Origin of the sequence: Embleya sp. NPDC005971 (assembly GCF_040629175.1) — a bacterium.
In the GTDB taxonomy this organism is placed as follows: Bacteria; Actinomycetota; Actinomycetes; order Streptomycetales; family Streptomycetaceae; genus Embleya.
Genome location: NZ_JBEXUX010000046.1, coordinates 1 through 83210 on the forward strand (window position 1 = coordinate 1; position 83210 = coordinate 83210).

The following is an 83210-nucleotide window of genomic DNA, read 5'->3' on the forward strand; positions in this document are numbered from 1 at the left end:
GGGTCGCCCTCCCGACTACCCGCCACTCGACGGTCGTTGAGCGCCTCGGGGCGACGGCCGATCAGGGTGCCCGGGTCGATGAACCGGGTGGCGCGCTCGTAGGGCCGGCGGCGTCGACGACGAGCGGGTCGGCCGGTGCGCGGGACGCGGGGGTGCGCTCCAAGCCGCCGCGGTGCGGCTGATGGACGGCCTGGTAGAGGGTCTCGTGTGCGAGGTGCCGCTCGGGCTCGTCCGGGAAGGCGGTGCGCGGGGCCTGGGGGATCTGCTCCGGGCTCCACCGCCGGCCCGGACGCTGCCGGATGAACTCCTTCAGTTCCGTCACGCCGTATCTTGCCCTTCTTCGAGCGGGCGCGGCGCACGGCGGCCCGGCGCTGGGCCTGGTGGGGTGGTATTCGCCGGTGCGTGGGTCGCTGTTGCGCCGCACCTCCCGGCTGATCGTGGCCGGGCTCCGGTCGAGGTCCCGGGCGATCGCGCGCAGCGGGTTCCCGGACAGGAGCAGATCGGCGATGACGAGACGCTCGTCCTCGGCCGGGAACCGGTCCGAGGTCCCGACGCGACGGCGCTCCTCCGTGATCGGCGCATGGACACGCTCGTGCCCGGCACGGTCGACCGTCTTGCGTCCGTACCGCCGGCGGGTCCCGGTCCTGCGGTTGATCCCCACCTCGCGGCACGCCGCCGAGTTGCTCATCCCTTACGCCATGAGGCAAAGGTATTGATCACGCTTGTCCGCCAACGGAGCAGGTCCGCGCTTCTTCGATGTTCGCCGCGGCTTGGCCATCGCAATACCCCGCAGGGTCAGGTGTTGCAACCACCTTTAGAACCCAAGGCGCCCGCCGGGGCCAACTCAAGACGTCATAGCCACCCGGCACAGCGCGGCGGCGGCCCGCTCGATCGCGGCCAGTTGTTCCGGCGGCCACGGAACCACGGGAGGTTCGGCAATTCGTGGTCAAGGTCGTCAATCAGGCCAGCATGATCGAAAGCAGCCATCTTTCCGATAGTTGGTGTTTCCGTTCGATCAATCGACCTAGGCTCCTCAACGCGGTCCGGGACTTCTACTGCATCCCCGGTCGCGCTTTCACTGTTCGCGGGCGCGTCCCGTCGGGCCTCACACGGCGACGTGGCTGAAGCCCGCGAGGGGGGAAACGGCCCGCAGGGACTGGGAGGGGAATCCTCATGCCTGACATCGATCTCGGACTCGCGTCGGACTGGCCGGACGGCGAGACGCACGGCCGTATCAAGCTCGTACAGAACCGGGTCTACCCCACGTCGCCCAAGAAGGACGTGGCCGTCGTCTCGCCGAACAGCATCGAGATCGTGGTGAACTCGGGATTCGCCAGCTCGCAGGAGCAATGCAAGGTCTACTTCACGACGCACCACGGCAGCACGAAGAAGGTCATTGCGGTCCTCGATTCCGAAGGCAATCTGAGCATCGCCGGGAAGCTGACCACGGAGAAGCGCGACCTGGGGTTCTAGAGCCTCACCGGCTCGGCCGCGTGGGCGGAGCGTGAGGGGTGGCCGGGGTGCGATATCCCCCGGACACCCCCAACTCGGTTTCCAAGCAAGCCTGTTCGGCGGCACACAGAGAACGCGGACCGGAGTGGGCCGTACTGCGCACGGCGGTCACGGCGTCGCACCCGCCGGCGTCGCGATCACGTGGACCGTGGCACCGTTCAGCGGCATCGACGCCGCGAGGATGGTCAACCCGATCAGGGCGACCACGGTCGCCAGGCTCTGGCACGTGATTCCATCTTTCGGCCGCCGGTGAGGATAGGCCTCCAAGCCAATGACGCGGGCGCAGCAGCAGTTCGTCGGCCTCGTGAGGGTCGACGTGACCGGGTCCGTGGGTTCCGGCTGTGGCGAGGACCAAGTGGTCCATTGCCCTGCGGAATCGCCGCTTGCGCCCTTCGACCTCGGTGGTCTGTGCGTCCTCTGGCGCGACAGCGTCCATCATGTCCCACACGCGTGCGCAGAAGGCCGTGAACTCTGCGATTTCGGTGTTCCGGACCTTGAAGTAGCCGCGATCGTGGGCCTCGCCGACCTCGTTGCCTTCGTGGTCGGTCCTGATTCTCGTGTTGTAGGTGTTCAGAAACATGTTGGTGCGGACGCATCGGCCGGGTTCGACGTGGAAGATCGCCTCTGCGTGCAGGGGTTCGTCGCGCCACAGCAACAGCAGGGCGAGCGCTTTGACGTGCTCGAGCACCGGTCGGATGTCCAAGGACAACCTCAACCCCGCGCGTCCCAGGCGACGATTGGGACGAGGGAGAACCAGAAACGCGGATCCGTCCGACTCCCCGGGATTCAGTGTGCGAGGACGCAGGAAAGGCAGCGGATGTACACGGCGCAGTTGTTCGGCGGTGAGTGTCCGCAGCGTGTAGGGGCCCATCGGCACGTCCGTTCCGGCCGCCAGGTCCGCGTCCGGAAGAATCCGATCCTGTGCCTGGGGCGTGGGAGCCGCGCAGAGGTGCTCAAGATCGGCGGCGATCTCGTCGACGGGCACGGCCGCCCCCGTCGCAGCCAGAGTGGCCACTTCCGACAGGCCGACGACCTTCAGGAGGATGTCCTGCGACGGCAACGCCTGCCCGTCGTAGAGATCCGCGCGCCTGTCGGGTGGGCGGCACGGGCGATGGCGGCACGCAACTCCTCGAACGCGGGGGTGTCAGCCGCCCGGGACCATCGCGTGTCCGGGGAGATGGTGTCGATCCAGGCCTGCACGACGGAGCGCATGTCTCGACCGTAGACGTGCCACGGGCGCGCTGCCTGCCGATCGTCGAACCCCTTGGACGCAACGTTCACCCCACGTGCACGAGTTGGGGTACGTCCAGGATCGTCTGTCGCGCGGGCCTGGGGCATCGAGCGGGGGGCCGGGGTGATCCCGTTTCGGTCACGCGTGGGCGACTGAACGCCTTCGTCCTGGAACGCCTCGAACGCCTCCACGCCTGTGGGCACCACGTCGGGTCTCAACGACCTCGTCCCCGGCCTGCTGCGTCCGGACCTGGAGAGGGCGGGCTGCCTGGTCCACGCCGTGCCGTACCACAGCAGCAGCGCGTGGTAGAGCGCGTCGTCGCCGCGGCGGAAGGCGGCGCGCGGCGCGCATCCGGTCGGTGCGGCGGGCTGCCGTCTCGGTCGCGGTGGATCCGGTCGGCTACCGGCGCTCTTGCTGGGCGGCGAGGAAGCGTTGCAGATACCCGTGGAAGCGCTGCACATCGTCGGCCGACCAGTCGGCGGTGAGCTCGGCGAAGACGGATTCTTGCCACTGGTGGGCAGAGGCAAGCATCTTTGCTCCCTTGTCGGTGACGAGGAGTCGCCGTTGCCTCGCATCGGTGGGCGAGGCGACCTTGCGGAGGTAGCCTCGTTCGACCGCCTGGGTAAGGAACCGGCTCGCGCCGGACTGGTCGATGCCCAGTTCGTCGGCGACCGCATTGACCGTGGCGCCCTCGTCGCCTTGGCGGGCGGCGACGGCCTCGGTGACCATCACGTCGCGTCCGCGCTCGGCGTCGATGCCCCGACCTGTGCCGGTCCACCGACGTGACCAGTACCGCACTACGCGGAACAGCGCGTGTCCCGCCCCGGGACGTTCTGCGGGCTCCGGTGTCTTCGTGTCCACGCGGAACAGTCTATGCGATACGCATGTACATGTAGTGTATGCGTATCGCATAGATATGGAGGGGTGATGAAAACCGAGACGCCACCAAGGTCAGGCAACCGCCGGGCAGTTCCGGCGCGTGTCGAACTGGCGTTCTTCGCACTGCTGCTCGGGATGCTGCTCGCCCAGCTCGACACGAACATCGTGGTGGCGGCTCTTCCGGGGATCGGCGACGACCTGGACGCCGGACCGGCGATCGCGGGGGTGACCGCCGCGTATCTGCTCGCCGTCACGGTCACGACGCCGATCGCAGGCAAGCTGGGCGACATCCTCGGCCGGCGCGCGGTGTTCGTCGGCTCGGTGCTGGTCTTCGCCGCCGGTTCCCTGGCATGTGCTCTGGCACCCTCGATGCCGCTGCTTGTCGCGGCTCGCGCCGTGCAGGGCATCGGCGGGGCCGGGCTCATCGTGACGGCGGTGAGCACCCTGGGCGTGCTGTTCGACAAGACCGAGCTGATCCGCCGGCAGGTGTGGCTCACCGCGGTCACCGCGATCGCGGCACTGGCCGGGCCTCCCGTCGGCGGGTACCTCTCCGCGTGGGCCGGCTGGCCGGCGATCTTCCTGGTCAACCTGCCCGTCTGCGTCCTCGCCCTCGTGATCGGGTGCCGCGGTCTGCCGGGCAGGTCCGGCACGACCAGCCTGCGTGGCTTCGACCTGGCCGGAGCGGTGCTCATGCTCGTGGCGACCTCCGGCATCGTCGTGCTGGGATCGTTCGAGGCGATCGCCGGCTCCGTCGTCCCCTCGGCGGCGCTTCTGGCCCTCTCCGTCCTCGCGACCATCGCGTTCGTCGGACGCGAGCGGCGAGCCGCGGACCCGCTCGTCCCTCCCGCGATCTTCGCCTCGCGAGGATTGTCCCGGTCCATCATCGTCACCGGGATCGGTGGAGCCGCGCTGTTCGGAACGTTCACCTTCGTTCCTCTGGCCGTGAACGCCGGCACCGGGTACGACATGTCGACCGTCTCGACCCTGCTGGTCGCCCTCACCGCCGGCCAACTCATCATCACCGCAACCTTCTCGGTCGTCGCGCGGAAGTTCCCTCGCATCGTGCCCTGGGGACGGCTCGGTCTGATGCTGGGTGTGGTGGGCCTGGGCCTGCTCTCGATCCTCCCTCTCGGGAGCACCTGGCCGAGTGCTCTCGTGCTGGGGATCGCGCTTGTGGGCCTGGCGCTGTCCGGTGCCGCCCTGGGTCTGCTGATGCAGGCGTACACGCTGCTCGGCATCACCTCCGCCCCGCCCGCGCATTTCGGCTCCGCGATGGCCACACTCACCCTCGCCCGACAACTCGGTGGCTCGATAGGCGCCGCCGCGTTCGGCTGGCTGCTCATCATGATGTCCGGCTCGTCGGACGCCACCGTCGCGATCCTGGCTGTCGCCGCCGTCCTGCTCGCGATCGGGCTTGTCGTCGCACCACGTCGCCGTGACGAATCCGAGGCCGAGAGCACATGATCGTCCGGCAGTATTGACACCCGATCGAGAAGCAGACCGGCTCGGAGGCCTGCGAGGTGGGCCTGCGATGTCGGCGTCGATCGCGAAATAGGCCAGGACTGCCGCGCGCGTTCGGCCCACGCGTCGAGGCCGAGGAGGACGAGCGCGGCGGCGGGGTGGAGGGGATGTGCCGGTGCTGTTGCGGGACGACCGGCTCGCCGGCGCCGCCGGTTCCACCCGACGAGCCCGATGGCCCTCGGGGAGGAATACCGCACATCTCGAATAGCGCTCCCCCGCCAGTCGGTGCCGCCTGGATCGCGGCCGAACGCCGGCGAGGTCGGGCTGGATCTGCTCGACGGACTCGCCGTTCGCGCGGCACCGCAGCACGGTGTGCGGCATGTCGTCGGTGACGACCGGCGGTCGGCCGCCGTGCCTGCCCTTGCGAAAGGCGGTGTCGTCGTCACCTTCGGCGTTGGGCCGGAAACACCGGCTACCGATCCTTGGGTACGCTGTCGGGCTTCCGGCGATTGGCACACCCCGCCCCTTGGGCCGTTGCGCTGGCCGAGTGCGTTCCTGGGTCGTTCCAGGTGCGCGAGCATCACGAGTGCGGTCCGCAGTATCAGCGAGTCGGATCCGTCGAAGGGCAAGGCCCCGCCGGACAATTCCGATGGCCGGGTGCCGCCGGAGCCGTGCACGACGGCGCCGCGTCCTGGGCTACTCTGATCGGCACGTGCGACGACGACCACGGCCTCGTCCGCGAAGGCGGCCCCGACGCCTCGCCGACGAACTCCTCGCAACCCGGGACCGATGGATCGACGTCGGGCGGATCCGGCTGTACGACTACGGCATGACCGTCACACCCACCGAGTAGTACGTGTGGGCCGGTGATCCCGACACCGGACGCCGATGGCCGATCCGGGACCCGGCACCGATCGGGAGTCGATCCCACAACGAGCTACGACCCGCACGGCCGTGACGAGCGACCCGGGCAGCGCCGTACCGTTCACGGCCTTGGCCTGTACGAACCAGCTGCGCTGCGGCAAGGGCGTCGCTTGGTGGTGTGCCGGGCCGGTGGGTGCCGACCGCGGCTCAGCCGCCCGACATCCGCACGGCCGGCCACAGGTCGCACTGCGCCGCAGCGGAGCGGAGGTCGAAGCCGAGGCGTTCGCCGAGTCGCCCCAGGCGCTTGCGCAGTCCGGCCTCGGACAGGACGAGGGCGGCAGCGGACGCCGGAGCCCGGCAGTCATGGGCCGGCCACACCCGCAGGGTCTCCGCGGAGGCGGCGCGGGACCCGCCGCCGACCGGATCCGATGCGACGGGAGCGAGCAGGGCCCGAGCCCAGGCGCGTAGTTGCGGCTGTCGGATCACGTCCTCGAAACGGGGCGGGGCCGTGGCAGCGCCCCCCGCCGAGGCCGGAGCCCTCGGCGGCAGCGCGTCGAACCTCAGTGCGATGTCCGCCACGGCCTGTCCGCCCGGCCCGGCCAGGTCGACCCCGAGCAGTTCGCCGACCAGGCGCAGCCGCGACGCCAGGGTGTTGCGGTGGACGTACAGGCGCCCGGGCGCAGCGCGACCGACCGCGAGCCACACGCGGAGCGTTTCCACCAGATCCTCGCCCGACGGATCCTGAGGGCGGGCGCCGCGGTGTGCACGGGCCGGGGCCAGGAACTCGGCGGCCCACCGTCGCCCCAATGCGCCCACGAGCGGCGCCAATCCGGGCTCTGTCGGACTCTCGGCCGCCACATGGGCACGTCCGGGGACCGGACCGGCAAGCTTGGCCAGGGCCTGTCCGTAACCGAGCGCGAGGCCGGCCACCGGCACCTGCGCACTCGCGGCGACGCAGTACCGGCCCGGCAGCGCGCCGTGCAGAGCGGCGTGCAGATCGGATGCGAAATGCGTCGCGGCTGCCGGCACGAGCAGCAGGGCATGGCCGGCCTCATAAGGGCATGGCCACGTCCACGCCGCGGTTCCCCCGGCCATGGAGCCCGCGGGGTCGGCCGTGACCGCAGTGCACACCTGGACCGCGCGGGCCCGGTCGCGGGAATCGGTGGCGACGACGAACACCCGTGCGGGGTCCGGGAGCGGGATCCCCGCCATCCGCGCGACACGGCTCGCCGCCGCAGGGTGTTTGGGCTCGCTGTTGGCAGGCGCTTGTCGCAGAGGAAACAAGCAGCTCAAACGCGCGTTCTTCCTGTCCGCTTTCGCGGCCCCGGCCGACCCCGCGTCCCGCAGTTACTACGACCGGAAGATCGCCCAGGGCAAGCACCACACCCAAGCACTGCTCCGCCTCGCCCGACGACGCACCGACGTGCTGTTCGCAATGCTCCGCGACGGCACCTTCTACGAACCCCGACCCATCGCGGCTTCATGACGCTGCATCGACCGGTCAGTCTTCGGGGCGAAGCCGTTCACGAGCGGCCTCGAGCCGCTGGTTGTAGTCAGGCGCAAACAGCTCGGGCAGGGCCTTGTCCAGCGTCCCGGCGATCCTATGGATCGGCGCCCACACCGCCGGCTCGTCCACGACACGGCTGAGATCGGTCATCCGGAGCCGATACAGCCAGTCCGACAGCACCAGAGCCTCGTCACTCGTCAGCGTGATCGTCACCCGACCATCACCCATGCACACCCCCACAACTCGACCCCGACCACACGAACCTACTGACCCCCGACCTTGACCAAACCCATACGGGCACCCCTGCGGCCTGCGGCCCCGCAGGCCGACCGCTGCCGGCCGCCCCGATCCGCCACGGCCTGATCGCCGCCTGCCGGCGCGGCGCGCCCGCCCAACTGCCGTCCGCCGTCGACGGAATCCTGGACGGACTCCACAGCGAACCCGAGGACCTCGACTTCGCGGAGGTCCCCCGCCCCAGCGCCGCCCTGCCCGCCGACCTCGCCTGCCTGCCCCCTGCCCCCCTGAGCCACCCCACCCGGCGCCGCGACCGGTCCCGGACCGCGTCCCCCCGAGGCAGGCCGGGACCGGCGACGCCGGGGGGCGAGTCCCCCGCCCCGGGGCGACCGCGCCGAACCGCGCCCGCGCCGGGCGGTTCACCGTTTGCGGGCGACGGCCCCCGGGTCGGCCGCGCGCACCCGGCTGGCGTCGACGTAGGCGGTACGCCCGCCCGCGCCGCTGGTCAACAGGGCGTTCGCGTGCGCCAGGACGATCGGGTCGTCGTCCACGTACACCACCCGCGCCGACAGGTCCGCGTGCTGCGCGACGTCGTGGACGTTGCGACCCTCCACCGGTATCCCGGTACCGATGGCGACGAACTGCCGGACACCCTCGCGCAAGGTGCGCCACCGCCCGCAACAGGTACGCCCGGCTCTACCGAGCACTCACGCCCAGAGTCGGCACCGACGCCGACGCCGCCTCGGCCGCGACCCGGTCCGCGTCGAAGTTCGTGCTCCCGCCCAACAGGTGGTCGCACACGCGTGCCGGATGCGCGCGATCGAAATCGATCTGCGCCCGCCCTCACCCCCGTACTCGCCGTCGCCCGTCCTCACCGCAAACCACACCCTTCCTCGTGGGTCGATCCGGGTCGCCGCCGGGATCGGGACGACCCGGGGGCGCCGCGCGGGTCCGGACCGGACACCCGGACGCTGCGTGGTTCGTCCTCACGGGTTCGACGCCCGCCACACCAGGCACTCCCGTTCGAAGGTGACCTGCCCGGCGCCGGCGCGGAGACGGTCCACGAACGCGTCGTCGTCGGGACCGAGTTCCAGGCGCAGGAACCGCAGGCTGGTCATCCCCGCCAACGGCTGCGGGTCGTGGATGGAGGAGTGCCGGATGTCCAGGTGCGTCAACCGGGGCAGCGCCGTGAGGATCTCGAGGTCGGCGGGGCCGGAGCAGTCGTACAGTTCCAACGCCTCGAGGTCGGTCAGCTCCGCGACGGTGCGCAGATCGCCGCCGAGATCACAGGCCTCCAGCCTCAACCGCCGCAGTCGGCGCAGCCCCCACAGCACGCCCTGTGTCGCCCCGGGCCACGTCCAGAGGTTTCGGACGGTGAGGGCGCGCAGGCGCGGGAGCGCGGACAGGAACGTCGTGGTCGGCTCGTTCCAGTCCGTCACACAGGTGCTCGTCGCGAGCACGCCCAGGTCGGGGCGGCGGCCCAGGAGCGTCACGTCGTCGACGTGCAGGTCGATGTCGTCGGTCTGCATCGTCAGCAGGACGTCGTCGATGTAGCGGTCGGTGTCCAGGACCGAGTTCACGGCGGTCGCGACCACGGTGCGCACCACGGGTGAGGGGTGTCGGCGCGTCCGGCGCAGCAACGGGATGGCGTCGTCACCGGCCTCGGTGAGTGCGCCGCCCAGGATCGCGGTCAGGAGCAGGGGGTCGACGGCGTCCCCGGCGGCGTCGAGGTGGTCGATGAGCAGGTCCATGGCGAAATCGCCCATGGCGACGATCTCTCGCGTCTGGTCGTATCCCGCCGGGGGCAGGAGCGAGCGGGTGCGTTCCAGTACCGCCGCGCGTACTTCGGGGTCGACCATCGCGGCGTCGGTGATCGCCGCGCCCGCGAGCATCCACGGGTGCCCGCTCTCGTGCCGTTCGCCGGCGGACAGCAGGCCGCGCAGCAGTTCGGACTGGACGCGGGGCGGGGTCTGCGCGCGGGCCGCGGCCATGACGATCACGTCATGGTAGAGCGGGTCCTGGGCGTGCGCGAGCAGGTGGCCGATGTGGCGGCCCTCGATCATCTCGGCCGCCGAGAGGTAGTCCTGGAAGCTCGCGTGCACGAACTCGACTACGCCGGCCTCGGGTTCGTGCAGGACGCCGGACCGGCGCAGGAGGTGTTCGAGGAGTTCGTCGGTGGTGTAGGGGTCGCCGGTGTGGGGTGGGGTGAGCCAGGGTCGTCGGGTTTCGACGAGGGTGTGGGCGACGTCGTGGGGTATGGAGCGGCGGCCTTCGAGGGTCATCCAGTGGGCGAGGGCGGCGAGGAGGCGTTCGGCCTGGTCGGGGTGCAGGCGGACGCGGGAGGCGGTGATGCCGCGGGCGCGTTCGCGTCCGCCGAGCATCATGGCCAGGGCGGAGCGGTACAGGGCGGTGCGGCCTTTGGGCAGGATGCCGTCGGAGTTGCGGTGCAGCGCGCACACGAGTGCGCACAGGAGCGGGCTGGTGGCCAGGCGTGCGAGGTCGTGGCGGGATTCGAGGATCGCGACGAGGGCCTCGGCGGTGGCGTCGAGTTCGGTGGCGTCGCCGCCGCGGCGGGCGTGGGTGCGGTGCCAGCGGCGGACGCATTCGTGGACCTGGCCGGGTGTCATGGGGCGCAGGTGCGCGAGGGCGTATCCGGCGTCCTCGGTCAGGCGGGTGAGGCGGTGTTGCGACAGGGTGTCGGGGCGGGAGGTCAGGACGTAGGTGGCGTTGGGGTAGTCGACGCCGAGTTGTTCGACCCAGTCCAACGCGCGGGCGCGGTGTTCGGGCGGGAGTTCGTCGACGCCGTCGATCAGGACGGTCGCGGAGCCCTCGCGAAGCCGGCGCGAGACCCATCCCTCGGGTTGTTCGCCGGCGAGGGTGGACCCGGTAGCGGTGGTGAACTCCTCGACCACCGGCAGGACCAGGCGCCCGTCGTGCACCAGGGACCGGAGCTTGACGAGGAAGGGGGTGCGCTCGCCGCCCCAGGGGTGGTCGTCGTCCAGGCAGCGCACCGCCAGTCGTCGCAGCAGCGTGGTCTTCCCCGAACCCGCCGCGCCTTCCAGGACCAGACGGTTGCGGCGGGACAGGACGTCGTCGATCGAGGTCCCCCGTCCCGGGGCGCGCACGTACAGGACCCTGTGCTCCGGGGCGGCGTCGCCGTCGACGGCGCCCAGCAGGAACATCGCCCGGGCGTCGGGAGGCGGCTCGGTGTCCGGGAAGATCCCGAAGTCCACGTGCTCGGACCTGGCGGGTGCCGGTTCCCGCCGGCTGCCGGCCTGCGGGCGGGCACCGGCACCCGTGCCGTGCAGCGGCAGGTCGACGTAGGAGGTCGTGAGCGCGTAGACGGATTCCTCGGCGGTGAGTTCGCCGACGCCGTACAGGCGGGCCTTGTCCAGCCCGGGCCGTACGCCGCGTGCGTAGCGGGCGCGGAACGCGGCGTCGCGTTCGTCCTCGGTGGCGGGCAGGCGGTCCAGTATCGCGCCGGTCGTGCGTGCGATCTCCAGGATGGTGCGGGTCGCGAACTCGCCCTGGCGGCTGAAGAACTCGACGACGTGCGCGCAGCAGGCGTCCACGAGGGTGTCGAACGCGTCCCGCGCGCTACGGGTCGGCAGGGTGGGGACGGCCGCGGCGCGCGCGGACAGGGTGTGGCGCAGGCGGGTGGGGTCGAGGTGGGTGGCCTGGACGTCGTCCATCGTGACCGGTGCCGCGAACAGGGCGTCGACGGCGGCCAGGACCGACTCCCCATCGTCGGGCGGCAGGTGGGAGAAGTCCGGGTCGGCGTCGGCCAGGCGCTGCGCGAGGGTCCGGCCGAGCACGGTCAGGTCCTTGTCCCGCAGGGTGCGCCCGGAACGCTTGAGCACCTTGCCCTTCGCGGCGGGCCGCTCCACGGTGTGCGCGCCCTTGGGGGCGGCGAGTACCCGGGACGCCATGCCCACCACCGCCGACGCCACCCGAACCCCGACGCGAACTCCACAAGACCCGTTCCCCCTCGACGTGTTCGCCCGGCCACTCCTCGCGGGCCGCGCCCTGGGAACAGAGTGTGGCGCATCACGGGACGAGCCGGGCCGGATCACCGAAACGCGTGCATGGCGGTCAGCGGCCGACGCGCCGCCACGCGGCCGGGAGGAACGCCTGGCCCCCACTCGGCGTTCGTGACCGTCCGTACCCCGACCATCGACACCCTTGCCACGAACGTGCGCACGCTGATGATCCCGGGCCGTCACCAACGGACCACCGCCCGGCCGTCCCTGATCGTCACCGGGCCTGCCGCCGCCGGCAAGACCACCGCGCTGCTCCATGTCGGGCGCGCCTGCCACCTCGCCCACACCGCGCGAAGCCGCGCGGGCGACGGCGCGGGGGTACCGGTCGCGTACGTCCTGGTGCCGCCCGCGGCGACCGCGAAGACCCTCGCGGCCGAATTCGCCCGCTACCTCGGCGTGCCGATCACCGACCGGATGACCCAGGCGCAGATCACCAACGCCGTCCGCCACGTGTACGGCGAGGCGGGAGGCGGCTGGTGATGATCGACGAGATCCACCGGCGGGGCCCGCGCACCACCGCCGGCGCGGAGACCGCCGACCTGTTGAAGGACCTCACCGAACGCATCGCGGCGACATTCGTGTACGCGGGCATCGACGTGGCCGCCACACCGTTGTTCGCGGGAGTGCGCGGGGCGCAACTCGCGGGCCGGGCGGCGTTGATCGACTGTGGGGCGTTCCCCGCGCGTGTGGGTGGGGCGGAGCCGTTCCTGGACCTGGTCGCCGCGATGGAGAACGCTTTGGACCTGCGCGCCCATCGGGCGGGAACATTGCCCCGGTAGGTGTCGTATCTGCATGCCCGCACCGCCGGGCGGATCGGCAGCCTGGCCCGGCTGGTCCGCCAGGCCGCGATCGGCGCGATCCTCGACGGCACCGAACGCATCACCCGAGGCGGCTTGGACGCCGTGCGCATCGACCACCTCGCCGAGGAGCACCATCGGCCTCGCAACCCCACTCGGGCGCGCGCAACGCCCGCGCGCGCAACGGCGCGACGCGTCCCGTGAACGCGAACGGAAAGGCACGCGGGAGCGGGAAGGCACGCAGCGGGAGCAGACACGAAGGCGACGGGGGCGGCGGCGGGCACCTCGAACCGGGCCCGACGCGGCGATATCCGCAACTGCCGCCCTCGGGCGCCCTGCGGGTCGCGCCCGTGGCGCCTGTCCGACTACCCCCGGGCGGACGCGCACGCCCGTCGGGCGCTGTCCATGTTCGTCGACCTCCACGACGTCCTCGGCCAGGCGAACGCGCACGCGGACCTGGCCAACATCGAACACCACCGCGGCCGGTATCAGGATGCGGCCGTCCGCGCGGGGCAGGCCCGCGCCTTGTTCCTCCAGGCAGGCGACACCCGGGGCCACGCCGACAGCGAGGGCGTTCTCGGCATGCTGGGCCGCCTCACCGGCGACTACCGCGGCGCACTCGAACATCTGGACCTGGCCCTCACCCTCTTCACCCGCATCGGGAACGAACGCAACCAGGCCTGGATCCACATCGAACTGGGAACGGTCGGCCGCCAGACCGGGGCGTACACGCAGGCTCGACACCACTTCCACCGCGCCCGCGACATCTGCGACCGCACCGACGACGCGGTCAAACAAGCCTGGGCCGACCGCGAACTCGGCATCCTCGCCCGCATCACCGGGAACTGGGACGAGGCACTGACCCTCCTGTCCGCCGCCCTACGCGTCTTCACCGACCTCGGCAGCCGAAGGAACATCGCCGACGCGCTCGTGGAGCTGGGCTCCCTGCATCGGGTGAAAGGTGAGACGACTGCCGCACGAACATCCCTCGAGCGAGCGTGGGGCATCTACGTCGACATCGGGAACCGACGCGGAATCGCCTGGACGGAACTGGAATTGGGCACTCTCGACCGGCTCACCGGGTCCGCGACGTCCGCCCGGGAATACATCGACCGGGCTGCCGCCCGCTACGCGATCGTGGGCGACCGATCGGGAATCGCCAGGACCCACTACGAACTGGGCTGCCTCGCACAACTACGAGGCGAAGATGCCGTCGCGCGAACACAATGGGAGACCGCCCTCGCGCTGTACGCGGCGATGGGATCTCCCGAAGCGAATGAGACACGCACCCGACTGAACACCCTATGAACCGGGACCGCTCTCCGGGCCTCGGCAGCGCTGAGATCCGCGTCCCGGTTCCGCAGGCACCCAGGTACATGTTCGCGGCCCCGAATCTGATCGTCCACTACGTGTTCGAGCACGAGTACCTGCCGCCGGAGGCGTTCGGCGTGTTCGGGTCCGCGGCGTGCCGGAGTCGTCGTCGGACTCGGGATCGTTCTCGATCGCGGCCCGCATCTGGGCCGGGACGGCGTCGGGGGGCGGGTTGGGCGCGTCGTGTCGGGCCGCGCGGGGCGTTTCCGGCCCAGCCCCCTGGGGCGGTCTCGCGGCGGTGTCGGCGTTTGGTCGCCGCGTGGCGAATCCGGGTCGGTTCGGCCGCGCATGTCGTGGTGACCGGATCCGCCCGGGTCGTCTCCTCGCGTTTCGGTCCGTCTTCGTCGTCGGCGCGTCGGACACGGCTGGTCTATATGACCGACCACGCCGAACCCGACCACGATGTACGAATGTATTCCTGCCCCGAGAAGACCCAATACGTATTCATGTCATCCGGCATCTGCATCACGGCATCGATCCTTTCCGCGAATTTCGGGTAGGCCCCGAGCCCGCCCCAGTCCCTCAGCGGCATCGGTGCCTGTACCACGGTATCTATGTGGTTTTCCCCGCCCGCCACATTGATACGAATGAACTGCGACCCCGAAAAAACCCAATACTCGTTCACATTGCCCGGCGTCCGCGCGACGGCATCGATTCGTGACGTAAACTGCGGAGAACTTCTACTGAAAGCACCCCAGTCCCTCAGCGGCATCGGTGCCTGTACCACGGTATCTATGTGGTTTTCCCCGCCCGCCACATTGATACGAATGAAGTGCGACCCCGAGAAGACCCAATACTCGTTCACGTTGTCCGGCGTCCGCATCACGGCATCGATTTGCGTCGTAAACTGCGGAGAACTTCTACTGAAAGCACCCCAGTCACTCAACGGCCTCAAACCCTGCTCCACGGTATCTGTTTGGTTTTTTCCGCCCGCCACATTGATACGAATGAAGTGCGACCCCGAGAAGACCCAATACTCGTTCACGTTGTCCGGCGTCTGCATCACCGCGTCGATTCGTGTCGTAAACCCCGCTTTCCTGAAAGCGTTCCGATCACTCAACGGCTTCGGGCCCTGGACCTTCTTCCCGTCGGTGCCGGTGAGGCGGGCGGCGACGAGTGCGCCGGCCGCCGCGGCCAGGGTGGCGCCGCCGCCGAGCAGGACGGTGCGACGGCTCGGTGCACGCGAGGTGGTCGACGTGTCCCCGGTCCCGGCTCCGATATGGACCGGTGTGGGGGTGGGGCGGAACCGGGTCGCGCCGGCGCGCCCGGGGGCTGCCCGGGGAGGTCTTCATCGGAGGGAGTGGGGTGGTGCCGGGGATCCCATAGGCGCCGGGCCTGTTCGAGGCCCTGCTCGTCGACGAGTTGAATGATGTTGATGTTCTGGTCACGGCCGATGTTGGTGCCGCCGGTGTTCTGCTGGAGGTTCCCGCCGACGGTGTTGTTGCCCGCGTCCTGCGCGGTTTCGGTGCGCCGCGCGGGGCGCCGACGGAGCAGGCGTCGGGGGTCCTTCCGCGGCTCACCCATCCTGGCGCTGCCCGAAGTCGCCGTCGATGTCGTTCCCGCGCGCTTCCTGCTCCGCGGGCCCCGTGGACGTCTGGGTGAACGAGCCGCGGACCCTGTTGTCCTCGGCCCGCTGGCGCCGGACCGGCGCGGGTGCCACCGGGAGCAGCCACCACTGCACCGCGACCCCCAGCACGAGCAACACCGCCGCGGAGGCCCACCACCGCGTCGGCTCGGTGGTGACGAGCCCGGTGGCCACGTTCACCATCGCGGCGACCACCACCGCCCCCACCGCGCCCACGAAACGCTGCACCATCGGACTCATCCACGCCCCCCGGCAAGACCGAACACCCGCCACGAACGTCGCGTCGGGAACCGGCCCACGGGCGCGGGCCGACCTCACGGGACCCGGGCATCCACCGGCCGCCGACACCGTTCTCACACGGGAAGGCTTCCGCCCGCCCGGCCCCCTATCCACCGACCCTAGGGCCGCAACAGGACGAAAGTCCGGGTGATCGCACATCCGACATCGGACGACCCGACCTCCCACCGCCACGATCAGCCGGCCGAAGCGGCGGCACAACGGCCGTGTCAGTGGGCGCGGCCGGGCGCTCGTGCGGCTTCGAGGTGTTGGTCGCCGAAGCGGGGCAGCGGTGGAACGTGCGTACTTCCTCGGGTTCGACGACCGACCGCGGACGGCGCCGCGTGACGCTCATGCCGGGCCGCGCGGGCGGGGCTGGGCCGGCGGCGTCCCCGGCCGAGCGAAAAGGGGCGTTCGGGTATCACGGAGCCGGCACGCGCCCGGAAGGCGGCGGACCGATCCGCCGATCTCGGAAAAAACACGAGTAGCCGACGTGGGAATCGAGAATTCGACTGCCGTAGTGTTTCTTTGCGCCGGCGGCCGGCGTCCAGGTTATTCGGCCGTACACGTCGATGCGGAGCGGGCCGCCGAGTCGTCGGCGCCCGCTCCCGGTCGACTATTGCTTGTTGGTGCGGTCGAGTCGCTTCAGATCCGCGTCGGTCAGTTTGAGCCTATTGTTCGGCAACGACTGCGGTGCTCCCTGGCCGTCCAGGGTGTACTGACCCTGAATCGGTGTGAGCACCGATGCCGGAGCATCCGGGTACGTGTTCAGGAACAGCAGATAGGGGGTTCCCGCCTTCAGGGACGTGGTCTCCTGGGACTCGTATGTGGTCTTTCCCAGGGTGCCACCGAGTTGCTTGACCTCGATGACGTCCCCGACCTTTCCGGGGCCCTTGTGCAGCTCGGTGATCCGCACCCGGTGGACGGTCACCACGACAGGCTCCCGGGGCTCTTCGGTCGCCTCCGTTCCGGCCTGCGGGTTGAGCTTCGGATCGTCGCTGTCCACGACGATCGGCGCCAATTCCCTGACTTCCGATCCCGGCTGGACGACACCGCTCACCACCGAGTCGGCGGTCGCGTACATTTCGTCGGACGAAGCGAATTCCGGGAATGCCGCGTGATACGAGACCCGGTCCGAGGCCGACGACCCGCTGTCGCTCGAACCGCAGGCCGCCACCGTCGTGACGAACCCTGCGGCGCAGATCAGGGAAAGGATTCTCCTCTTCATGCCACACACCCGTTCGTCAGTAGATTCGGTTGACTTCGGCGATGTCGTACGCGGTCGGCTTCACCAGCGTGCTCCAGGACTGGTACTTCATGATGGAAGCCTTCGAGGTCGACGGATTGTCGGCCAGGCTGAGGCCGTGACCCAGCTCGTGCGAGAAGATCCGGGTGACCATGTTGTTCCAGTTGGTCGCGTCCCTGTTGATGGTTCTGCTGTTCATCTTGATGGTGAAGGTACGACTGCTGTTGCGCGGCCCCTTGGATGTGGTCAACCCATACCAGGTGTCCGAGTACGACTTGACCGTCAACGTGTTGCGGGAATTCGACAACGTACCGATCGCGACCGGCGTCGCCGTACCGTTCCAGTTCGAAATCGCCCGGACGAGAGGCCCCTGCCATGTGCTGTTGTAGTCGAACGTCCGTATGTCGAAGTCCGCGCGCGGCATTCCACCGGACCAATATGTGGCGTGTGCCGGCCCGGAAGCCGCCGGAATGATGCAGACCGCCGCCACGGATGATATGGCGATCATGCGCACCGGGTGCGATATACGCATTCTTCTCCGTTCCCCCGCTGTTCGTATATCGGTGAAAGGGATGCCCCGGTCGCCTCCTCGGCGTTTCGAGAAAGTGAAAGGGACGCCCTCTGCCGGCAGCATCCCTTCGATTCCTCCCCGACGTCAACGGCTTTCCTCGCGACGACTCCGAGGGATTCGGACGGCCGACCCGGTCGAGTGCACGGGTACAGGCGTTTTGCCCTGCTCCCTCCCGTGCCGTTGTGCGAGTTCGGTGCGCGTTCGTACGGATTCACAGAACAGATTCGACACGGAGAAAAGCGATGGAAAGCCCTGAGGGATCGGGAGAAGGGCGCGAGGGAGCCCGAGGGGGGTGTGAGGGAGAATCGGGAATGGGATTCGCATCGATGGATTCGCATCGGACGTCACCGACTCCGCCATGGGCTGTCCGGATCGGTCCGACGCCGCACGCCACCGGCCGCCTCCCACACATGGCCGAGGTACGTCTTGCCCGGGCCACGCCGCGGTGACGGGGGTGCGGCGCATGCCGCCGACGGCGACGGCGACGGCGACGGCGACGGCGACGGCGACGGCTTGGTGGATGGTCCCCTCGACACCGGCCCTTGCGGCGTAGCGTTCCTTCCACGCTTTGGTGCTCAGCTCGGCGCGAACGCGAAGCCGGTGGCCCCGACCTGCTGCGGAGTGCTGTTCGGCCGGACCGGTGCGATCACACGGATTCCGCGTTCGACCGGGCGGTGAGCAGGGGTTCGGCGGAGGAGTATCCCGATCCGTGCGTGCCCGAGCCGGGTGTTCGAGACGAGCGTCGGCACGCCGTCAGCCCGCCGGGGCGTCGGCGGCCGCGGAGAACCAGTCGGGGCTGTATCTCTCGTGCACGAAGGCCAGTACGCCCCCGGGGCCGTGCATGGTGTACGTCTTGAACGCACAGAGCCGGCCGGGGCCCGCGGGCCATCGGGCGCGGCCGACGTTGTGCAGTTGCCGGACCGTGGTGAGCCCGGCCCGGCTCAGGGCGAATCCCAAGGGCTGTTCCGGGTCTGCCATGGCCGCGTCCATGCGAGGGTCGCGTGCCGTCGGCGCGACGACCCTGTTGAGGGAGATCGTCGCACCGTCGGGCGTGAGCAGGCGGCTGTGGCGCGACCAGCACGGCTGTTGGCCCGGCAGGCGCAGTGCGGACACCGCTTCGGTGTCGCCGAGGGCGTTCGCGTGGGTCTGCTCGATGGAGTCGGCGCGGATGTCCAACGGCTCACGCAACGCGGCCTGGAGGAGCACCGTGGTCAGGCCGTCTCCCGCCAGCAGCATGCGGGTGGCCGGGGAAGCGAATCGTGCGATGCGCGCGTCCAGGCCCTGCGGGCACCGGCGAGGGGGCGGGGCAACGGCGGGGGCGGGGGCCGTCTGGGGCACGGGGACAACCTTCGCTGGCAGGTGTGGTGTTCGTAAGCCGGGCGGTCGGGAACGCGTCACGAGTGGACCGTGTGCGGGTCCCGGGGCGAGGGGAGCGGCATGCGTCCCCATGCCGTGCGCAGTTCGAAGAACTGCTCCCGGGTGTCGGGCCGGCGCACGTGGTCGAGTGCCTCCTCGAACGCGGCCGGCCGCATCCCGTGGGTGAGGAGGAAGTGCCGGGACTGGCGCAGGGTGCCCTCGACGAACTCGGTGAAGCTGCGGTCCACTCCCACGACCGGCCGGTGCGTGTGTACCCCGATCTCGGTCAGCCCCAAGCCGGCGAACGCCTGCGCGTACCGGTCCGCGAAGTACAGGTCGCTGCCGATCACCTCGGCCATCATCCGGAAGTGCCCCGTCACCGCCGCGCGATAGTGCGGGTGCAGCAGCTGCGTCGCGGGAAGCACGACGGGGTCGGTGAGCACCAGCAGACCACCCGGCTTGAGCCAGGAGAGCATCCGGGGCAGCAGGTCCTCACGCTCGCGTACATGCGTCAACACCAGACGCGCGTGCACCAGATCGAACCGGCCCGGCCGGAACCCGGGATCGGTGATGTCCGCCCGGAGCACGTCCAGTTCACCGGAGCACTCTCGAAGGAACGCCGTGTCGCGGTCCACCGCGGTCACCCGCGCCCCCACCTGCAGGCTCAGCCAGCGGCCGAGGGTGCCGGTCCCCGCTCCGACGTCCAGACAGCGCAGGCCGCGCGCAACACCGAGCCCCAGCAGCACATCCCGACTGATCGGGTCCAACGCGCGGGCCAAGGCGCCCAGACGCTCCCGCTCGCCGTCGCGGGCGGAGGAGAACAACACATCGCCGTACCGCTGCGCGGATGAGTCCACAGTCATGCCCCGACCAACGATCCATCGGTGCTTTCGTCACCTCGAACGCAACTGCCGTACGCGGCACGACGCGAACGGTGTTGCCCGAGGCGCGGGCAGGGCGTGGGGAGGGACCCGCGAGGAGCACGGCCACGACAACGCCGCAACCGAAAACCTTCACCGGTGATCGTGACGTGTCGTGCGGTAGGTGCTTCGGCCAGGTGGGACGCGGCGGGTCGTTGCCGCGCAGTCACCGGTCGGTGCCGGTGGTCGTCGAGCACAATGGGGTGCGGGTCGTCGTCGAGGACGGCTCGCCGGAGACCGCCGCCCGAATCGCACGCGCCCTCGGCGCGGGAACACACACACGCACCGCGGACCCCGCCGACGAGGGCGTCGGAACGGGACGGGGACGGTGTCGGTCCCTGACCCGAGGACCGGACGGGCCGTCCTGATCGGTGTGGACACCTACACGGACCTGGAGTCGTTGCCCGCCGTGGCCGCGGGAGTCCGGCGACCGGCCGAGTTGCTGTGCGATCCCCGGGTGTGGGGACTGCCCCACGACCGCATCACGGTGCTCGGCTCGGCCGCGACCGCCACCGACGTCCGGAACGCGATCGTGAACGCGGGGAGGGACTGCACGGGCACGCTGGTGCTGTACTTCGCCGGCCACACGGGGGCAGGCGCCCCCGGGACCCGGCCGTGTCCCGAGGGCGTCGCCGGCCGCGAGCCCGGCAGGTGCCCGCCGGCGTGGGGTCGCCCCTGGGTCAGAGGAACCAACTCTGTGTCGCGGAGGAGTTGGAGGTCCAGATGTTGGCCTGTGCCCCCGGCTCCTTGGAGTCGTGTCGGATCTCGAGGGCCTTCAGGCCCGCCTCCACGCTGTACATCTTCCAGCCGCCGCCGGTGGGTGCCGTGAGCGTGATCCCTTCTGCTCGCCACTGTCGTCACAATTCCACTGCCGGACGACCGAGCCGTCGGCAGTGCCGTAGGGCTCCAGACACAGACCCGAGTTGACGTTCACGATCTTCCCGAAACCGTCCCCGGCGTCCATGCGGCGGGCCGCGCGGCCGGCGGAGCGGGTCGAGGCGCCGACGGTGCCGGGGACGCGGTGGTCGTGAGCGGTGGTCGCGGCGGGTGCGGAGGGGGCCGTGCGGGCGTTGACGCCGATCGGCGCCGCGACCGGGTTCGCGGGGCGCGGGAGCGGGGTCACCTGCCGATCAACCGCCCTGCGGGGGCGGGGCGTTCGTCGGGAGTGATGGTGCGGTGACCATCCGTCATGACATGATCCACACGAGTCGGCAGCGAGCCGGCCACACCGAGGAGTCGCCTGGTCCGAGACCACGCCCGACGCGAAGGGCCCCGCCAAGGCACGGATCTCACCCGAGGCGGCCGCGAGCCCGGAGGAACCCATGCGCCGTATCGCGCACATCCCGACCGCCTGGGCCGCCGCGACGATGACGACCCTGGCAACCGCAGCCTCGGCCCACGCCGCCTCGGGCCGCTGATCATCGACGACGTGGGCCACGAAAACCCCACCGGCTGCACCAACTCCTCGCCACCGGGCGCACTCGACATCGTGAACGACACCGACAGGGCCGTGGACGTCTATCGGTACGGGGCGCCGGCCGCGGTGATCGCGGCCTGGCCGGTCTGGGTGAGCTGCCGGATGTCGGCCCGGCCGAGCGCGCTCGGCCAGGGGTCATGCTGCGGTGGGTGGCGAGTCGCGCGTGTCGCGCGTGGGGCCGGTGGGCCCTGCGGCGACGGTGAGGATGCCGTCGAGTTCGGCGAGTTCGGCGATGAGGGCCTGGGGCTCGGCGGGTTGTTCGGTGCGTCGCTCGGTTCGTCGTCTGGGGGGTGCTTCGAGGTGGAGGACGACGTGGGTGACGCGCCCGCGGATGCGGTCGACGGGGTCGCGGGCGGCGGCCGCGGCGGGGTCGTGGTCGCGGTTGTGGACGGTGACATCGGTGACGTGGAATCCGTGGGCGACGGCGGCGACCAGGATTCGGGGCAGTACGCCGCGCGCGGGCAGGTAGGTCAGGCGTAGCTCGGCGATCCGGTGGCCGGTGTCGGTGAAGCGCCGGATCAGTGGCGTGTAGCCGAAGACGACGACGAAGTGCAGCGCGGTGACGGCGAGAGCGTACAGGGGGAGGCCGGCGGCGCAGGCCATGCCGACCGCGCAGGTGAGCCAGACGACGGCTGCGGTGGTCAGGCCGCTGACGCTGTCGCGGCGTACGAAGATCAGGCCGCCGCCCAGGAAGCCGATGCCGGAGACGATCTGCGCGGCGATACGGGACGGGTCGTAGCCCTGAGCGCCTGGCGGCAGGACGTCGGCGAAGCCGTACTTGGAGACCTCGACGAACAGCGCGGTCCCGACGCCGACGAGTGCGTGGGTGCGCAGGCCCGCGCTTTTGTTGCGGATCTCGCGTTCGACGCCGATGGCGCTGGACAGTACGAACGCCAAAAGGATCTCCCACAGTTGTGGCCACCCGGCGCCGTGGTGGAGGCCCGAGCCCGGGTCGGGCCCGGGTATCGCTGACATTGCGGTGATCGTCGCGCCCATGCGCACCTGCCTCGGTCGACTCTTGCACCGGAAGAATATTCCAGATAATCATGTCTCTATGGATGATCCTTCCACAACGGTTCCCGCCGACTCCCCGCCGCTGCGTGAGCTGGTGCGCCGGGCTTCCGGCCTGTCGACCGCCGAGCAGCGGGTCGCCCGGACGGTGGCCGAAACCCCGGCCGAGGTGGTGCAGATGTCGGTGAGCGACCTGGCCGCCGCGTCGCAGTCGTCGGTGGGCACGGTCGCGCGGTTCTGTCAGAAGCTGGGGCTGCGCGGCTTCCACGACCTCAAGCTCGCCCTCGCCCGCGAGACCGCGCCGACCCACCGGCGCCTGGCCGAGGACGTGGCGCCGGGCGACGACGCGGGGCAGATCGCCCGCAAGGTGCTGTCCGGCTCGGCGCGCGCCCTCGACGACGCGGTCCGCGCCGTCGACGCGGCCATGGTCGAGGCCGTGGCGGACGCGCTGCTGGGGGCGCGGCGGATCCTGTTCGCGGCGGTGGGTACGTCCGCGCCCCTGGCCGCAGACGCGGCGTACCGGCTGACCACACTCGGCCTGGACGCGGTCTTCCCCGGCGACACGCACCTTCAGCACGTCAGCGCCCGCACGCTGCGGCCGGGCGACGTGTGCTTCGCGATCAGTCACACCGGCGCGACCCGCGAGACCATCGCCGCCGTGCGGACCGCGCGGACGGTCGGGGCGAGCACCGCAGTGCTGACCAGCTTCGCCGGCGCGCCGATCGCCGACGCCGCGGACCTGGTACTGGTCGCGGGCAGCAGCGAGACCGCGTACCGCGTCGAGGCGATGAGCAGCCGCCTGGTGCACCTGGCCCTGCTCGACGCCTTGTACGTCACGGTCGCGCTGCGCCACGCCCCCGCCCGCGACGCGCTCGCGGCGACGGAAGACCTCCTGACCGAACACCGCTACTGAGGACCCGCATGCCTCCCACCGCGCACCACCCGGCGGCCCCGCCGCGCCTCGATCTCACCGACACCCTCGTGCTGTTCGACTGGAACGGCACCCTGGTCGCCGACACCGACCGCGCCCTGCGCGCCACCAACGCCGTTCTCACCCACCGCGGCCTTCCCGGCCTGACCGCCGAGGACTTCCCCGCAAAGTGGAAACTGCCGCTGGCTGCGTTCCTGCGTGACCTGGGCGCCGCCGACCCCGAAGCCGCCGAGCAGTACTGGAACCGTGCCCTCGCCGCCGAACCGGCGCCGCTCCGGCGTGGCACCGCCCGCATGCTCGACACCCTGCGCGCCTGCGGCGCACGCCTGGGCGTGGTCTCCGCCGCGGGCGCCGCGGCCGTTGCCGACGACATCCGAAACACCGGCCTCGACGACCGGTTCGACGTCGTCCTGGCCGGAGTCGCCGCCAAGACGTCCGCCCTGCTGAGCCAACGCCCCACCCGCCCCCGGGCGTACTACGTCGGGGACACCGAGTACGACATCCACTGCGCCCGCGCCGCCGGATACCTCGCCATCGCCGTCACCGGCGGCTACCGCCCCGCCCACGCCCTCGCGGCGGTACGGCCCGACGCGGTCGTCGACCACCTCGACCAACTCCCCGGCGTCGTCACCGCCCTGCACGCCAAGACACCCGCACCCCTCGGAGGAACCCCGGCATGAACCCGCACCTGACCCTCGGAGCCACGCCCGACGAAGCCGGCACACCCGGCCGGCCGCCTGCCCCGGGGCCCTGGACGCACCTCGACATCGCCGACGACCCCCGGCAGTTCACCTTCGCACTCATATCCGACCGGACCGGCCTCGCCCGCCCCGGCGTCTTCGAACGCGGCATCGCGGCCCTGAACCTGCTGCGCCCCGCGTTCACCGTCCAACTCGGCGACCTCATCGAGGGGTACACCGACGACGAGGACATCCTCGCCGAGGCGTGGGCCGAACTCGACCGGATCGTCGCGCCCTTGGACATGCCGCTCTTCCTGGTGCCGGGCAACCACGACGTGTCCGACGACCTCGCCCGCCGGCATTGGCTCGGCAGGTACGGCCGACTCCACCACCACTTCCGCTACAAGGACGTCCTCTTCCTCGTCCTCGACACCCAGGACCCCCCGGTCCGGCAGTCGCCCGAAGCACTCGAAGCACTGGCCGAAATGCACGCCTACGCCGAGCGCGACCCGGAGGGCTTCCGCCGCCTCGTCGAGACGTCGATCGACTGGGAAGGCGACCAGACCATGGCCTGCGTCTCCGAGGGCCAGATCGCCTGGGCCGAGAACGTCATCCGCGAAAACGCCGACGTCCGCTGGACGTTCGTCCTCATGCACCAGCCCGTCTGGCAAGGCGAAGGCCACCCCGCCATCCACCGCATCCGCGCCGCACTCGGCGACCGCCCGTACACGATGTTCGCCGGACACGTCCACAACTACAAGAACGCCGTCATCGACGGCCGCGACCACATCCGCCTCGGCCCCACCGGCGGCCTGTGGGTCAAAGCCGAAGGCGACAACGGCAACTTCGACCACATCACCCTCATCACCATGGAACCCGACGGCCCCCACATCGCCAACGTCACCCTCGAAGGCCTCCGCGACCACCACGGCAGGCCCCTCGCCTGAGCAGGCACACCGGCCACGCGGCAGCGACGGCGCACGCACCCCGCCGGCGCCGGCGTGCTCGGCCGCCCTCTCCGCGAGTTCGGCCCGCCGCCGTCGACGTTGCGGGACCCGGTCGTCGTCATCGCCACATCGGTCATCGGGAACTCCCTTTGCTCAGGGTGTACATCGAGTCCTCGATGGTCCCTCGAGTAGCCGACAGGCGGCGGCGTCACGATGCGGAGTCGACACTGCGTCGAGCGTCGGCGGGGTCGTGGACCTTGGGGAGTGACGTGGGCCGGTGGTAGGCCGTAGTGTTCGGCGATTGACGGGTGATCAGGGCTGTGGTGAGGGGGCGAAGTGAGTACGACGACGGCTGTGGTCGCGTGCGTGTTGCTGGTGGTGGTATTGGCCATGTCCACGTCGTGGGTGGGTGTTTTGATCGGGCTGGCGCCGCTGGTTGTGATCGGGGGGCGCGAGTTGTACGGGCGGTACCTGGCGGCGCAGACGGAGCGAGCCAAGAAGTAGCGCCGCGGGCCCCTCCCCCATGGGTGGAAGTCCCCACGCGAGTGGGGTGATTCGGTCCCGGAGCCTGGATGCTGATTCGAGGCAGTGGCCTACGGGCGAGACTCGCTGTCGGGCACATCGGTGTCCGCGTCGGGTCGGTGAGCGGCGGCCGACCGTGCCCGCGGCACGAGGCCGTCGACCGGTTCGCCCACCGTCCGCTCGACGATCGCCGACCCGGTCCACAACCGAGCACTCCAGGGGCAGGACCGGGAACGGGCCCGAGGTGCCGAATCCGGCCTCGGGACAGGCCGTCGAGCACGATGACGGCATGCAGGCGATCATCCCGGCGGGTGGCGAACCGGTGCTCTGCTCGATCCGATGACGGATCCCATGAATGCGGCTGATTTCCGTCAGGTCGGGTGCGGGGGGGCGGGCGTTCGTCCTGGCGTACTCCGCCCCGGGTGGGGCGGGTCGGTGGCGAGATACCAGGTGGGCCCGGTCGGTGCGTGCCCGGATCCCCCGCCGCAGCCTCGACGCCATCGCGAACGGCGCCACGATGTCGGCGAGTTCACAGCGAAGGCCGTCCTGGTCGCCGTACGCGCGGTCCGCGGCAACCATCCGAATGGACCCCCGCCGGCCTGCTTCGCCGCACGGGCCGGAGCGGCTGGTTTTGCAGTTTCGTGCGGAAACCGGGGTGGGCGTTCCCCTTCGCGAAGTAATGGGCCGGCGTGCAGGGAACGGCGCGCAGCGGATGGTGGGGGCGCTCGTCCGCCGGACAAGTGGTCACCGCGGTGGATCCTCCCGACGGACGCCGGGTACTGCCCGCCCACGTACGGGCGTTGATCCGCTCGTGGCCTCAGGTCGACTCGGACGGGAAGAACCCGAGCCGCCGCACCGCCGGGTGCTGTGCACCGACCACCGGCTCCGCCCCTGTTCGCCCGCCCACCTCCCTCGCCGCCGCGCCGCCGCGAATCGACGACGAGAACGCCCGATGTCCGGCACGAACTCGCCCTGGGATTCGGGGCCATGGACGGGTCGTCACGTGGCCGGGCTGTGGAACGTCTTGCCGGCGATCAGCCATCGGCCGTCCGTACGCACCAGGGAGAAATGGTTGACGAAGTCGGCGCCCTGGTAGCCGTATTCCTCCAACACCGCCACCGCGACCTCGCCGTTCACCTCGATGGAGCGGATTTCCCAGGAGTACTGCGCCGACCATTGCCGCTCGCCGGACTCGGCGGCCACCACCCCGCAGAACGCCTCGATGGGCGCGGAGACGAACGCATCGCCGAGGTAACCCCACATGTGGGCGTCGGGGTGGAAGACGGCCCGGACGGCGTCGCTGTCCCCGGCGGTCACCGCGCGCACATAGGACAGGACGGCGGCGTGGACGCCGTCGTGGTCGGGGTGAGAGTGGACGGAGGTCATATCGGGTACCCGGCTTTCGTCGTCGAAGCGGGACGCTCAGCCGTGGTGCAGCCAGACGCCCTTGGTTTCGGTGAACGCGTCGAGGGCGTACGAGCCCATCTCCCGTCCCCAGCCGCTGCTGCGAAACCCGCCCCAGGGCGCCGCCGGGTCGGGGATGGGCGGCATGTTCACGAACACCGCCCCGGCCCGGATGCCGGCCGTCAGCCGGTGCGCGGTGCGCAGGTCCGCGGTCCACACCGCGGCGGCCAGCCCGTAGTCGGTGTCGTTGGCGCGGGCGATCAGCTCGTCCTCGTCCTCGTAGGTGAGCACCGGCAGCACCGGGCCGAACACCTCGTCGCGGGCGATGGACATGGTGTCCCCGACGCCGGCCAGTACGGTGGGCCGGTAGAAATTGCCCCGCGCCAGGTCGCCGCCGGCCCGGCCGCCACCGGTGACGACCTCGGCGCCCTCGGCGACGCCCGCGGCGACCATGGACTCCACCCGGTTCAGGTGCTCCTCGCTGACCAGGGGGCCGAGGTCGGTCCCGGCGGCCAGTCCCGGGCCCAGTCGGAGCGCGGTGACGGCCGCGGCGAGCTTGTCGGTGAACTCCGCAGCGCGGGCGCGGTCCACGTAGAACCGGGAGTACGCCGCGCACACCTGACCGCTGTTCAGCAGCGCGCCTTGGAGGTTGCCCGCCACGGCGGCGTCGATGTCCGCGTCGCGGGCGATGACGCTGGGGGCTTTGCCGCCCAGTTCGAGCGTGACCCGCTTGAGGTCGTCGGCGCTCGTCCGGGCGATCTCCCGGCCCACCGCGGTGGAGCCGGTGAACGAGACCTTGTCCACCCCCCGGTGGGCGACCAGCGCCTGTCCGGTCTGCGGGCCGCCGGTGAGCAGGTTGACCACCCCGGCGGGCAGTCCCGCCTCCTGGCAGAGCCGGATCAGGTGTACCGAGGTCAGCGAGGTCTGCTCGGCGGGCTTCAGGATCACCGTATTGCCGCAGGCCAGCGCGGGCGCGATCTTCCAGGCCGCGATCATCAGCGGGAAGTTCCACGGGGTGATCAGCGCGCAGACGCCGACCGGTTCGCGCCGGGTGTAGTGCAGGGTGTCGGGAAAGGACACCGGGGCGACCGACCCCTGGATCTTGGTCACCCACCCCGCGTAATAGCGGAAGTGCTCGGCGGCTCCCGCCACGCTCACCGCGCGCGCCACCCCCAGCGGCTGACCCTGGTCACGGGTCTCCAACTCGGCCAACTCGGCGGCGTCGCGCTCGATCAGGTCGGCGATGCGCCACAGTAGGCGGGCCCGTTCGGCCGCGGTGATCCGCGCCCAGGCCGGATCGCCGAGGGCGGCCCTCGCCGCATCGACGGCGGCGTCCACGTCCGACCGACCGGCCGCGGCCAGCCGACCGAGCAGCGCACCGTTCGCCGGGTCGTGCGCGGGGAACTCCGCACCGTCCGCCGCCGCCGTCCACGTTCCGCCGATGAGAAGCCGGCCCTTCGCCATGCCGCCGCCCTGGTGTCACGGCGCGTCCGACGCGCGCCTCCCGGAGCGAGGATCTCCCTTCGGGGGCCGGGTCTTCTTGTCTTTGGGCGCCCGGTACTTGTCCGTGGGCGCCGGCCCGGTCCGCGTTCCGGCCGCCCACGCGACGCCTCATCCGAGCGCCGTCGCCCGATACTCGCGCGGGCTGCATCCGTACGCGCGGCGGAACGTGCGGCTGAATCGGGCCGCGTCCGTCAGGCCCCAGCGGGCGGCGACGGCCCCGACCGGGCGTTCCCGGAAGGTGGGATCGCCCAACTCGCGGCGGCAGTGCTCCAGTCGGCGATGCCGTATCCAGCCGGACACGGTCGTCCCCTCCTCCTGGAAGAGCCGGTGCAGATGACGGGTGGAGACGTAGTGCGCGGCGGCCACCCGTTCCGGGCCCAGGCCGGGATCGCCGAGCCGGTCCTCGATATAGGCCCGGATCGTGGTGATCGACACCCCTCGGCCCGTCCCGCCGGCGGACGCGACCGGGTCGAACCGGGCCGTGACCAGACCGGCCACCAGATCGCTCACCGTATCCGCCAGTCGGTGCAGCTCGGCCCCTTCGAACTCCGCGTGGTGCTGCGGAAGTTCCCGCAACAGGCTCACCGCGAGGGCACCGAAGCCGCGCTGCCCGGACAGCCGCCGGGCGGTGGCCCGGCCCATCTCCCGCAACGGGACGCGCAGCAGGGGCCGCGGCAACATCACCACCAGTTGGCGGTATTCCGCCCCGAAGGACAGGCTGTACGGGCGGGTGGTGTCGTAGATCGCGAAGTCACCGGCCGCGAGCGCCACTTCCCGGCCGTCCTGGCTCAGCACGCATGCTCCGGAGAGTTGGAGGCCCAGCTTGAAGTACTCGCCACCGGACGCCGTGATCAAGCGAGGGGTCCGGTGTACCGCGTGAGCATTCGCCGAGACCTCGGTGATCTGTAGCGCGCCCAGCTCCATGGACCGCATCCGGCCCCGGAACGGCCGCCCGGAGTTGTGCGCCGGCTCGGCGCGCAGCGGGACGAAGGTTTCGGAGACGGCCGATCGCCAGTACTCGAAGCGGTCGGCGCCGCGCAGGCCGTCCGTCGTGACCACGAATTCCATGCCCCGCCAAGCCTTCCGATGTCTCGGTACGCGGTCATTGTGTCCGCCGACTGGTATCGCGCGCCAGATCGGCGGGGCATCGCCGGCCGAGGGCGGGGCGGCGACGACCGGTGGTGTGGCTTGGTGTTGCTCGGCACGGCTTGGTGCGGCCCGGTGCGGCCCGGTGTTGCCCGGTGCGGCTCGGTGTGGCTCGGCATGGCTTGGTGCGCCGGGGAATGCCGCGCGTTGGTTCCGGCTGCGGCTGCTTCCCGGAACGGTCCGTCGCCGAGACATGCGCTGGACACGGGGTGGGTGTCGCCGCGGCCGGGGTGTCGATACCACCGGCCGCGGCGCATCGCCTCGCCGTGGCGGGTCGGGCGTCGGGCGTACCGGCGGCAATGGCGGGGCGACCGCGTCGATGCGGGGCGAAACCGTTGCCGGGCGTGGTCGTCCCCGGTGGTACACACATCTCATGTGGCTGCCCCGCGCCCTCCGGTGGTTCGCGGCCGACCCGAGACCGGTGCGCGGGTCGGGCGTTGCGATCGGCGGACGCGTTCGTCGTCGGACCTCAGGGCACGTCGACCATCACCCGACCGTCGGCCGGGGTCTGCGCGGCGGCGGCACGGCCGCCGTAGGCGGACTCGACGCGGGACCGCTCGGCCGCGTCGGGGACGGGGTTCCTACAGGCGACTCCCGCGCTGGAGCCTGACATCAGCTTGGAGCACGGACCTGGTTTGGTGTCCGGGAGGCCCAGGTTGTGGCCGATCTCATGGGCCGCTATGCGGGTCTTGTCGTAGCCTTGGGCGACCGCCTGGCTGCCGAGTTCCACCCATCCCTGTCCACCCGGGCGGACAGGGCCCAGGCTTGCCTGCGGCCAACCGTTGGTGGCGATGATCCGAATCTGGGCACGAGTACCGGACGGCGCCTTCGCCAGCTTCACGTTGGTGACGTTCGCGTTCCAGGTGGCGACTCCGGCCGCGATGGCCGCTTCCCAGCCACCGGCTCGGGAGTCGTCATAGTAGAGGGTCGTCGCCGCCGAAACGCTGTTCGGGGCGGCGTTGGACGGCGCGGAGGCGGCTTGCTCCGCAGGCACCATGACCATGGTGACGACCGCGGCGGTCCCGACTGCCGCGAACCACTTGGAGTGGGGCATAAGCGTCCTTCCGCTGGATTTGTCCGTGGCGGGGAGAGCACAGGTCCCTGGGTTGTCGGCGACCTGTCGACTCGTGTTCGTCTTTGGGAGTATGTGCGTGCCCGTGGGTTCGCAGGCATACCAGTCGGCCATAACGTCCACGCAGGAGCGAAGAGGCCGCTCGGCCGGACGCCTGTCGCGCCGAATCGCACCGCAGGTCGCGAGCCCCCGGCCGCCTCACCGACACGAGACCTCGGCCACCGCCGCACGCGTGCGGAAGGTGGCAGCGTGTGGCGCGAACCCAGGGCTACGGGCCGGAGATTTGTCACGACTTCGACCAGGCGCGACCTCGCACACGGCCGACGACCGTGCCCGAACGTCGTGGGAAAACCGTGCCCGAACGTCGTGGGAAATCGGAACCGGTGACGCCGCAGGGACAGGTCGCGGTGCGGTGTTGCCGGTCGAAGGTGAAATCGTCCTTGGCGAAACCGGGGGCGGTCCGCCGCGTGGGTCGACGCGCATCGCACCGGCTCCGAGTCCCGCAATCACGAACAACGCGAGAAGCCGGCCCCCGCGGTCGCCTTCGGCGATCCGATCGCTGCGTGCGCAACCACCCGCTCGCTGCCGGGTGTCCCCGACGGCATGACGTCGTCTCCCGCGCCGCCTCCGCCCGCGCCTCCGCTGTGGCAGCGCTGCGCGGAGGGGGCGGGCACGAGCGACTCCGTCGGCCGTCGGGGCATCCGTGTCACCGGGCGGACGGGTCAGTCTTCCGGCCGGTTTGCCGGCTCCTTCCTGCGCCGTGGGAGGCGATGCGTCGTGATCGGCCGGCCGCCGACGAGATGGTCGGTCACGATCGCGGTGATCGCCGCCGGGTCCACGTGCCCGTACCAGACGTCGTCGGGCTGCACGCTGACCAGCGGAGCCTGGTTGCAGGGGAACTGGCACCCCGTCTGCGTGACGAGGACGTCGTCGTCGCCGAGCCCGTGCTCCCTGAGTTGCCGTATCAGCGAACGCTGGGTGTCGTCCGCGCCCTTGGCCGTGCAGCGCGGCCCGCGGCACACCATCACCTGGTGTCGGTGGCCGGTGACCTCCTCCCAGACCGGAGAGGTGAGACCGGGTTCCTCGCCGGTGATCGGTTCGGCGGATGCCACGGCATCGGCCACGCCATCCGCCGAGTCGACGAGCCGGGCGGCGACGAGCAGCACGGGGCGATGGCCGGCGCGCTCGCGCCACCAGTAGGCCGCGATCCGCCGCAGCCAGGAGTGGCCCGGACCGGACGCGCCGAGGCGGACCCCGATCAGGACGACGGTCTCCGCGCCCGCGTCGGCCAGCCTGGTCAGCTCGGCCGACAGGGACGGCTCACCCAGTTGCAGGAACGCCGTCGTGGCGTGACACGACACGGCGGCCGTGCACAGCTCGGCCCGGCGATCGACCTCCGTGCCGGACATGCCGACCAGGACCGTCGTACGGCCCGAAGCAGGCCCTGCGGAGGATCCCGCACGGTCTTGGCTCATGACTCGATCCCCTCGGAAAGCAAGCCGTTCCATCGGATGTGCGGTCGGTGGTGCAGGGGGTGCCGCTCCACGGTCGCGTCGACGCCGTAGACGCGCGCGATCGTGGCGGAGGTGAGCACCTCGGCGACGGGCCCATGGGCCACCAGCCGGCCTTCGAGCAGCACGGCGACGTCGTCGCAGTAGGCGGCGGCGAGTTCGAGGTCGTGCAGAGCCGCGACGGTGGTGATACCGAGCCCGCGCACGGTGTCGAGGAAGCCGAGTTGGTAGCGCAGGTCGAGGTGGTTGGTGGGCTCGTCGAGCAGGAGCACCTCCGGTTCCTGGACCAGGGCGCGCGCGAGTTGCACGCGCTGGCGCTCGCCGCCGGACAGGGACGACCAGGTCCTGTCGAGCAGCGCGCCGACATCGGTGGCGGCGGCGGCCTCGGCGAGCACGGCCTGCTCGTGTGCGGTCGCGAGGCCGGGCAGCACGGGCCACCGGCCGCGGTGCGGCGTGCGCCCCAGGTCGATGACCTGGCGGGCCGTCAGCGGCAGCGCGGTGTCGGCCTGCTGTTCCATGAAGGCCACCCGGCGCGCGCGTCGGCGGGCCGTGAGGCTGTACAGGTCCTCGCCGTCGAGGAGGACTCGGCCCGTCTGCGGCCGGCGCAGCCCGGCCAGGGCCCGCAGCAGCGTCGTCTTGCCGGCGCCGTTCGGCCCGAGCAGGCCCGTCACCCGACCGAGGGCGAAGCCGACCGTCACGTCCGTCAACAACGTGGCGCCGTCGACGCGCACGCCGACGTGTTCGGCGGCCGGCGCCGCCGGGTTCACGACGATCACGGCCGACTCCCCCCGGCCGACCTGCCGGCCGCCTGGCGCCACAACAACCATGCGAAGAACGGCGCTCCGAGCCCGGCGGTGACGACGCCGACGGGGATCTCCTGCTCCGGGAGCACCGAGCGCGCCACGATGTCGCTGCCCACGAGCAGCGACGCGCCCACGAGTGCGGACATGGGCAGCAGGAGGGCATGGCGCGGGCCGCACACCAGGCGGACGACGTGCGGCACGACCAGACCCACGAACCCGATGACGCCGGTATTGGCGACCAGACATGCGGTCACCAGCGCCGCCGCGGCGATCAGGGCCCAGCAGGGTGCGTTCGACGTGCACACCGACGGAACGAGCCGCGGTCTCGCCGAACGCGAACGCGTCGAGGTCCCGGGCGGCCGCGACCATCGCCACCGTGCCGAGGACGGCCACCACAACCAGGAAGACGGCCGTGTTCCACCGCACCCCGGCCACCGAGCCCAGCGTCCACTCCATGACGCCGCGGGCGGCGTTGCGGTCGCCGAGGACGAGCACGACGAACGAGGTGTACGCGCCGCACAACTGCCCCACCGCGATGCCGGCCAGCACGGTCCGCGAGGCCGGCAGGGTCCGGCTGTGCGCACCGGCGAGGGTCAGCACGACCAGGACGGCGAGCAGGGCACCGACGAAGGCGGCGGCCGGGAGCGCGCCGATCACCGCGGTGCCGGAGACTCCGACACCGAGTACGATCACGGTGACCGCGCCGACGGCGGCGCCGTTGGAGATCCCGAGCAGGTAGGGGTCGGCCAGGTCGTTGCCGGTCAGGGTCTGCAACACCGCGCCGCACACCGCGAGTCCCGCGCCCGTCGCGGCGGCCCCCAGGACGCGGGGCAGCCGCAGTTGCCAGATGATCCGGTCGTCCAGCGCCGTGACGTCGGAGCCACCGAGACCGAGTCGGCGCAGCACCACGTCGGCCACGACGTGCGGCGGCTCGTGGACCGATCCCACGGCGAGGCCGAGCAGCACGGTGGACAACAGCAGTACGGCGGCGACGGCCAGGGCCACCGCCGCACGGCTCGCGCCGGCGAGCCGTGCGGCGGGACGATCCGTCACGGTCACGGACGCGGGGTCAGGTTGCCCAGGCCGGCCGATACCCGGACGGCACCGTCGGCGAGCAGCACGCCGGGGGTCGACTCGGAGAACGGCACGACCACGTACGCACGGCGCTGGACGGCCTTGAGCTTGTTCAGCACGGGGTCGTGTTCGAGGTAGTCGATCTTGGACTGTGCGGTGTCCCAACCGGCGTCCGCGAGCACGATGGCGTCCGGGTCCGCCGCGACCACCTGCTCCCAACTCGTGGTCTTCCAGCCACCGGCCAGCGTGTCGAAGACGTTGCGGGCGCCGACGGCGTCGAGCACGAGCTGGGGTCCGCCGTGGCCCGCGCCGACGTACGGGGTTTTGGTACCCGAGTCGTACCAGAGCACGTTCAGGCCCTTGCCCGCCGACTTGGCCGTGACTTCGGCAAGTTGCCGCTTCTGCGCGTCCCGGATGGCGGCGGCGCGCTGTGCGACACCGAACACCTCGGCGACATCGCCCAGTTCGTCCCACACCGTCTGGAAGGACGCCGACGCCTGCTGCTTGCTGTCGGCGCACCCCAACGGCGACAGGTAGGTGGTGATGCCCTGGGAACCCAGTTCGTCCCGCGTGCCCGCCACCTTGTCGGTGAAGGCGCTGGAGTAGGAGGCGTAGAGGAAATCCGGGCGCGCCGCGAGGAGTTTCTCCTTGGACGGATACTTCTCGGAGAGCACCGGGACGGTGTCGTAGGCCGCCTTCCATCGCGCCGGGACCGCGTCGTCGAGGTACGCCGTCCCGGCCATCCGGGTCTGTAGATCGAGAGCCAGGGCGACTTCGGTGGCGCCCTGGTTGAGGGTGACCAACCGGGCCGGCGGTGACGTCACGGTGGTGGTGACGCCGCACCTGCTCACGCTCACCGGCGTCGAGTGGCTGCTCCCGGCCGCCGCGGCGGGCTTGTCGGCCTCGGGCGCACCCGTGCACGCGCCGAGCGCGCCGACGAGCAGGATCGCCACGACAGCGAGGCCGGAGCGCGTGGAACGCGGGGCGCGCGCCGGAGGTATGAAACGTTCGAATCGAAACGGGCGCAGGGCAGCGCGGGGCATGTGTTCTCCAACCCTCGTGGAACATGTCGCGCCGTGGCCGGTCTCCTGGCTTCCGCATCGACGTTCCGCAGCCGGCCTTCCCGGTTGGCTCGTTCCCGATCCACCCAGTGACCCCGACCGCTGTGGGAGCGGTCGGCGAGGGCCGCGAGACTCCGCGGCTACAGTGGCGAGGGCCGCGCCGGCATTCGACCGGCTTCCCGTACACCACGGCGGCGATAGGCTACCAAACCGCTCGTCGTGCCTCGTCGGCGCTCACGCCCACCGACGCCGGCCGGGTCCTCTCGGGACCGGCAACCCGCTCCGCGCCTGGACCCGCGGGTGGAACAACGGGTGGAGACGCGGATGGATCCGAAGGTGGGTCCCTGCGGCGGAGGTCGCCTACGGGGCATGGCCGTCCTGGGGGTTGCGCTCGTCGGGCTCGTGCTGCGGATGCTGCTTGCCCAGGCCGTCGCGCGCGACGTCCAAGCGGCCCGGATGCGGGCCGAGTCGGAGGAGGTGATACTCCCCCATCCGGCGCATCGCCCGGAGCCGCACGGGGCGGCGCTACCGCGTGTGGAGGATGTCCGCCTCGCCGGACGTGGCATGCACCCGCACCCGGTGCGGTGCGGCCGGATCCCGGGCCACGTCGACCTTGACCGAGCCGTGCTCGCTGCTCGCGTCCGTCGCGTAGACGGTGCCGGCCGGCAGCCTGACCCGGGCGTTGTCGCCTTCGGCGTCGACCCGATCGGGCGGCGCGGCGAAGGACAGGTCCACCGCGTCCCGGTCGGCCCGGGCGACGACCGTACGCGTGGTCAACCGCTCGCCGCGGATGCCGCCTTGTGCCGTCCGCGCGTCCAGATCGCCGGACAGGCCGGTCAGCATGACCTGCCCCGAGGTGGTGCCGACCCGGACCGCGAGCCCCGGCGGCACCCTCACCTCGTAGGAGACCTGCGCGCTGCCGCTCACGGTGTGCCGCAGCGTGAGCGTGCCCTCGGCCGACACGTGTTCGGTTGCGGGTTCGGCGGTGCCGAAATGCTTGATCTCGGTGACCCGCACCGACCCGGGCCCGCCCTGAACCACCTGCACCCGGCCCGCTCCGCCGACGATCACGAGCCGGGTGAGCGGCGCGTCGATGGTGTACTGCGCCCGGCGGGTGGTTGCCTGAGACGGCGAGTCCGGTTCGGCACACGCGGATCCGCCCAGCAGGAGGCCGGTGAGCACGCACAGGCGCACCGGGCGACCGAGTGCGCGGCCGGCGAAAGATGGTGAACGCTTGGGCCACATGGGAGTTCCCGTCCTGATCGGAGTCGGCGAGCACGAGCTCGTGGGCACGAGTGCGGCGGCGGACCGGAGTCGGCGTCGCACTACTGTGCCCCGATCGCGGTGAGGACCGGGATCCGTGCCGCCCGGCGTGCGGGGAGCAGCGCCGCGAGCACACCCACCACTGCGGATCCGGCTGCGATCACGGCGAGCGTCGACCACGGGACGGCGAGCACCTCCAGGCCCTGATCGGCCAGTCCGCGCCGGGCGGTCACTCCCCAGCCGACGCCCAGCAGCAGTCCCAGGAGCGTGCCGTACGCCGACAGTGCCACCGATTCGGCCCGGACCATGCGCCGGATCTGCCCGTGCGAGGTGCCGATCGCCCGCAACAGGCCGATCTCCCGGGTGCGTTCGAGCACCGACAGGGTGAGCGTGTTGACCACGCCCAGGGCGGCGATCAGGATCGCCAACCCGAGCAGCGCGTAGACCAGGTCGAGCACCCCGTCGATTCCGGCCCGGATCACGTTCTTGTACTCCTCCCGGTCGCGGGCCGCGGCCTGGGGGAACGGTGCCAGGGCCCGGGCCAGGCTCGCCTTCAGCGCGGCTCGCTCGGTGCCCGGCGCGGCGTCGACGAAGATCATCGCCTCCTGCGCGCCCGGCGCGATCCGGGCCGGCGTGTCCAGGTCGGTCAGCGGTGCGTCCCGACGGCCGATCGACCGACCCGCCGGGTCCGGCGCCCGCAGCGCACCGACCGTCACGGTGGCCTCGGCGCCGACGGGGCCGCGCAGACGCACCGGGCTGCCGACGGACAGCCGCAGGCCGGCCGCGTATCCGGCGCCCAGGCTGATCGTGCCCGGAGGCGGCGCCGGCAGCAGCACTCCGGTCGGCGACCGCTGCCGCAGGACCGCGGGCAGGTCCGGATCGGCGCCCTGTACCCACGCGTTTCGGGATCCGCCGTCGGTTACCACCTCGACCCGGGCCTCGCGCAGCCGGATCACCCGGCCCACACCCGGCGCCCGGCGGACGGCCTCGACCACCTCCGCGGTCAGCGGGGCGTCGCCCTTGCTGCTCTGAACCGTGATGTCGGACCCGAGGGTGCGATCGATCCGGGCATCCATTGACGCACTCGCGGACGCGGCGACCACCGCGGTGGCCGCGACCACGGCCACGCCGATCGCCAGTGCGGCGGCGGTGGCCGAGGTACGTCGGGGGTCGCGCACCAGGTTCTCCCGCCCGAGTCGATCGATGCCGGCGCCGCGCCGGCCGGTGAGCCGCGCGAGCACCGGGATCACCGTGCGCACCAGCAGCGGGCCGAGCACGATCACGGCCACCAGGCTCAGTACGACCCCCACGATCGCAAGCGCCCCGCCGACCACGGCCGCCAGGACGCCGGCCGCGCCGATCCCCGCGCCGATCACGGTGCGCCGCCGGGCGGGACGGGTGGTCGCGGGACCCGCCGCCTCGCGCAGCGCCGCCATCGGCGCGACCCGGCTCGCCCGGGCGGCGGGCACGGCGGCGGCGAGCAGGGTGCCCAGTACGCCGACCAGGTAGGCCGCGATCGGCGTGCGGGCGGTGATCGCCAACGGGGCGTCGGCCGGGCCCACGCCCGCGCCGCCGATCGCCTCACGCACCAGCGCGGCCAGGCCGATACCCGTGGCCAGGCCCAGAGTCGAGCCGATCGTGGCGAGCGGCAGCGCCTCGACCTGGACCGAGCGACGGACCTGGCCACGGCTGGCGCCCAGCGCTCGCAGCAGCCCCAGCTCCCGGGTGCGGCGGGCGACAAGCATGGAGAACGTGTTGACGATCAGAAAGCCGGCCACCAGCAGCGAGACGCCCGCGAAGCCGAGCATCGCCGTACGTACAAACTCGACACCGGCACCCGCCTCGTCCGCCTCCGCGGCGGCGAGTTGGGCCCGAGTGCGCACCTGCGCGCTCGCGCTCGCGCCCAGGGCGTCGCTCACGCGCCGGGCCAATTCGGTGTCGGCGACACCGGCCGCCGCGTCCACCCGTACCGAGGTCAGCACGTCCGGCACACCCAGGAGCCGGGAGCGGGCGGCGTCGGTGTCCAGGAAGACCGCGGGATATCCGGGATCGAGGGCGCGAAACGTCGCGATGCCCACGATCACCGCCTCGAAGCCGCCGGGCACCGCGACGATCCGGACCCGATCACCGAGCCTCAGGTGAGCCCGCCGCGACGAACTCGCGTCGAGCACCACCTCACTGGGGCCGTGCGGCTCCCGGCCCGAGGTCAACCGGACGGGCGAGCCCGGATCGGGAAGCCGGTTCCCGGCCACGGTCCGGCCGCCCGCCGTGCCCTCCACCCGCTGATCGCCGCGCGCCACCACGGCCACGTTGTGCACCTCGATCACCGGATGGGCGGCAGCCACCCCCGGCACCCGCCGGACCGCCTCGAGCACGCCGGCCGGCAGGGTCGGCAGCCCACCGGGCGCGGCCGAGCGCAGCCCGGCGTCGCTGTCCGGATCCGGCGCACGCACCGTCACATCGGCCGCGCCGTCCGCCGCCAGATCCGTCGCGGCCCGGGACGTCGTATCGGCGAGCACCAGCGTGCCCGTCACGAACGCCACCGACAGCAGCACCGCGAGACCGGACAGCAGCAGCCGACCGCGATGTGCCAGGAACCCGCGCAGGGTTGTCCGCAACATGCGCTCACCCCCGCCCGATCCGGAACCGAGGGGCCCGCGCGGCCGATTCGACCGGGCCCGGGCCCACGCGGTCGGCTCGGGTGGTGTGCCCCGGTGCGCCCGGGGCCGGCGCCGGTGTGCGGTGTTTCATGACCGTCCTCACTCGAAGCGGACCGCGTCGACGCGGTCCCGGTGCCGCAACGCTCCCGCCGCCACCCGTTCGCGCGCGTCCGGCTCGCGACCCCCGGGCGGGACCGGGTCGCCCGGTCCGGGTCCGCCTGCGGCATCGGTCGTGCGACCGATGCCGGAAGGTCCCTCCCCGGGGGGACGCGCGGTCGAGCGGGGGCGAACTACCGTCTGTCCGTGGAACACAGCCGACCGCCCCTCACCCAGCGCCTGACCCTGCGTCACCTGGTCACGCTGGACGCGATCGCCGCCGTCTTCGTCACGGTCGTGGTCAGCCCGGACCCGCGGCGTCTGGACGAACGCGGCCTGCCGCCGGCGCTGTTCGTCCCGGTCGTGATCGCGCTGGCCGCGGCCGTGTTGGTGCGCCGACCGGCTCCGCTGCCGGCCTTCGGGCTCTGCTGCGTGGGATACGCGACCATGGCCACGCACGGCTACGCGAAGTCGCCGCTGATCCCGCTGATCTTCGTGATCTACACGGTGGGCCTGACCCAACCACCGCGGCGATCGGGCGTGCTGGTGGGCACGGCGGCGCTGATGGTGGGCATCGCCCCGCGCCTGGCCGGGTCCGACGAGTCGACCTGGTCCTACCTGACCGGCTGGCTGCCGGCGGAGATCGGGCCGCTGCTGGCCTTCTGGGTGATCGGGGTGACCGTGGGCAAACAACGGGCGTACAACGCGGGCCTGCGCGAGCAGGCCGAACGACGGGCCCGGGCACAGGCGGAGCAGGCACGCCGCACGCTGATCGAGGAGCGGCTGCGGATCGCCCGGGAGATGCACGACGTGGTCGCGCACAGCATGAGCGTGATCGCGGTGCAGGCCGGCGTCGGCCACCACGTGAGCGGCAACCGACCGGACGAGGCGGCCAAGGCGCTCGCCGCGATCGAGACCACCAGCCGCTCGGCACTGCGCGAACTGCGGGCGCTGCTCGGTGTGTTGCGCGAGGAGAAGGCGCCGGCCGACGACCCGTCGACCTTCCACGCGGCGCCCGGTCTCGCCGACGTGCCGGCTCTGGTGGAGAAGACCGGCCGGGCCGGCCTGCGGGTCGCGGTCCGAGTCGAGGGCACCCCGCGCGAGTTGCCCGCCGGGATGGACCGCGCCGCGTACCGGATCATCCAGGAGGCCCTGACCAACGTGGTCAAGCATGCCGGGACCGAGTGCGGCGACGTGCGCATCCACTACGGCGCCGGCGACGTGCGGATCGAGATCACCGACGAGGGTGTCGGCCCGATCGCCGACCTGCCGGGACCGGCCGTGGGCCACGGCCTGGTGGGCATGCGCGAGCGGGTCGCGCTCTACGACGGCGAGTTCCAGGCCGGCCCGGGCATCCGGGGCGGATTCCGGGTGGTCGCCCGGCTGCCGCTGGGGGCGGGCGGATGAACATCCGGGTGTTGGTCGCCGACGACCAGGCGCTGGTCCGGGCGGGCTTTCGGGTCCTGGTCGAGTCCGACCCCGAACTGACCGTGGTGGGCGAGGCCGCGAACGGGGCGCAGGCCGTCGAGTTGATCCGGCGCGAACGACCGGACGTGGTCCTGATGGACATTCAGATGCCGGAGGTGGACGGCATCGAGGCGACCCGGCAGGTACTCGCCGAGGGCCCGCAACCGCCGACCACCCGGGTGCTGGTGCTGACCACGTTCGACCTGGACGAGTACGTGTTTGCCGCACTGCGCGCGGGGGCCAGCGGTTTCCTGCTCAAGGACACCCCGCCCGCCGACCTGCTCGCCGCGATCCGGGTGGTCGCGGCCGGGGACGGTCTGCTCTCGCCCGGCGTCACCCGGCGCCTGATCGAGGAGTTCGCGCAGCGCCCGCTCGCCGCGGTGCGTGCTCCGGCGCTGCTCGGCGGCATCACCGATCGGGAGCGCGAGGTGTTGCACGAGGTGGCGCGTGGCCGGTCCAATGCCGAGATCGCCGAGCGGCTGCACCTGTCGTTGTCCACGACCAAGACCCACGTCAGCCGGCTGCTGCTGAAGCTCGACGCGCGTGATCGGGCCCAGTTGGTGATCGCCGCCTATGAAGGCGGGTTGATGAGTTGAACGCACCGGCGGTCGAGGAGCGAGCCCGTCCGTGGCCTCTCCCCGCCACTGTCGGAAGACGGTCCGGTTCGCGTGACAACGAAGCCGGGCCGTGGAGACAACCGACGCTGTATCGGCTCGGCGACGCGATGCGCGAGGCGCGGCCCCGGACTGAGACATCTACCCCCGTGGGACACCTCGGCTGTTCCCAACTTTCGCGCCTGGCTGCTGCGCCCGACCGACGGACCGGTCCAGGTGATCTCGCGCAGAGGCACCCGCCCGACGGACGGATTCGTCGACATCGCCGCCGCGGGCGAGCGCGATCTGCCGGAAGGGGTGTTGCTGGACGGCGAGTTGGTGGTGTGGCACGACGGCAAGCTCGCGTTCGACCTGCTTCAGAAGCGCATGAACCGCACCCTCGCCGCAGCGGCGCGCGAGGCACCCACGAGCCCCGCGAACTTCGTGGCGTTCGGTCCGGCCGATTCGTAGGCGAGGCGCCGGAGGGTCTTCTCCCGTAGCGGCGCGTCAAGGCGGAAGACGGCATCGACCTGCGCGCGGGTCAGGGCCCGGGTGGTGTCGACCGGGATCTTCGGCCGGACCAGGCCGATGCTCGGGTCAGCGGTGACCCATCCGGCGTCCTGCCACCAAGCGATGCCCGAGCGCAGTGCGGACCGGTGCCGGGCGTAGGTCGCCGGAGCCGGGGTGGTGAACGCCGCCTGCCGCGCCGGCCGGTCCGTCCAGCAACGCGATCGATGCGGCGGCCGCTGAGTCCGGCGTGGCGCCGAGCGCGGTGAAGGTCTCGCGGTACTTCTTCGCGGTGCCCATCGACCGCGCGCCGGGGCCGGCGGTGTGCGCGGCGAGGAACGCTGCGGCCGCGTGGTCGAAAGTCGGCGCGGTCGTCGTCGGCAACTGGTGGATCCGGGCCATCGCGGGCTCCCGGGTCGGTGTCGCAGGAAATGCGTACACGTCGAGGATGCCGGGCGGCACCGACGCAGCGACAGCGCGGCAGGTGAGCGTGGTGCGGCTCCGGAGACCGGGATACGTTGTCGCGGGGAATCCGGCATTCCCCGCGACAACTGCGCGGCCGCCCGGGTGGCGATGATGCGGTGGTTGGTGGACGAGCCCGGCCATGCTGACGGCTGACCGCCTTGGCCCGATGTCGGCGATACCGAGTTCGACGAGGATCGACGTGGCCAGGATGCCGGCTTCAGGACGGTGCCGATGGCCACGAGCGCTTGTGGAATTCGGGGACCCCGAGCCGGCCCAGGGCATCCGGGTCGGTGCAGTCAGCCGGTACGCCGTGGGTGGGTTGACCGGCGAGCGACTGCGCCTGCGGCTGTGCTCCGCCGCACAGATCGTCACGACCGGCCGTCGAACGATCCTGCGGCTCGCCCGCCACTGGCCGTGAACCCACGTGGTCACCGGCGCGGCCGGCCGCCTGGACACACTCCCGAACCCCCGGCTGACCAGCGGCCTTCGAGCACTGCACCACGCGCCCGGGCCGTGGGAGCCGGCGCCCACCCGACGCGACAGCCGGGCCGCCGGCACACCCAAGCACCGGACATCCACACACCCCAGGACACCCACGACCCGCCGGCAAGCTGACGGGCCGTCACGAAACGTCGAGGTTAGGTGATGGGGAAGTCGAAATACGTGTCCGGATACGGTTCGTCCTTCAGGGTGTAGTGCCACCACTCGCGGTCGTAGGAGCTGAAACCGCAGGCCTCCATGATCGCGGAAAGGTGCAGGCGGTTCCTCGCTTCGACCGGTGTGATCCCTGGTGCTCCGTGATGGGAGATCGAGTCCATCAGGTCGTGGTCGCCGCCCATGGGGGCGAGTTCACCGGTGTCCAGGTGGAAGAGCGTGAGGTCGACGGTGGCGCCCCGGCTGTGGCCCGACTTGGCGGCCACGTATCCATGGTCGAACATCTCGGTTCGGTCGATGTTCGGATAATGCCGGGGCTTCGTCCGGCCGTCCTCCGGCTGCTGTGACCAGCGCAGAAAGCAGTCCACGGCGTGTTGCGGGCGGTAGCCGTCCCAGAGGAGCAGGCCGAAGCCGAGGGTCTCGGCCTCTTTTCGTGCTCGGTTCAGGGCCGCGCACAACGCCCTTGTCCCGACGATGCGATTGGCCAGGTAGCCGTCCACCGGCTTGCCGGTGAAGTTGTCCCAGGTGGCGTACTTGGCGTCCCAGCGTATTCCGGGGACGAACTCGTCCGCGAAGACGAAGTCATGGTTCATCGGACTGTTCCCGTCAGGGCCTGCGACACCATCCGGTCGAGCACTTCGGCGAGCGGCAGCCCGGCCGCCGCCATCATGCGCGGGTAGCGGCTGTAGGAGGTCAGGCCGGGCAGCGTGTTGACCTCGTTGAGGATCACTTTTCCGTCGCCCGCGAGGAACATGTCCACCCGTGCCGGCCCCCGGCAGCCCATGGCGCGGTATACGGCCTTTGCGGTGTCCTGGACACGTGCTCGCGACGCCGCCGAGATGTCGGCGGGAACGACGGGTGTCGAGTTCTCGGAGCCGCTTTCCGGCTCGTCCTCCTGGTGGATGCGGAAGAAGCCGTGGGACAGCGCGATGCGGTCGACCTCGCCGGCGATCACGTCCAGGCCGTTCCCCAGGATGGCGCATCCGACCTCGCTGCCGACGACGGCCTGTTCGATCAGCACCTTCGTGTCGTACTGCCTCGCGGATTCCACCGCGCACTGCAGTTCCGACGTCCGGGACACCTTGCTGACGCCGAAGGACGACCCGGAACGGGCCGGCTTCACGAAGACGGGATAGGTGAGCCGGTCGGGGTCGATGTTCTCGTCCGCCGCGACGATCCGGAAGTCCGGGGTGGCGATTCCGGCGCTCCGGGCGACGACGTAGGCGAGGGACTTGTCCATGCACACGGCGGAACTCTGTACGTCGCAGCCCGCGTAGGGGATGCCGGAGAGCTCCAGCAGGCCCTGTATCGCACCGTCCTCGCCCAGCTTGCCGTGCAGCACGGGCAACACGACGTCCAGGCCGATGGTTTCGTATCGCCCCCGGTCCAGCACGAGCAGGCCGCGCACGCCGCTGTCCGGCGCCAGCACGGCCGGACGGGCGCCACCGTTCTCCCAGCCCGGGCCGGGACGGTCGCAGAGCAGCCAGGCGCCGCTCTTCGTGATTCCGATGTAGAACGGCTCGTACTTTTCGGTGTCGAGGCTTCCGGCGACCTCCTGTGCGGATTTGACGGAGATGAAGTGCTCTTCGGAACGGCCCCCGAAGATGATGCCGACCCTGGGCCTAGCCATGCTGGTTCCCGCTCTCGTGTTTCAGGCAGTTGGCCATGGAGTTTTCGACGGTGTCGCGCAGGGCGCGGTCCGTGTAGTAGGCGGTGTGCGGACTGACCAGCACATTCGGAAGTTTTTGCAGTCGCAGCAAGAGATCGCTGCGCAGGGGTTTGTCGCTGCAGTCGGCGTAGAAGATTCCCTCCTCGCCTTCGAGGACGTCCAACGCGGCACCACCCAATCTGCCGCTTTCCAAGGCCGCCACGAGGGCCTCGGTGTCCAGCAGTGCGCCGCGTCCGGTATTGACGATGAAGGCACCGTGCCTCATGTGCCGGATGCGTCGGCGGTCGAGGAGGTGGTGGGTTTCCGCGGTGAGCGGCGTGTGGAGCGTCACCATGTCGCTCCGGCGCAGCAATTCATCGAGGGGGACGTAGTCGGCGGTGGTCTTGGGGCCGGTGTCGTGGGCCAGTATTCGGCAGCCGAAGCCCCGCAGCCTGTCGATGACCGCCGCACCGATGCGTCCGGTTCCGACCACACCCACGGTCAGGTCCCGCAGTTCCTTCCCGCGCACGTCGTGCAGCCGGTAGTCGTGCACGTCCGCGCGGCGAATGACGGATTTCGCGTGGCGTACCGCCATGAGCATGAGCATGAGCGTGTAGTCGGCCACGCTGTCGGGCGAGTAGGTGACATTCTCCACGGAAATGCCGATACTCTCCGCGTACGGCACATCGATGTGGTTGTAGCCGATGCTTCTGGTGGAGACGTACGTGACGCCGGCTCGGCGGAGCTCGAGCAATGTGGAGTTTGCGATCCGGGTCTTGTGTCCGATGCTGATGCATCGGTTTCCGAGTGCCAGGTCGATATTGGCGTCGGATACCGGGGCCTCGGCAATGGTCGGCAGGACACCGAAGGGAGGCGCCAGCTCCCGGAACAATGCGGCCTCGTCGGGCCCGCATCCATATATGGTGATCCCCGTTGTCGCGGCGACCGAGGAGGAAAGCGGCGCCGGCGATCGGGTGCGGCGGGCGCCTGTTCGCGCTGGTTCGCTGTACGTCATGCGTCCCAGTGAAAGCGGCGCGGCGTTGCGCGAGCGTATGCGGTTTTCGATATGCCGACAATAAGCTACTTCTCGATAGCATTTCGTCGGTGTATGGAAATCCGCATACGCTCGCGCAACGCCGCGCCGCTTTCACTGGAGGCATGACCTACCGCGAAGCAACCTCATGATCCCGCTCGGCCTCGACGAGATCGCCGCGATCGTCGGCGGGACGGTCAAGGGCGACTCCTGCGTCACGGTGACCGCGCCGGCCGTACTCGACGGTCGGCAGGCCGAGCCGGGCGGCCTCTTCGTCGCCGTCGCCGGCGAGCGGGTCGACGGCCACGACTACGCCGCCCAGGCCGGCCGGGCCGGTGCAGTGGCCGTGCTCGGCTCCCGGCCCACCGCGCTCCCCACCGTCGTCGTCGAGGACGCCCAGGCCGCGCTGCAAGCCCTCGCCACTCACGTCGTGGCCCGGCTGCGCGACCGGCTGACCGTCGTCGGGCTGACCGGTTCCCAGGGCAAGACCGGCACCAAGGACCTGCTGGCGGCGGTGCTTTCGGGTGCCGCACCAACGGTCGCCACATTCGGCTCGCTCAACAACGAGCTCGGTGTGCCGCTCACCATGCTGCGCGCCGACGCGGCCACCCGCTTCCTCGTCCTCGAGATGGGAGCCCGCCACATCGACGACATCGCCGACCTCACCGCGTTGGCCGCGCCCGACGTCGCCGTCGTCCTCAACGTCGGCCAGGCCCACCTCGGCGAGTTCGGGTCGCGCGCGGCCATCGCCAAAGCCAAGGGCGAGCTGGTGCAGGGGCTGGCGGCCGGCGGCACCGCCGTACTCAACGCCGACGACCCCCGGGTGGCCGCCATGCGCGCGCTCACCGACGGCCCGGTGCTGACCTTCGGCCGGGCGGCGCACGCCGACGTACGAGTGCTCGATGTCGCGCTGGACCGGCTCGGCCGGCCGTCCTGCACGCTGCGGACCGCCGACGCCTCGGCTCCCCTGGCACTGCCGTTCGTCGGCGCCCACCAGGCGTTCAACGCGTCGGCCGCCGTGGCGGCGGGGCTGGCGCTCGGCGTACCGCTCGACGTGGCGACGGCCGCGGCGGCCTCCGCCTCGCTGTCGAAGTGGCGTATGGAGCTGCGCGGCCTCGCGTGCGGCGCGACGCTGCTCAACGACTCCTACAACGCCAACCCCGAGTCGACCCGCGCGGCCCTGGACGCGCTGGCCACGATCGAGGGCGGGCGCCGCATCGCCGTCCTCGGCGAAATGCTGGAGCTCGGTGCCGCCGGCGGGGCCGAGCACCGCGCCATCGGGGAGTACGCCGCCTCCCGGGCCGACGTGGTCGCCGCGGTCGGCGAGGCCGCCCGGCCGATCGCCGACGGCGCGGGCGAGCGGGCGGTGGCACTGACCGACAACGCCGCGGCCGTGGACTGGCTGCGCGGCCGCCTCGCCGCCGACGACGTGGTGCTGGTCAAGGCCTCGCGCGGGGCACGCCTCGACGAGGTCGCCGCGGCGTTGGCGTAGCCGGTTGCTCGGTGGGTCGGCGCCCGGCCGGGGCGCGGGCCGGGCGATCCGTGTACCCGATCCGCCCTCATCGCCCCCGCCGCCGCATGTACAGGTCGAAGGCCCGGTAGACCATCGGCCGCAGCGGCAGGTCCCACTCGCCGGCGTACCTGACCGCCTGACCGCCGGTGCCGACCTTGAACCGGATCAGTCCGACGTGTGGGTCGTCGGAATCGAGGGTGGGGGTGATGCCGCGCAGGTCGTAGACGTCGCAGCCGGCCGCCAGCGCGTCGCGGATCATCGCCCACTGGCAGGCGTTGGAGCCGCGTACCTCGCGCTTGCGGGTGGAGGAGGCGCCGTAGGAGTACCACGCGTGGGCGCCGACGCGGACGAGGATGGTCGCGGCGACCAGGTCGCCCTGGTGGTGGGCCAGGTAGAGCCTGATCCGCTCGGGGTCCTCGGCGCTCATCGCCGCGAACATGGTCTCGAAGTAGCGCAGCGGCCGGGGTCTGAAGCGGTCGCGTTCGGCGGTGTGGACGTAGAGGTCGTGGAACGCCTTCAGGTCCGCAGCGACGCGGCCCGCACCTGCCTGTCCGTCTTCCGCCGAGGCACCTGTCGGTCCCCCGGCGACCGTGACCTCGACGCCTTCCTTGGCGGCCTTCTTGATGTTGCGGCGCCAGAGCTGGTTCATGCCCCCGAGCAGGTCGTCCTCGGTCCTGCCTGCCAGCGGGATCTCGTACTTGAACTGCGGATGCCCGACCCCGAAGCCGTTCTCGGGGCTCTGCGGCAGCCAGCCGGCGTCCCTGAGGCCGGCGGCCACGCGGGCGCCGACCGGATGGGCCTGCCAGGTGGGCATGTCGGTGAGCCGCTTGCTGCCCGGGTCGGCGATGCCCTCCTTGACCTGGGCGGCACTCCAGGCATCCGTGCGCACGGGCGGTCCGAGCCGGATCGCGAACGCGCCGTGCGCCTTGAGGTGGGCCGCCAACGGGTCGAGCCACGCGCCGATGTCGCCGGTCCAGTCGATGGCCGGGCCTTCGGGCAGGTAGGCCAGCGTGTAGCGCTCCAGCCGCGGCACCGGGCGGTGCAGCACGAGCCCGGCGCCGACCAGCCGCCGCCCGTCGTACCAGCCGAGGGACTCGCTGCGCCATTCGGTCTTGACCTGGCCCCACGCCGGGGTCTGCAGGAAGCTGACCGACCGCTGGGTCCGGACGAACGCCAAGTGCTCGGCGTCGCTGATCGGCCGGATGCTCGGACGCATACCCGCCGGTCGTGCCGGTTCGCTGTGGTTCATCCGCCCAGTCGACTCGCTGCGGTGTTGTCGGCGCGTATCCGGTTTTCGATACGCCGACGATACGCGTCGCCTCGTAGCCTCGGAGCGTGCGTGTGTTGATCGTCGAGGACGAACCCCTGATGGCGGAGGCGATCCGCGATGGTCTGCGCCTGGAGGCGATCGCCGGCGATATCGCGGGGGACGGGGACACCGCCCTGGAGCTGCTGAGCGTCAACGCGTACGACATCGCCGTCCTCGACCGGGACATCCCCGGCCCCGACGGCGACGAGATCACCCGGCGCATCGTCGCCTCCGGCAGCGGCATGCCGATCCTCATGCTTACCGCCGCCGACCGGCTGGACGACAAGACCACCGGGTTCGAACTCGGCGCCGACGACTACCTCACGAAGCCGTTCGAACTCCGGGAACTCGTGCTCAGGCTCAGGGCACTCGACCGCAGGCGGGCGTACAGCAGGCCGCCGGTGCGCGAGATCGCGGGCCTGCGGCTGGACGCGTTCCGCCGCCAGGTCTACCGCGACGGCCGCTACGTCGCGCTCACCCGGAAGCAGTTCGCCGTACTCGAAGTGCTCGTCGCCGCCGAAGGCGGTGTGGTCAGCGCCGAAGAGCTCCTGGAGCGGGCCTGGGACAGCAACGCCGACCCCTTCACCAACGCCGTCCGCATCACCATCTCCGCGTTGCGCAAACGTCTCGGCGAACCGTGGCTGATCGCCACGGTGCCCGGTGTCGGCTACCGAATCGACACCGGCACGGACACCCTGGACACCCCCGGACCCGGCGGCACTCATGCATAGACGAGCGGGGCTCAGCGCCCGGCTGAAGCTCACCTTCAGCTACGCCGGATTCGTCCTCGTCGCCGGCACCCTCATGCTGGCCGTGTTCTGGGTGTTCGTACTGCGCTGGGTGCCGACCCGCACCCACCCGGACGAGTACAAGCAGGAGCACGACTCGGTGATCATCGTCACCGGGCCCGGCCGCTCCGAACTCATGCGCGGCTTCACCCCTGCCGCCGTCGCGGCGCTGGCCTTCCTCCTCGTGTTCGGCCTCGTGGGGGGATGGATCCTCGCCGGACGCATGCTCGCACCGCTCACCCGGATCGCGGACGCGGCGCGGATGGCCTCGCACGGATCACTGACCCACCGGATCCGTCTGGCGGGCCCCAACGACGAGTTCCGCGAACTCGCCGACGTTTTCGACACGATGCTCGCGCAGCTCGAAGCACACGTCGCCGAACAACAGAGATTCGCGGCCAACGCCTCCCACGAACTGCGCACCCCGCTGGCGATCGCGCAGACACTTCTCGACGTCGCCCGCAACGATCCGGACCACGATGCCGCCGAACTCATCGAACGTCTCCACTCCGTCAACACCCGGGCGATCGACCTCACCGAGGCGCTGCTCCTGCTCAGCCGCGCCGGCCGGCGGTCCTTCACCCTCGAATCCGGCGACCTGTCCCTGATGGCGGAGGAGACCGTCGAAACTCTCCTCCCCCTGGCCGAGAAGCACGACGTCACCCTCGAGACCTCCGGCGACGTCACCCCTGCCCTCGGCTCACCCGCGCTCCTGCTGCAACTGACCACGAACCTCGTGCACAACGCGATCGTCCACAATCTGCCCGACCACGGCACCGTGTGGGTGCATACGAGCCTTCGCCCCGACGCCGCGGTCCTCGCCGTCGAGAACACCGGCGGGATGGTCACCCCGGAACTGGCCTCGACACTCACCGAACCGTTCCAGCGCGGCACCGAGCGCCTCCACGCCGACCACGCGGGCGTCGGCCTCGGCCTGACCATCGTCAAGACCATCACGCGCGCACACAACGGAACCCTCACGCTCACCCCGCGCCCCACTGGCGGGCTCCGCATCACCGTGGAACTCCCACCGGCCGTGCCCGCCGCCGAGGTCGTCCGCCTCTGAGCCCGAGCGGCGCCGAAGCCGTTCTTCGCTATCGCCATGGGCGACTGAATCGTTCGGTGGGTCCGCGGGCGGCGCGCCGCGGAACGATCCGGCCGTCCACGATCCAGCCGGGAGTGCCGGATCCCGGGCCGACGCCGGCCGCCTCGCCGCCTCCGAGCCCGCGGTCGGCGCGGTGGCGATGGCCCGCTACCGGATACTTGCGCCGTACCTGGACGGGCGGATGTCGCCGGCGGCGGCCGCGGCCGCCGCCGGGGAGCGCCGACGGCCCGGCGGGCATGGCCCGTTCGGGGAGCCGGGGCGCCGGGGGCCCTCCGCGCGGATGCCGTGCCCGGCGACGGCGTCCCGAGGCCGAGTCGCATGCCCCGACGGGTACGGCGTGCGGAAGGTCTCGGGGGAACGCCCGTGGGACGACGTCGACATCGGATTTCCCTCCGCGTTCGACGCCCGGCCGACGACATGTACCGTTTCGGTCCACCCGCGCACCGCCCTCTCCCTCGTGGCGCTCCGCGCCGAGGCGCCCGCTTGTGCGGGTGGGGAGGCGGTCGAACACGCGCTGCCGCGGCGGGCATTCGGCCGGCGGGTCTCGATCACGTCGAACGAGCGTCCCATCCGAACCCGGCTGAGCCGTGTCCGGATGGGCGGGTGGGGCGGTCAGGGGCAGATGGCGAGGACGACGGAGACCACGGTGCAAGTGGCGGTGGCGCTGTCGTTGGCGGAGTTGGGGTCGGCAGGCGCGGACGCGGTGCGCGTGCCGGTGACGGAGACGTGTCCCAACGACAGCAGGTGCAGCGGGACGCGGAACGACTTGGCGGAGTTGGAACCGTTGGCGATGGCGCCGTAGGAACAGGTCACGGTGTCGGTGGTCGTGGTGCATCCGGGCGAAAGGTCGGTGGCGGTCGCGCCGGTGGGCAGCGTGGCGGTGAGGGTGGCCGAGGTGACGGCGTCGGGTCCGGTGTTGTGCGCGGTCAGCGTGTAGGTCAGGTACGGCACCAGGATGCCCAGGTGTGGCTGCGCGGTGACGTCGACGTCGATGTCGGCCTTGGGGTTGGGGAAGGTGAAGACGACGAGGCCGTTGCCGGCGTTGACGCCGTCGGTGACCGAGGAAGGTGAACCGGGAACGGTTCCGGACACCAGGCTGGAGCCGCCGCCCCCGCTGCCGCCGGCACCACCGGTCTGCCCCCCTCCGGGGACGACGTTCACGCCGCCGCCACCACCGGCACCGCCGGAGCCGTAGCCCGCGCCGCCCTGGCCGCCGTAGCCGGCGCCGTCGTAGATGTTGGGGCTGGGGAACCCTCCGGCCGCGTTCGGCCACGCGCCCGGGTTGCCCGCGCTGGGTCCGGGGGTTTGTCCGGCGCCCGCTCCCGTGCCGCCGGCGCCGCCCGCGGTCGCGCTCCCGGCGCCGCCGCCTCCCCCTCCCCCTCCGACGGAGTCGCCGGCACCGGCGGACCCGGCGGCACCGCTGTCGCCGCCGGGCGTGCCCGGGAAGGCGGGGGTCGCGACACCGGGCCCGCCCGCGCCGCCGCCGGAACCGGCGGTCAGCAGACGGGTGCCGCCGGAGTCGGTGACCGCGACAAGGCCACCGCCGAGACCGGAGGAACCGCGGTAGCCGCTCAGGCGTCCCCCGCGGGAGCCGACGACGACGTTGAGTGTGGTGCCCGCGGTCACGGCCAGGGTCGCCTCGACATGGGCGCCCTTGCCGCCGGGTACTCCGTCGGCCGAGGCGCCGCCGCCCGCGCCGTCGAGGACGACCTGCCCGAAGGTGACGTCGGCCGGCACGGTCAGGCTGCCGGTGCCGCCGGCCGTGCAGGTGATCGTGGTGGTGGTCGCGGTCACCACGGGGACGGCGCACACTCCGGCGGCCGACGCCGGGGACGCCGCCAGAGCCACCAGGCCCCCGCACAACAGCGCACACGAGGAGACGACGGCGCCCAGGCGCCGCCGCGTTCGCGGTAGACGTAAGTGGGACGAAACGGTCGTGGACATGAGCTCGAGGCCCCTTCCGGCATATCGACACCGCTGCGGCCCGGAGTCCGAGTGGCCCCGCATCCCCCATCGGTGCGATCGCGCCCGCACGACGGCCCCGACGAGAGCGACGGCGCGCAACACCGCCCATCCGCCGTCGTGGGGCCCTCCGCCTCACGATGACACGCGAACCCAGTTGTTCGCGGCGGAACCGGCATACGAGGTGCGCACCGACGCGACCCCTCACACACGGAGGCAACCTGACACGGATCCGGGCCGGATACCGCGCCTCCGGCGCTCCCGTGGTGGCGTGATCGGTGACGAGGCCCCAACCACGCCCGACGGCGGCACCCGCCGGGGCAGAATCGCGAACGCTCCTGGCAAATCGGCGGGTTCCACAAGGAAGAGCAACCGCGGAGCGTACGGTGTGTCGCACAGTCGGGGCGCCTGCGGACGCGTCACCGGAGCCGCATGTCGCCGATCGTCAATCGCGACCTCGATCGGCCGATGTTCCTCCCTGTGCCCCGACACGACCGTGAAAGACCTCGCACCGACCGAGGGGGCGACCGGCGATGGCACGCTACACACCGATCAGGTGGACGCGATACAGCCCGGACCACCACCGCAAGAACACTGTCGCCCACCGGGAACGATGCAGCCTGCACGGCAGCGACTGCACCGAGCCACCCGTCGCGTCGATGATCGGAAGGGACCGCAGCGGCAAGGACGTCCGCTTGGCGCTCTGCGCCCGCGGACAGGACGAGTACGCACTGGCGGACATACCCACCGGCTGGTGAGCGGGAGCGTCGCGGATGCGGTGGACGCGGCAGCGGTGTTCGCCGCCGATGATGCCGACCGCGACCGGGGCGCCGCAGTCGAACGGATCGGCGGTCACCGGTTCAAGCGGGACACCGCCACCTCGGATCACCCGCAACCGGGACGTCACCGGCACACCTTCCTCGCACCCGACCCGTCAAGGCGGCACCCGGAGATTCCGAGCACCAGCGCGAAGACCAACGAAGACGGCGGGAGAGGGATGCGGGCCGGTTGCGGCGGCAACCCCTGAGAGCGAAGATCCGCCGAGCCGGCGGATCCTTCGGGACGTCGTCGCCGATCGTCCGCCGCAGCCTCGACCGCCGCATGCAGCGGTGTTGTTCGAGTCCTCGGACGCCTCGTTCCGAAACGACACGCTCTTCCCGGGCGACGCCCACAACGAGTTCCTCCGCCAGGCAAGGTCGGAACGGCCCGCGCAGGGCCACACGCCAGGCAATGACGCGGCCCCGAGGACGGGGAAGCCGTGACGTCCACACCACAAGGCATCATCGCCCCGAAACACCCGCCTCAGCCGTGCCGTCGAAATCGGCGAACATCCTTGGCCCTGATGATCGTCTGCTGCCGTCGAACCCATCGCCAAATGCTCCTCCTGGAAGTGGACGAAGCCATTACGCCGGAGAACGCGGTGGGCGTCCGGACCTGGGAGGACTACCTCGGAACTCCGATACCCGGGCGATATCGCGACTCAGGCATCGAAGTGGGTGGGTGCGAACACCGCGTCCGTGCCGTGCAGGCGCCCGAGTTTGACGATCATCCACACCGCCGCGGCCCAGGGCGCCGCGGCGGCCGGGACGGCGAGGAGGATGTCCGTGCTGCCGTCCGGGTGGCCGAGTACCAGGGGCAGCAGCAGCGCGCCGCCCGCGCCGAGGATCAGCATGGCCGGCAGGTGCACACGCGGATGGAAGATCCGCAGGCGGCCGATGTTCACGGTGGCGAAGCCGCCGGCGAGGACGAGCGTGAGAACGCCGGTGAACGCCCATATGAAGATCATCGGGAAGGTGGTGTCGAAGAACCCGTACGGGTCGTCGTGGACGCCGAGTTCCGGGTGATCGGCGGCATAGACCAGATGTGCGGCGCGACCAGGGGCGGGCGCATCGAGCGTGCGCACCCCCGACACGGTGACACTGCGCGGGCCGTCGGTGAACGGGACGGTGACGGTGACCGTGGCGGCGTACTGGTCCTGCTCGTTGATGCTCGTGCCGGTTCGGCGCGCCGTGCCGACGACGCTGTCGATGGGCAGGGTGTGGCGTCCGCCGCCGGCCTCGCGGACCTCGGCCACGCGGCGCCCGTACTCGCCGTCGGGTCCGATCACCTGGATCAGCGCGGCACCGCTGCCGAGGCCGACGACGACGGCGAGGCCGATGCGTACGGGCCAGGCGGAGCCGGGACGCGCCTGGCGGGAGGTGTCCGGCTTGTCGAGGTCCACACGCGCGATACCGCGCCGGTCGGACGCGGACAACGCGGCCCAGGCGACGGCGAACGCCGGCGCCGCGACGGCCGGATACAGCATTGCGCCCTTGGGCGGGACGAGGAAGAGCGGCAGATTGCCGACGACCACGGCCACCACCGCGCACAGGAGCGCCAGGCGCCCACATATTTGCTTCATAAGCGTCACGCGCAGAGGCTACGGGCAACGCGCTCGAGCAGGTCCGCGTCCGCGCCGAGCAGCAGACACCCGCAGGGAAGGCCCGCACGGCATTGCCACCACACCCTCGGCCGTTCGGCGCGGATCGAAGGCCGGCCCTCGGCGCCGGGCGGCGGGGCCCGACGAGGTCGTCGTCGGGGGCCTACCGGGCCGGGCGGGGATCGCGGAGTTCCTCCGGCGTCTGCTCGGGCAGATCCGCGCCCGGATCGGTCCGCAGCAGCAGCCCCGGGGCGGGCTCGAACCGCTCGTTGGGCGGAGAAGCTCGGTGAAACCGCTCCGTGCGCTCGATGGCGATCTCCACGAGCCTGCCGTCCCGGAGCATCCACAACCCGAAACAGTCGTCGTCCTGGTCGCGGAGCAGCACCCGCACCGTTCCCGGATACGGCCACGGCAGCGACTCCAGATGCCTGAGCAGGCCGTGGCGGGCCCGGGCCTTGTCGAACTCCAGGGCCCACCCGAAGTCGAAGCCCCACCGACCCGAGATCGGCCCGACATGGCCCCGCCAGGTGCGTTCCGTGTCCTGCCGGGTCAGCGGCTCCATGACCTCGTCCGCATGACGGGCCGGCACGATGACCTCGGCGTCTCTACTCATGCAGGAGTACCACCGCGTCCGCCCGACCCGCCGCGATGCGTACGAACACAGCGAGGTGGTCCTCGACGGCGGCGGCACGGGAAGGCGGCCATGACACTGTGTCCTGTCGCGTGATGGCTTCGGTCGTCACGAACCGTTCCCCCTCCGCTCCCGGTTGCGTCATCATGAGGTTTCGGACTGTGACGACCCGAGAAGGGGCGACCACCATCATGGGCGAGCACAACAAACCGGCCCCCGACCCGTCCAAGGGCAACCCCCCGCCAGGCAACAAGGACGGGCAGCCCACCCCGGAGCCGACCCCGGACGGCCGCCACAAGAAGGACCCGAAGTAGATGGCCGGCGTCCTCGAAGTTCGTCGCCGTGCCCTGGACGAGGCGATGCGGGCGCGTCACGCTTGGCCCGAGGACGCCCCCTGGGTTCGCGACGCGTTCGACGCGCTGCCCCGCCACGCGTTCGCACCGGACCGGCTCTGGGACTGGAACGAAACCGCTTATGTACCCGTCGACCGCACCGCCGACCCCGACCGATGGGCCGAACTCGTCTACGCCGGGCCCGACGACGCGGCCGTCACCGAGATCACCGACGGCATCCCGTCGTCGTCGCTGTCGGCGCCTGCGGTCGTGGCGACCATGCTCGACTCCCTCGACGTCGAACCCGGCCACCGCGTGCTTGAGTTGGGCACGGGGACCGGCTGGAACGCGGCACTGCTCGCACACCGCGTCGGCGGCTCCGGGCGGGTGACCGGTGTGGAGGCTGCGGCGGGACTCGCGGACGCGGCGGACGGGAGGCTGCGGCGTTCCGGGGTTCGCGTCGACGTCTCGGTCGGCGACGGCAACCTCGGGCGGCCCGAAACGGCCCCCTACGACAGGGTGATCGCCACCTACGCCGTCGACCACGTCCCCTGGGCCTGGATCGAACAGACCGTCCCCGGCGGCGACCTGGTCTTCCCCCTCGGCCGCATGGGGCACTTCGCCGTCACCGTCGCCGACGACCATCGCAGCGCCCGAGGCTGGATGCACGGCCTCGCGCAATTCATGCACGCACGCGGCACCCCCGCCCCCGCCGCCACCGTCCGCTCCTGGACCCAGGTCCGCGCCGGCCGGGCCCCCGACGACAAACGCGCCGTCCACCGCGACATCACCCCCCTGCACACCGACCCGAACCTCCTGTGGGCGCTGCGCATGGCGCTGCCCGACGTGCTCTACACCGCCGACACCGACGACGACGGCGTCAACGCCTGGATCCACGACGGCACCTCCTCCTGGGCCGTCGTCACCACCGAGCCCGACGGCGGCGCCCGCACCGAACAAGGCGGTCCCCTGCGCCTGCTCGACGCGCTCGAGACCGCCTGGGACGCATGGATCGCGCACGGGCAGGTAAGCCGCTGGGACCACGGCATCACCATCGGCCGGGACGAGCAGTACGTGTGGGAGGGCGACCCCGACACCGGCCGCCGCTTCCACCTCCCCACCTCGGCCTGACAAAGACCGCCGCACGACACGCCCGCGCCGGGACGGGACGGGACCATCCGGTAGCGCTACGGCCCGGGAGGATCCGGATCACGCGTGGTCGTGTCGGCGTACGGCTTTAGCGCCCGTCGAAGTGGGCGAACGCCCGAACAGATGGAAGCCTGTGCCGTCGGCGGTGGTGAGTCGCACGAGTGGACCGCCGGTTTCGTTCGTTGGGTCGCCCTGTCCGGTTGTGGGGGTCGGCGCGAGGACGATGTCGGGGTGGTAGGAGGCGACTTGTCCCACGGCCAGGACGCGTCCGGCCACGTCGATGTCGTAGGGGCCCGCGGAGAGAAGCTTGCTGCTTCTCCGCGAAGGAGGGCGCGTACGGTCGGGTCGGTGTCGTCGAGTAGTCGGGCGGAGCGGAGGTTGCGTGTGGGGTGGACGACGCAGTGTCCGTCGAGGAGGAGGCGGACGACCCGTAGGTCGACGCGTTCGCGTCTGGTCAGGGTGGGCGGATGGCGAAGCGAGTGTTGCAGTGCCGTTGGACCGTGTCGAGGCCGCCTTCGGCAAGCATGTGCGGCACCGGGCCGCGGTCGTCCGGCCACGTCGTCGTGCCGTGTCCGACGTGGGAGAGCACCCAGTCCGTTCCGGCGACCGCCGCGTACCACGCCGTCGCTCGCATCGCGGCCGATGCGCGCACCGGCGACGGCCGGCACGGGGGCGCCGAACACGGGAGCCGGGCATACGCGGGAGGCGCTGCTGCGGGCCTACCGCCGGTCGGTGCCGCACAGGGGGCGACGATCGCGCGAGGGAGCGCCACTCGCGGTCACTGAGCCGGTACGAGTTCTCCCCCGGTTCCTGCGCCCGCTGTCGAAGATGCCGCAGCCGACGAGAGATCCCGCACAGAGACCCGGTTCGCTTCGTTGTGGATGTCGAGTACCGATTTCGCGATCTGCTCGCGCTCCGCGTCGAGTTCCCGTTCGTTTACGGCTCGGAAATCGAAATCCTCGGCGCTCTTCCGCACGTGTTCTGCGCGTGGCGGGCCTGGTGGGCCGGTGGACGTCAGGGGCGGTCTTCACCAGGCCGCGGGCGGGCATCCATGGACCGGAGGCTGTTGGTTGTGCGCTCCGCGTCGAGTAGTTCGGTGAGACGGCCAACCGCGAAAGCGACAAGCTCCCGCACCGGGATCAGTCGGCATGGAGCGTCGCCGACCAGGACTTCGTCGATGCCGGCCTGCTCCTCGAACTCGCGGCCGATCGTCGGGAAGTACCTGCCGTTGTCGTTGCCGACGTCGAGCGTCTCGACCCACACCCGCTCGCCTTCGAGGTCCCGGGGGAAGCGGCGGACCTTCAGGCGCGGACGGGGCGTGAGTGTTTCGGCGTGGTGCAGGAAGGTGTTGCGGTCGTGGCCGACGCCCACGAGGAGGACGTGGCCCCCGAGGTCGTGCAGACGCCCGAACGGCGACGCGCGGCCGACCGCGAACCCGAGCGTCTGGCGGCGAACGACGTCGACTGCCCGAACACCGATGGCGGTGACGGACGCCTGCGGATGCGAGCTGCGCACGCTCCCGGGCAAGGAGCGCAAGAGTTCGGGGACGGCGCCCATCCCGGTGGACGGCAAGTCGGGATGAAACACGGGCACGGCCGCGCGCCTTTCGATCACTGCGGCGTCGGGGATACCGACGTGATCAGGGTCGGGATCGGCGACCTGCCACGTGAAGGTGGGGGCAAGGAGCGTTCCGGCCGGTCCGAGTGCGGCGCGCAGGCTGTCGACCACGGTGGCTGCGCCGCCGTCGACACGGCCGATGCTGGACAAGGACGAGTGAACGATTACGGACATGCCGTCCCGGACGCCGACCTTGCGCCATCCCTCCATCAGGTCGGTGTAGGTCAGCTCGCCGGTTTGCGGCTCGGTGATTCGCATGCTTGAGGTTCTCCGTATTCGGGGTGGTGGGGGCGTCACTCTGTCCGTGCGCCAGGGCGGCACGGAGGAGCGCGAGGATCTCCGCCCGGGCGGCCTCGGCGTGCGGTGCCACGCCGGGCAGGGTGAGGAACGCGTGTTTCGCCGGCCGGCGACCGGGCACCGAGTCGGCAGGCGCGAGGCGGTAGTCGGCCCGGGCGGCGCCCCTAGGGCCTGGAGGGTGGGCACGCCTCGCGCTCGACGCGTAATCACGCGGCCGTGGACATGACGGAAACGTGACCCGTGACGTGATGTCGGATCAGCCGCGGCGTGATGGGACCATGCCTGCCTCGTAGGCGGCGATGGCCGCCTCGACCCGGTTGCGAGCGCCCAGTTTCGCGAGTACCGCGCTCACGTGTGCCTTCACCGTGCCCTCGACCAGGTGCAGTCGGCGCGCGATCTCCGCGTTGGAGAGGCCGGTCCCGAGTCCGGCCAGGACCTCGCGCTCCCGATCCGTGAGCCGTTCCAGAGAGCGGTGGGGATGTGCCGCGCGGTGCGCACGCATGCCGGCGACGACCCGGCCCGCGACCCGCGGGGACAGGTAGGCCCCGCCGGCTCCCACCGCACGTACCCCGTTGAGCAGTTCCCTCGGGTCGTCCGCCTTCAACAGGAAGCCGTCGGCGCCCTCCTCCAAGGCGCGGGTGATGTACTCGTCCTGACCGAAGGTCGTCAGCATGACGACACCGGCCGCCGTCCGATCCCGGTGCAGCAGCGCAGCCGCCGTGAGCCCGTCCAGGCCGGGCATTTGGATGTCCAACAGGACCACATCGGGCCGGTGTCGGCGGGCGAGCGCGATGGCCTCGTGCCCGTCACCCGCCTCGGCGACCACGTCGATGTCCAAGGCCCTGGCCAGGATGGCCCGCACTCCCGCCCGGACCATCGCCTCGTCGTCGGCCACCAGGACTCGGACCGGTCGATCGCCGGGTGTCGTATCCGTCACCCGGCGAGCCTACGGGCGGCGTGCTCCGGCGGCGGACCGGGAGACCTCGGATCCGCCCCGGGTCGGAGCTTACCCCCGACGAACGGCAGGGCATCCCTGCCGTTCGACCGATGGGCACCGACGCCGCGAACTCCTAGCGTCGCTTCGTACGGGAAACGAAGCGGCCGGCCCAGACCCACCGTGCGTCGGTGTGCGCCGCTGTCGACTTCCGCGAGCTCGTTTCCGCGGTCAGCGGCCGACAGCAAGGATCTCCGTGATCACCGTCCGAGGACTCACCAAACGCCACGGCGACATCCTCGCCGTGGACGACCTGACCTTCGATGTCCGAGCCGGCCGGGTGACCGGCTTCCTCGGCCCCAACGGGGCCGGCAAATCCACCACCATGCGGATGATCCTCGGCTTGGACCACCCCACGCGCGGCGAGGCCCTGATCGGCGGCCGGCCCTACACAAGCCTGCGGCGGCCGCTGTGCGAGGTCGGCGCGATGCTGGATGCGCGGGCCGTCCACCCGGCCCGTTCCGGCCGCACCCACCTTGTCGCCCAAGCCCGGGCCAACGGAATCCCGGCGCGGCGCGTGGACGAGGTGCTGGAGCGCGTGGGCCTGGCCAAGGCCGCCCGGCGGCCCGCCGGCACGTACTCGCTCGGCATGAACGGGCGGCTGGGGGTGGCGGGCGCACTGCTCGGCGACCCGTCCGTACTCGTCCTGGACGAGCCGGTCAACGGCCTCGACCCGGATGGCGTGCGGTGGATCCGCCGGCTGGTCCGTGAGCAGGCGGCCCAAGGACGCACCGTGTTCCTCTCCAGCCACCTGATGAGCGAGATGCAACTGACGGCCGACCATCTCGTCGTCATCGGACGTGGCCGGCTTCTGAGCGACGCCTCCATGGGGGAGTTTCTCGCCGCCGCTTCTTTGGCGTCGGCGCGCACGGTGGTGCCCGACCCCGAGGGCAGGGCGACGCTGATCCGTCGCCTGACGAGCATCGACGGGGTGAGCGTCGAGGTGTCCGCGTCCGGCGAACTCACCGTCGAGGGCCGCACCGCCGCGGAGATCGGCGACCTGGCCCACTACTGCCGAGTCCGGTTGCACCGGCTGAGCGACGTCGAAGTCTCGTTGGAGCAGGCGTACATGGACCTGACCGCACGCAGCGCCGAGTACACCGCGGGCAGCGCCGCGGACCCGACCGCCGCACTCGCGGCGCCGAACGAAGCGGGACGAGCATGACCATCCCGACGACACCCGTCAGGCGCGCGGACCCGCCACACGCCGTTCCTGAGGCCCCGGGCCGGGGCGCACCCGCAGGTTTCGCCGGGGCCGTCGCCGCCGAGTGGACCAAACTGTGGTCCCTCCGAGCCTCCTATCTCTGTCTTGTGGCGGGCCTTGCGATCACCGGTGTCTTCACCTACTACTACGCTTCGATCGCCCGCATCAACGAGCATCCGGTGCAGCCCGTCGGGAACGCGGCGGCCTCCTCCGCAGTCCTCGTGCAGTTCGCCGTCGTCGTCCTGGCCACGGTCGCGGTCACCTCCGAGTACGCGACGGGCAGCGTGCGGACTTCCCTCCTGTCGGTTCCTCGGCGGCATCGGGTCCACGCCGCGAAGGCCCTGGTGGCAGCCGTAGTGGCGTTCGTCGCCGGCACCACGTTCGCCGTCGTGGGCACGGCCGTGGCCTGGGTGGGGTTCGACGGACGGGCCTCCTTCGCGGCCGGCGCGAGCCTGCGTCAGGTCCTCGCGGTCGGTCTCTACGAGGCGTTGGTCGCTGTGCTGAGCATCGGGGTGGCGTTCGCCATGCGTCATCCGGCAGGTGCTCTCTCGATCCTCGCCACCCTCCTGTGGGCGCTGCCCGGCATCCTCCTGGGCCTGGGAGGCCCGACGCTCGCGGACCTCGACGACCGGCTACCGCAGGGTGCGGGGGGCCACTTCATGCGTCTGGAGGCCGACGCACCGTACGGGCCGGCAACGGCGGTCCTGATCGTGACGGCGTGGGCCGCGACCGCACACCTGATCGGCCTGTACGTGCTGCGTCGACGGGACGCCTGACCGGCGCGGGGGCGGCCCGCAGCCCTCGTCGGGCCCACTCCCGCGCCGGGCGTCCGGGGCCGTCCCACAGAATCGACCCGAAAGGTGAGGACATGAGCCGGAAGGACGATCGACGCACCATGCCCTACATACGGATGCCCCCGGTCAGACAGGTGTGCGGTGACGTGGCCCTGTCGAGCGTGCTCGCCGCTGCCACCGGCTACGGGTTCCGGGACGCGGGCGCCGCGGCCTCGCCGGTCGAGGACCTGTGTCTGCCGCTGGCCGTCCTGGTGGTGGCCGTCCCGCTGTCCCGCCGCCGGCCGGGAACCGCGGTCGTCCTGGTCAACGGACTGTGCGCGCTGGGCATGGCCGACCCCGCGACCCCTGCCAACGCCCACGTCCTGTCACTGGCCGCCCTGAGCTTTCTGCTGGGACTCCGGGTCGCCGCGGCCCGACGCCCGCTCCTGGTGCTGGCCGGCTGCCTCGCCGTCGTTCTCGCGACGTGCGCGGTGCTGCGGACGCCGGCCGTGTGGTGGTTCTACGCGTCGACCGTGCTGCCCGCCGCTCTCGTGTTGCCCTGGCTGGCCGGACGGCACTGGCGCGGGCGGCACGAACTGGTGAGGGAAGGCTGGCAGTTGGCCCGGAGCCTGGAGGAACACCAGCACCTGGTCGCGGAGCAGGCGCGGCTGACCGAACGCGCGGACATCGCGGCCGACATGCACGACTCTCTCGGGCACGTGCTGAGCCTGGTCGCCCTGCGCGCCGGCGCCCTGGAACTCTCTCCCGACCTCACCGACCGCGACCGCACCGACCTCGCCGAGCTGCGCGCGACGATCGCGGACGCCGTGGAGCAACTGCGCGAGACCGTCGCGGTCCTGCACGACCCGGCCGAAACGGGCCTGCCCGTCACCGACACCGTCGAGGACCTCCTCGGGCGGGCGGCCGCCTGCGGAGTGCCGGTGCGCTGGGAGCGGCACGGGGCGATGCCCATACTGTCCGCCCTGGTCCAAGGAGGTGTCTACCGGGCGGTGCAGGAGGCACTCACCAACGCGGTCAAGCACGCACCGGACGGCGAGATCCGGGTGCGGATCTCGCACGCGGCCGACCGTACCCGCGTAGACGTCGTGAACGCAGCTCCGCCGGCCGACCGGCCGGCGTTCGCGGCCGAAGGCCCGACGATCGGTGCCGGCGGCCGGGGCCTGACGGGGCTCAGGGAGCGGGTGACGGTACTCGGCGGCTCCTTGTGGACCGGCCCCCACCAGGGCGGATTCCGCGTCACCGCCGTCTTCCCGCACCAGGTCGCGGCTTGCCCGGGAACGCCGACGCCGCACCCGAAGACGGCGCCCGCACCTCGCGGGCCGCACGCAGGATCCGCGCGGCCGGATACGAACACCGTCGTACCGGAGTCCGTCAGACGGCTCGCCTCCGTACGAAATGCCGCCCGCCGCCGCTCCGTCGCCGCCTTCGCGGCTCCCGTCGTCGCAGCCGCCTTCTTCGTACCCTCAGCCGTCTACCTGGCCTGGCAGTTGACAACCAGCGTGCTGCCGCCGTCCCGGTTCGACGAGCTGACCATCGGCCGGCCCCGCGCCGAACTCGCTTCCTTGTTGCCGGACCACGCCTACCCGTACCCGCCCGACCATGCCCGTTTCGCACCTCGACCGCCCGGTGTCCGTTGCGAGTTCTACCGATCCGGCCGCGACCTGTTGACCGAGGTCGACCTCTACCGGCTGTGCTGGTCCGGCAACACGCTGACGACGAAGGACACCGTTTCCGCGAGCCGGCCGACAACCCCGTGACCACCATCCGTACCGTCGAGGAAGAGCTGAACCGAAACGACCCGGGACCGACGAAGAGCCTTTGCCGACCGACAGGTCGAGCTGCGTCGACTGAGAGGACGAGAACCACGTGGATGTGTATGAAGCGGTGGACGGCCGCCGGGCCGTGCGGGCGTTCAGCGACGAGCCGGTACCCCGGGAGGTTCTCGAACGAGTGCTGACCGCGGCAACGCGGGCTCCGTCGAGCGGGAACCTCCAGCCGTGGCATGCCTATGTCGTGGCGGGCGAGCCCCTGGCCGAACTGAAGAGGCGCGCGACGGCCAGGGCCCTGGCGGGCGACCCGGGCGACGAACGGGAGTATCCGATGTACCCGGCCGAACTGACCTCGCCGTATACGGACCGCTTCGCCGCCGCGGCCGCCCAGCGCTACGAAGCGTTGGGTATCGAGCGCGACGACCCCGAAAGGCCCATGAAGATCGCCGCCTTGAACTCGCGGGCCTTCGGGGCGCCGGTCGTGCTGTTCTGCTACCTCGACGAGACGATGGGTCCCGGGCAGTGGGCGGACGCGGGGATGTACCTGCAGACGGTCATGCTGTTGCTGAGGGCGGAAGGGCTGCACAGCTGTCCGCAGGTGATGTGGACGATGTATCGCAAGACCGTCAACGAAGTGGTCGGAGCCGACGAGGGGCTCGTGCTGTTCTGCGGTGTCTCCGTGGGATTCGAGAAGGAAGGCACGCCACGGCTGCGCACCGGGCGGGCGGACACGACCGAAACAGTGAGCTTCGTCGGAATGTGACCATCCGACGGTCGGGATCCGCAGGTGCATCGCCTTCGACGGATGCTGGTCGGCCGCACGCAACCGATCGCCCTGCGCGACGTCCGCGGACTCGGCCCACAGGCCGAGCAGGAGGCCATCACCTGGGCCGCACGCGCCCTGGTGGAGACGGCGATCAGGGAACAGCAGGCAGCCGGCCCGGAAGACGACACCGCCCCGCGCACCGGCCGGCACCGACCCCAACCGCGCGGGGCCGGCGACCCGAGGCCGGCACCGACGGCGAACGAACAGCCGACGCCGGCGACCGGGTTCGGCGTCCCCGACACGGGGCGACGTACAGGTGTACGCCGACGCTCACTGTCGGTCGGCGTCCGGGGCGAGCAATCGGTGCACGGCGCGCAGGGCGAACGAGGTGACCTCCGCGGGGTCGTCGCCCTGGTCGATCCTGCGGACGCACGCGTCGACGACCGCTTGGATCACCGCTGTGGTGAGTTCGGGCTGCGCCGGACCGAGTTCGGCGACCACGCCCTCCAGCGCCCTGTGCAGCGACCCGTGCAGATCCCTGACCCGCTGCCGGACGCGATCGGACAGCGAGCCGCGCGACAGCGACGCGCGCCGGCCGTGGGTACCGCGGGCCGCCTGCTCGACATTCGCCCGCACATACGCGGCGGCCCGGGCCCGGGGTGTGGCCTCGGCGGCGATGGCGTCCTCGACGGCGGTGACCCAGGCGGGGAACTCGCGGGTCACGACGAGTTCGAGCAGGTCTTCGATGGAGTCGAAGTAGCGGTAGATGCTGTTGCGGGCGATACCGGCCCGCGCGGCGACCGCGCCGGCGGTGAGGTTCTCCACGCCGTCCTCGTTCAGGATCGCCTCGGCCGCGTCGATCAGCCGAGCGAGCCGCTTGGCCCGGTGCTCACGCACACTGCCGGCTTCGATCTTGGGCATTCTCCCCGCTCCGCCTCGGCCATTCGCTGTCCCCCGCGCCAATCTACCGCCGTATCCGGGGTGCCGAGAGAGCCCGTGCTAACTTGGCCGCAACTTAGCGACACCCCTGTCGCTAAGTTCTGTCCGTGCTTCCGGCCGAAGGCTTCCCGATGCAACCGATGTACTCCCGCATGCTCCGATGTCTCCTGGGATCAAGAAAACGTGCCGCCGTGGTGGTCGCGTTCTGGGTACTGATCGCGGGCCTCCTCGCCGGGGTCGCCCCCGCTCTGGAATCCGTCGAGGACAACGCCTCCGCCAACCTTCCGCCCGCCGCCTCGGATTCCATGAAGGCCCGCGCCCTCGTCCGTGCGCAGCTTCCGGGCCAGGACGCGACGCCGGCGATCATCGTGGTGCGCGGCGAGGGAACCGACGCCGCGGCAAGCGCCGGGGAGGCCGTCACTCGCATCACCTCGGAGCTCTCGGAATCCACCCGGCCCGACCATGTGGCGAGCGTGATCTCCACGGTGACCACTCCCGACGCCGTAGCCGAACTGGTCTCGCAGGACCGCAGCGCCCAACTGGTCATCGTGCCCATGACCGGAAGCCCCTCGGACGAGTCCTTCCAGCACGCCGTCGACGAGGTACGCGCCCTCGCGGCCGACCGTGCGGGTCCCACCGAAGTCGCCGTGACCGGCCCCGCCGGGATCGCCACCGACACCGTGAAAGTCTTCAGCGGCGGCGACAAGGTCATGCTCCTGGCCACCATCCTGCTCGTCCTCGTCATCCTCCTGGCCGTCTACCGCTCACCCCTGATGGCCCTCGTGCCCCTCCTCGCCGTCGGCGTGGCCATGCGCGTGGCGGAGACGACCGGAGCACTCCTCGCGGACGCCGGGATCATCACGGTCAGCTCCCAAACCGCCTCGATCATGACCGTGCTGCTGTTCGGCGTGGGCACGGACTACGCGCTGATCATCACCGCCCGCTACCGCGAGGCCCTCCTCGACGAGACGGACCGTCCGCGCGCGATGCAGACCGCGGTGCGCCGAACGGCCGAATCCGTCCTCGCCGGCGCCTTGACCATCGTGCTCGCCATGTTCGCCCTGCTCGTGGCCGTCTCCCCGGCGCTGCACGGCTTCGGGCCCTACCTCGCTCTCGGCGTGGCCGTCATGGCGCCGGTGGCGTTCACCTTCGTCCCCGCCCTGATCCTGCTGCTGGGCGGGAGCGTCTTCTGGCCCGGTGGCGCGACCAAAGCCGCCGAACGAAGCCGCGGCACGGGCGTCTGGCACCGCGTTGCCGCTCTCGTCGCCCGGGCCCCGGTCCGAGTGGGCATGGCCGTGGTCGCGCTGCTCGTGGTGATGAGTGCCGGGTTGCTCGGCTACCACGAGAGCTTCAACACGCTCGGCGGCTTCCGTGCCGCCACCGAGTCCGAGCGCGGGCAGCACCTCATCCAGGAGAAGTTCGGCCCGGGTGAGATCGCGCCCGGCACCGTCGTCGTCCAGTCCCGGGACGACCTGAGATCCGGCACCGCGCCCACCGCCATCGCCGCCGCGCTCGCCGGCGTCGACGACGTCGGCAGGGTCGGACGGCACCCCCGCTTCGGGCCCGACGGCACAACGGTCTTCTACGACGTCGTCCTCAGCCTCGACCCGTACAGCTCGAAGGCACTCGACGCCATCGGTCCGCTCAAGGAGACCGCGCGGGCCGCGGCCGATGCCGCCGGCGTGACGGGCACCACGGTGTTCATCGCGGGAGAGACGGCACAGACCGCCGACATCCGCTCGGCCCTCGACCGCGACACGACCTTCATCGTGCTCCTGGTCCTCGCCATCGTCACAGCGGTCCTCATCCTCCTGCTGCGCTCGCTCCTCGCACCGCTCTACCTGGTGGCGACCCTCCTCCTGTCCTTTCTGGCCACCTTGGGCGCCACCACCTTCCTCACCGTCACCGTCCTGGGTGACGAAGGCATCGGCAACCGCGTCACCGCATACATCTTCGTCTTCCTCGTCGCACTCGGCGTCGACTACAACATCTTCATCATGAGCCGGTTCAAGCAGGAGCTGCGCGCCCTGCCCCCGGACAAGGCCATCAGCGCCGCCCTCACCCGCACCGGCGGCGTCGTCTCCTCCGCGGGCCTCATCCTTGCCGCGACCTTCGCCGTCCTGATGACCCAACCGATCCGCGAACTGTTCCAGTTCGGCTTCGCCATGGCCTTCGGCATCCTGCTGGACACCTTCCTCATCCGGCCGCTCCTGGTCCCCGCCATCGTCCGCCTTCTCGGTGACCACGCCCTGTGGCCCGCACGCCCCAGCCGCAGGACAACTCCCCGGCCCGCCGGCGAAACCGCCGTCCCGACCGGGCGCCTGCTGCGCGCCTTCACCTGGATCGCGGTCATCGAGGCATGCACCTGGGCCGGCCTGCTGATCGGGATGTACGTCAAGTACATCCCGAAGACCACCGAACTCGGCGTACGGATCTTCGGAACACTCCACGGAGCCGCCTTCATCGCCTACCTGCTCCTGACCGTTTTCGTGGCGATCCGGCTGAAGTGGCGGCTGGGCCGGACGACTCTCTTCGCCCTGCTCGCCGCGATACCTCCCTTCATGACCGTGGCATTCGAAACCTGGGCCCGCCGCACCGGCCGGCTCACCGAGCCGACCCCGGCCCCGCACCCCTCTCCCTCCGCATGACTCGACTGCCCGGATACAGCCCCCGGCGCCGCACGGCGTCGAGGCTCCGGTCGACTCCCCCGCCACTCCCCGAAGGGGCCAGGACAGCGGCGACGTACCGATCTTCGGGAAGACCCTGTCGCAGCCCCCTCCGCCGGTTCGGACGTCCGTGTATCGAACGCGGTGCGCAGGCCGCGCGCTGTGGACGCCGCGGCGGCACGGGCGAGGTGGGACTTCGTGTCCGGCTCGAACCGCTGTAGCTGTCGTTGCTGTCGAGGATCCGGGCCTGGGGAATGTCGTGACGAACCTCGGCAGGCATGGCGTCGCGCTTGGCGGTGACGGCCGACTGTGGGACCGCCTCGAGTTGGGCGATTCATTGTCCTCTCGGATACGACGACGCGGAGTCGGGCGGGGCCGGGTCGGTCGAGAAGGCGCTTGCGGGCGGCGCGGGCGTCGTGCCCGTGGCGGTCGGAGTCCCGAGCGCGTGCGAACGCGGTGATCGCGGCGGCGCAGCGGCAAGTTCCGCCGAGGCCGCCGCGCTGGTCACTCCGAGACCGAGTGGGCGACGAACGCCTCGACCGCGCAAGCCAGTTCGTCCGATTCGACGTGCGGGAAGCGCGTGCGCGGTGGGCCGCGTCAGGGCCGGCTCGGGCGCGGCCGGACGGGCCCGGGGCCGGGGCCGGGCCGTGTTCCTTCGCGCCGCTCGACGACGAGGGTGTTGAGTGCGGCGCGCAGAATCGCCGTGTCGACGTCGAGCAGAATCGGCAGCTTCACGGGCGGCAGCGGGCCGGCGGCGCCGCCGCGTTCGACCAGCACGTAGCTTTGCGGTGCCCGCCCCGCGGCGATCCCGGTCCGGAACTCGGCCACGTCCCCCCACGCCACGACGCGCCGCCCGCGGACCGCGATGCCGTCCGTGTCCACCCGCAGCCGCACGCGCGGCACGACCAGCCACACGATCCACACGACGACGGCCACCAGCGGCACCGCCACGACCGGAACGAGCACCTTCGGCATGTCCGGATTCGGACTCGCGAACGACCCCGCCATCGCCGCGAGCAACGGCACCGTGCAGCCGGCAATGGCCGCGAGGGCCTTCGTGGAGGTCCGCGCCTCGAACGCGCCGTCGCGCCGAACGCCGTCGACGACGCGACGCGTTGCTTGCCATTCGTCCAGCGGGCTGCGCACCATGCGGCCACGCTAGCGGCACCCCTCAGACCTCCCCTCGTCCGCCCCCGCCCGCCCCCTTGATCGCCGACTACGACGAGCACGTCGGCTGTTGCGGAAGGGGCACCGCGAACCTCTTCCTCATCTTCAGACCCGCCCCGAACAGTGCTCGCATAGGGCGAACCCGCAGTGCGCGAGAGAGTAATCGCGGCGTCGCCCCGCCCACCCGCCACCCGGGCAGGGATGTCCGGGTCTCTCGGACTCGGTACACGCGGCGCCGCACCCGGTAGAGAGAACGAGGCTCCGGCCGTGTCGGGCAGTGCGGCCGCGCCGGGCGCGGGCGGGTGACGCCCGCGGCCCGGCGCCCCACGTCACGCCGCGCCGGGCACGATCATCTTCGCCAGTTGGGCCGCGGCGCCGATCACGACGCCACCGCCCAACGCGATCGACGCGACGCCCAACACGATTCGACGCTTCACACATGCGCGCACATCCGCCTCCGGGGTGGGGGTTCGACGACCGAGCGTGACGCGACCATCCTCGCGGGTCACGGTGATCGACTCAACCCGTCCAGGTTTCGAGTCGGGTGGCGACCTCCCGCACCCGGCCCAACCCCCACCACCGGGTCGGACAGCGCCACGCGACACCGCCGGGGGCGGAGGTCACCCGAAGGGGGCGACGACCACCACGTTCGGGCCGGCCTCGTAGGTCGGGATCGCGTCGGCGAGGGTGACGTCGCGGCGGTCCCGGTCGCCACGCACCGGTGAGGAGCCGTTGCCGTACGGGTCGGAACCGAGTGCGCTGTCGGCCGCACTTTTGCTCTGCTGCCGGCGCGCGGCGGGGAGTTTCGCGATGTTGTTCTCGGCGCTGTCGGTGAACCGCACGCGATATCGGACCACCGCAGCAAAACCCAGGCCACGCAGCCAGGATCCAAAGTCCCAGATCCTGCAAATCCAATGGTCAACACATGATCAATCGACCGCTCTTCGTTCTCGCCTGCGCAGCCAGGTGTGACCGAACCGGCGGTTCGACCCGTCAAGACTCTGTGAGGTCGACGACGGAGCGGGGAGAAGGATGGGTTGGTTCCACAGGGAGCGCATCGGATTCGCCGAGTTCGCCGAGGCGAACCAGACCGTACTGCGCCGCACCGCCTTCCTGCTCTGCGGCGACTGGCATGCGGCCGAGGACCTCGCGCAGACCGCGTTGGAGAAGGTCTACGTCGTGTGGCCCAAGCTCGAGCGGCAGGAGCACCCGCAGGCCTACGCCAAGCGCGTCCTGATCAACGCGTTCCTGGATGGGCGCCGCCGCAAGAGCAGCGGCGAGATGACGGGCATAGACGCCGACGTGCTGGCCCGCACCCCCGCCCTCGTTCACGGCGACCCCGAACTGCGGCTCACCCTCGTCGGCGCGCTGCGCACCCTCGAACCACGCGACCGCGCCCTGCTGGTGCTGCGGTACTGGGAGGACCTGAGCGTCGAGGAGACCGCACGGCGGCTGGGTATGGGCGTGTCCGCCGTGAAGACCGGCACGATGCGCGCGCTCGCCAGGCTGCGCGAGCGCGTGCCGGAGCTGACCCGCGAGGCCGCTGCGGAGGGACAGCCGTGAGGAAACGGCGCACAACGGAATGGCCGGCGGCGGACACAGTGGCATACATGAGGGGAACCGACGTCGTGGAAGGGCAGGCAGTGGAGACCGAGGACCTGTTTCGCAGCGAACTGCGCGCCGAAGTGGACGAGTTGGTGATCCCGCCGGGCGCGGGGCTGGCTACCCGGGCGGCCGAGGGCGGCCGCCGCCGGGCGCGGCGGCGTGCGTTGGGGCAGACCGTTGGCGTGACCCTGGCGGTGGGAGTGATCGTGGCGGGCGGGCTGGGCGCGGCACAGCTGCGGACGAGTCCGGCGACCAAGGCGGGGCCCGCGGCGGATCCGTCGCCGTCCCGGATCGACGGACGGTTGGGGGGCGTGAACCCGGAACTGCCGGCGCAGCCGGTGGCACCGAATCCCCTCGCCGATCGGCTCGGTCCGATCATCAGGAACCTGCTGCCCGGGGGGACGAAGCAGATCACGACCAACACCGCCGTCGACGGCGGCCTCTACGCGAAGGTCACCTGGGACACCGGCCAGGGCGTGGTCGAGGTGACCTTCCACATGGTGGGCAAGCGGTTCTCCGGGTGCACCATGGCCGACGGCAGGCCCAAGCCCAAGGAGAACAACTTCGGCGGCTGCCGCAACGCACCGGACGGAACGCTGCTCGGCACCTTCGAGAAGCCCTTTCCGGACAAGGGCATCGCCTGGAAGAGCGTCAACTACGTCACCGGGGAGACCATGGTCGAACTGAGCTACGGAAACGGCGAACTGTCGGACAACGGCAAGCCCACCCGCAGCACCTTGCCGCTGACCGACGAGCAGGCCCTGTCCATCCTGAGGAACCCGGCCTGGGCGCCGATCCTCGCAGCCTACGTCCCGCCGCCGCCCGCCGACCCCGTCACACCGCCCACCTTGGGCACGACGTGGTCCCCGATCGCCTCGTTCGGCCCGGCACAACAGTCCTGACCCGTCCCGCCCACGCCGGGGGCGGCCCCGCCGGTCCGGCCGGGGCCGCCCCGTGATCCGCCGGAGGCGCCCGGCAAGGTCCGCGCCTGCTTGCCGGGCGCCACCGAACGAAGAGGGACATCGGTACGGGGAGCGGTCGGACAAAGACCGGCGCGAGGCCACCCCCACCGACGCGGTCGCCCGAACGTCCGGCCCCGCCGCGGTCACGACCGCGCGCCCGGCGCCGGAAACGGTGACGACACGAGGCGGGGGTCGTCGTCGCCGCCCGGGGTGCCCGCGGAGGCGCAGTCGCGCAGGTCGCCGGGGTTCCCCAGGGGGCGTCACCCGATATCCGGCGGACGCTCCCGCCGTGATCGAGCGCTACCGCAAGGCCCGGGACCTGCCCGGCACCAGGGCGGTGATCGAGGCCGCGATGGACGCACGCCGGCTCGGCCACGGCCCCTTGCCGCGCCATGCCTTCCTCCAACACGCCGCCGAGGCCTGGTAGCGCTTGTCGTCCGCGCAGGATTCGAGGAGGGCGAGTGCGCAGTCCCCGCGGACGAGGGCCGTCGCGCGCACGAAAGGGGCTGCCTGTTCGGCGTTCTCGGCCAGGGGTCCCGAAAACAACCGCAGGACGGGCTCACCGGCGCCGGCCGCATGCCGAGGAGCCGGGGCGACGTTGGTCGTCGCCCCGGCTGCTTCGCGCCTCTCGTGTCGAGACGGGATCGGTCGTCTTCGCCGGGCGGCCGTCCCGGCTTGACGTGTTCGGCTATTCGGGATTGCCCCGTCGGGATTCGGCCGCGGTGAGGAAGGCTCTCAGCGCGTCGTTGAACGGTCGGCCGATCCGCTGTACGGCGTGCGGGCTTCCCGGGAAGAGCCTGCGCTCGGCGTTCATGTGTGTCGCCAGCACGTCGCATACCGCTTCGAACGCGGGGGTTCCGCCGCCCGATACGACGAGCTTGGGGAAGGTGGTCCCGGCGAGCAACGGCAACGGAACTCCCGTGTCCCACGGCCGTTCCGTCTTCAGATTGTGTACGGCCTCCACGAACTCCGGGGGAAGCGGGCTCGGCAGCGAAAGCTTGACGCCGAGGGCCTCCAGGAATCCCGCCAGGAACGTCTCGTCGTCGGCCGAGACGTTCCGCTGCCAGTGCCGCATCAGTGCCTCGCGCAGCTCGTCGACCGCGGGATGGCCGATCCCGTTGGGCAGCGCGGGTGGTTCGATGACGGTGAGGGACCACACACGATCCGGGACCAGCGCCGCCGCCCGCATGGCCACGACACCGCCCATGGAGGTGCCCACGAGGTGGGCACCGGAACCGATCAGTTCCACGATCTCTTCGGCATCGCGATCGGGGTCGATGCGATCGGTGTGCGGGCTCGGACGGTAACCGCGTCGATAGGGCGCGATCACGGTCCATTCGTCCGCGAAGGCTTGCTGCTCCACGAATGCGGCGGCGGCGGAGTTCAGGCTGCCGTGAATCAGCAGGAGCCGGGGGCCGTGATCACCCCATCGCTCCGAGGCGAGCGTGTTCAACGACGTACTCCGTTCTGCTCAGGCACGCGGGCCGGCGGCGAAGACACCCGGGTCGATGTCGAGCCGGCGGGACTCGAATCGCCAACCGTCGGGCGTGCGGACCAGGGTGTCGCGGTAGATGCCCGTCGCGATGATGAACGGCGACTGCACGACCTGGAGTTTGACCACGACGCTGTACATCTCGGCCCGCTCGGCGTCGCCTTCGATCACGTGATTGACGCCCAGGTGTCGCGCGCCGTCCTCCTTGCCCGCCGCGATGTGACCGCGGAGGAACTCCATGATGGACGTGTGGCCCTGGAAGGTCCCGTAGTTCGCGACGAACGTTCCGTCGGGGATCCAACACTGTGCCCAGGCATCGACGTCGTGCGCGTCGAGGTATTTGAACTGCCGGGCGGCGAGCTCTTGGATCGCCAGCTTGTCTTCCACTGTCAGGGGCATGTCTGTTCGCCTTCGCAGGGGCGCCGCGGGGCGGCGCTTGTCGGTTGCGGTTCGGGGGCTGCGACCCGTGGGGGCAGCCCGGATTGCGGCGTCCGCCGTTCGGCCGTTCGGGGCGATCAGGCCCCGAGAGCGTCGGGCCGAGTGGGGTTCAGAAGTACCAGGGCACCTGGGCGTGCCCGCGGTCGACGAGGTCGCCGAAGCGTCCACCGAGGAAGGCCAGCGGTTCGCCGGCGCGCTCGCAGGTGTCCAGGACGCGGCCGACGACCACGATGTGGTCTCCGGCGACGAAGTGGCGCTCCACGTCGCATTCCAGGTGGGCGAGGGCATCCGGGATCACCGGTACGTGGTGCCTTCCGTAGGCGGGTTCGAGGCCGGCGAAGTGGTCCTCGGCGCGCCGGGCGAAGCGCATCGCGATCGGTTCCTGACGCGACGACAGGATGCTGACGGCGAATCGACCCGAAGCGGTGATCGCGTCGGTGCTGCGCGCGCCGATGTTGAGGCAGACCAGCAGCAGCGGCGGGTCCAGGGACACCGAGGTCAGCGAGTTGACCGTCATCCCGTGCGGCGTGCCGTCGGGAGCGTAGGTCGTGACCACCGCCACCCCGGTGGCGAAACGGCCCATGGTCCGGCGCATCGTCTGCGGGTCCACGGACGCGAGGGTGGAAGCCATGTCGTTGTCTCCGATGCTCAGGCGCGGTAGCGCACTTCGAAGGTGACCACGCCCTCGTCGGTTCGCCAGGGCCCGTGCGGCATGCCCGGCGGGCGGCAGGCGTACATGCCGGCGGTGAATGTGCGGCCCAGGGTGATGTCGGTGAACGAGCCCTCCAGGATGTACACCTCTTCCCAGAAGTCGTGGCGCTGCACGCCCATCGGGGTGGAATCGGCGCCCGGCGCGTAGCGCAGGATTCGGGTCGCGACCCCGGTGGCGGGGTCCTTGGCCAGGACTCGTTCGGTGATCGCCGGGTCGTCGCCCGGACACAGGGTGAACTCGATGTCGGAGACGGGGAAGAACTCGTGTTCGGGCTTGCTCACTTGGTCACGCTCCTGTGGTTTCACACGGTGCTCTCGACGTGGTAGCTCGCCAGGAAGGCGTCCACCGCGGCGAGTGGCGCGTCGAAGTCGTAGTTGCGGTAGGCGTAGCCCTTCACCACGAACGGTGCGCCCGCGTAGAAGAGTTCGTACTGGTGGTGGCGCCCGGCGAACTCGCTGCCGACGGCGTCCCAGACCAGCTTGAAGAGCTTGACCCGCTCCTCGGCCGTGGCACCGGGGCTCTGGATGTAGCGATCGATGTCGGCGCGCGTTTCGGGATTGGTCATGTCGGCGATGCCGGAGGGCACTTGGAGCACTCCCCCGCCGACGAGGTCGCGCAGGATCGCCAGCACGCGTGGGTACAGTTCCGACTGCATGCCCATCGCCCCGTAGACGGCCCGGGAGCCGGGGCGCCACATGCCCTGCTCGTCGGGCTCGGCGGTGTATTCGGCGGCGAGGACCGCGGACTCGGCGAGCGAGACCAGGCTCGCGAGTTCACCGAGTTTCTCGACGACGCCCGGGAAACGATCGACTCCGTTGACGGCGGCCACCTTGCGGGCCAGGCCGGCCAGGAACTGGAGCTTGACGCTCAGTCGGATCTGGGCCTGCCAGTTGCCCAGCACGTGGGCGCCGGTGTCGAAGAACTGGCGTCGCAGTCCGGGGACATCGCGGTAGACGAACACCTGCTCCCACGGGATGAACACATCGTCGAAGACCAACAGTGCGTCGGTCTCGTCGTAGCGCGTGGTCAGCGGGTAGTCGTAGGCGCTGGTGGCGGCCGGCGCGTAGGGGCGTCGACAGTACAGCTTCAGGCCCTGGGCGCCGACGGGCACCGCGAAGCTCAGCGCGAAGTCGGTGTCCTCGGGGCCGAGCGGTTTGATGCACGACACCAGGATCTCGTCGGCGACCGCGCCGCCGGTGGCCAGCATCTGCGCGCCGCGCACCACGATGCCGTCGGGACGCTCCTCTGCCACGCCGACCTGGACCAACTCGCCTTCCCAGGCGTGTGCGGTGGTCGCCCGGGAGACCTGCGGCGGGATGATCGCGTAGGACACGTACAGATTCTCGGCGGCGACCCGGCGTCGGTAGGCGACGATGTTGGCGGCCAGATCGCGCTCGCCGCTCGCGAACGCCTCCGGGTGGGCCCCGAACGCGGCGACGAACGCACCGACATGGTCGGGGCTGCGTCCGACCCAGCCGTGGGTGTGTCTGGCCCAGCGGGTCGCGGCGGTGCGGTAGGCGGTGAGTTCGTCCCGGCTTCGCGGGGCCGTGAACAGCAGGTTGATCGGCTCGCCGGTCTCCGGGTCGGGGCGGGTGAAGCCGGATTCGGGGTCGGCGGCGATGTCGAAGAGTTCGGCGATCGTCGTCGCGATGGGGGTGAAGGCCGGGTGGTGGGCGACGTCCGCGACGACCTCGCCGTCGACGTGGACACGACGGTCGTCCTTGAGAGAGGCCAGGTATTCGGCTCCGGTGCGCATCACGAACTCCTCTGGTGCACGGTGTAGTCATGGGTCAGGGAGGGCCCGCCGGGCAGTTCGATGGACAGCAGCCAGCGGGAGCCGTACACGAAGTCGCCGGTGAGCAGGGGCAGGGTGCCGCAGAACAACACCAGGTCACCGGCGACGTCGCCGATGGCCGCGGTCATCCGGTGGAGCAGTTCGCGGGGGTGGCGCAGCGCGGACAGTGGTCCGTGCTGATAGGGGCGACCGTCGATCGCGGATTCGGCGGTCAGCTGTTCCCAGTTCGGTGGGCGGGTGCCGGCGTCGAGTTCGATCACGTCGGTGCCCAGCGGCTTGGGGCAGGCGGCCTTGGACGAGGTGATGTCCAGGCGTTCGCGTTCGCGATCGGTATGGTCCGAGCCGACCGCCAGGAACAGGCGGCCTCGGTGGCGGATGACCACGGGTTCCACCTCGCCCGAGGTCGCCTCGCCGTCCACCGCGACGGTTCGTTCGGTGGTGAGCAGGGACGGGTCGAGATCGTAGAAGGCCGGCACGGTCGCGGGTGGCGGGATGCCGATGGCCGCGAGTTCCTCGATGTGGCGTCGTGCGGCGGCCTCGTCGCGCGCGGTGTAGCCCGCCACGACCAGGCGCGCCGGCCGCACGTCCAGGTATTCGTCGGTGTCGACCACGCGCATACGCAGCGGTGGTATCGAAGTGCTCACAAGTGGTTCCTTAGCGTGGGTCCGGCGCGCTCCCCCGGGGTGGAAACGACGAGATGGGGCGACGGTCGGCGAGGACCGGGAACTGGGCGCGTACCCGGTCGACGTCGGCGGGGTCGGCGTCGCAGAAGGTGACGCCCTCCTCGGTGCCGGCCTCGACCAGGACGCGGCCCCAGGCGTCGACGACACGGCTGTGTCCACCGAGTTCGACGCCGCCGTCCTGGACGCCGACCGCGTTGCAGGCGATCACGAGCAGTTGTTGTTCGACGGCTCGGCAGGAGGTGAACAGTTGCCAGTGCTCGCGGCGGGCGGCGGGCCAGGCGGCGGGTACGACGGCGATGCGGGCCCCTCGGTCGACCAGGTCGCGCCACAGTTCGGGGAAGCGCAGGTCGTAGCAGGTGGTGGCGCCCAGGCGCCCGAGGGCGGTGCCGGCCACGTCGATCCGGTCGCCGGGGGTGAGCAGTTCGGCCTCGCGGGAGGCGTGGCCGAAGACGTGGATCTTGCGGTAGGTGTGCGCGATCAGCCCGTCCGGGGTGATCAGGGCGGCGGTGTTGAACAGTCGGCCGTCGTCGTCGCGCTGGACGAAGCTGCCCAGGTGCACGTGCGCGTCCAGCGCCCGGGCCCAGGCGCGGGCCGCGGTGACCGTGGGACCGTTCAGCGGCTCGGCGTGTTCGGCGTAGGACTCGAAGCCGAAGTAGCCGGCCGCCCACAGTTCGGGGAGCACGACCAGGTCGGCCCCGCGGGCCTGTTCGACCATCGAGCCCACCCGCTCGCGGCGGGCTCGGGGCGTTTCGGTGGGCGGGCTGGCGACCTGGACCAGGGCGATCCTCATCACGCCCCCAGGGAGTCGTCGGAGCCCCGGCGGGCGACTTCGGGCAGGTGCAGCGCGGCGAGCGTGCTGCCCAGGTGGGTCCCCAGTGCCTGGGCCGCCCGGTCCGGATCACCGGTGCGCAGAGCGGACACGATCGCCGCGTGCTCGGCCAAGACCTTGCGGAAACGGCCCTCGTCGCCGACGACGGCACGCAGACCCATCCGGACCTGGCGCTCGCGCAACGCCTCGTAGAAGTCGGCGAGGACCGGGTTGCCGGCCTGCCGCACGATCGCGCCGTGGAAGGCCCGGTCGCAGTCGATGAATCCCACCGCGTCGTCGACCAGGCCCTCCTGGGCGGCCACGAGGGCGTCGAGCTCGTCCAGGAACGCTTCGCCGGCCGGGACCACGCGCCGCATGCTCCAGTCCTCGATCAGTTCGCGGGCTTCCATCACGGTGCGTACCTCCGCGTCCGAGATGGGCGGTACGAAGGCGCCCTTCTTCGGCATGATCTGCACGAATCCCTCGGTTTCCAGGCGCAGCAACGCCTCGCGCACCGGAGTTCGCGACGTGCCCGCCGCCTGGGCGACCTCGGACTCGATCAGGAAGGTTCCCCCGTCCCGAGGCAGGGCGGAGATGTGCTTCTTGAGCCATCGATAGGTGATGTCCTGGGCGGATCCACCGCCGGCGGGCTTTCGTACGCTGCTCATGAACACAATGTATACAACGCGCATACCAACGACAAGAGGTTCGCGTCGGCGACTCCGGTGAACGTCGCGGGCAGCCCGGAGGTCGTGGTGTTCTCGGCGTACGTCACGCGCGGGCCGACGATCGGCATCGTCGATCGGGCGACCTGCTCGACGGGGGCGGGTCCACCCACGACGAGAGCCCGGGCGCGGCCTGATCTCGCGCGCCCTTCGCAACGAGTTCGAGCCCGTGCGCGCCGCCGGCACCCGATCCCCTGAAGGACGCGTCGGGATGCCGACGGGCAGTTCGCGTCGTTCACCGTGCACGATCAGTTCGACCCGTAGTCCGGCCGCCGCCGCGTCATCGACGGCGGCGAGCGTGGGCGCCGGGGCCAGGTCGGCGCTCTGCGGGGTATCGCTCCCCTCTCGCAGGATGCCGAGCAGGCGGCGCATCTCGCGCAGCGCGGTGCGCCCGGTGGCCTCGATCGAGCCGAGCGCGCAGCGCCTCCTCGGGCCGCTCGGGCCCCGACGAGGTGCGCGACGCCGGCCTGCACGGTGATCAGGCTCATGCTGTGCGCGACCACGTCGTGCAACTCGCGGGCCATCCGCAGCCGTTCCTCCGCCGCGTCCGCCGCGGCCCGCCGCTCGGCGTCGTGGGCCGCGGTTTCATGTCGGCCCGGGCCTTGAGTGTGGCCGGGTGAGCGCTGGGGTGTTCGAAGTCGTTCCCGCATTCCCCTGGTTCGCCGGGCGGGCGGCGTGGAGGGTGCGCGGCGGGGGCGTCCGGCACGCCGCGCGATCGCGGAGCCTCCCGGTGTCGGGCGCCGCCCCTCTTGGTCGTCGAGGTCGGCGGGCTGCTTTCCGGGAGTGGGCCCGGTCGAGGACGGGCGGCAGTGGTCGGCACGAAGCCCCGGGGCCGCCTTGGCGAGGTCCCGGGGCTTCGTCGTGCTCAGCGCGTGGCGGCGGGCTCCGGGAGCCGTCGCGACGTGTTCATCTCCTCGGTGGTGGCGACCAGCGGGGCCGGCTCTGGGTTCTTGGCGGCCTCGTCCAGTGCCTCCCGGAGGGCGGCCTCGTTGGTCGGCCTGGCCGCTTCCAGGAGTTCCAGGCCCGGCCCGGTCACGTCGGTGTAGATGCCGCGGCGGTCGGTCGCGCAGAGGTAGCGCGAGAGCAGGCCGCGGTCCTCCAGCCGGGTGACCAGGCGCGTGGTGGCGCTCTGGCTGAGCACCACCGCGTCGGCGACCTGCTTCATCTGCAGGTGACCGCCCTCGCCGTCGTGCTGGCGGCTGAGCACGTCGAGCAGCGAGTACTCGCGCACGCTCAGGTCGTGCTCGGCCTGGAGCGCGCGCTCGATGTGCGCCTCGATCCGGCCGGCCAGGAGGTAGAGGGCGGCCCATCCGTTGGCGAGGGCGGTCAGCGCGGGGTCCGTGGCGGTCATGGGCGAGGCTCCTTCCGGGTACGTCGCCCCCCAGGATAAGCCTCGCGCAAATATCGGCCAGCGCATGTATTCCGCCTATACAAATATTGCCCTCCACACCGCCCGAATGCGCGATCCCGCCGCCGTCCGGAGAATCGGTCCTACCTGGCCCCCAGGAATCCCCCCTGCACCCGCGCGGCAATCGCCGCCGCACAGGGCTCGGAACGAAGGGAATCGTCATGGCCGTTTCCAGCACCCCGATGAACCTCACCCGGGCGGCCCACGTCGGGATCTCGGTGTCGGACCTGGACGCCTCGATCGCGTTCTATCAGGCCCTCACCGGGCGCGAGCCCGTCGCCTCGGGAACCATGCACAGCGTGCCGTTCGGCGGGTCGCAGGGCCTGTCCACCGCGGAGCTGCGCTACGCCACGATCAACCTCGACAACAGCCTCGGCATCGACCTCATCGAGTTCCGCAACCCGCCCGGCGAGCCGACCCGGGGCGCCGCCAACCGTCCGGGCTCGATGCACCTGTGTCTGCGGGTGGACGACTTCGACGTGGTGTACCGGCGGATGAAGGACGCGGGCTACGGCTTCCTCGGCGACGACTACACGTTCATCGCGGGTGAGGTGACGCCGGCGGCGGCGCTCGGCACCAGGGTGGCGTACTTCAACGACCCGGACGGCACCAACCTGGAGATCATCCGGCCCGAGGGCGGCTTCGCCGCTTGAGGGGCTTGACCGGCGCGGGTGGGATCCGGACCGACACGGTCCTGGACCCCACCCGCGTTCGCGTGTCCGCCGCCATCGCCCACCATCGGCCATAAGCGAATGCCCGCACTTGCATTAGCCAGCGTATGCAACTATTGTCGGAGCACGTAAGGCGCAACAGCAATCGTATGGAGGGTGGCACACCATGCCTCTCGCGCTCCTGGCCTTGGCCATCGGGGCCTTCGGGATCGGCACCACCGAGTTCGTGATCATGGGCCTGCTGCCCGAGATCGCCGCCGACTACGGGGTGTCCATCCCCTCCGCCGGGCTCCTGGTCACCGGTTACGCGATCGGCGTCGTCATCGGCGCCCCGCTGATGACGGTGCTCGGCACCCGGATCGGCCGCAAGACGATGCTCATGGTCCTCATGGGCCTGTTCGTGGCTGGAAACCTGCTCTCCGCCGTGGCACCGACCATGGGCGTGATGCTCGCCGGCCGCATCGTGGCCTCCCTCGCCCACGGCGCGTTCTTCGGCATCGGCTCGGTGGTCGCCGCCGACCTCGTGGCCCCCGACAAGAAGGCCGGCGCCATCGCCACCATGTTCACCGGCCTCACCGTCGCCAACATCGTCGGCGTGCCGCTGGGCACCTTCATCGGCCAGGCCGTCGGCTGGCGCGTCACCTTCGCCGGCGTCGCCGCACTCGGAGTGATCGGCCTGCTCGGCATCGCGAAGCTGGTACCGGCCATGCCCCGCCCCGAAGGCGCCCACCTGCGGCGCGAGCTCACGGCGTTCCGCAACCCCCAGGTCCTGCTCGCCATGGCGATGACCGTCCTCGGCTTCGGCGGCGTTTTCGCGGCGATCACCTACATCGCCCCGATGATGACCCACACGGCCGGCTACTCCGACGGCGCCGTCACCTGGCTGCTGGTCCTGTTCGGCATCGGCATGTTCCTCGGCAACCTGCTCGGCGGCAAGTTCGCCGACCGCAAGCTGATGCCGATGCTCTACGCCTCTCTCGGCGGACTCGCCGTCGTGCTGGCGCTGTTCACCGTCACCGCCCACAACAAGATCCTGGCCGCGGTGACCATCCTGCTCGTCGGGGGGCTCGGCTTCGCCACCGTCCCACCGCTCCAGAAGCGGGTCCTGGACCAGGCGCACGGCGCGCCCACCCTGGCCTCCGCCGTCAACATCGGCGCCTTCAACCTCGGCAACGCCCTTGCCGCCTGGCTCGGCGGAATGGTCATCTCCGCCGGCCTCGGTTACACCGCCCCGAACTGGGTCGGCGCGCTGCTCGCCGGAGCCGCGCTCCTGCTGGCCGTCTGGTCCGCCGCCCTGGAGCGCCGAACCCCCGTACGGGAGAGCACCCCCGCCGCCGCTCCCACCCCCGCCGCCGTCGCCGTCGCCGGCCGCCACTGACCGCCCTCCGTTCCCCCTCCCCCGTTCCTTCCAGGAGAAGAGCCACCATGAGCACCACCCTCACCCCGCTGACCACCGCCGACGCCGAGACCCTCGTCGACGCCGCCCGCCGCGCCGCCCGGGCGGCCGGGGTCGCGGTCAGCGTCACCGTCCTGGACGCGGGCGGCCACCCGCTCGCCTTCCTCCGCGACGACAGCGCCGTGCTGATCTCCGGCGAGACCAGCACCCGCAAGGCGTACACCGCCCTCCAACTGGGCGCCCCCACCGCCGACCTGGTCGACCTCGTCAAGCCGGACGGACCCTTCCACACCCTGCCCACCGCGCTCGACCGGCCGCTCCTGTTCATCGCCGGCGGCGTCCCGATCCACCGCGACGGCAGGCTCGTCGGCGCCATCGGCCTCGGCGGCGGCGCCCCCGAGCAGGACCACTCGTTCGCCACCGCCGCGCTGACGAAACTCCCCCGGTGACCCGCACCCCGCAGGAGGTCTTCGCCGACCACGGTCGGCGCCTGGGCACCGGGGACCTCGACCACATCGCCGGGAACTACACCGAGGACACCGTCCTCATCACCCCCGAGGGCGCGTTCTGCGGCCACGCCGGGGTCCGCCGGGTCATCGGCCGCCTCCTGGCCGATCTCCCGGACGCCGACTGGCACCTGGACCCGCGGTTCGCGGGCGGAGTGCTGTTCCTCCAGTGGACCGCCGCCACCGCCACCCACCGGGTCACCGACGGCACCGACACCTTCGTCTTCCGCGACGGACTCATCAGCGCCCAGACCGTCCGCTACACCCTCACCGCCCACCCTCACTGAAGGAAGCACGCACCATGAACAACCCCACCGTCCCCACCGTGAAGCTCAACAACGGGGTCGAGATCCCCCAGCTCGGCTTCGGCGTCTTCCAGGTCCCCGACGACCAGACCACCGCCGCCGTCACCTCCGCCCTGGAGGCCGGCTACCGCAGCATCGACACCGCCGCGATCTACGGCAACGAGACCGGCGTCGGCCGAGCGCTCGCGGCGTCCGGCCTGCCGCGCGAGGAACTGTTCGTCACCACCAAGCTGTGGAACGCCGACCAGGGCTACGACAAGACCCTGCGCGCCTTCGACACCGCTCTCGGCAAGCTCGGCCTCGACACCGTCGACCTGTACCTGATCCACTGGCCCACCCCCGAGCGCGACCTCTACCTCGACTCCTGGCGCGCCATCGAGCGCCTCGCCGAGGAGGGCCGCATCCGCGCCGCCGGCGTCTCCAACTTCCAGCCCGCCCACCTCCGGCGCCTGATGGACCACAGCGACCTGGTGCCCGCCGTCAACCAGGTCGAGCTGCATCCCGGCCTCCAGCAGGCCGACCTGCGCACCTTCCACGCCGAGCACGGCATCGCCACCGAGGCGTGGAGCCCGCTCGCCCAGGGCGCCGTCCTGGACGACCCAGCGATCACCTCGATCGCCGCCCGCACCGGCAAGTCCGCCGCCCAGGTGGTCCTGCGCTGGCACCTCCAGCTCGGCAACATCGTCATCCCGAAGTCCGTCACCCCGGCGCGCATCCGCCAGAACCTGGACGTTTTCGACTTCCGGCTGACCGACGAGGACGTGGCCGCCATCGCCGCGGGCGACCGCGGCCTGCGCACCGGGCCGCACCCGGACCGGTTCAACTGACCGGCCCGCACCCCCGGACACACTGCCCGCCAGAAAGCTCAGCGTCTGCGCCTCGGCCTGACTTCGCGCGGCCTGATG

Annotated in this window: 78 protein-coding genes, 4 pseudogenes and 1 riboswitch; of the genes and pseudogenes, 33 read left to right on the forward strand and 49 right to left on the reverse strand. The window is 71.3% G+C overall.

From position 1 onward, the window contains the following. Window positions 1–61: 61 nt before the first annotated feature. A complete protein-coding gene (locus ABZ374_RS32270; protein WP_360317813.1) occupies window positions 62–688 on the reverse strand; it encodes a helix-turn-helix domain-containing protein in 627 nt (208 codons plus the stop codon). A 485-nt stretch (window positions 689–1173) separates the two neighbouring features. Between ABZ374_RS32270 and ABZ374_RS32275 the strand changes: the two genes are divergently transcribed. Then, entirely contained in the window at window positions 1174–1473 is a 300-nt protein-coding gene (locus tag ABZ374_RS32275; RefSeq protein WP_360317815.1) for a DUF6342 family protein, read from the forward strand. Between the two features lie 4 nt (window positions 1474–1477). On the opposite strand, the gene ABZ374_RS32280 is transcribed toward ABZ374_RS32275, so the two are convergent. Next, the gene (locus ABZ374_RS32280) at window positions 1478–2572 is read right to left on the reverse strand and encodes a hypothetical protein (RefSeq protein WP_360317817.1); all 1095 of its coding nucleotides are present in this window, start codon (window positions 2570–2572) and stop codon (window positions 1478–1480) included. Window positions 2573–3142: 570 nt separating this feature from the next. Continuing rightward, window positions 3143–3604, reverse strand: coding sequence for a MarR family winged helix-turn-helix transcriptional regulator (locus ABZ374_RS32285; RefSeq protein ID WP_360317819.1), 462 nt, complete (start codon window positions 3602–3604; stop codon window positions 3143–3145). 12 nt (window positions 3605–3616) lie between these two features. Between ABZ374_RS32285 and ABZ374_RS32290 the strand changes: the two genes are divergently transcribed. Continuing rightward, entirely contained in the window at window positions 3617–5086 is a 1470-nt protein-coding gene (locus ABZ374_RS32290; RefSeq protein WP_360317821.1) for an MFS transporter, read from the forward strand. A gap of 1068 nt (window positions 5087–6154) precedes the next feature. On the opposite strand, the gene ABZ374_RS32295 is transcribed toward ABZ374_RS32290, so the two are convergent. Continuing rightward, window positions 6155–7159, reverse strand: a complete 1005-nt coding sequence (locus ABZ374_RS32295) for a helix-turn-helix domain-containing protein (protein WP_360317823.1) — start codon at window positions 7157–7159, stop codon at window positions 6155–6157. Window positions 7160–7217: 58 nt separating this feature from the next. Between ABZ374_RS32295 and ABZ374_RS32300 the strand changes: the two are divergent. Beyond that, a pseudogene (locus ABZ374_RS32300) lies at window positions 7218–7433 on the forward strand (IS110 family transposase); the annotation flags it as partial. Between the two features lie 15 nt (window positions 7434–7448). Here ABZ374_RS32300 and ABZ374_RS32305 read toward each other — a convergent pair. The 4 genes from ABZ374_RS32305 to ABZ374_RS32320 form a co-directional block, all read right to left on the reverse strand. Then, window positions 7449–7682, reverse strand: a complete 234-nt coding sequence (locus ABZ374_RS32305; protein WP_360317825.1) for a hypothetical protein — start codon at window positions 7680–7682, stop codon at window positions 7449–7451. Window positions 7683–8107: 425 nt separating this feature from the next. Then, a complete protein-coding gene (locus ABZ374_RS32310) occupies window positions 8108–8350 on the reverse strand; it encodes an SAM-dependent methyltransferase (RefSeq protein ID WP_360317827.1) in 243 nt (80 codons plus the stop codon). A 34-nt stretch (window positions 8351–8384) separates the two neighbouring features. Beyond that, entirely contained in the window at window positions 8385–8489 is a 105-nt protein-coding gene (locus ABZ374_RS32315; protein WP_360317829.1) for a hypothetical protein, read from the reverse strand. Between the two features lie 185 nt (window positions 8490–8674). Further along, window positions 8675–11617 carry an NACHT domain-containing protein gene (locus tag ABZ374_RS32320; protein WP_360317831.1) on the reverse strand — a complete coding sequence of 981 codons (2943 nt, stop codon included), beginning with the start codon at window positions 11615–11617 and terminating at the stop codon, window positions 8675–8677. Between the two features lie 181 nt (window positions 11618–11798). Here ABZ374_RS32320 and ABZ374_RS32325 point away from each other — a divergent pair. Together ABZ374_RS32325 and ABZ374_RS32330 are read left to right on the forward strand one after the other, a co-directional pair. Next, window positions 11799–12729 (forward strand): annotated as a pseudogene (locus ABZ374_RS32325) (TniB family NTP-binding protein); the annotation flags it as partial. Between the two features lie 153 nt (window positions 12730–12882). After that, window positions 12883–13833 (forward strand): tetratricopeptide repeat protein, encoded by a 951-nt coding sequence (locus tag ABZ374_RS32330; RefSeq protein WP_360317979.1) that lies wholly within the window; start codon window positions 12883–12885, stop codon window positions 13831–13833. 433 nt (window positions 13834–14266) lie between these two features. Here ABZ374_RS32330 and ABZ374_RS32335 read toward each other — a convergent pair whose 3' ends face one another. The 7 genes from ABZ374_RS32335 to ABZ374_RS32365 form a co-directional block, all read right to left on the reverse strand. Beyond that, window positions 14267–14902 carry a hypothetical protein gene (locus tag ABZ374_RS32335; protein WP_360317833.1) on the reverse strand — a complete coding sequence of 212 codons (636 nt, stop codon included), beginning with the start codon at window positions 14900–14902 and terminating at the stop codon, window positions 14267–14269. A 510-nt stretch (window positions 14903–15412) separates the two neighbouring features. Beyond that, complete coding sequence (locus ABZ374_RS32340; RefSeq protein WP_360317835.1) at window positions 15413–15712, reverse strand: hypothetical protein; 300 nt, start codon at window positions 15710–15712, stop codon at window positions 15413–15415. 661 nt (window positions 15713–16373) lie between these two features. Continuing rightward, on the reverse strand, window positions 16374–16985 hold the full coding sequence (locus ABZ374_RS32345; RefSeq protein ID WP_360317837.1) for a hypothetical protein: 612 nt from the start codon (window positions 16983–16985) through the stop codon (window positions 16374–16376). A 16-nt stretch (window positions 16986–17001) separates the two neighbouring features. Beyond that, on the reverse strand, window positions 17002–17517 hold the full coding sequence (locus ABZ374_RS32350) for a hypothetical protein (RefSeq protein ID WP_360317839.1): 516 nt from the start codon (window positions 17515–17517) through the stop codon (window positions 17002–17004). An 810-nt stretch (window positions 17518–18327) separates the two neighbouring features. Further along, a complete protein-coding gene (locus ABZ374_RS32355) occupies window positions 18328–18912 on the reverse strand; it encodes a hypothetical protein (protein WP_360317841.1) in 585 nt (194 codons plus the stop codon). A gap of 56 nt (window positions 18913–18968) precedes the next feature. After that, complete coding sequence (locus ABZ374_RS32360; RefSeq protein WP_360317843.1) at window positions 18969–19793, reverse strand: methyltransferase domain-containing protein; 825 nt, start codon at window positions 19791–19793, stop codon at window positions 18969–18971. Window positions 19794–21462: 1669 nt separating this feature from the next. After that, window positions 21463–22302 (reverse strand): MgtC/SapB family protein, encoded by an 840-nt coding sequence (locus ABZ374_RS32365; RefSeq protein ID WP_360317845.1) that lies wholly within the window; start codon window positions 22300–22302, stop codon window positions 21463–21465. A 79-nt stretch (window positions 22303–22381) separates the two neighbouring features. Between ABZ374_RS32365 and ABZ374_RS32370 the strand changes: the two genes are divergently transcribed. From ABZ374_RS32370 to ABZ374_RS32385, 4 genes are all read left to right on the forward strand, one after another. Continuing rightward, entirely contained in the window at window positions 22382–23251 is an 870-nt protein-coding gene (locus ABZ374_RS32370) for a MurR/RpiR family transcriptional regulator (RefSeq protein WP_360317847.1), read from the forward strand. A gap of 8 nt (window positions 23252–23259) precedes the next feature. After that, window positions 23260–23949, forward strand: a complete 690-nt coding sequence (locus tag ABZ374_RS32375) for an HAD hydrolase-like protein (protein WP_360317849.1) — start codon at window positions 23260–23262, stop codon at window positions 23947–23949. Next, window positions 23946–24896 carry a metallophosphoesterase gene (locus ABZ374_RS32380; RefSeq protein WP_360317851.1) on the forward strand — a complete coding sequence of 317 codons (951 nt, stop codon included), beginning with the start codon at window positions 23946–23948 and terminating at the stop codon, window positions 24894–24896. The genes ABZ374_RS32375 and ABZ374_RS32380 overlap by 4 nt, the downstream gene beginning before the upstream one ends. Before the next feature lie 336 nt (window positions 24897–25232). After that, on the forward strand, window positions 25233–25400 hold the full coding sequence (locus ABZ374_RS32385) for a hypothetical protein (protein WP_360317853.1): 168 nt from the start codon (window positions 25233–25235) through the stop codon (window positions 25398–25400). Window positions 25401–26417: 1017 nt separating this feature from the next. On the opposite strand, the gene ABZ374_RS32390 is transcribed toward ABZ374_RS32385, so the two are convergent. From ABZ374_RS32390 to ABZ374_RS32430, 9 genes and pseudogenes are all read right to left on the reverse strand, one after another. Continuing rightward, window positions 26418–26804 carry a nuclear transport factor 2 family protein gene (locus tag ABZ374_RS32390; protein WP_360317856.1) on the reverse strand — a complete coding sequence of 129 codons (387 nt, stop codon included), beginning with the start codon at window positions 26802–26804 and terminating at the stop codon, window positions 26418–26420. Between the two features lie 36 nt (window positions 26805–26840). Next, on the reverse strand, window positions 26841–28286 hold the full coding sequence (locus ABZ374_RS32395) for an aldehyde dehydrogenase family protein (RefSeq protein ID WP_360317858.1): 1446 nt from the start codon (window positions 28284–28286) through the stop codon (window positions 26841–26843). A 147-nt stretch (window positions 28287–28433) separates the two neighbouring features. After that, window positions 28434–29393 (reverse strand): helix-turn-helix domain-containing protein, encoded by a 960-nt coding sequence (locus tag ABZ374_RS32400; RefSeq protein ID WP_360317861.1) that lies wholly within the window; start codon window positions 29391–29393, stop codon window positions 28434–28436. 547 nt (window positions 29394–29940) lie between these two features. After that, a complete protein-coding gene (locus tag ABZ374_RS32405; RefSeq protein WP_360317864.1) occupies window positions 29941–30525 on the reverse strand; it encodes a snapalysin family zinc-dependent metalloprotease in 585 nt (194 codons plus the stop codon). A gap of 740 nt (window positions 30526–31265) precedes the next feature. Continuing rightward, complete coding sequence (locus ABZ374_RS32410) at window positions 31266–32018, reverse strand: (2Fe-2S) ferredoxin domain-containing protein (RefSeq protein WP_360317867.1); 753 nt, start codon at window positions 32016–32018, stop codon at window positions 31266–31268. Then, complete coding sequence (locus ABZ374_RS32415; RefSeq protein ID WP_360317981.1) at window positions 32015–32881, reverse strand: ABC transporter ATP-binding protein; 867 nt, start codon at window positions 32879–32881, stop codon at window positions 32015–32017. The genes ABZ374_RS32410 and ABZ374_RS32415 overlap by 4 nt, the downstream gene beginning before the upstream one ends. Next, the gene (locus tag ABZ374_RS32420) at window positions 32827–33162 is read right to left on the reverse strand and encodes an iron ABC transporter permease (RefSeq protein ID WP_360317984.1); all 336 of its coding nucleotides are present in this window, start codon (window positions 33160–33162) and stop codon (window positions 32827–32829) included. Before ABZ374_RS32420 ends, ABZ374_RS32415 begins: the two co-directional genes overlap by 55 nt. Before the next feature lie 40 nt (window positions 33163–33202). Beyond that, window positions 33203–33916 (reverse strand): annotated as a pseudogene (locus tag ABZ374_RS32425) (iron chelate uptake ABC transporter family permease subunit); the annotation flags it as partial. Then, window positions 33913–34884 (reverse strand): ABC transporter substrate-binding protein, encoded by a 972-nt coding sequence (locus ABZ374_RS32430; RefSeq protein WP_360317870.1) that lies wholly within the window; start codon window positions 34882–34884, stop codon window positions 33913–33915. The gene ABZ374_RS32430 and the pseudogene ABZ374_RS32425, both read right to left, overlap by 4 nt. A gap of 107 nt (window positions 34885–34991) precedes the next feature. Further along, a riboswitch (cobalamin riboswitch) is annotated at window positions 34992–35217 on the reverse strand. Between the two features lie 141 nt (window positions 35218–35358). Here ABZ374_RS32430 and ABZ374_RS32435 point away from each other — a divergent pair. Further along, window positions 35359–35475, forward strand: a pseudogene (locus ABZ374_RS32435) (DUF2975 domain-containing protein); the annotation flags it as partial. A gap of 42 nt (window positions 35476–35517) precedes the next feature. On the opposite strand, the gene ABZ374_RS32440 reads toward ABZ374_RS32435, so the two are convergent. Together ABZ374_RS32440 and ABZ374_RS32445 are read right to left on the reverse strand one after the other, a co-directional pair. Beyond that, window positions 35518–36237: a hypothetical protein gene (locus ABZ374_RS32440; protein WP_360317990.1), complete on the reverse strand. Its 720-nt coding sequence runs from the start codon at window positions 36235–36237 to the stop codon at window positions 35518–35520. A gap of 80 nt (window positions 36238–36317) precedes the next feature. Beyond that, window positions 36318–38876: an FtsX-like permease family protein gene (locus ABZ374_RS32445; protein ID WP_360317872.1), complete on the reverse strand. Its 2559-nt coding sequence runs from the start codon at window positions 38874–38876 to the stop codon at window positions 36318–36320. 342 nt (window positions 38877–39218) lie between these two features. Here ABZ374_RS32445 and ABZ374_RS32450 point away from each other — a divergent pair, with 342 nt between their 5' ends. From ABZ374_RS32450 to ABZ374_RS32460, 3 genes are all read left to right on the forward strand, one after another. Continuing rightward, entirely contained in the window at window positions 39219–40418 is a 1200-nt protein-coding gene (locus tag ABZ374_RS32450) for a sensor histidine kinase (RefSeq protein WP_360317875.1), read from the forward strand. Next, window positions 40415–41074 (forward strand): response regulator transcription factor, encoded by a 660-nt coding sequence (locus ABZ374_RS32455; RefSeq protein WP_360317877.1) that lies wholly within the window; start codon window positions 40415–40417, stop codon window positions 41072–41074. The genes ABZ374_RS32450 and ABZ374_RS32455 overlap by 4 nt, the downstream gene beginning before the upstream one ends. A gap of 234 nt (window positions 41075–41308) precedes the next feature. Beyond that, entirely contained in the window at window positions 41309–41542 is a 234-nt protein-coding gene (locus tag ABZ374_RS32460; RefSeq protein ID WP_360317880.1) for a hypothetical protein, read from the forward strand. 126 nt (window positions 41543–41668) lie between these two features. On the opposite strand, the gene ABZ374_RS32465 is transcribed toward ABZ374_RS32460, so the two are convergent. After that, a complete protein-coding gene (locus ABZ374_RS32465; RefSeq protein ID WP_360317882.1) occupies window positions 41669–41980 on the reverse strand; it encodes a hypothetical protein in 312 nt (103 codons plus the stop codon). A gap of 310 nt (window positions 41981–42290) precedes the next feature. Here ABZ374_RS32465 and ABZ374_RS32470 point away from each other — a divergent pair, with 310 nt between their 5' ends. Next, window positions 42291–42461: a hypothetical protein gene (locus ABZ374_RS32470; RefSeq protein ID WP_360317993.1), complete on the forward strand. Its 171-nt coding sequence runs from the start codon at window positions 42291–42293 to the stop codon at window positions 42459–42461. 220 nt (window positions 42462–42681) lie between these two features. On the opposite strand, the gene vanX is transcribed toward ABZ374_RS32470, so the two are convergent. The 3 genes from vanX to ABZ374_RS32485 are packed head-to-tail and all read right to left on the reverse strand — an operon-like array spanning window position 42682 to window position 45360. Further along, the gene (gene vanX, locus ABZ374_RS32475) at window positions 42682–43290 is read right to left on the reverse strand and encodes a D-Ala-D-Ala dipeptidase VanX (RefSeq protein ID WP_360317884.1); all 609 of its coding nucleotides are present in this window, start codon (window positions 43288–43290) and stop codon (window positions 42682–42684) included. Continuing rightward, entirely contained in the window at window positions 43287–44327 is a 1041-nt protein-coding gene (gene vanA / locus ABZ374_RS32480; RefSeq protein WP_360317886.1) for a D-alanine--(R)-lactate ligase, read from the reverse strand. Before vanA ends, vanX begins: the two co-directional genes overlap by 4 nt. After that, window positions 44320–45360 carry a D-isomer specific 2-hydroxyacid dehydrogenase family protein gene (locus tag ABZ374_RS32485; RefSeq protein ID WP_360317888.1) on the reverse strand — a complete coding sequence of 347 codons (1041 nt, stop codon included), beginning with the start codon at window positions 45358–45360 and terminating at the stop codon, window positions 44320–44322. Before ABZ374_RS32485 ends, vanA begins: the two co-directional genes overlap by 8 nt. 166 nt (window positions 45361–45526) lie before the next feature. On the opposite strand from ABZ374_RS32485, the gene murF reads away from it, so the two are divergent. Further along, window positions 45527–46870: a UDP-N-acetylmuramoyl-tripeptide--D-alanyl-D-alanine ligase gene (gene murF / locus ABZ374_RS32490; protein WP_360317890.1), complete on the forward strand. Its 1344-nt coding sequence runs from the start codon at window positions 45527–45529 to the stop codon at window positions 46868–46870. A 67-nt stretch (window positions 46871–46937) separates the two neighbouring features. On the opposite strand, the gene ABZ374_RS32495 is transcribed toward murF, so the two are convergent. Continuing rightward, a complete protein-coding gene (locus tag ABZ374_RS32495; protein WP_360317893.1) occupies window positions 46938–48140 on the reverse strand; it encodes a peptidoglycan bridge formation glycyltransferase FemA/FemB family protein in 1203 nt (400 codons plus the stop codon). 86 nt (window positions 48141–48226) lie between these two features. On the opposite strand from ABZ374_RS32495, the gene ABZ374_RS32500 reads away from it, so the two are divergent. Together ABZ374_RS32500 and ABZ374_RS32505 are read left to right on the forward strand one after the other, a co-directional pair. Beyond that, entirely contained in the window at window positions 48227–48931 is a 705-nt protein-coding gene (locus ABZ374_RS32500) for a response regulator transcription factor (protein WP_360317895.1), read from the forward strand. Next, window positions 48924–50054, forward strand: a complete 1131-nt coding sequence (locus ABZ374_RS32505) for a HAMP domain-containing sensor histidine kinase (protein ID WP_360317897.1) — start codon at window positions 48924–48926, stop codon at window positions 50052–50054. Before ABZ374_RS32500 ends, ABZ374_RS32505 begins: the two co-directional genes overlap by 8 nt. A gap of 651 nt (window positions 50055–50705) precedes the next feature. On the opposite strand, the gene ABZ374_RS32510 is transcribed toward ABZ374_RS32505, so the two are convergent. Then, on the reverse strand, window positions 50706–51887 hold the full coding sequence (locus tag ABZ374_RS32510) for a hypothetical protein (RefSeq protein WP_360317899.1): 1182 nt from the start codon (window positions 51885–51887) through the stop codon (window positions 50706–50708). Between the two features lie 701 nt (window positions 51888–52588). On the opposite strand from ABZ374_RS32510, the gene ABZ374_RS32515 reads away from it, so the two are divergent. After that, window positions 52589–52813 carry a hypothetical protein gene (locus ABZ374_RS32515; protein ID WP_360317901.1) on the forward strand — a complete coding sequence of 75 codons (225 nt, stop codon included), beginning with the start codon at window positions 52589–52591 and terminating at the stop codon, window positions 52811–52813. Window positions 52814–53535: 722 nt separating this feature from the next. Here ABZ374_RS32515 and ABZ374_RS32520 read toward each other — a convergent pair. Together ABZ374_RS32520 and ABZ374_RS32525 are read right to left on the reverse strand one after the other, a co-directional pair. After that, a complete protein-coding gene (locus ABZ374_RS32520) occupies window positions 53536–54465 on the reverse strand; it encodes a hypothetical protein (protein WP_360317903.1) in 930 nt (309 codons plus the stop codon). 172 nt (window positions 54466–54637) lie between these two features. Continuing rightward, the gene (locus ABZ374_RS32525) at window positions 54638–55087 is read right to left on the reverse strand and encodes a hypothetical protein (protein WP_360317905.1); all 450 of its coding nucleotides are present in this window, start codon (window positions 55085–55087) and stop codon (window positions 54638–54640) included. A 179-nt stretch (window positions 55088–55266) separates the two neighbouring features. Between ABZ374_RS32525 and ABZ374_RS32530 the strand changes: the two genes are divergently transcribed. Next, the gene (locus ABZ374_RS32530) at window positions 55267–55419 is read left to right on the forward strand and encodes a hypothetical protein (protein WP_360317907.1); all 153 of its coding nucleotides are present in this window, start codon (window positions 55267–55269) and stop codon (window positions 55417–55419) included. Next, window positions 55420–56568 (forward strand): methyltransferase domain-containing protein, encoded by a 1149-nt coding sequence (locus ABZ374_RS32535; RefSeq protein WP_360317909.1) that lies wholly within the window; start codon window positions 55420–55422, stop codon window positions 56566–56568. It begins immediately after the preceding gene. 1032 nt (window positions 56569–57600) lie between these two features. On the opposite strand, the gene ABZ374_RS32540 is transcribed toward ABZ374_RS32535, so the two are convergent. Then, window positions 57601–58461: an AAC(3) family N-acetyltransferase gene (locus tag ABZ374_RS32540; protein WP_360317911.1), complete on the reverse strand. Its 861-nt coding sequence runs from the start codon at window positions 58459–58461 to the stop codon at window positions 57601–57603. A 295-nt stretch (window positions 58462–58756) separates the two neighbouring features. Further along, window positions 58757–59437, reverse strand: coding sequence for a response regulator transcription factor (locus ABZ374_RS32545; RefSeq protein WP_360317913.1), 681 nt, complete (start codon window positions 59435–59437; stop codon window positions 58757–58759). Between the two features lie 253 nt (window positions 59438–59690). Between ABZ374_RS32545 and ABZ374_RS32550 the strand changes: the two genes are divergently transcribed. From ABZ374_RS32550 to ABZ374_RS32565, 4 genes are all read left to right on the forward strand, one after another. Beyond that, entirely contained in the window at window positions 59691–60659 is a 969-nt protein-coding gene (locus ABZ374_RS32550; protein WP_360317916.1) for an ATP-binding cassette domain-containing protein, read from the forward strand. Between the two features lie 146 nt (window positions 60660–60805). Further along, complete coding sequence (locus ABZ374_RS32555) at window positions 60806–61474, forward strand: ABC transporter permease (RefSeq protein ID WP_360317918.1); 669 nt, start codon at window positions 60806–60808, stop codon at window positions 61472–61474. A gap of 119 nt (window positions 61475–61593) precedes the next feature. Further along, window positions 61594–63249 (forward strand): histidine kinase, encoded by a 1656-nt coding sequence (locus ABZ374_RS32560; protein ID WP_360317987.1) that lies wholly within the window; start codon window positions 61594–61596, stop codon window positions 63247–63249. 109 nt (window positions 63250–63358) lie between these two features. Further along, the gene (locus tag ABZ374_RS32565; RefSeq protein ID WP_360317920.1) at window positions 63359–64024 is read left to right on the forward strand and encodes a nitroreductase; all 666 of its coding nucleotides are present in this window, start codon (window positions 63359–63361) and stop codon (window positions 64022–64024) included. A 333-nt stretch (window positions 64025–64357) separates the two neighbouring features. On the opposite strand, the gene ABZ374_RS32570 is transcribed toward ABZ374_RS32565, so the two are convergent. After that, window positions 64358–64948: a helix-turn-helix domain-containing protein gene (locus tag ABZ374_RS32570; RefSeq protein WP_360317922.1), complete on the reverse strand. Its 591-nt coding sequence runs from the start codon at window positions 64946–64948 to the stop codon at window positions 64358–64360. Window positions 64949–65157: 209 nt separating this feature from the next. On the opposite strand from ABZ374_RS32570, the gene ABZ374_RS32575 reads away from it, so the two are divergent. Beyond that, window positions 65158–67614, forward strand: a complete 2457-nt coding sequence (locus ABZ374_RS32575; RefSeq protein WP_360317924.1) for an MMPL family transporter — start codon at window positions 65158–65160, stop codon at window positions 67612–67614. A 615-nt stretch (window positions 67615–68229) separates the two neighbouring features. On the opposite strand, the gene ABZ374_RS32580 is transcribed toward ABZ374_RS32575, so the two are convergent. Next, entirely contained in the window at window positions 68230–68781 is a 552-nt protein-coding gene (locus ABZ374_RS32580) for a hypothetical protein (protein WP_360317926.1), read from the reverse strand. Between the two features lie 638 nt (window positions 68782–69419). Continuing rightward, window positions 69420–69656, reverse strand: a complete 237-nt coding sequence (locus ABZ374_RS32585) for a hypothetical protein (protein WP_360317928.1) — start codon at window positions 69654–69656, stop codon at window positions 69420–69422. Between the two features lie 175 nt (window positions 69657–69831). On the opposite strand from ABZ374_RS32585, the gene ABZ374_RS32590 reads away from it, so the two are divergent. The 3 genes from ABZ374_RS32590 (at window position 69832) to ABZ374_RS32600 (ending at window position 71793) form a co-directional block, all read left to right on the forward strand. Beyond that, window positions 69832–70362: a SigE family RNA polymerase sigma factor gene (locus ABZ374_RS32590; RefSeq protein ID WP_360317930.1), complete on the forward strand. Its 531-nt coding sequence runs from the start codon at window positions 69832–69834 to the stop codon at window positions 70360–70362. A 47-nt stretch (window positions 70363–70409) separates the two neighbouring features. Further along, entirely contained in the window at window positions 70410–71306 is an 897-nt protein-coding gene (locus ABZ374_RS32595; protein ID WP_360317932.1) for a hypothetical protein, read from the forward strand. Window positions 71307–71655: 349 nt separating this feature from the next. Beyond that, window positions 71656–71793, forward strand: a complete 138-nt coding sequence (locus ABZ374_RS32600) for a hypothetical protein (RefSeq protein WP_360317934.1) — start codon at window positions 71656–71658, stop codon at window positions 71791–71793. Between the two features lie 261 nt (window positions 71794–72054). Here ABZ374_RS32600 and ABZ374_RS32605 read toward each other — a convergent pair whose 3' ends face one another. From ABZ374_RS32605 to ABZ374_RS32650, 10 genes are all read right to left on the reverse strand, one after another. Next, window positions 72055–72819, reverse strand: coding sequence for an alpha/beta hydrolase (locus ABZ374_RS32605; protein WP_360317936.1), 765 nt, complete (start codon window positions 72817–72819; stop codon window positions 72055–72057). Between the two features lie 18 nt (window positions 72820–72837). Further along, entirely contained in the window at window positions 72838–73257 is a 420-nt protein-coding gene (locus tag ABZ374_RS32610; RefSeq protein WP_360317938.1) for a nuclear transport factor 2 family protein, read from the reverse strand. Between the two features lie 148 nt (window positions 73258–73405). Then, a complete protein-coding gene (locus ABZ374_RS32615) occupies window positions 73406–73927 on the reverse strand; it encodes a flavin reductase family protein (RefSeq protein ID WP_360317940.1) in 522 nt (173 codons plus the stop codon). A gap of 17 nt (window positions 73928–73944) precedes the next feature. Beyond that, the gene (locus tag ABZ374_RS32620; RefSeq protein ID WP_360317943.1) at window positions 73945–74289 is read right to left on the reverse strand and encodes a cupin domain-containing protein; all 345 of its coding nucleotides are present in this window, start codon (window positions 74287–74289) and stop codon (window positions 73945–73947) included. Between the two features lie 20 nt (window positions 74290–74309). After that, on the reverse strand, window positions 74310–75764 hold the full coding sequence (locus ABZ374_RS32625) for a 4-hydroxyphenylacetate 3-hydroxylase N-terminal domain-containing protein (RefSeq protein ID WP_360317946.1): 1455 nt from the start codon (window positions 75762–75764) through the stop codon (window positions 74310–74312). Then, window positions 75764–76447, reverse strand: a complete 684-nt coding sequence (locus tag ABZ374_RS32630) for a DUF2848 family protein (RefSeq protein ID WP_360317949.1) — start codon at window positions 76445–76447, stop codon at window positions 75764–75766. The genes ABZ374_RS32625 and ABZ374_RS32630 overlap by 1 nt, the downstream gene beginning before the upstream one ends. A gap of 10 nt (window positions 76448–76457) precedes the next feature. Further along, window positions 76458–77276, reverse strand: coding sequence for a nitrilase-related carbon-nitrogen hydrolase (locus ABZ374_RS32635; protein WP_360317952.1), 819 nt, complete (start codon window positions 77274–77276; stop codon window positions 76458–76460). After that, window positions 77276–77962 carry a GntR family transcriptional regulator gene (locus ABZ374_RS32640; protein ID WP_360317955.1) on the reverse strand — a complete coding sequence of 229 codons (687 nt, stop codon included), beginning with the start codon at window positions 77960–77962 and terminating at the stop codon, window positions 77276–77278. The genes ABZ374_RS32635 and ABZ374_RS32640 overlap by 1 nt, the downstream gene beginning before the upstream one ends. A 305-nt stretch (window positions 77963–78267) precedes the next feature. After that, window positions 78268–78669 (reverse strand): histidine kinase dimerization/phosphoacceptor domain-containing protein, encoded by a 402-nt coding sequence (locus tag ABZ374_RS32645; RefSeq protein WP_360317958.1) that lies wholly within the window; start codon window positions 78667–78669, stop codon window positions 78268–78270. A 215-nt stretch (window positions 78670–78884) separates the two neighbouring features. Then, complete coding sequence (locus ABZ374_RS32650) at window positions 78885–79370, reverse strand: MarR family transcriptional regulator (RefSeq protein ID WP_360317961.1); 486 nt, start codon at window positions 79368–79370, stop codon at window positions 78885–78887. 218 nt (window positions 79371–79588) lie between these two features. Between ABZ374_RS32650 and ABZ374_RS32655 the strand changes: the two genes are divergently transcribed. The 5 genes from ABZ374_RS32655 (at window position 79589) to ABZ374_RS32675 (ending at window position 83132) form a co-directional block, all read left to right on the forward strand. Further along, window positions 79589–80080 (forward strand): VOC family protein, encoded by a 492-nt coding sequence (locus ABZ374_RS32655; protein ID WP_360317964.1) that lies wholly within the window; start codon window positions 79589–79591, stop codon window positions 80078–80080. A 184-nt stretch (window positions 80081–80264) separates the two neighbouring features. Next, entirely contained in the window at window positions 80265–81476 is a 1212-nt protein-coding gene (locus ABZ374_RS32660; RefSeq protein ID WP_360317967.1) for an MFS transporter, read from the forward strand. A 47-nt stretch (window positions 81477–81523) separates the two neighbouring features. Next, on the forward strand, window positions 81524–81943 hold the full coding sequence (locus ABZ374_RS32665) for a heme-binding protein (protein ID WP_360317970.1): 420 nt from the start codon (window positions 81524–81526) through the stop codon (window positions 81941–81943). Further along, on the forward strand, window positions 81940–82287 hold the full coding sequence (locus ABZ374_RS32670; RefSeq protein ID WP_360317973.1) for a nuclear transport factor 2 family protein: 348 nt from the start codon (window positions 81940–81942) through the stop codon (window positions 82285–82287). The genes ABZ374_RS32665 and ABZ374_RS32670 overlap by 4 nt, the downstream gene beginning before the upstream one ends. A gap of 14 nt (window positions 82288–82301) precedes the next feature. Next, entirely contained in the window at window positions 82302–83132 is an 831-nt protein-coding gene (locus ABZ374_RS32675; RefSeq protein ID WP_360317976.1) for an aldo/keto reductase, read from the forward strand. The last annotated feature ends 78 nt before the right edge of the window (window positions 83133–83210 follow it).

Excerpts from the sequence above, each read along its gene's own strand:
- ABZ374_RS32270 (WP_360317813.1), bottom strand. The coding sequence starts at position 688 with ATGAGCAACTCGGCGGCGTGCCGCGAGGTGGGGATCAACCGCAGGACC.
- ABZ374_RS32275 (WP_360317815.1), top strand. The coding sequence starts at position 1,174 with ATGCCTGACATCGATCTCGGACTCGCGTCGGACTGGCCGGACGGCGAG.
- ABZ374_RS32290 (WP_360317821.1), top strand. The coding sequence starts at position 3,617 with ATGCGATACGCATGTACATGTAGTGTATGCGTATCGCATAGATATGGA.
- ABZ374_RS32295 (WP_360317823.1), bottom strand. The coding sequence starts at position 7,159 with ATGGCGGGGATCCCGCTCCCGGACCCCGCACGGGTGTTCGTCGTCGCC.
- ABZ374_RS32305 (WP_360317825.1), bottom strand. The coding sequence starts at position 7,682 with ATGGGTGATGGTCGGGTGACGATCACGCTGACGAGTGACGAGGCTCTG.
- ABZ374_RS32320 (WP_360317831.1), bottom strand. The coding sequence starts at position 11,617 with ATGGCGTCCCGGGTACTCGCCGCCCCCAAGGGCGCGCACACCGTGGAG.
- ABZ374_RS32340 (WP_360317835.1), bottom strand. The coding sequence starts at position 15,712 with ATGGTGCAGCGTTTCGTGGGCGCGGTGGGGGCGGTGGTGGTCGCCGCG.
- ABZ374_RS32345 (WP_360317837.1), bottom strand. The coding sequence starts at position 16,985 with ATGAAGAGGAGAATCCTTTCCCTGATCTGCGCCGCAGGGTTCGTCACG.
- ABZ374_RS32360 (WP_360317843.1), bottom strand. The coding sequence starts at position 19,793 with ATGACTGTGGACTCATCCGCGCAGCGGTACGGCGATGTGTTGTTCTCC.
- ABZ374_RS32365 (WP_360317845.1), bottom strand. The coding sequence starts at position 22,302 with ATGTCAGCGATACCCGGGCCCGACCCGGGCTCGGGCCTCCACCACGGC.
- ABZ374_RS32370 (WP_360317847.1), top strand. The coding sequence starts at position 22,382 with ATGGATGATCCTTCCACAACGGTTCCCGCCGACTCCCCGCCGCTGCGT.
- ABZ374_RS32375 (WP_360317849.1), top strand. The coding sequence starts at position 23,260 with ATGCCTCCCACCGCGCACCACCCGGCGGCCCCGCCGCGCCTCGATCTC.
- ABZ374_RS32380 (WP_360317851.1), top strand. The coding sequence starts at position 23,946 with ATGAACCCGCACCTGACCCTCGGAGCCACGCCCGACGAAGCCGGCACA.
- ABZ374_RS32390 (WP_360317856.1), bottom strand. The coding sequence starts at position 26,804 with ATGACCTCCGTCCACTCTCACCCCGACCACGACGGCGTCCACGCCGCC.
- ABZ374_RS32395 (WP_360317858.1), bottom strand. The coding sequence starts at position 28,286 with ATGGCGAAGGGCCGGCTTCTCATCGGCGGAACGTGGACGGCGGCGGCG.
- ABZ374_RS32400 (WP_360317861.1), bottom strand. The coding sequence starts at position 29,393 with ATGGAATTCGTGGTCACGACGGACGGCCTGCGCGGCGCCGACCGCTTC.
- ABZ374_RS32405 (WP_360317864.1), bottom strand. The coding sequence starts at position 30,525 with ATGCCCCACTCCAAGTGGTTCGCGGCAGTCGGGACCGCCGCGGTCGTC.
- ABZ374_RS32410 (WP_360317867.1), bottom strand. The coding sequence starts at position 32,018 with ATGAGCCAAGACCGTGCGGGATCCTCCGCAGGGCCTGCTTCGGGCCGT.
- ABZ374_RS32415 (WP_360317981.1), bottom strand. The coding sequence starts at position 32,881 with ATGGTTGTTGTGGCGCCAGGCGGCCGGCAGGTCGGCCGGGGGGAGTCG.
- ABZ374_RS32440 (WP_360317990.1), bottom strand. The coding sequence starts at position 36,237 with ATGTGGCCCAAGCGTTCACCATCTTTCGCCGGCCGCGCACTCGGTCGC.
- ABZ374_RS32445 (WP_360317872.1), bottom strand. The coding sequence starts at position 38,876 with ATGTTGCGGACAACCCTGCGCGGGTTCCTGGCACATCGCGGTCGGCTG.
- ABZ374_RS32455 (WP_360317877.1), top strand. The coding sequence starts at position 40,415 with ATGAACATCCGGGTGTTGGTCGCCGACGACCAGGCGCTGGTCCGGGCG.
- ABZ374_RS32465 (WP_360317882.1), bottom strand. The coding sequence starts at position 41,980 with ATGGCCCGGATCCACCAGTTGCCGACGACGACCGCGCCGACTTTCGAC.
- vanX (WP_360317884.1), bottom strand. The coding sequence starts at position 43,290 with ATGAACCATGACTTCGTCTTCGCGGACGAGTTCGTCCCCGGAATACGC.
- vanA (WP_360317886.1), bottom strand. The coding sequence starts at position 44,327 with ATGGCTAGGCCCAGGGTCGGCATCATCTTCGGGGGCCGTTCCGAAGAG.
- ABZ374_RS32485 (WP_360317888.1), bottom strand. The coding sequence starts at position 45,360 with ATGACGTACAGCGAACCAGCGCGAACAGGCGCCCGCCGCACCCGATCG.
- murF (WP_360317890.1), top strand. The coding sequence starts at position 45,527 with ATGATCCCGCTCGGCCTCGACGAGATCGCCGCGATCGTCGGCGGGACG.
- ABZ374_RS32495 (WP_360317893.1), bottom strand. The coding sequence starts at position 48,140 with ATGAACCACAGCGAACCGGCACGACCGGCGGGTATGCGTCCGAGCATC.
- ABZ374_RS32505 (WP_360317897.1), top strand. The coding sequence starts at position 48,924 with ATGCATAGACGAGCGGGGCTCAGCGCCCGGCTGAAGCTCACCTTCAGC.
- ABZ374_RS32515 (WP_360317901.1), top strand. The coding sequence starts at position 52,589 with ATGGCACGCTACACACCGATCAGGTGGACGCGATACAGCCCGGACCAC.
- ABZ374_RS32525 (WP_360317905.1), bottom strand. The coding sequence starts at position 55,087 with ATGAGTAGAGACGCCGAGGTCATCGTGCCGGCCCGTCATGCGGACGAG.
- ABZ374_RS32535 (WP_360317909.1), top strand. The coding sequence starts at position 55,420 with ATGGCCGGCGTCCTCGAAGTTCGTCGCCGTGCCCTGGACGAGGCGATG.
- ABZ374_RS32540 (WP_360317911.1), bottom strand. The coding sequence starts at position 58,461 with ATGCGAATCACCGAGCCGCAAACCGGCGAGCTGACCTACACCGACCTG.
- ABZ374_RS32560 (WP_360317987.1), top strand. The coding sequence starts at position 61,594 with ATGCCCTACATACGGATGCCCCCGGTCAGACAGGTGTGCGGTGACGTG.
- ABZ374_RS32570 (WP_360317922.1), bottom strand. The coding sequence starts at position 64,948 with ATGCCCAAGATCGAAGCCGGCAGTGTGCGTGAGCACCGGGCCAAGCGG.
- ABZ374_RS32580 (WP_360317926.1), bottom strand. The coding sequence starts at position 68,781 with ATGGTGCGCAGCCCGCTGGACGAATGGCAAGCAACGCGTCGCGTCGTC.
- ABZ374_RS32590 (WP_360317930.1), top strand. The coding sequence starts at position 69,832 with ATGGGTTGGTTCCACAGGGAGCGCATCGGATTCGCCGAGTTCGCCGAG.
- ABZ374_RS32595 (WP_360317932.1), top strand. The coding sequence starts at position 70,410 with ATGAGGGGAACCGACGTCGTGGAAGGGCAGGCAGTGGAGACCGAGGAC.
- ABZ374_RS32610 (WP_360317938.1), bottom strand. The coding sequence starts at position 73,257 with ATGCCCCTGACAGTGGAAGACAAGCTGGCGATCCAAGAGCTCGCCGCC.
- ABZ374_RS32615 (WP_360317940.1), bottom strand. The coding sequence starts at position 73,927 with ATGGCTTCCACCCTCGCGTCCGTGGACCCGCAGACGATGCGCCGGACC.
- ABZ374_RS32625 (WP_360317946.1), bottom strand. The coding sequence starts at position 75,764 with ATGCGCACCGGAGCCGAATACCTGGCCTCTCTCAAGGACGACCGTCGT.
- ABZ374_RS32635 (WP_360317952.1), bottom strand. The coding sequence starts at position 77,276 with ATGAGGATCGCCCTGGTCCAGGTCGCCAGCCCGCCCACCGAAACGCCC.
- ABZ374_RS32640 (WP_360317955.1), bottom strand. The coding sequence starts at position 77,962 with ATGAGCAGCGTACGAAAGCCCGCCGGCGGTGGATCCGCCCAGGACATC.
- ABZ374_RS32645 (WP_360317958.1), bottom strand. The coding sequence starts at position 78,669 with ATGCGGGAACGACTTCGAACACCCCAGCGCTCACCCGGCCACACTCAA.
- ABZ374_RS32650 (WP_360317961.1), bottom strand. The coding sequence starts at position 79,370 with ATGACCGCCACGGACCCCGCGCTGACCGCCCTCGCCAACGGATGGGCC.
- ABZ374_RS32655 (WP_360317964.1), top strand. The coding sequence starts at position 79,589 with ATGGCCGTTTCCAGCACCCCGATGAACCTCACCCGGGCGGCCCACGTC.
- ABZ374_RS32660 (WP_360317967.1), top strand. The coding sequence starts at position 80,265 with ATGCCTCTCGCGCTCCTGGCCTTGGCCATCGGGGCCTTCGGGATCGGC.
- ABZ374_RS32665 (WP_360317970.1), top strand. The coding sequence starts at position 81,524 with ATGAGCACCACCCTCACCCCGCTGACCACCGCCGACGCCGAGACCCTC.
- ABZ374_RS32675 (WP_360317976.1), top strand. The coding sequence starts at position 82,302 with ATGAACAACCCCACCGTCCCCACCGTGAAGCTCAACAACGGGGTCGAG.